Source organism: Dyadobacter sp. BHUBP1, from assembly GCF_050587785.1.
In the GTDB taxonomy this organism is placed as follows: Bacteria; Bacteroidota; Bacteroidia; order Cytophagales; family Spirosomataceae; genus Dyadobacter.
In genome coordinates, this window is sequence record NZ_JBOBIH010000008.1 from 1 (window position 1) to 115,343 (window position 115,343).

The 115,343-nt window shown below is 48.5% G+C and carries 95 protein-coding genes, 2 tRNA genes and 1 riboswitch (1 of these 98 running past the window's edge); of the genes, 64 read left to right on the forward strand and 33 right to left on the reverse strand.

Annotated elements, in window-relative coordinates; genetic code table 11:
- The 9 genes from ACQ4MZ_RS25160 to ACQ4MZ_RS25200 form a co-directional block, all read left to right on the forward strand.
- A partial coding sequence (locus tag ACQ4MZ_RS25160) for a hypothetical protein (protein WP_430849779.1) occupies window positions 1-205 on the forward strand: 205 nt, incomplete at its 5' end.
- Between the two features lie 500 nt (window positions 206-705).
- A complete protein-coding gene (locus tag ACQ4MZ_RS25165; protein WP_430849781.1) occupies window positions 706-6,657 on the forward strand; it encodes an FG-GAP-like repeat-containing protein in 5,952 nt (1,983 codons plus the stop codon).
- 12 nt (window positions 6,658-6,669) lie between these two features.
- On the forward strand, window positions 6,670-7,080 hold the full coding sequence (locus ACQ4MZ_RS25170) for a hypothetical protein (protein WP_430849783.1): 411 nt from the start codon (window positions 6,670-6,672) through the stop codon (window positions 7,078-7,080).
- Window positions 7,077-7,487 carry a hypothetical protein gene (locus ACQ4MZ_RS25175; RefSeq protein WP_430849785.1) on the forward strand — a complete coding sequence of 137 codons (411 nt, stop codon included), beginning with the start codon at window positions 7,077-7,079 and terminating at the stop codon, window positions 7,485-7,487. Before ACQ4MZ_RS25170 ends, ACQ4MZ_RS25175 begins: the two co-directional genes overlap by 4 nt.
- Before the next feature lie 1,371 nt (window positions 7,488-8,858).
- Window positions 8,859-9,287 (forward strand): hypothetical protein, encoded by a 429-nt coding sequence (locus ACQ4MZ_RS25180; protein WP_430849787.1) that lies wholly within the window; start codon window positions 8,859-8,861, stop codon window positions 9,285-9,287.
- A 74-nt stretch (window positions 9,288-9,361) separates the two neighbouring features.
- The gene (locus ACQ4MZ_RS25185; protein WP_430849789.1) at window positions 9,362-9,955 is read left to right on the forward strand and encodes a DUF5034 domain-containing protein; all 594 of its coding nucleotides are present in this window, start codon (window positions 9,362-9,364) and stop codon (window positions 9,953-9,955) included.
- 1 nt (window position 9,956) lies between these two features.
- Entirely contained in the window at window positions 9,957-10,517 is a 561-nt protein-coding gene (locus ACQ4MZ_RS25190; protein ID WP_430849791.1) for a hypothetical protein, read from the forward strand.
- A 72-nt stretch (window positions 10,518-10,589) separates the two neighbouring features.
- The gene (locus ACQ4MZ_RS25195; RefSeq protein WP_430849793.1) at window positions 10,590-11,147 is read left to right on the forward strand and encodes a hypothetical protein; all 558 of its coding nucleotides are present in this window, start codon (window positions 10,590-10,592) and stop codon (window positions 11,145-11,147) included.
- Window positions 11,148-11,193: 46 nt separating this feature from the next.
- Window positions 11,194-12,018, forward strand: a complete 825-nt coding sequence (locus ACQ4MZ_RS25200) for a dockerin type I domain-containing protein (RefSeq protein WP_430849795.1) — start codon at window positions 11,194-11,196, stop codon at window positions 12,016-12,018.
- A gap of 499 nt (window positions 12,019-12,517) precedes the next feature.
- Here ACQ4MZ_RS25200 and ACQ4MZ_RS25205 read toward each other — a convergent pair whose 3' ends face one another.
- The 5 genes from ACQ4MZ_RS25205 to ACQ4MZ_RS25225 form a co-directional block, all read right to left on the reverse strand.
- Window positions 12,518-13,600: a hypothetical protein gene (locus ACQ4MZ_RS25205; protein WP_430849797.1), complete on the reverse strand. Its 1,083-nt coding sequence runs from the start codon at window positions 13,598-13,600 to the stop codon at window positions 12,518-12,520.
- Between the two features lie 290 nt (window positions 13,601-13,890).
- Window positions 13,891-13,964 (reverse strand) — tRNA-Asn (locus ACQ4MZ_RS25210).
- An 85-nt stretch (window positions 13,965-14,049) separates the two neighbouring features.
- A complete protein-coding gene (locus tag ACQ4MZ_RS25215) occupies window positions 14,050-14,331 on the reverse strand; it encodes a hypothetical protein (protein WP_090381752.1) in 282 nt (93 codons plus the stop codon).
- 27 nt (window positions 14,332-14,358) lie between these two features.
- Window positions 14,359-14,979, reverse strand: coding sequence for a 16S rRNA (guanine(527)-N(7))-methyltransferase RsmG (gene rsmG / locus ACQ4MZ_RS25220; RefSeq protein ID WP_430849799.1), 621 nt, complete (start codon window positions 14,977-14,979; stop codon window positions 14,359-14,361).
- Window positions 14,970-16,100, reverse strand: coding sequence for a glycosyltransferase (locus tag ACQ4MZ_RS25225; RefSeq protein ID WP_430849801.1), 1,131 nt, complete (start codon window positions 16,098-16,100; stop codon window positions 14,970-14,972). The genes rsmG and ACQ4MZ_RS25225 overlap by 10 nt, the downstream gene beginning before the upstream one ends.
- 111 nt (window positions 16,101-16,211) lie before the next feature.
- Between ACQ4MZ_RS25225 and tgt the strand changes: the two genes are divergently transcribed.
- The 13 genes from tgt (at window position 16,212) to ACQ4MZ_RS25290 (ending at window position 32,922) form a co-directional block, all read left to right on the forward strand.
- Window positions 16,212-17,345, forward strand: a complete 1,134-nt coding sequence (tgt, locus tag ACQ4MZ_RS25230; RefSeq protein WP_430849803.1) for a tRNA guanosine(34) transglycosylase Tgt — start codon at window positions 16,212-16,214, stop codon at window positions 17,343-17,345.
- A 227-nt stretch (window positions 17,346-17,572) separates the two neighbouring features.
- Window positions 17,573-19,030: an OmpA family protein gene (locus ACQ4MZ_RS25235; protein WP_430849805.1), complete on the forward strand. Its 1,458-nt coding sequence runs from the start codon at window positions 17,573-17,575 to the stop codon at window positions 19,028-19,030.
- A 112-nt stretch (window positions 19,031-19,142) separates the two neighbouring features.
- Window positions 19,143-20,249: a UDP-galactopyranose mutase gene (gene glf, locus ACQ4MZ_RS25240; RefSeq protein WP_430849807.1), complete on the forward strand. Its 1,107-nt coding sequence runs from the start codon at window positions 19,143-19,145 to the stop codon at window positions 20,247-20,249.
- A 149-nt stretch (window positions 20,250-20,398) separates the two neighbouring features.
- The gene (locus ACQ4MZ_RS25245; protein ID WP_430849809.1) at window positions 20,399-22,657 is read left to right on the forward strand and encodes a GumC family protein; all 2,259 of its coding nucleotides are present in this window, start codon (window positions 20,399-20,401) and stop codon (window positions 22,655-22,657) included.
- A 27-nt stretch (window positions 22,658-22,684) separates the two neighbouring features.
- Window positions 22,685-23,698 carry an N-acetylneuraminate synthase family protein gene (locus ACQ4MZ_RS25250; protein ID WP_430849811.1) on the forward strand — a complete coding sequence of 338 codons (1,014 nt, stop codon included), beginning with the start codon at window positions 22,685-22,687 and terminating at the stop codon, window positions 23,696-23,698.
- Complete coding sequence (gene neuC / locus ACQ4MZ_RS25255) at window positions 23,691-24,836, forward strand: UDP-N-acetylglucosamine 2-epimerase (protein WP_430849813.1); 1,146 nt, start codon at window positions 23,691-23,693, stop codon at window positions 24,834-24,836. Before ACQ4MZ_RS25250 ends, neuC begins: the two co-directional genes overlap by 8 nt.
- Complete coding sequence (locus ACQ4MZ_RS25260; protein WP_430849815.1) at window positions 24,836-25,564, forward strand: cytidylyltransferase domain-containing protein; 729 nt, start codon at window positions 24,836-24,838, stop codon at window positions 25,562-25,564. The genes neuC and ACQ4MZ_RS25260 overlap by 1 nt, the downstream gene beginning before the upstream one ends.
- Window positions 25,528-26,889: a hypothetical protein gene (locus ACQ4MZ_RS25265; RefSeq protein WP_430849817.1), complete on the forward strand. Its 1,362-nt coding sequence runs from the start codon at window positions 25,528-25,530 to the stop codon at window positions 26,887-26,889. Before ACQ4MZ_RS25260 ends, ACQ4MZ_RS25265 begins: the two co-directional genes overlap by 37 nt.
- On the forward strand, window positions 26,877-28,268 hold the full coding sequence (locus tag ACQ4MZ_RS25270; RefSeq protein WP_430849819.1) for an O-antigen ligase family protein: 1,392 nt from the start codon (window positions 26,877-26,879) through the stop codon (window positions 28,266-28,268). Before ACQ4MZ_RS25265 ends, ACQ4MZ_RS25270 begins: the two co-directional genes overlap by 13 nt.
- Window positions 28,261-29,232 (forward strand): hypothetical protein, encoded by a 972-nt coding sequence (locus ACQ4MZ_RS25275; RefSeq protein WP_430849821.1) that lies wholly within the window; start codon window positions 28,261-28,263, stop codon window positions 29,230-29,232. The genes ACQ4MZ_RS25270 and ACQ4MZ_RS25275 overlap by 8 nt, the downstream gene beginning before the upstream one ends.
- A gap of 325 nt (window positions 29,233-29,557) precedes the next feature.
- A complete protein-coding gene (locus ACQ4MZ_RS25280) occupies window positions 29,558-30,307 on the forward strand; it encodes a TerC family protein (RefSeq protein WP_430849823.1) in 750 nt (249 codons plus the stop codon).
- Window positions 30,308-30,321: 14 nt separating this feature from the next.
- The gene (gene dnaG, locus ACQ4MZ_RS25285) at window positions 30,322-32,361 is read left to right on the forward strand and encodes a DNA primase (protein WP_430849825.1); all 2,040 of its coding nucleotides are present in this window, start codon (window positions 30,322-30,324) and stop codon (window positions 32,359-32,361) included.
- Between the two features lie 21 nt (window positions 32,362-32,382).
- The gene (locus tag ACQ4MZ_RS25290) at window positions 32,383-32,922 is read left to right on the forward strand and encodes a DUF4136 domain-containing protein (protein ID WP_430849827.1); all 540 of its coding nucleotides are present in this window, start codon (window positions 32,383-32,385) and stop codon (window positions 32,920-32,922) included.
- A 69-nt stretch (window positions 32,923-32,991) separates the two neighbouring features.
- Here the strand turns inward: ACQ4MZ_RS25290 and ACQ4MZ_RS25295 are convergent, their stop codons facing one another.
- Window positions 32,992-33,294 carry a YtxH domain-containing protein gene (locus tag ACQ4MZ_RS25295; RefSeq protein WP_430849829.1) on the reverse strand — a complete coding sequence of 101 codons (303 nt, stop codon included), beginning with the start codon at window positions 33,292-33,294 and terminating at the stop codon, window positions 32,992-32,994.
- A 55-nt stretch (window positions 33,295-33,349) separates the two neighbouring features.
- On the opposite strand from ACQ4MZ_RS25295, the gene ACQ4MZ_RS25300 reads away from it, so the two are divergent.
- Window positions 33,350-34,501, forward strand: a complete 1,152-nt coding sequence (locus ACQ4MZ_RS25300; protein ID WP_430849831.1) for a WD40/YVTN/BNR-like repeat-containing protein — start codon at window positions 33,350-33,352, stop codon at window positions 34,499-34,501.
- A 63-nt stretch (window positions 34,502-34,564) separates the two neighbouring features.
- Here the strand turns inward: ACQ4MZ_RS25300 and ACQ4MZ_RS25305 are convergent, their stop codons facing one another.
- Window positions 34,565-35,572, reverse strand: coding sequence for a YpdA family putative bacillithiol disulfide reductase (locus ACQ4MZ_RS25305; RefSeq protein WP_430849833.1), 1,008 nt, complete (start codon window positions 35,570-35,572; stop codon window positions 34,565-34,567).
- 126 nt (window positions 35,573-35,698) lie between these two features.
- On the opposite strand from ACQ4MZ_RS25305, the gene ACQ4MZ_RS25310 reads away from it, so the two are divergent.
- From ACQ4MZ_RS25310 to ACQ4MZ_RS25350, 9 genes are all read left to right on the forward strand, one after another.
- A complete protein-coding gene (locus ACQ4MZ_RS25310; protein ID WP_430849835.1) occupies window positions 35,699-36,703 on the forward strand; it encodes an aminodeoxychorismate synthase component I in 1,005 nt (334 codons plus the stop codon).
- Entirely contained in the window at window positions 36,690-37,283 is a 594-nt protein-coding gene (locus ACQ4MZ_RS25315; protein ID WP_430849837.1) for an aminotransferase class IV family protein, read from the forward strand. Before ACQ4MZ_RS25310 ends, ACQ4MZ_RS25315 begins: the two co-directional genes overlap by 14 nt.
- A 42-nt stretch (window positions 37,284-37,325) precedes the next feature.
- Entirely contained in the window at window positions 37,326-39,821 is a 2,496-nt protein-coding gene (gene priA, locus ACQ4MZ_RS25320) for a replication restart helicase PriA (protein ID WP_430849839.1), read from the forward strand.
- Window positions 39,822-39,848: 27 nt separating this feature from the next.
- Entirely contained in the window at window positions 39,849-41,288 is a 1,440-nt protein-coding gene (gene pyk, locus ACQ4MZ_RS25325; RefSeq protein ID WP_430849841.1) for a pyruvate kinase, read from the forward strand.
- A gap of 154 nt (window positions 41,289-41,442) precedes the next feature.
- Window positions 41,443-42,066 carry a Uma2 family endonuclease gene (locus ACQ4MZ_RS25330; RefSeq protein ID WP_430849843.1) on the forward strand — a complete coding sequence of 208 codons (624 nt, stop codon included), beginning with the start codon at window positions 41,443-41,445 and terminating at the stop codon, window positions 42,064-42,066.
- Window positions 42,067-42,229: 163 nt separating this feature from the next.
- Window positions 42,230-42,604 carry a BlaI/MecI/CopY family transcriptional regulator gene (locus ACQ4MZ_RS25335; RefSeq protein ID WP_430849845.1) on the forward strand — a complete coding sequence of 125 codons (375 nt, stop codon included), beginning with the start codon at window positions 42,230-42,232 and terminating at the stop codon, window positions 42,602-42,604.
- Window positions 42,605-42,618: 14 nt separating this feature from the next.
- Window positions 42,619-44,217 (forward strand): TonB family protein, encoded by a 1,599-nt coding sequence (locus ACQ4MZ_RS25340; protein ID WP_430849847.1) that lies wholly within the window; start codon window positions 42,619-42,621, stop codon window positions 44,215-44,217.
- Window positions 44,218-44,237: 20 nt separating this feature from the next.
- Window positions 44,238-46,058, forward strand: coding sequence for a TonB family protein (locus ACQ4MZ_RS25345; protein WP_430849849.1), 1,821 nt, complete (start codon window positions 44,238-44,240; stop codon window positions 46,056-46,058).
- Between the two features lie 64 nt (window positions 46,059-46,122).
- The gene (locus tag ACQ4MZ_RS25350; protein ID WP_430849851.1) at window positions 46,123-47,151 is read left to right on the forward strand and encodes a Gfo/Idh/MocA family protein; all 1,029 of its coding nucleotides are present in this window, start codon (window positions 46,123-46,125) and stop codon (window positions 47,149-47,151) included.
- Between the two features lie 80 nt (window positions 47,152-47,231).
- Here the strand turns inward: ACQ4MZ_RS25350 and ACQ4MZ_RS25355 are convergent, their stop codons facing one another.
- From ACQ4MZ_RS25355 to ACQ4MZ_RS25365, 3 genes are all read right to left on the reverse strand, one after another.
- Window positions 47,232-47,624 carry an ExbD/TolR family protein gene (locus tag ACQ4MZ_RS25355; RefSeq protein WP_106595503.1) on the reverse strand — a complete coding sequence of 131 codons (393 nt, stop codon included), beginning with the start codon at window positions 47,622-47,624 and terminating at the stop codon, window positions 47,232-47,234.
- A 55-nt stretch (window positions 47,625-47,679) separates the two neighbouring features.
- Window positions 47,680-48,360: a MotA/TolQ/ExbB proton channel family protein gene (locus ACQ4MZ_RS25360; protein ID WP_019944977.1), complete on the reverse strand. Its 681-nt coding sequence runs from the start codon at window positions 48,358-48,360 to the stop codon at window positions 47,680-47,682.
- Window positions 48,361-48,480: 120 nt separating this feature from the next.
- Window positions 48,481-49,125, reverse strand: a complete 645-nt coding sequence (locus ACQ4MZ_RS25365) for a Uma2 family endonuclease (protein WP_430849854.1) — start codon at window positions 49,123-49,125, stop codon at window positions 48,481-48,483.
- Between the two features lie 114 nt (window positions 49,126-49,239).
- On the opposite strand from ACQ4MZ_RS25365, the gene ACQ4MZ_RS25370 reads away from it, so the two are divergent.
- The 13 genes from ACQ4MZ_RS25370 to ACQ4MZ_RS25430 all read left to right on the forward strand — a co-directional run bounded on the left by ACQ4MZ_RS25370 (window position 49,240) and on the right by ACQ4MZ_RS25430 (window position 62,224).
- The gene (locus ACQ4MZ_RS25370) at window positions 49,240-49,725 is read left to right on the forward strand and encodes a hypothetical protein (protein WP_430849856.1); all 486 of its coding nucleotides are present in this window, start codon (window positions 49,240-49,242) and stop codon (window positions 49,723-49,725) included.
- Window positions 49,722-50,387, forward strand: coding sequence for a hypothetical protein (locus ACQ4MZ_RS25375; RefSeq protein WP_430849858.1), 666 nt, complete (start codon window positions 49,722-49,724; stop codon window positions 50,385-50,387). Before ACQ4MZ_RS25370 ends, ACQ4MZ_RS25375 begins: the two co-directional genes overlap by 4 nt.
- A 122-nt stretch (window positions 50,388-50,509) precedes the next feature.
- Window positions 50,510-50,905, forward strand: coding sequence for a hypothetical protein (locus ACQ4MZ_RS25380; RefSeq protein ID WP_430849860.1), 396 nt, complete (start codon window positions 50,510-50,512; stop codon window positions 50,903-50,905).
- Between the two features lie 120 nt (window positions 50,906-51,025).
- Window positions 51,026-51,856 carry an MbnP family protein gene (locus ACQ4MZ_RS25385; protein WP_430849862.1) on the forward strand — a complete coding sequence of 277 codons (831 nt, stop codon included), beginning with the start codon at window positions 51,026-51,028 and terminating at the stop codon, window positions 51,854-51,856.
- Between the two features lie 20 nt (window positions 51,857-51,876).
- Window positions 51,877-53,010, forward strand: coding sequence for a cytochrome-c peroxidase (locus ACQ4MZ_RS25390; protein WP_430849864.1), 1,134 nt, complete (start codon window positions 51,877-51,879; stop codon window positions 53,008-53,010).
- A gap of 86 nt (window positions 53,011-53,096) precedes the next feature.
- Window positions 53,097-53,483: a hypothetical protein gene (locus ACQ4MZ_RS25395; RefSeq protein WP_430849866.1), complete on the forward strand. Its 387-nt coding sequence runs from the start codon at window positions 53,097-53,099 to the stop codon at window positions 53,481-53,483.
- Between the two features lie 35 nt (window positions 53,484-53,518).
- The gene (locus ACQ4MZ_RS25400) at window positions 53,519-55,864 is read left to right on the forward strand and encodes a TonB-dependent receptor (protein WP_430849868.1); all 2,346 of its coding nucleotides are present in this window, start codon (window positions 53,519-53,521) and stop codon (window positions 55,862-55,864) included.
- 6 nt (window positions 55,865-55,870) lie between these two features.
- Window positions 55,871-57,406 (forward strand): PepSY domain-containing protein, encoded by a 1,536-nt coding sequence (locus tag ACQ4MZ_RS25405; protein ID WP_430849870.1) that lies wholly within the window; start codon window positions 55,871-55,873, stop codon window positions 57,404-57,406.
- A 110-nt stretch (window positions 57,407-57,516) separates the two neighbouring features.
- Window positions 57,517-57,846 carry a DUF6787 family protein gene (locus tag ACQ4MZ_RS25410; protein WP_019944969.1) on the forward strand — a complete coding sequence of 110 codons (330 nt, stop codon included), beginning with the start codon at window positions 57,517-57,519 and terminating at the stop codon, window positions 57,844-57,846.
- 217 nt (window positions 57,847-58,063) lie between these two features.
- Window positions 58,064-58,876, forward strand: coding sequence for a mechanosensitive ion channel family protein (locus ACQ4MZ_RS25415; protein WP_430849873.1), 813 nt, complete (start codon window positions 58,064-58,066; stop codon window positions 58,874-58,876).
- Between the two features lie 154 nt (window positions 58,877-59,030).
- A complete protein-coding gene (ffh, locus tag ACQ4MZ_RS25420) occupies window positions 59,031-60,353 on the forward strand; it encodes a signal recognition particle protein (protein ID WP_106595514.1) in 1,323 nt (440 codons plus the stop codon).
- Window positions 60,354-60,366: 13 nt separating this feature from the next.
- Entirely contained in the window at window positions 60,367-60,867 is a 501-nt protein-coding gene (locus ACQ4MZ_RS25425; protein WP_430849875.1) for a hypothetical protein, read from the forward strand.
- Between the two features lie 112 nt (window positions 60,868-60,979).
- The gene (locus ACQ4MZ_RS25430) at window positions 60,980-62,224 is read left to right on the forward strand and encodes an alkaline phosphatase family protein (protein ID WP_430849877.1); all 1,245 of its coding nucleotides are present in this window, start codon (window positions 60,980-60,982) and stop codon (window positions 62,222-62,224) included.
- Between the two features lies 1 nt (window position 62,225).
- Here ACQ4MZ_RS25430 and ACQ4MZ_RS25435 read toward each other — a convergent pair whose 3' ends face one another.
- Entirely contained in the window at window positions 62,226-62,891 is a 666-nt protein-coding gene (locus tag ACQ4MZ_RS25435; RefSeq protein ID WP_430849879.1) for a hypothetical protein, read from the reverse strand.
- Between the two features lie 82 nt (window positions 62,892-62,973).
- On the opposite strand from ACQ4MZ_RS25435, the gene ACQ4MZ_RS25440 reads away from it, so the two are divergent.
- Window positions 62,974-64,431: an NADH-quinone oxidoreductase subunit N gene (locus ACQ4MZ_RS25440; protein WP_430849881.1), complete on the forward strand. Its 1,458-nt coding sequence runs from the start codon at window positions 62,974-62,976 to the stop codon at window positions 64,429-64,431.
- A 2-nt stretch (window positions 64,432-64,433) separates the two neighbouring features.
- Here ACQ4MZ_RS25440 and ACQ4MZ_RS25445 read toward each other — a convergent pair whose 3' ends face one another.
- From ACQ4MZ_RS25445 to ACQ4MZ_RS25460, 4 genes are all read right to left on the reverse strand, one after another.
- Entirely contained in the window at window positions 64,434-64,613 is a 180-nt protein-coding gene (locus ACQ4MZ_RS25445; protein WP_430849883.1) for a hypothetical protein, read from the reverse strand.
- A 21-nt stretch (window positions 64,614-64,634) separates the two neighbouring features.
- Complete coding sequence (locus ACQ4MZ_RS25450) at window positions 64,635-65,087, reverse strand: DUF6934 family protein (protein ID WP_430849885.1); 453 nt, start codon at window positions 65,085-65,087, stop codon at window positions 64,635-64,637.
- A 31-nt stretch (window positions 65,088-65,118) separates the two neighbouring features.
- Window positions 65,119-65,979 carry a TraB/GumN family protein gene (locus ACQ4MZ_RS25455; protein WP_430849887.1) on the reverse strand — a complete coding sequence of 287 codons (861 nt, stop codon included), beginning with the start codon at window positions 65,977-65,979 and terminating at the stop codon, window positions 65,119-65,121.
- Between the two features lie 84 nt (window positions 65,980-66,063).
- A complete protein-coding gene (locus ACQ4MZ_RS25460; protein ID WP_430849889.1) occupies window positions 66,064-67,689 on the reverse strand; it encodes a M28 family peptidase in 1,626 nt (541 codons plus the stop codon).
- Window positions 67,690-67,789: 100 nt separating this feature from the next.
- On the opposite strand from ACQ4MZ_RS25460, the gene ACQ4MZ_RS25465 reads away from it, so the two are divergent.
- From ACQ4MZ_RS25465 to ACQ4MZ_RS25505, 9 genes are all read left to right on the forward strand, one after another.
- The gene (locus ACQ4MZ_RS25465) at window positions 67,790-68,059 is read left to right on the forward strand and encodes a DUF2442 domain-containing protein (protein WP_430849891.1); all 270 of its coding nucleotides are present in this window, start codon (window positions 67,790-67,792) and stop codon (window positions 68,057-68,059) included.
- 211 nt (window positions 68,060-68,270) lie between these two features.
- Window positions 68,271-70,085, forward strand: a complete 1,815-nt coding sequence (gene typA, locus ACQ4MZ_RS25470; protein ID WP_430849893.1) for a translational GTPase TypA — start codon at window positions 68,271-68,273, stop codon at window positions 70,083-70,085.
- Between the two features lie 296 nt (window positions 70,086-70,381).
- The gene (locus ACQ4MZ_RS25475) at window positions 70,382-71,656 is read left to right on the forward strand and encodes a Glu/Leu/Phe/Val family dehydrogenase (RefSeq protein WP_430850247.1); all 1,275 of its coding nucleotides are present in this window, start codon (window positions 70,382-70,384) and stop codon (window positions 71,654-71,656) included.
- Between the two features lie 367 nt (window positions 71,657-72,023).
- Window positions 72,024-73,115, forward strand: a complete 1,092-nt coding sequence (locus ACQ4MZ_RS25480) for a sensor histidine kinase (RefSeq protein WP_430849895.1) — start codon at window positions 72,024-72,026, stop codon at window positions 73,113-73,115.
- Window positions 73,116-73,144: 29 nt separating this feature from the next.
- Window positions 73,145-73,444 carry a Dabb family protein gene (locus tag ACQ4MZ_RS25485; RefSeq protein ID WP_106595527.1) on the forward strand — a complete coding sequence of 100 codons (300 nt, stop codon included), beginning with the start codon at window positions 73,145-73,147 and terminating at the stop codon, window positions 73,442-73,444.
- Window positions 73,445-73,652: 208 nt separating this feature from the next.
- Window positions 73,653-73,949 carry a hypothetical protein gene (locus tag ACQ4MZ_RS25490; RefSeq protein WP_430849897.1) on the forward strand — a complete coding sequence of 99 codons (297 nt, stop codon included), beginning with the start codon at window positions 73,653-73,655 and terminating at the stop codon, window positions 73,947-73,949.
- 84 nt (window positions 73,950-74,033) lie between these two features.
- Window positions 74,034-75,683 carry a fatty acyl-AMP ligase gene (locus ACQ4MZ_RS25495; RefSeq protein WP_430849899.1) on the forward strand — a complete coding sequence of 550 codons (1,650 nt, stop codon included), beginning with the start codon at window positions 74,034-74,036 and terminating at the stop codon, window positions 75,681-75,683.
- A gap of 94 nt (window positions 75,684-75,777) precedes the next feature.
- The gene (locus ACQ4MZ_RS25500) at window positions 75,778-76,026 is read left to right on the forward strand and encodes an acyl carrier protein (protein ID WP_106595530.1); all 249 of its coding nucleotides are present in this window, start codon (window positions 75,778-75,780) and stop codon (window positions 76,024-76,026) included.
- A gap of 4 nt (window positions 76,027-76,030) precedes the next feature.
- Window positions 76,031-77,419, forward strand: a complete 1,389-nt coding sequence (locus ACQ4MZ_RS25505; RefSeq protein ID WP_430849901.1) for a sodium:solute symporter family protein — start codon at window positions 76,031-76,033, stop codon at window positions 77,417-77,419.
- A 5-nt stretch (window positions 77,420-77,424) separates the two neighbouring features.
- On the opposite strand, the gene ACQ4MZ_RS25510 is transcribed toward ACQ4MZ_RS25505, so the two are convergent.
- The 5 genes from ACQ4MZ_RS25510 to ACQ4MZ_RS25530 all read right to left on the reverse strand — a co-directional run bounded on the left by ACQ4MZ_RS25510 (window position 77,425) and on the right by ACQ4MZ_RS25530 (window position 82,426).
- On the reverse strand, window positions 77,425-79,299 hold the full coding sequence (locus tag ACQ4MZ_RS25510; RefSeq protein ID WP_430849903.1) for a monovalent cation:proton antiporter-2 (CPA2) family protein: 1,875 nt from the start codon (window positions 79,297-79,299) through the stop codon (window positions 77,425-77,427).
- Between the two features lie 3 nt (window positions 79,300-79,302).
- On the reverse strand, window positions 79,303-79,893 hold the full coding sequence (locus ACQ4MZ_RS25515; protein WP_430849905.1) for an NAD(P)H-dependent oxidoreductase: 591 nt from the start codon (window positions 79,891-79,893) through the stop codon (window positions 79,303-79,305).
- Window positions 79,894-79,916: 23 nt separating this feature from the next.
- Entirely contained in the window at window positions 79,917-80,918 is a 1,002-nt protein-coding gene (locus ACQ4MZ_RS25520) for a quinone oxidoreductase family protein (protein WP_430849907.1), read from the reverse strand.
- Between the two features lie 48 nt (window positions 80,919-80,966).
- A complete protein-coding gene (locus ACQ4MZ_RS25525) occupies window positions 80,967-81,545 on the reverse strand; it encodes a TetR/AcrR family transcriptional regulator (RefSeq protein WP_430849909.1) in 579 nt (192 codons plus the stop codon).
- 86 nt (window positions 81,546-81,631) lie between these two features.
- Window positions 81,632-82,426 carry an SDR family NAD(P)-dependent oxidoreductase gene (locus tag ACQ4MZ_RS25530; protein WP_430849911.1) on the reverse strand — a complete coding sequence of 265 codons (795 nt, stop codon included), beginning with the start codon at window positions 82,424-82,426 and terminating at the stop codon, window positions 81,632-81,634.
- A gap of 113 nt (window positions 82,427-82,539) precedes the next feature.
- Between ACQ4MZ_RS25530 and ACQ4MZ_RS25535 the strand changes: the two genes are divergently transcribed.
- Window positions 82,540-83,418, forward strand: coding sequence for a PIG-L family deacetylase (locus ACQ4MZ_RS25535; RefSeq protein ID WP_430849913.1), 879 nt, complete (start codon window positions 82,540-82,542; stop codon window positions 83,416-83,418).
- Here ACQ4MZ_RS25535 and ACQ4MZ_RS25540 read toward each other — a convergent pair whose 3' ends face one another.
- The 9 genes from ACQ4MZ_RS25540 to rocD all read right to left on the reverse strand — a co-directional run bounded on the left by ACQ4MZ_RS25540 (window position 83,419) and on the right by rocD (window position 95,651).
- The gene (locus ACQ4MZ_RS25540; protein WP_430849916.1) at window positions 83,419-84,186 is read right to left on the reverse strand and encodes a class I SAM-dependent methyltransferase; all 768 of its coding nucleotides are present in this window, start codon (window positions 84,184-84,186) and stop codon (window positions 83,419-83,421) included. It lies immediately after the preceding gene.
- Window positions 84,183-85,103 carry a glycosyltransferase family 2 protein gene (locus ACQ4MZ_RS25545; RefSeq protein ID WP_430849918.1) on the reverse strand — a complete coding sequence of 307 codons (921 nt, stop codon included), beginning with the start codon at window positions 85,101-85,103 and terminating at the stop codon, window positions 84,183-84,185. The genes ACQ4MZ_RS25540 and ACQ4MZ_RS25545 overlap by 4 nt, the downstream gene beginning before the upstream one ends.
- On the reverse strand, window positions 85,100-86,194 hold the full coding sequence (locus tag ACQ4MZ_RS25550) for a DegT/DnrJ/EryC1/StrS family aminotransferase (RefSeq protein WP_430849920.1): 1,095 nt from the start codon (window positions 86,192-86,194) through the stop codon (window positions 85,100-85,102). The genes ACQ4MZ_RS25545 and ACQ4MZ_RS25550 overlap by 4 nt, the downstream gene beginning before the upstream one ends.
- Window positions 86,191-86,586, reverse strand: a complete 396-nt coding sequence (locus ACQ4MZ_RS25555; protein ID WP_430849922.1) for a sugar 3,4-ketoisomerase — start codon at window positions 86,584-86,586, stop codon at window positions 86,191-86,193. Before ACQ4MZ_RS25555 ends, ACQ4MZ_RS25550 begins: the two co-directional genes overlap by 4 nt.
- A gap of 324 nt (window positions 86,587-86,910) precedes the next feature.
- Window positions 86,911-88,110, reverse strand: coding sequence for a hypothetical protein (locus ACQ4MZ_RS25560; protein ID WP_430849924.1), 1,200 nt, complete (start codon window positions 88,108-88,110; stop codon window positions 86,911-86,913).
- 48 nt (window positions 88,111-88,158) lie between these two features.
- Window positions 88,159-91,257 (reverse strand): AAA family ATPase, encoded by a 3,099-nt coding sequence (locus ACQ4MZ_RS25565; RefSeq protein ID WP_430849926.1) that lies wholly within the window; start codon window positions 91,255-91,257, stop codon window positions 88,159-88,161.
- Between the two features lie 117 nt (window positions 91,258-91,374).
- Entirely contained in the window at window positions 91,375-92,889 is a 1,515-nt protein-coding gene (locus ACQ4MZ_RS25570; RefSeq protein ID WP_430849928.1) for a GH3 auxin-responsive promoter family protein, read from the reverse strand.
- 111 nt (window positions 92,890-93,000) lie between these two features.
- The gene (locus ACQ4MZ_RS25575) at window positions 93,001-94,392 is read right to left on the reverse strand and encodes a S41 family peptidase (protein ID WP_430849930.1); all 1,392 of its coding nucleotides are present in this window, start codon (window positions 94,390-94,392) and stop codon (window positions 93,001-93,003) included.
- Window positions 94,389-95,651: an ornithine--oxo-acid transaminase gene (gene rocD / locus ACQ4MZ_RS25580; RefSeq protein WP_430849932.1), complete on the reverse strand. Its 1,263-nt coding sequence runs from the start codon at window positions 95,649-95,651 to the stop codon at window positions 94,389-94,391. The genes ACQ4MZ_RS25575 and rocD overlap by 4 nt, the downstream gene beginning before the upstream one ends.
- Window positions 95,652-95,723: 72 nt before the next feature.
- Window positions 95,724-95,820: riboswitch (TPP riboswitch) on the forward strand.
- A gap of 67 nt (window positions 95,821-95,887) precedes the next feature.
- On the opposite strand from rocD, the gene ACQ4MZ_RS25585 reads away from it, so the two are divergent.
- From ACQ4MZ_RS25585 to ACQ4MZ_RS25595, 3 genes are read left to right on the forward strand one after another with little or no spacing between them, the layout of a single operon-like run.
- A complete protein-coding gene (locus ACQ4MZ_RS25585) occupies window positions 95,888-98,335 on the forward strand; it encodes a TonB-dependent receptor (RefSeq protein ID WP_430849934.1) in 2,448 nt (815 codons plus the stop codon).
- A gap of 27 nt (window positions 98,336-98,362) precedes the next feature.
- Window positions 98,363-99,391 (forward strand): uroporphyrinogen decarboxylase, encoded by a 1,029-nt coding sequence (hemE, locus tag ACQ4MZ_RS25590; protein ID WP_430849936.1) that lies wholly within the window; start codon window positions 98,363-98,365, stop codon window positions 99,389-99,391.
- 2 nt (window positions 99,392-99,393) lie between these two features.
- A complete protein-coding gene (locus ACQ4MZ_RS25595) occupies window positions 99,394-99,918 on the forward strand; it encodes a D-glycero-alpha-D-manno-heptose-1,7-bisphosphate 7-phosphatase (RefSeq protein WP_430849938.1) in 525 nt (174 codons plus the stop codon).
- 240 nt (window positions 99,919-100,158) lie between these two features.
- On the opposite strand, the gene ACQ4MZ_RS25600 is transcribed toward ACQ4MZ_RS25595, so the two are convergent.
- On the reverse strand, window positions 100,159-101,637 hold the full coding sequence (locus ACQ4MZ_RS25600; protein WP_430849940.1) for an arginine decarboxylase: 1,479 nt from the start codon (window positions 101,635-101,637) through the stop codon (window positions 100,159-100,161).
- 551 nt (window positions 101,638-102,188) lie between these two features.
- On the opposite strand from ACQ4MZ_RS25600, the gene ACQ4MZ_RS25605 reads away from it, so the two are divergent.
- The 5 genes from ACQ4MZ_RS25605 (at window position 102,189) to ACQ4MZ_RS25625 (ending at window position 109,099) form a co-directional block, all read left to right on the forward strand.
- Window positions 102,189-102,830 (forward strand): TetR/AcrR family transcriptional regulator, encoded by a 642-nt coding sequence (locus tag ACQ4MZ_RS25605; RefSeq protein WP_430849942.1) that lies wholly within the window; start codon window positions 102,189-102,191, stop codon window positions 102,828-102,830.
- Window positions 102,805-104,166: a TolC family protein gene (locus tag ACQ4MZ_RS25610; protein ID WP_430849944.1), complete on the forward strand. Its 1,362-nt coding sequence runs from the start codon at window positions 102,805-102,807 to the stop codon at window positions 104,164-104,166. The genes ACQ4MZ_RS25605 and ACQ4MZ_RS25610 overlap by 26 nt, the downstream gene beginning before the upstream one ends.
- A gap of 46 nt (window positions 104,167-104,212) precedes the next feature.
- The gene (locus ACQ4MZ_RS25615) at window positions 104,213-105,343 is read left to right on the forward strand and encodes an efflux RND transporter periplasmic adaptor subunit (protein WP_430850249.1); all 1,131 of its coding nucleotides are present in this window, start codon (window positions 104,213-104,215) and stop codon (window positions 105,341-105,343) included.
- 127 nt (window positions 105,344-105,470) lie between these two features.
- A complete protein-coding gene (locus tag ACQ4MZ_RS25620; RefSeq protein WP_430849946.1) occupies window positions 105,471-108,902 on the forward strand; it encodes an efflux RND transporter permease subunit in 3,432 nt (1,143 codons plus the stop codon).
- Between the two features lie 123 nt (window positions 108,903-109,025).
- Window positions 109,026-109,099: transfer RNA gene (locus tag ACQ4MZ_RS25625), tRNA-Pro, on the forward strand.
- Window positions 109,100-109,425: 326 nt separating this feature from the next.
- Here the strand turns inward: ACQ4MZ_RS25625 and ACQ4MZ_RS25630 are convergent.
- The 3 genes from ACQ4MZ_RS25630 to ACQ4MZ_RS25640 form a co-directional block, all read right to left on the reverse strand.
- Window positions 109,426-111,588 (reverse strand): M4 family metallopeptidase, encoded by a 2,163-nt coding sequence (locus tag ACQ4MZ_RS25630; RefSeq protein ID WP_430849948.1) that lies wholly within the window; start codon window positions 111,586-111,588, stop codon window positions 109,426-109,428.
- A gap of 54 nt (window positions 111,589-111,642) precedes the next feature.
- Window positions 111,643-114,363, reverse strand: a complete 2,721-nt coding sequence (locus ACQ4MZ_RS25635) for a choice-of-anchor tandem repeat GloVer-containing protein (RefSeq protein WP_430849950.1) — start codon at window positions 114,361-114,363, stop codon at window positions 111,643-111,645.
- 261 nt (window positions 114,364-114,624) lie between these two features.
- Window positions 114,625-115,343: the end of a C25 family cysteine peptidase gene (locus ACQ4MZ_RS25640; protein ID WP_430849952.1), read on the reverse strand. It continues 2,611 nt past the right edge of the window; 719 of the gene's 3,330 nt are visible here — the last part of the coding sequence; its start codon lies off the right edge, out of view; the stop codon is at window positions 114,625-114,627.

Genomic DNA, 115,343 nt, shown 5'->3' on the forward strand with positions numbered 1-115,343 from the left:
CACTTCCGAAAAAGTAGACCGAATGTTTCTAACGAACCTATCTTCTTGCTCTCTTCATCATGTCAAAGAACGTCGCTCCGGGACTCCCGAAACTCGTGGCCCTGATCGTTTTCAGTGCCGTTATTCCCGATTGGGAGTGCAAAAGTGGCAGCTTCTTTTCTTAAATGCAAGTGGTGGTAGGAAAAAATTTTTAAACTTTTTTTGATATTTACCTTAACTCACTGATAAACAAATTCATCTGCTCAGAAAAAAATTGAAAACTTTCGCAACATCATCCGAGAGTAACATTTGGTATTGCATTATCTGGTAAAGAGAAGCCCACGACTTATGAATGAAGTCTGGCCGGTTATCAAAAGGAAGAAATATAGATAAGTATCTCAAAACCAATAGCTTGAATTTCCGATAAATAAATAGGCTATACATTCTACAATTTACCCAAATTAAAATATATAGGTTTGCCGAGGTTGTAACACAGCGTATCGCTAATTCTTACAACCATACCTACTCAGCTTCCATCACTCTTCATTCAATTACCCCGACGGGTGCCAAAAGCACCAAATCCAGCCATTAACCCGCACCGGGTGGCTCCATATACATCTATATCAATCCGTATTTCATGCTCGGAAGGAGCAGCGGCAGCGCTGTGCCCGTTTCGCTCGCGACCAGAGATTTCATTCACCACTATTCAAATTAAACGCTTTGAGTATGACCAGACCCTACATTCCCGATGCACAACTAGCAGCGAGATTAAATCATGTTCACACGTTGTTTTGGCTCCTGACTATTTTCACACGTTTGAATTTATCCGCCCAAAACGTCGTGTATCAAACCCTCTATACAGGTGCGACGTTCGATGGCCGGGCAATTAACCAAGGTCTGCCGGTTGGAAGCATAGCAGGCAGTGGCAGCACAGTCTCGGGAGGCGCAAGCTATTCGATAGCGATCGTGGTACCTCCCGGGACAAATGGCATCAGCCCTACAGTTTCGGTTAATTACCATTCAATGGCAGGAAATGGTGTTCTTGGACAAGGCTGGGAGATCGGCGGATTGTCAAAAATCACACGATGTACACGGAACATGTATTTTGACAATGAAACGAACCCGGTCGTCATGACGAATAGCGACAGGTTTGTCCTGGATGGCGCCAGGTTGATAGCCAAAGTTGGCAATTATGGCGAACCGAATACAACCTATGGAACTGAAAGTGAGAACTTCGCCACTATCACTTCCAAAAGCGCGCAGGGGAATGGCCCTGAATGGTTTGAAGTAACAACCAAAGACGGGGTGAAAATGGAATATGGGAACACCCCGGATTCCAGGCTTACCGGCCAGTTTGCAACGGTACTTACCTGGGCACTCTCACGCATTCTGTATCCCGACGGTAATTATATCACCTTCAAATACAACACCAACGCCAGTTTCGCATTGCTCATCGATGAAATCAACTATACGGGCAATGCAGCGCAAGGCTTAATTCCTTATAACCAAGTCAAATTCGATTACAAAATTCGCACTGTCGATGAAAACGCTGGTTTTGAAAACGACACAAAGATCGAAAGCAAGTATTTGCTGGATAAAGTCACCACAAAAGCCGAGGGATCGACCGTAAGAAGTTACCAGTTCAATTATGGACACGATAATATCAATTCCTATTTAAAAGAGGTCATTGAGGCGGGAACCGGTGGCACACAGCTCAATGCCACCATTTTTAAATACGGTGACCCGCCCGCCGATTTCAGCACCGTTACCACAGATGGATATGATTACCCTTCGTCAACGACCATCACAGGAGATTTCAATGCCGACGGTTTGACCGATTTTCTGGAAGCAAGCCTTATTCAGAATCCTGCCGTATACAGAATGATCGTCTACGCCAAGTATCCCCCCTACAATGCTAAACCGAACGATTTTTATGCAGTCAATGTGACGGACGCGCCCGTTACCTATTCGGTGGTAAAGAAGCAAAGCATTCCTAATTCGTTCGATTTTCTCGCATATGATTTCACCGGTGATGGGGCCGATGATGTTTTGATGACCAACATTGCCGGCTCGGGCCTGAATCGCACTTTAACCAGTCTCCGCATTTATCGTACAGTTCAGAATTACGATTGGCAAACCAATGCACAACCTGAGATCCAGTTCGATCCGCTGACAATATCCCCGTACACCGGCTACTCAAAAATCCACCCGAGCGGACACTTCATATTTCCTGGTGATTACGACGGAGACGGCATTCAGGACATATTGACTATGCTGGGAAGCAATGCAGTCAATTACAATTGCCATTTGTATAACGGAAAGATCCAGCCCGATTTCGGATCGATTGTTATTTCAGGCGTATTCGCATTGGCCGTGAGCGACTGGCCGACCGCCGACAAAGTACATATTGTCGATTTCAATGGAGATGGCAAGAGTGACATTATGTTGATCAAAGGTTCGAATTGTGAAGTTTTTACATTCGATGGCTGGACCGCGCGCCGAATCCATTACTCAACCAATTATCTTACCAAAGACCATCTTAGCTATTTCGGCGATTTCAATGGCGACGGCAAAACGGACATTCTTACCAAATTAACCACGTCCGGCACATGGAAAGTGGTGATTTCTAATGGCATTGGTTTCTACGAATCACCCTTCACATTCAACACAACTCCCGACACCGATCCATTCACGGGCGATCAGCTGGGCATTGCCGATATCAATGGGGACGGCAAATCGGACATTTACCATGGGTGGCAAACAGCGGCACCTTCGAATTTCGATGTCTACTACGGCAAGGGCTATTCGAGTGCCGGGGTTAATTTTTATCGTATAAATAGCAGTTACGCAGTGAATCTGGGCGCCCCGCCTCCCATGATCGGCGACTTCAACGGCGACCATCGGGCCGATGTTATCAACTTCAAGAATATTTTCAATCCAATGGATGTCTTCTATTTCAAAAAAGAAGGCAGGGAGAATCTGATTGAAAAAGTCAAGAACGGCTACAATCATGTTACGGAATGGGCTTACAAAAAGCTGACGGATGAAAACGGGTTCCATATCCGGGGAAACCTTACGGCTTACCCTTTTAATGCGGTCCAACCACCACTTTATGCTGTCTCCGATTTCAAACTGCAGAACGGCGTTGGTGGCTACAATACAATTCAATACACCTACGAGGCAACCAAGTTACACCGCGGGGGAAAGGGGTTTCTGGGATTTGGCAAAATAACGGCCAATGACCTGGCTACGGGTATTAAAACTGTCGCTGAAAATGAATTCAACACTACCTACTTCACAACCATTCCCTATCGGACCTCTATCTATCTCGCATCGACAAGTACCCTGCTGAGCCAGACAACCAACACCAACGTATTTATTTCTCCATCTGCCAAGCGCTTCTGGGTACAAACTACCAATATCCTTGAAAACAAGGCGTTGGAGGGCAGGACTACAACCACGGTAAATGTGTATGACAATTTCGGCAACGTTACGCAAAGTACGGTCAACAACGGGGTCGAGACTGCGGTAACCAATACCGCTTACGGTGCCTATCCGGCCGGGATACTGAATAAGCCGACATCGGTGACGGTTTCCAACACCCGGTCCGGCCAGCCTGCGCACACTGTTGCAACCAGTTTGGGATATAACGCCATTGGGCAACTTACTTCGAAAACCGATTTCAATGGGTTAGCCAAAAATGTGGTTACCACCTACGAGTACTTTCCGCTGGGGAATCTGAAAAAGACGACCGTTACGCCAAATGGCCCGGGCGCTTCGGCTCCACGTAATACGTCCTCTGTATACGATCCGAAAGGCCGCTATGCCGAATCCAGCATCAACGAGCTCGGCCAGACTTCCAGCGCTACCTATGACCCCAGATGGGGCAAGCCGCTGACTTCGACGGGCGTCGACGGGCTGGTTACTACTTACCAATATGATGTGTTCGGGAGACCTACGGTTACCGCGCCACCGGCACCGGTTGCATATAATATCACACAAAGCTACGGCTGGGACCTGGCGGGCGGGGCGGTATGGTACAGCCTGGTCTCAAATCCTGGCAAGCCTAATGTCAAAATATGGTACGATCTGTTGGGCCGCGAGATCAAAAAGGAAACCGAGGGCTTCGGCAACCAGCCGATCACACAGGTCCAGGCGTATGATGCAAAGGGTAATATTATTTCGAATACCCAGCCATACAAAGCAGGCGAAACCTATATCACTACCACTACCCAATACGACCAATACAACAGACCTAATAACATCAATAGCGGCGCGTTGGGTACCAAAACAATCAGTTATTCCTATGCCAGCGGGGAACTTACCACTACCACGGTTACCCCGACAGGTACGACCTCGCAGAAGACGGACGCCAGTGGGAAGGTAATCAGTGCAACCGACGATGGCGGAACGTTGGTATACACCTATTTCAGCCATGGCGGGATCAAGGATGTCAAAAATGGCGCTATTACGCTTGCCAGCAATCAATATGACGCTTACGGCCGTCAGACCCACCTGACCGACGCCAATGCCGGCACGACGCAATATGATTATAACTCGCTGGGCGAACTGGTGAGCCAAACAAATGCCAACGGGGCAACCTACACATTGACCTACGACGTTGCCGGAAGGATCGTCAGCAGAGCAAAAGCAGGAGAACCGGCAACAACTTACCAGTACCGGGCTTCCGGGAACGGGGTCAACCAGATAGAAAAAGTGACTGGCTTTGCAGGTAACCTGGAAGAATATACTTACGATGCCTATGGGCGAATGCTGACGATTAAAGAAACCGTCGACGGCAGTCCGTATATAACCACCTATACTTACAATAATTACGGGGATATTGCCTCTGTTCTGTACCCTTCCGGATTTGGCACCAACCATGCCTATGACAGCAACGGCTATCCGACGACCGTCAAAAATACCAATAGCTCGGTAACCCTTTACACCAATACCGGCATGAACGGGCTGGGGCAAAATACTGCCTACACGCTGGGCAATGGCAAATCATCGGTTATCAACTACGACTATGGCATTCCGAAGCTATTTTCCACAACCGGCGTCCAAAACCTGGAACTGACCTGGGATTACCCGAAAGGCAACCTCACCAAGCGCAAGGATTACATCAAAAACAAGGAAGAAAGCTTTACTTACGACAACCTTAGCCGCCTGCTTACGGCTACGGTGACAGGCAAGCCCGCACAGACGGTCACCTATGAACCTTCGGGCAACATTACCTCGAAAACCGATGCCGGACAGCAGTTCAGTTACCATCCCGCGAAACTCAATGCGCTCACGGGCATCATAGCGCCCACCACCGCACTGCCGCAACTCACCCAGGACATTACCTACACGTCCTTCAACCAGCCCGATAAGATTACCGAAAACGGTTCAGGTCAGCCTTACGAGCTCACCTACACCTACGACGCCGGTTACCAGCGCATCAAAGGCGTTATGAAAAAGAACGGCGTATTGATCAACACGCATTACTATTTTGGCAATTACGAAAAGGACATCACGCCCGGAGTCGCCGACAAGCACCTGCATTACATACACACACCCGCAGGCCTTTCCGCCCTCGTCATCCGCGAGAACGGCGCCGACCAATATTACTACACCTACACCGACCACCTGGGCTCGCTGCTCACACTAACCGCCCTCAACGGCACCGTCATCCTCGACCAGAACTTTGACGCCTGGGGCCGGTTACGCCACCCGGCCAACTGGGATTACGTCAATGTGCCGGCTCCGACCAGCTACCTCTATCGTGGATTTACCGGACATGAGCATTTGACGAATTTTAATTTGATCAATATGAATGGGCGGATGTATGACCCGGTGGTCGGGAGGGTGTTGAGTGCGGACAATTTTGTTCAGAATGCTTATTCGACGCAGGGTTATAACAGGTATAGCTATGTGATGAACAATCCGTTGAGGTATACGGATCCGAGTGGGCAATTCTATGGAACGATAATGACTTTCACGGGTGATCTGTTCGAAACAGCATTCCTGCACGGGGGCTTAGATCCAACAAGCAAAAAAGCGAGAAATAATGCATGGCGAAACTTCGACCCAACCGCACCGGGAACCCGGACAAATAATGCCTGGAAAATTGACATGGGTGTTTTCAAGACCGACCCCAAGCTCGGTTTCTGGGGAAGAGCCGGTACGTTACTCTCCCGGTTTACCTGGGAAGCTCCGCAGACCACGTTGGGGAATCTTTATGCTCACTCTAGAAATGGCACCCGTCAAGTTGACAACGTGGAATATTGGCATGGAGCTACGCTAGTCAATTCAAACGGGGAACGGAAATGGGGATTGACTCTTGGGCCTTACATTAATGCAGAGGATATGAAAATTGGCGACGATATGTTTCGTCACGAATATGGCCACACCCTTCAAAGCAAGTTGCATGGTCCATTATACATCACCCATGTAGGCGTTCCAAGCTTTATTGGAGCAACACTTAATAGACTTGACTGGCATAATCATGACGACGAATGGGCCGAAATTCAGGCTAATAAAATGTCATACAAATACCTAATGAAACGCGAACCACAAACTCTTAATGAAAACAATAGCGGTAACGCTTGGAACAATGAGTATAAACGCTCCTATGTGATAGACTGGTATTTCTTTCTATTTCCACCATCATATCTCTCACTTCTCAACTTTTAAACCTCCCACACTATGAGACGATCATGCATTATCTTCATTATTGCTATTTCAACATTCGCCTGCACAGATTCATGTGAAAATCCTCTGGGGCTTCCGGTGGCTTATGATTTGGATATTTATAATAATAGCAACAGCTTAATTTTTTATCAAATCAGCAAAGTCTATCCAGATACATCCATTCGCGACTCGCTTATGACAGGTGGGATTGCGCCATTCACAAGCAAATCGTACGAATCGCATAAAACCTGGCCGAAATTTTTCGAGTCCCTGCCAGCTGATACGCTCAGTATCTTTTTCTTTTCTCCTGATACCATCCATAAATATGGCTGGAAGCAGGTACAAAGCAAGTATCTGATATTGAAACGGAAAGACATAAGTTTGAAAGATTTGGAAGATAACGACCATATAATTACGTACCCATGAAACGTAAGCTACTCTCTTTACTCTTCCTTACCATATCTACCGCAAGCACCTGCCATCGCGAGGGTCCGAACTGTCACCATAACATTATTTTTAAAAACAGTTCAAGTGACGCTATAATTTATGCACTTAAAGGGAGCAATGGCAGTGGTCTCTGCTCTATGGTGTTCTATTCCTACGCGGCCCCTAATGAAGAAGTTGTTTTGGACTTACCAAGATACTGTTGGGAGCAAGAATTAGGAAACGGAAAAACTGCTGAAATGTACGTAATTGATCCAAGAAAATTCAATTCAGGTAACGGCTTCTATGATTGTGATTCAATAGTTATCAAAAATGAGGTGTTGATGCATTACCCGCTCACTCTGGACGATTTAAAGAGAAACAATTTTACTATAACCTACGAAAACTGAACGTTAAACTACATTCATGAAATTTACACTATTCTTATTACTATTATCGACCATACTTTCTTTGGCAAATAGTTGTCATCGCGAAGGTCCATCACAAGAAGGTAATCAAGGAGACAACCTGCTGTTATATTGTTGAATGTTGGCCAAAAGGCACGATGGTTCTCGGCGGCGGAATGAAAGCTGTTGTCTGCAACAAAACTGCAAAATAGTGAACTACGTCTCATATCAATAGATCCTCATTAATCAATTCAATCAACTCTCCTATGAAACACACTATCCTCGATCTATCATCAAACAAAGTCTATCTCCGATGCTCCCGGTCCGGTGAAGTGATAATGCCAGAAAGCCTACCGATCAGTCAACTGCTAGTGGATAATTTCAAATGTTGGGCACAGAGATATGAAGAAATAAATCAAAGCGGGTGTGATAATTATTCCATTATAGATTTCCTAGAAAAAGAAGGCATAAAATTCATGCTAAATATAAAGAAAGAGGTCCCCCACATCAATCTAGTATTTCAATCGGACACGTTAACAATTGAGCTTTTTGGCGATCCTGCATTTGACATACTAGAATAAACAACTAATCAAACTAAAAGATACTATGTTACAATCATTTGGCAAACAAGACATTATCCACACTATGAAGTATCTACTGTGCTTGGCCTTTCTCACACTAGTTCATGGACATTATTCATACGGCCAAAATCAATCTCCAACTCTCGGTTCTACTTGTAATAGCAATCAGGCAGAATATAGCGTTGTTTCTATTGACCAAAGGAACAATACCGAACTGCTTGGTTACCTACCTGTCAAAGGATACACTGGTCTAGCAGAAGTTAAGTTTAATGGCTCTCTTGTCGACAGTATCGGAAATTTTCTCTCGAAGCAATCCATCCATGCCAGCAAATCCGGTGTGCTTATCCTGGGAAATTTCTTTCTGAACGGTAGTTCCAATCCTACAAAGCCGATACTTTCGATGTGGGTCCGATTTCTATTATGATCGTCCAAGATTTTTCTATGAACAACCAAATGCCTTTTCGCCAAATTATTTTCCTGGCGGTGGGAGAATCGGAACGACAGGAGCAGGCGATCTGGCAATTCGAATAGGAGATCCTAAACAGATATATATAATTCCAATTTATCGATTCAAAATCAACTATAAAAAAGGAAGTTCGATCCCTCTTGGTCTCGTCAAATAGCCAGTGTATTTCCGATTGGACATCCATCGTGTCATTTTGATCATCGGTTTTGTAAATCGAACATAAAATACCTGAACTTGGTCAAATCATACTCTCGCCTCCGTTGCGTATAAAGTGAATTCCATTTTCCGAAAATTTATAACTATTAATATAACTATACCACCATCATCATGAAAATTATATTACCCTTCGCGCTAACGGTTCTTTTGTCCCTTTCAAGCTTAGCTCAGGCTCCTGCCGATTCAATGGCGAACGTGCAAAATCCACAACTGTACACATTAAAACAACCGGAAGATTTGAACATTAAAGGCCAGATCGACGCAGCCCGGCATTATAAACGATATAAAGGTGCGGCCACTGGCACATTGTTAACCAGTCTCCTTTCACCGGTAATCGGTCTTATTCCCGCCATCTTATGCTCTTCTACTAATCCTAAAATTGAAAACCTGGGATATCCTAATGAAGAATTATTCAGGCAAGCCGCATACTATAAGGCATACACTAAAAAGGCAAAGAAAATAAAACAGCGAAAGGTTTGGTCAAATTGGGGAATTGGCCTGGGGGTAAATCTGGTGCTGGTCCTGGTATTGGCTAATTGATAGGCGACAAGTCGTAACATGCTTCAATGGCTATAATTCTTACATAATCCACGACCAATCTCTTAATTCAAACCATGAAAAAGAAAATCGCGCTTATCTTACTAATTCCATTTATCACGCAATTGATCGTTGCCTGCTGCGACTGTCCTGATCCTCACAAATATCAGTACAAGTTTGAGTACCTATCAGCGTTTAACCTTGATAATTCCAGCACAAATTCGGTTATTTCGGAAAGTCCCATCCCGAGAAACGCCTATGGAATCAAACTTCAACTAGGCTTGCGTGAATTGTCCATCGACCGTAATCACTTCTCCCTTTTCAGCCAAGCCAATGCTATGTGTTGCTTGTGCGGCGCTGATACAACAATAACCCCACGGGATACAATAACGTCTTTAAAGATTACGACAATAAACAGATTCGACGATAACCATCCGAAAAGCAGTGATGTAACGGCATTATTTAAGGTATTGAGGCATGGACACTATGTTGGCATCGATAGCATCATTGCACATCCTGATATCTATTTCAAAAGGACTGAGACCGAATTTATGGAACTGTACCTTTTTACACCGCCGAAACAAGCAGGAGAATATAGTTTCACAGTTGACCTGGCACTTTCAAATGATACCCACCTGATAGCCAACACAAAGCCTATTAACTTAAAATAACATGAACAAGTTACTGGTCTTACTCGTACTTCTACTGGTTCGGGAGAACTCTCTGTTCGCCCAGTCGGAATTCAAGCCTGTCCGATTTTTCTATCGACCTTCGATTGGAATTGTGTTCCCCACCCGCTTGTTTCCAACCAACGATATCCCCGGTAATTTGATAGGAACCCAATTTCAGAACATATACTGCCAACCTCTGTCTATCGGTTTTTTCTATCGGAATATCGGTATCGAAGGACAGGTGACATTATCCCCCGCCGGGAATCCGCAGAACAGGCATGATCAATTTGTTAAAGACATTAACCTAAAATATGGAAATAAGTATTACGCGAACATATATTCCAGTGCTATGAATGATAATTTGAATAGCACTTCTGACCCGATAGCCCGAGGAAGTTTGGGACCGGCCTATAAAGTAGAGCAAAATCGATTAATCTTTGTTGGGCGTATAATGTTAGGCGTCGTTTCCATCATCACTAATTGGGGCCGTGTTCGGTTAAAAGAGAAGGGAACGAACGAGTTACTGAATATCAACTGGGATAGCCAATATGCAACCAAATGATGTCAGCCTAGGGCTGGGCATCATGGTAATATTCAAATAGATTATAATCCTGTTTAACAAACATCCAACAAAATGAAAAACACACTGACACTCATTATGCTCTTTCTCATTACCAGCGCCCAAATCTGCTCTTCGCAAGGCGATCCAAAAGTAGTCAGCCAGGAATACGAATCCTGCTGCGGCACCCAGCCCGTCGAATTCTCTTACGAAAAGAAGCGGATCTACGTTCCGAACGTATTCACTCCTAATAAAGATGGGGTGAATGACTATTTCTTCCCGGTCGTGAATGATGTCGTTACGGATGTGTGGGGCTTTGCCGTATACAGTATTGAGGGAGACACGATGCTCTATCAAAAGCCCTATTTCAATTCCAAAATGCCTGTGCAGGAATATGGCTGGGATGGATTAAGGCCCGACGGTTCGCGGTATAAGGGGGCGTTCCGGTACAAAATGCGGGTAGACGATATGCAGGCGAACAAGCACATCGTCGAGGGCCGTGCATGCGCTATCATATGCGGAAGCGGGTCGGAAGTATTTCAAATAAAAAGCGGGTGCTTCTTTCCCGTTCAAGCTGGGAAGGATGGCACATTGGATAAATCGATAGCCAGCGGCGAAAAAGACTGCTTTTGAATCAATATACGAGTATATCACACTATAAATTTCCAAATCACATTGTATGAACACACACCTTACCAAAGCTGTGCTTTTGGCCGTCCTGGCGGCCTTACCGGGCATGATTAATGCACAGATTAAATTTACGTATGACAATGCCGGCAACCGGATCAAAAGGGAGCTAAATAGTAGCCTTGTGCAACTCGATGCCAAAGTCCTTCTCCGAGGCGCGTACCGTCCCGGGCAGGCGAATATGGCCAGCGATTTGCAAACCTATTTCAGTGCGAATTCAGGCTTGTTACCTGCCACGGACCCGTATGGAGGAAATGTGGTCTACAATAACATCGGTAACCCGGCGGGAGTAGCCGGTTCGGTGGTAGATTGGATAAAGGTTGAAATTCGCGATGCTGCTAGCCCGGCGGTAAAACTTCAATCGAAAAGCTTGCTGCTGAAACCCAATGGAAGTATCGTCGACATAGACGGGACGCTTCCGAAATTCGTCGGGCAAAGTTCTGCGGTACGGATTGCGGTTTTCCATCGGAATCATGTTGCGATTTTGAGTAACGCAATTGCTTCTTTCAACTCAGGGACAGTCATTTATGACTTTACAACAGCCCTCAACAAGGCCAGCCAGCTGCCCGGCGATCCTGCCCAAATGGGCCTCTTCAATGGGAAATGGTACTTGTGGGCAGGGGATGTAAATGGTGACGGGGTCGTCGATGCCTCTGACATGTCGATCGCTAATAATGATTTTCTGAAAGGCACCTATGACCAGTACCTTTTTACCGACGTAAACCTGGATGGCGGTGTGGATGCCACAGACGGGAGTATTATGAATAACGCATTTATGAATGGCTACTATTCGACACTAGTCAATTACCTGCCCTAAAACCATACATATAACACTATTCAGACTATTCCGTCTTTTATAAAACGGTTATCAAGCTTCGAATTTTCGAGGGTGGGCCCTAATGGCAGTTTTCGTACTTAAATTTTGTGATTTGGGTTGTCTTATAGAAATCCGCTCCAGTTTTCATAGTGGAGGTCGCTGGCAAGCCGTTGGGATGATAGGTCCAAACATTTGACGTGATGAGAGGCGGGTCATTTCGACGAAGAACTGTATTTTCGATCACGTTGTTTGGTAGCCCAGCCCTTCGAACGAGCCCTCGCTGGTCATACTCTTCAATCCATTCCGCCGTCAATCGCCTGACCAGATCCGGATCGAAGAACAAATAAACGTCTCATACTTCCCCTCGGTAACCTGTCCCGGAGCACATAGTCCAAGCTTGACGTCAACTCGCCGTTTATCCTGAATAAAGCTGGTAAGATTATTGGGAAATAACTTCAAATTGTCGGCATGCTGGACGTCGCGCTCATGTAATAGGCGCCTATGGTTGCGATACGAAAATCGAGGAACTGACATTAGATATTTTTCCATCCGATAAATCAGATTGTTTACCATCCCTCCAGTAAACGGCAGTTCCTCCCCCGCCGTTAGCCGTACCGACACTGAGTGATCCCGGTCGATATAAACCGCCGCAGCATGTTGTTGCTAAATTGGAGATCGTATTTCCCGCTATGTAGGCAACATTGTTGTGAATAGTTAAATCTGACGCTGCGGCAGAACCAGATATTTCAACACTAACGCCGTTCTTCCAGTAGGCAGCCTTACCGTTGTCTGAATTACCTGCTATCATCACCTCATTTCCTGAGACATAAACTGACGTCGCTTGCGAGCCCTTATCCCAGCCGTCTAATGGAATCTCAACACCGTTTTTCCAATATTTCGCCTTAGTGAAACTAGGCGAGTACGGATCAGGCCGGATATATTCAATTCCTACGACATGTACGTCGTTGCCCGATACAGCAATGCTCGTTGCTAGTGTTGTACTTGTACCATCCGAGAGAGTGATTGGAGTTCCGTTTTTCCAATACCTCGCAGCCAGATAGCCGCCCTGAGGTACATTTCCGGCCACATAAACATCATTTCCGGAAACATCGATCCCCCAGGCTTCTCCTCCAATTCCTCCCTCTAACAATACGGGAATTCCGTTTTTCCAATAAGCAGCATGGGAATGACTTGCCGTATCACCGGGAACCAAAGCCGCACCCGTCAGATAAACATCAGGGCCTTCCGTCTTAACATCGAACAATATATGGGGTGCCCTATTATTCTCAAAAGCAACCTCTAATCCATTCTTCCAATAAATGCCTGCCCCTCTAAAATTGCCAACAACGTGTACATCACCTGCGGCAACTGCAATTCCAGTTGCCTCTACCGAAGTAGAAGAAGTCAAAAGCACAACTTCTTTGCCATTTTTCCAATACTTAGCGCTATAAATACCATCCTTTGCAGAATTACCAGCAATGTATACGTCAGGTTCACTGGGAATAGGATGGTCTTGAAGATTACATGAGACTAAGACAAAACTTAAAGCAAGGAGGAAAGGAAATGTAGTTATTTTAGTCATTCACTGAATCAGATAGTTTTAAAAAGTATTACTAAATCCTCGCGGATGTACATCATTATGGCACCCTTAGGACGCTTCTTAGCTCAGAACCCCTCCGACCGATTTCTTCTCTTCCAAATAAACATGACACCGTTCTTCCCACTTATCTACATGAGTCAGCGTGCAGTTCTCAATTATAAAATCCGGCAAGATTAACTCAATAAATGGCAGGGAACTCTCAAAAATAGACCAGGTTGATTAAAAAAGAAAAAAGCACCTAACAATTTCTTGCTAAGTGCTTCATTTTCAAGCTCCCGAAGCTGGGCTCGAACCAGCGACCCTCTGATTAACAGTCAGATGCTCTAACCGGCTGAGCTATTCGGGAATCATTATCCGGTTGTTGTACTCGAATTGTGGTGCAAATCTAGCAATTCAAGTTATACGGCGCAAGTGTCGGCTTTAAAAAATTATTACGCCTGAACCTTCGCGAGGATTAACTCCTTGACTTTCTTGGCATCTCCCTTCGTAAAATTATTGATAATTATTTCGGGACGCATGCGCGGGATGACCCTGATCGTCGAAAAAAACATGCCGCTGTCAATCTCTACGCCGGAGATATCTGAGTAAAACACGAAATTATCGTTACTTCTGAAAAGTTTTCTGACTTTGAAGGTTACCCCCTTCTCTCCGAACGTAATTTCGTCCGGAAAAAATGGGTTCATGAGCCCGCTGGCGCTGAATCGCTCGTTCATATTGTGGATAGGTTATTAAATGAATGCTTACAAAGGTACGTATACGACTTTCTTAGTTTCAAAGAATTCCTCCCCGAAAAAGTCGGAAAGCGCGTAAACCTGCGGCCTTTCTTTGATTTCCGAGAGCTCTTCGGCGAGGTCGCCGCCTTTGAGATATAAAATTCCGTTCCTACGGTCGTGAAAGGAATTGCGGCTGATGTTCTTTTTCACCCAACCCACAAAAGGCGCCATACGCGTCACGGCGCGGCTTACCACGAATTCGTAACTGTCGTCGAGCTTTTCGGCGCGCACCTGGTCCGCGCGTACGTTGTCGAGCTTCAATGCGTTGACGACTTCCTGTACCACTCGGATCTTCTTGCCGATGCTATCGACGAGGTGAAACTGCGCTTCGGGAAACATAATAGCCAGCGGAACGCCGGGGAAGCCGCCGCCTGTGCCTACATCGAGAATAGCCGTGCCCGGACGGAACTCCTGCACTTTGGCAATACCCAGCGAATGCAGCACGTGACGTTCGTATAGTGTGTCGATGTCCTGCCGCGAAATCACATTTACTCGGGCGTTCCAATATTCGTACAACTCGCCCATTTGCCCGAACTTGTCGCGTTGATCAGCGGTGAGATTCGGGAAATATCTATCAATCAATTCCATGATTTACGGGGTTTTCTGCTCGTCATGGTCAAAAACCCGAAAACGAGATAATAAACAAAAAGTGCAAAGTCCATCAGTAAAAAGCTGAACCATTCCACGGTTTTATCCAGCTTTACATTAATCGTGATAAGCAGGAACCACTGGATAGCCCATCTTACTCCAAAAACGATACCGAGGTATTCCAGCAACAGCATATCCTTCGTGATCAGCCCCCAGGCCAGCGTCAGCAATCCAAGCATCCAGGTAGCAATGTGCGCACCTGAAAGCATTCCGAGCAATATCTTGTTCCGGGGTTTGTAGAACCGGCTAACGGAAATATGCCGACGCTTCTGGCGGAACCAGTCTTTCCAGTTGGTTTTAGGAATGGAATAGACAAACGAGTCCTCTTCGATGGAAATCGTGGTGTTCGAGCTGGTTGCTACTTCGTTCAGGAAAATATCATCATCCCCCCCGAATACATGTTTGTGCGTGTAAAAGCCCTTGTTGGCAAAAAATACGGAGCGCTTATATAATATGTTACGGCCGACGCCCATGTACGTCATTCCAGCCAGCGTAAAAGACAGGTATTGAACGGCCGCATAGAAGGTTTCACACCTAATAAACCAATTGAGCAAGCCCTTCTGTTTGAAATAAGGAGAAAAACCCAGAACAATATCCTTGTTTTCGGTTACCCGGGAGGTCATGGCGGTTATCCAGTGGTTTGAAGCTGGTCGGCAATCGGCATCGGTCATGAGGGCGATCGGATATTTGGCCTGTTTCATTCCGACAGTCAACGCGTATTTCTTCGGCGTGACGTGATCAAACTGGTCGTTGATGCGGATATAACGGATGTTCTTCCAGCGGTTGATATTCTCCCGGATATACTCTTCACTCCCGTCGTCGGACCGGTCGTCGAGCAGGATCACCTCGTATTCGGGATACTCCTGCGCGTCCAGCAGCGGGATGAGCTCTGTCAGGTTCTCTCTTTCATTCCAGGCGCACACCAATACGGTTACTCCGGGCATGGCGTTGCCATAATTAGCGCCCTTTCCGTAAAATGCCAGCCGTGTAAAAAAGAAAAGATAATAGAATAACTGAACAGCTACGAACGCTCCCAGCGCATAGAGTAAAGAATCGGCCACAACAGAAGAGAGATGTAAAATTTTACCATATTCATGCAAATATACTGTCATTGACAGGAATGTTCGAGACGTTCCCCCTATTTTTGCACACCAGCAATTTAAAACCTTTTAATGAAGTTTACATTACAAGTTGAGGATCCCCATTCGAAAGCCAGGGCCGGATTGATCGAGACGGATCATGGGGTAATTCAGACGCCCATCTTCATGCCTGTGGGTACCGCAGGAACTGTGAAGGCGGTTCACCAACGTGAACTCAAGGAGGATGTCAAGGCACAAATCATATTAGGAAACACCTATCACCTATATCTCCGCCCCGGACTTGACATTCTCGAGAAAGCCGGCGGATTGCATGCATTCAACGGCTGGGACCGGCCGATATTAACCGATAGCGGCGGTTACCAGGTTTATTCGCTGGCTGGAACAGGTCGCAAAATAAACGAAGAGGGTGTGGTATTTAAGTCACACATTGACGGTGGGGTACACACCTTCACACCCGAAAATGTAATGGACATCCAGCGTACGATCGGCGCAGACATTATTATGGCGTTTGACGAGTGCACTCCTTACCCCTGCGATTTCGGGTACGCACGAAAGTCTATGGAGATGACCCACCGCTGGCTCACGCGCTGCTGCAACCGGTTCGACAATACCGAACCGCGCTATGGCCACAGCCAGACATTATTCCCAATCGTCCAGGGAAGTGTTTATAAAGATCTGCGGAAACAATCCGCAGAATTTATTGCATCAGCGGGCCGCGAGGGCAATGCAATTGGCGGTCTTTCGGTAGGAGAGCCGGCGGAGATCATGTACGAACTTACGGAGGTAGTTTGTGATATTCTGCCAAAAGATAAACCACGCTACCTCATGGGCGTAGGCACGCCTGCAAACATCCTCGAATGCATTTCGCTGGGCGTGGACATGTTCGATTGCGTCATGCCGACCCGGAACGCACGCAATGGCATGATTTTTACAACGGAAGGAATTATTAACATTCGCAACGAAAAGTGGAAGGATGACTTGTCACCGATCGACGGAGCTCTTGGCGGGTACGTTAGTACATTTTACAGTAAGGCTTATCTGAGGCATCTTGTAAAATCCGGCGAAATGCTGGGAGCGCAGATCGCTAGCATCCATAACCTGACGTTCTATTTGTGGCTGGTTAACAGTGCGAGAGAGAAAATTATCGACGGAACTTTCGCTTCCTGGAAGCGGGAAATGGAAAAAAAATTGAATCAACGGCTTTGAAAGTTCAAAAAAGGAGGTTTCTTTCGGGTAAAATTTGAATTAAATATCAGGAAACTTTTCCATTTGTATCAACTTGCGGTTGATTAAGTGATATTGTTAACCTATTTTTGTGCGCACTAGGCATTTGGTTAATGTTACGATTAGCCGTGAAAACAATATATAACTTTACTCATAAAATTGGATATAGATCAATCCTAGTTAATCTTAATAACGCTAACTTGAATAGTATGAAAAAAGTATCCCAGTTGATTGGTTCGTTTGCCTTGGGAGCAATGATGGCGCTGCCTTCATTCGCACAGCCACTGGTGCAACCGAATTCTCCGGATTACAATCCAAAAGCGACGTACGATGGCCCCTACAAATTGAACACCTGGTCAATTTCCGCACACTTTGGCCCGACGCTCTTTTTTGGCGATTTAAGAGAATATGACTTCTGGCCTGTTACCAAAACCAACTCTGACAGCCACAAGGAATCCGGAACTTTTCAAGGAGGCCTCACACTGAACAAACAACTTTCTTACCTGTTCGGCGCTCGCCTGGACGCATCTCTGGGTAACCTGAGAGGTATGAAACGTCGTAGTTATAACCGTTACTTCGAAGGCAATTACTTTGATGTTTCGCTTTCCGGAACGGTGAACCTGAAAGGGCTTCTGATGGGTCCTAACAAAATGAAGCGCTGGAAAATCGATGCGTATGCAGGTATCGGTCAGGTGTTTTACGATGCTACGGCATACGACCTGGCAGGTGGTGTAGAACTTCGTAAAACAGGCAAAATGAACGACTGGATCGTTCCAACCGGCTTGAACATCAACTACGAAGTAACTCCAAGAATCGACATCGGTCTTGACTTCCGTTTGACTCACACCAACTCTGACTACCTCGACGCTACTTACGGTGGCGACTACGACAGAACTCAAAACAAGGTAGAGATTAAAGATCAGGTAAAAACTTCCCACAAAGGAAATTCTGAACTTGACAGCTACGGATACGGTGCGATCCAGGTAACTTATAAATTGGGTAAAAAGCCTTTGAAAGTCCAGAAAGTGGATGGCAAATGGGATTACAAACCAGAAGAAGGCGGTTACTACCACCTGCGTTACACAGATCCACGTGTACTGGTTAAGCCTCCGAAAATCCTTACACTCGAAGAAATGGACTCCGTTGCAAAAGCAAACCGTCCAAAAGATATCGACCCACGTTTGTTGCTTGATACCGACGGTGACGGTGTATCCGACTTCTTCGATAAAGAGCCAAACTCACCGGCAGGAAGCATTGTTGACGGTGCTGGTCGCGTGCTAGACTTCGATTCTTACGTGAAAAACGCATTGGCAACAGGCGCAGCTTGCTCCGAGATCTTTGCTAACGTAACATTCGATACCGACAAAAACGTATTGAAACCTGAATTCCAGGAATTGCTGAAAAACGTAGCAGCGTTGATGAACAAAAACGGATGCCGCTTGCAGCTGGCTGGTCACACCGACCGTCGTGCATCTGACCGTTACAACATCGCGCTTTCAAAACGCCGCGTAGATGCAGTGAAAAACTTCCTGATCAACGAAGCTGGTCTGCAAGACCCAAGCAAAGTGATCGTAGACTACTTCGGATCATTCAAACCTATCGCCGACAGCGCAACCCGCGCAGGTTTGCAGAAAAACCGTCGCGTAGAATTGAAACTTCTTCCCTAATAGTTGAAGGAAACGACTTAAAGAGAAAGGCTCCCGTCGGGAGCCTTTCTCTTTTTAATATATTCACACGCCAAATCAATTAGCCACATCATAACAACGCAACAGGGAATTAATGAAACAATATGATTATCTGGTAGTAGGAGCAGGTTTGTGGGGATCGGTATTTGCCCATGAGGCAACCAAACGCGGAAAGAAATGTCTGGTAATCGACCGCCGCGACCATATCGGCGGCAATGTGTATTGCGAGAATGTCGAAGGCATTAATGTGCATAAGTACGGCGCCCATATATTTCACACCAACGACAAGGACATCTGGGACTACGTAAATTCCTTCGTGGAATTCAACCGGTATACCAATTCTCCGGTAGCCAATTTCAACGGTGAACTCTACAACCTTCCGTTCAACATGAACACTTTCTACCAGCTATGGAAGGTGCGTACACCGGAGGAAGCGAAGGAGAAGATCCGTCAGCAGGTGGAAGAGGCCGGTATAAAAGACCCTCAAAACCTGGAAGAGCAGGCGATCTCGCTGGTCGGGACGGACATTTACGAAAAGCTGATCAAAGCTTACACCGAGAAACAGTGGGGAAGAAAAGCGACCGAACTTCCAGCGTTCATTATCAAACGGCTCCCCGTACGGTTTACATTCGACAACAACTATTTTAACGACCGCTACCAGGGTATCCCGATCGGCGGTTACAATAAGCTCACCGAAGGACTGTTAAAAGGCGTCGACGTTCGCCTCGGTGTGGATTTCTTTAAAGAAAGAGAAGCCTTAACTGCCCTCGCAGAAACCGTCGTTTACACCGGTCCTATCGACGAGTATTTCGATTTCCGTTTCGGCCAGCTCGAATACCGCAGCCTTCGTTTTGAAAACCAACTACTGGATCAAGACAATTATCAGGGAAATGCAGTGGTGAACTATACAGATGGTGAAACGCCCTTCACCCGTATTATCGAACATAAGCACTTTGAATTCGGCACACAGCCTAAGACTGTGATTACCCACGAGTACCCACAGGAATGGGTGAAGGGCGCCGAGCCCTATTACCCAGTAAACGACGATAAGAACACGGCGGTATTCAATCAATATAAGGCCCTGGCAGCCGAAGAGCCAAACGTCATTTTTGGTGGAAGGCTTGCCGAATACCGGTACTACGATATGCACCAGGTAGTAGCGTCAGCGCTAAAAAAAGTGAAGGTACACTTCGATTCCTGAAAAATATTTTCACTAACAAAAACCTGTTTCAAGCCTCTGAAACAGGTTTTTTTGTTTTCTCAGGAAAATTCTAAAAAATTTTTTGTAGAAGTCGCGTTACCAAAATTACAAGCCAGCGTCTAAATGCTATCACCTAAAACGTGCAGGCAATGTTGGCATCCACAATTCAAATTGCAGATTTCGCAGCATTTCAGGATTGGGCGGACCACCCACTCTGGAAGGCGATCCGATTCCGTTGGTACTGGTTCCTCATTTCACCGACGCTGTCCGTACTCGTCGGATTAACTTTCCTGCGATACAAAACGCCGCATTATACTATCACCGCGTCCTTATTAGTCCAGGACGACTCTCGAGGCAGTGATTTTCATGAAACTGCCCTATTGGAAGAACTCGGGTTACCCACCGCTACCAGCAGTGTGGAAAACGAAATTGAAATACTCAAAAGCCGGACCCTGCTGAACCAAGTTATCGCGGACCTGCACTTAACCACTCAATATTTCGCTTCCGGTCATCTCAAAACAACCGAATTGTACGAGAAAACACCTTACAGAATCAGGTTTATCAAATTTCGCCCGTCAAAACCAGAAACCTATTACCTCAACCGACAAGCTGGCAACACATTTACGCTTCAAACGCCTGACAGTAGTTACAAAGGATATTTTGGCAGGAAGTTAGAACTCCCGCACGGAACCGCGGTCGTCGATATCACCGGCTTCAAACCCGCTTCGGAGTATCGATATTCTTTCAAAATATTAGGAACCGAAGCGGTACTCGATCATTATTCCCGCGTTTTGAGCGTTCAGGCGCCCAACAAAACGGCTAGTCTGGTAAATCTGACAGTGCAGGACGTCTTACCTGTGAAAGGTGAAGCCATTTTGAAGCAACTCATTGCACGGTACCAAAAGGCAAGTATCGGGGACAAGAACAAGGTAGCCGATAATACCATTGCCTTCATTAATACCAACCTCGCTCACGTGTCACACGAACTGACCCAAGTCGAAACAGACATCGAACGCTTTCGCAAACGTCACAGGGTTATCGATATAGCGGAAGATAGCCGCCAGGCGCTTCAAACAGCCGCTGTTAACGCAACGGAGGAAAAAGAGCTGGCTATCCGCTTGAAAATCGTTCAATTGCTGGAAACACATTTGCGCGAAAAGCCGGCTGTCGCCATTCCTTCCGCATTGTACCCACAAGAAAGCAACTTCGAGGCATTAGCAGGACAATACAATGAGATGCAGCTGGCAAGGATCAGGTCGCTTGCCACACTGGCACCGGAGCATCCTCAGTTGAGATCGCTCGAAAGGCAAATAGATGTCTTGAGAAGCTACCTATTCAACGCAATTCAGCATCAAATGCAGGAACTCACATTGAGCGCTGCTGCTATCCGCAAATATGCTCAAAATTCGGAGGCCGGGATATACCAACTACCTGGCCGCCAACGCGCATTTCTCTCACAATCGCGCGAGCAGGGTATTCAGCAAGAACTGTATTTGTTCCTCCTCAAAAAACGCATGGAAACGGCGATCTCCCGCTCGGCAAACATTGCTAATGCAAGGATTATCGATCCCCCAAAGGCCAGCCGGCTTCCCGCCTATCCTAACCGCCAGTTGACCATTCTTGTAGCAGTGTTCGCAGGCATCCTGGCGCCTGCCGGCATACTGTATACCAGGCAAATCTTCAATAACAAGATCACTTCGCAGGAGGATATTCTACGGCAATGCGATGTGACGATACTCGGGGAAATCAGCCATCAAAGCCGGGCTACTTTGCTAAAAATAGAGGGCAATCGCAGTCTTGTCAGGGAGCAGTTCCGTTCCTTACGTACAAATATCCAGTTTGTGGCAGGCGCAAAGCAACATAAGGTACTATTGCTGACCTCCGCCATGGCCAACGAAGGAAAATCGTTCGTTGCCATGCACCTCGCGCATTCGCTCGCACTCACAGGCAAGAAGGTACTCCTCGTCGATTTCGACCTAAGAAAACCGTCCCTGGCTATTCTGTTAAACTTACAACCCGAAGGCGTTGCAGAATGTATCGCATTGGGAGACGAGCCGCTCATTCAACGAAACGCGCCCGGAGCACCTTTTGACTTCCTCGCAGCCGGGCAGCAACATCCGGGAACGGGCGAAATAATGCTATCGCCCAAAATCGCCGACCTTATTTCAACATTTAAAATCACCTATGATTATGTACTGTTGGATAGCCCGCCTGTCGGCCTGGTAGCCGATGCCCGTCTCCTCGGCGCACATGCCGATATGACATTATACATCGTCCGGCAGCATTTCACCTTCATTCGTCAACTCGCTGAAATACAAAGGACTCGTAATCAGTCGCTTCTACCTGATGTACATATCGTTCTTAATGGCGCCCGCAGCTTGCCTCCATATCAATACAATTACTATTAATATCCATTTAATCAACTAAACACACCTATGAAACAACACATTTATGTTATCGGCGAAGTTGGCCAGGCGCACGAAGGCAGCATCGGTCTCGCACATGCGTACGTTGACGCGCTCGCTCACGCAGGAGCCAATGCCGCTAAGTTCCAGGTCCACATTGCCGACGCGGAGAGCAGTATTTACGAAGATTTCCGGGTCAAAATGCCCTACCAAAACGGCTCGCGTTTTGACTACTGGAAAAGCATGGAATTCAGCCCGGATGAATGGGACGGACTCAAAAAACACTGCGAAAAAGCAGGGCTGGATTTTCTCGCAAGTCCGTTCTCGCTGGCCGCAGTACAATTACTCAACGAAATCGGAGTGTTCGGTTTTAAAATCGGCTCCGGGGAAGTGGATAATCTACCCATGCTCGATAAGGTAGCAGGCACCGGAAAGCCCGTCATATTATCGTCGGGGCTTAGCTCATGGAAAGAGCTGGACCAGGCCGTTGATTTTCTGCAATCGCGTGGAACGCCGGTTTCCATCCTTCAATGCACAACGGCTTATCCCACCAAGCCACATCAATGGGGGCTAAACGTCATGTTTGAAATGAGCCAGCGCTACCAGGTTGCGGTGGGCTTCTCCGACCACTCAGGCGATATTTTCGCATGCCTCGCCGCGGCTGCTCTCGGCGCGCGCCTGCTCGAATTCCACGTTACGTTCGATAAGCGAATGAGCAATCCCGATGCCTCTTCGTCACTGACTTTGCGACAAGCAGCCACCCTGATCGCGGGCGTCCGTAAAATCGAAACTGCCTTGAACTTTCCCGTAAATAAGGATGCAAATGCGGCTTTTTCAAGGATGAAAAGCATGTTTGGCAAGTCACTGGCCGTTAACCGAGATTTGCGGAAGGGCGAGCAAATTCAATGCTCGGATCTCGAAACTAAAAAGCCGGCTGGCTTCGGAATGCCGGCAGCAAGGTACCAGGAGGTTTTGGGTAAAACACTCGTGAAGGATATCGCGAAATGGGAGTTCCTCACCGAAAACCATCTTTACCATGCGTAAAATCTGCGTTGTACTCACCGCCCGGGCCAGTTACAGCCGGGTCAAAACCGTGCTGACGGCCATCCACGCCCATCCCAGCCTCTTGTTACAGATTGTCGTAACCGGCAGCGCTTTAATAGATAGGTTTGGAAACATTCTTCCGCAACTGGAAGCGGAGAACCTACCGGTTTCAGCCATTATTCCAAACCTGCTGGATGTCGAAAACGACACTGCTTCCGCCAAAACAACCGGACTGGCTGTCGTGGAACTGGCTACGTTTTTTGTCAATCATCGTCCGGATGTGGTTGTTACCGTCGCCGACCGGTTCGAAACCATCGCAACGGCTATTGCGGCTGTCAATATGAACATCCCGCTCGCTCACATTCAGGGCGGCGAAATTACCGGCAACATCGACGATCGGATCAGAAACAGCATTTCCCAACTGGCCGACCTGCATTTTACAGCGACCGAAAGTGCGCGGGCACGTCTCATTCACATGGGGCTTTCACCAAACAAGGTTTACCACACCGGCTGCCCATCAATTGACCTGGTATATCAACATAAAAGTCTTGATTTCAACCTGTATGAAACCTATGGAGGCGTTGGATCAAAACCGGATTTGAATGCCCCGTATCTGATGGTCCTGCAACATCCCGTAACTACAGAAGCAGCACATTCCAAATGGCAGATCGACAATACCCTACGCGCTATGGCAGCTCTGAATATGCCCGTCCTTTGGTTCTGGCCCAATGCCGACTCTGGAACCGCTGGTACCGCCCGGGGCATACGGGCATTTCGAGAGCAGTATCCCGGTCTTCCCTTTCATTTTTTCAAAAACATGGAATCTGCTCACTTCATGCAATTGCTCAGAAAATGTGCATGCTTTGTTGGTAATTCCAGTGTCGGGATACGAGAATGCAGCGCATTGGGTGTGCCGGCGGTGAACATCGGAAGCAGGCAAAACGGCCGCGAACGCGGCCCGAATGTTACGGATTGCATACCGGAAACCGAGATTATTATATCCGCCGTCCGGCGCCAGCTTGCGCATGGGCCTTTCGCGCCTGTAACGCTATATGGGAAAGGCAACGCCGGAGAGCAGATTGCCCGGCAGCTCGCGACGATTCCATTTATCCTCAAAAAACACCTTCTCACTACCTAATGACGGCATTTCAAAAAGTCCTGGGCCTCATTCCGGCGAGAATGGGGTCCAAAGGCGTTCCCGGCAAGAATATGAAGTTGCTTGACGGAATCCCGCTGATCCAGTACACTTTTGAAGCAGCGGAGCGGTCGCAATTGCTGGATACGATCCTGGTTTCAACAGATTGCCCGGAAACCGCATTCTTTGCCAATTGTTTTGCCAAAATAACCGCGCCGTTTTTACGACCGGCGAACCTGGCGACGGACTACTCGCCTATGATCGATGTGATTACCCATGCGCTGAATTATGCAGAAGAGCATGGAGATTGCTTTGAATACATCGTATTACTCCAACCCACCTGCCCGTTCCGCGCACCAGGCATTATCGACGACACTGTCCGCTACATCGTCCGGCAAAATGCGGACAGCCTCGTCACCTTGCGAAAAATCCCCGATGCCTTCAACCCATGCTGGGCGTATGCTTTCGGGGAAAACGGGCTTGAAAGAGTATCCGAACATCCAACATTTACCCGACGGCAGGATCTCCCCGCGACCTATCACCGCGACGGTGAGATCTACATTACGCGCACGTCACTCATTCGCGAGGGGCTGATTACCGGTGGTAAAACAGCGACCTGGTTGAATAATCATGCATTTGGGATCAATATCGACACGCCAGTCGACTGGACACTGGCAGAAAACCTTGTTCAACAATGGAAAGAGCTAACCAAAAACATATTCTCGTACTAATAACCAACCCTTTTGCGATCATCAATGTAATTCATTCCGGGCTGCTGGCCGCGCTTGAAGAGCATTACAGGATTTCCATTATGTCGGATTTACTGACAACTGCCGATATCGAGCGGTTCAATAGGCATTTCCGGTTAAATATGAACCTGCTGCCGTTGCCGGTCCCGACGGTTTCAAAGCCTCTAAAATGGCTTAGGAGCATCCAGATGCTGCTTTTTGGCCATTATTTTAATCTGGAAACCATCCGTATCAAACTCATGGAACGGAGTCTGATCGCTCATCGGCTTTTCTGCATTTCCCAAAGGAGCCTTACACTCACATTTCTGAGCGGCTCGCTATTGAGCTTTATCAGGAACTGGCTCATTCGTCGCACCACGTTGCCGCGTGTTGGTACCTTGGTTGCCGAATATCATTTCCAGGCAGTGATATCGACTTCCCCACTCGATCTGCGCGAGAATACTGTGACCAATTCGCTCCAAGCGCATGGAATCCCCTGCATATCGATCATCATCAGTTGGGATAACCTGACTTCCAAAGGCGTCATCAATGCTAAATCTGACATGGTACTGGTTTGGAACAAACAGATCGCTTTCGAATATGACCGGTTCTACACCACTTTAGGAGATCGTACGCTGATACGCATTGCCGGCGTCCCGAGATTTGACACCTACTTTCGGGAAGTATCGTATCGAAGTCAGCGCTCCGTCGATATATCAGCGATCGGGCTGCCGACACGAGTCATCCTTTTCGCGACAGGCGCTACCAAACACCATTCCTGTCAAAACTACATTATCCACGACCTTCTCGACTACGCGGAAAAGCACGCCGACATTGTGATTCTGGTAAGATGCCATCCGGGTGACGATCCGAGGCGGTACGATCACTTCCGCGATATTGAAAACGTTCGCTTTTTCCAACCATTTGGTCATCATAAAAATCAGATACCGCCCACCGATTTCCTTGAAATACTGTACTCGCAATTGGCAAGCTGCGCGGTATGCGTGCAGGTCGCATCCACTATGTTGCTGGACGCCCTGGCCTGTAACAAACCCAGCATCAGCATCGCCTATGATGCACATACAGGCGTGCATTATGCGAGATCGGTGAAACGGTTTTACGATTATTCCCATCAACAGCTGCTTCCTGATCATCTGAAAGCGCAAACCGTTTACCATCGTCGGGAGCTGTTTGAGAAACTGGATGAAATATCACTGGGCCACAATGTTCGCGGCAACCTCAGAAATGTGGTAAAACCAGCGATTCACCAAGCTACACCCGATGCTGTGCAAATAACCACCCAATGCATCCGGGAATGGTTAGGATGATCATCGCGGCGGGGACCATAGGCTTGCTATCCATCGGCATTGGATGGATTATCCTATTGCTGGTCGATTCATTGCGCATTTTCGGTGGAAGTACATTTCAAACTGTATTCGTCTTCGGTTTCTATACTTATTGCATTGCCGTACTGATCGTCCCATCGGTACACAAACTTTTTTATGTGCTAAGCATCCCGGTTCTGAGCCAGTTTTTACACCTGTTTCAGAAATATGACTTCCCTGCCGGAGCCAATTCACTATGGCGGCTGCTTCCTTTTCTAGTAGCTGACCTCTACATCTTATCCGTCCTGATCCGGTTTAAAGCGAACCTTACGAGGGTCGAAAAGAGCCTGACAGCATCGTGGGTGGCATTTAATTTCCTGTCTGTCGCTATTTCTCCGAACCTCGCAGGAATCATCACCGGCGCTTTTACTTTGCTCCTCGTCACCATTCCCTTGTATTTCCTGTATCTCAGCATTATTTCGCGGCATCCGGCGTTTCCGGTCAATCTGGAACGATCGCTTTGTCTCACCTTCATCGTGCTGGCTATCGGGACATTGGGCCTCGTGTATTTCGGTGCACAATACAAAGGCGCGAGCAACCTTTTGGTAACCCGTAACATTTCAGATACCAACGTAACAATGGCCTATTTCATACTTCTTTGGCCATTTGCGATAGGTTACGCTATGCGCTCGGCACATTCCTGGCTCGCAGCACCACTATTGATTCTTCTTTTTCTGCTGGTGGTTATATTGTCCTTTTCACGCGGCGCGGTCTTTATTGTGCTGCCTTATCTCCTCGCTTCAATTTGGGCTGTGAGTGATTGGAAGCACAAGCTTCGGTTTGTGACGCTAGTTGTTGTAATCAGCGCAGGTTTCAATAATCTGATTCATCTTATTAATTCGGATCTGGCGTATTCATGGCAATTGCGTTTTGCGGACTTTCGAACTGTTGGGCCCGATTTGCAAAAGATTCAGGAGGTTAGCGGAAGAGCCGAGATCCGACGGCTGGCATACGACCTGTTTCTAGAAAGTCCGCTTTTTGGGCATGGGACAGGGAGTTTCGAGCTGCTCGGCCCAGGCTACCGCGAAGCGCATTCAATGTTTTTCACGATTCTGGCGGAGCAAGGGCTAATCGGGATATTGTATCTGTATGGGCTGTTCTCGGCATTGGGCTATTATCTGGTCAAAGCGACAGCGGGCCCATACCGGATACTACCTATGGCCTTGAGCGTCTACCTGGGGTTTGTCCATTCGGTTGGATATGTCTTTGTAATCATACCCGCCAAAAGCCTCACAATCAATTGCATTGCACCTATACTGCTTGTCTGCATTTATTATTATTCCAAAAGCATCAAAAACGAATCTGTTCCTACCGATGGCTAAACTGTTGATTATCGGAAAAACACCACCGCCGATCGGAGGCGTGAGTATACACGTGCAGCGACTTATACGGCGTCTGCGGCAAATGGGATTCAACTTCGAATTTTGCGACTACGGAAGGACCTCGGCACTGAAAATTCTCTTCAAAATAGCCACACATAGGACTATTCACATCCATTTTTCGAACCCCGCGGCGCAAGCGGTGTTGGCCGTTTTGTGCCGGCTCACAGGCAAAAAACTGATCATCACCTATCACGGATGCTGGGACAGATACCGGGCTCCCGGAAACTGGGCAGTCAAATTATCAGTACGCCTCGCGCATGTGCCGATTGTACAGGAGCGCATGAGCCTGCTTCACGCGTTACGCTACAACCCTCGCACACGCGAGATTTCAACTTACATCGCTGACCACGAAATACAACCGCTACCCGGCCCCTTGCAAGCAATACTAACATCCCGTCGCAAGTATTACCGCGCGACATTCTGCACGAATGCCTGGAATGTGACATTTGATAAAAACGACCGGGAGATCTACGGCATTTCCGAAATGGTCAAACGCTTCACGCGTTGCCCAGCGTATCAACTTCTCGTATCCGATCCATCCGGCCGATACCGATCGTATATCGAACAATGCGCTACACACATTCCAAGCAATGTGTTTTTTATCAACCACTTACACGATTTCAAAAGTATTTTGCTGCTCTCCGAGGCATTTATCCGAAATACTACTACCGACGGCGTATCCTTGTCGGTTCACGAGGCCCGCGAACTGGGAATACCCGTCCTGGCATCGGCGGCAGTACAGAGGCCACCATTTTGCAGTGTTTTCAATAACTTTTCGAGAACCGATTTGGAAGCAAAACTGGAAGAAGCAAAACGGCTGATTGCCGTACCCTGCGAATCACCCGACGTAGTAGCCACGCTTGTTGAGTTGTATCGCGAAATTGAGGGAAGTGATACTAATTAACTGATAAACAGCCTATAAAAAACAAAGGCATAGAAAAATTTCCATGCCCTGTTTCACACTATACACACACTATATTTTTAATATCTATATATCGCTCAGATAAATTTCAAATTGAATTTCATTACCGCAAAATAACAAACTAAAGTAATCAGAAAAAAACTTTAGAATGCGAATTTCTAAATTCTCCTCAGAAAATAATGGACATTTCCTTAAAAATTTTCTCACTGAATGCCTTGTACCTCAAAATTACGGAAAATTGGCGTAATTATTGCTCAAACTACTCTGCCTGATTACTTTCGTACAATTAACACTCACCGACTCATTCATGGAATCACTTTTTACCACCGACGCACTCATCAGTTTACTAACCTTGACGTTGCTGGAAGTCGTCCTTGGGATAGACAACGTAATTTTCATCACAATCGTTTCGGGTAAACTGCCTGTCAATCAAAGAAAAAAAGCACAAAACAATGGTTTGCTCATCGCACTGGTGCTGCGGATCGCGCTTTTATTTGCCATTTCGTGGGTCATCGGGCTCAAAGAGGACGTTCTAACCCTGTTTGGCCATGGTTTTAGCGGACGTGACCTGATCCTGCTCGGCGGCGGGCTTTTCCTGCTTTACAGCACCACCAAGGAAATTCACCACAAACTCGAAGGTGAGCCGGAAGACCTGCCATCGGGCGATATTTCGGATAAAAAATCGATGTCGTTTGGCAGCGCCCTCGTTCAGATCGCATTGCTGAACATTATCTTCTCGTTCGACTCCGTGTTGACGGCCGTCGGTCTGGTGAAAGAGGTTCCGATTATGATCATTGCCGTGATTGCATCCACGTTCATTATGATTGCTTTTGCAGCCAAAATCGGAGATTTTGTAAATAATCACCCTTCCATTAAAATTTTAGCGCTGTCATTTTTGTTGATGATTGGCACGCTGCTCGTGGCAGAAGCATTTCATTACGAAATTCCGAAAGGCTACGCCTATTTCGCGATGGCATTCTCGTTCTTCGTAGAATTGCTCAATATGAGGCTGGATAAGAAGAAAAATCCGGTGAAGCTGCGCGATCGCGTGAACTGACCATTTATAAAATTATGCGCATTAACCCCGAAACGGTAGAGAGGATCAAGCACGCCGCGGATATTGTGGAAGTGGTAGGGGATTTTGTGTCCTTAAAAAAAAAGGGCGCCAACTATTCGGCTTGCTGCCCGTTTCACAATGAGAAAACGCCATCCTTTAACGTCAACCCTGTAAGGCAGATCTATAAGTGTTTTGGCTGTGGGGCTGCTGGCGATTCCATTAAATTCGTGATGGACATCGACGGTATCGGCTATGGCGAAGCATTGCGATACCTGGCCGGTAAGTACAATATCGAAATTGAAGAAGAGGAACTGACCGACGAAGAAACTATCCGGCAGAATGTGCGGGAGAGTTTGTACATCATCCTCAATTATGCCAAAAACTATTACCAGCACCAGCTCCACAACAGCGAGGAAGGCCAGGCGATCGGCCTGAGCTATTTCCGGGAGCGCGGTTTTACGAATGAAATCCGTAAGAAATTCGAGCTGGGTTACAGTCTTGATAACTGGGATTCTTTCTCCAAAGAAGCATTAGAAAAGGGTTACTCGGCCGAAATTCTTGAAAAAGCGGGCCTCTTAATCCATAAGGAAGGCAGCCAAACGGCCGGTTACGACCGCTTCCGCGGCAGGGTTATTTTCCCGATCCATAACATCGCGGGTAAGACGATCGCATTCGGCGCAAGGATATTAAAGACTGATAAAAATCAGCCGAAATACCTCAACTCGCCCGAAACGGAAGTTTACCACAAAAGCGAAGTCCTTTACGGCATTTACCAGGCTAAGAACGCCATCCGCAGCCTGGAACATTGTTATCTGGTCGAGGGATACACGGATGTTATCTCCCTGCACCAGGCGGGGATCGAGAACGTCGTCGCTTCATCCGGAACTTCGCTCACTGTCGAGCAAATCCGGCTGATCGGTCGTTTTACGCCCAACATCACCATTTTGTATGATGGCGATATGGCGGGTATCAAAGCGGCTCTGCGTGGTCTGGACCTGGTTTTGGAGGAAGGTTTGAATGTAAATGTCGTCCTTTTTCCTGACAATGAGGATCCCGACAGCTACGTCCGCAGAGTTGGCGCCGAGGCATTCAAAGCGCATTTGAAAAAAGCCTCGAAGGACTTCATCACTTTTAAAACGGAAATTCTGTTGCAGGACGCAGGCAACGATCCTTTCCGGCTGGCAGCGGTGATCCAGGAAGTCGTCAACAGCATCGTCAAAATCCCCGATGCGATAAAAAGGCAGGTGTTTTTCCACCGCACATCGGAAATGATGCGGGTGGACGAGCAAATGCTGATCACCGAAGGCAATAAGCTGATGCGGAAGCAGCAGACTGCCAAATCAACCGAACGGCAACCCCGGCAAAGCAATACAGGTTCAGGGCTTGCCAGTCCGGGGTTTGCACCTCCGGAACGGTCTATTCCGGACGGGCCAGACGACCTGGATGCATTGTTCAGTGACGGTTTCGGGCCGTTTACGGGCGAGCCGGATGCCAGTCCGTTTGTACCGGAAGAAACTGTGCCCGAAACATTCCAACGGACGAAGCTGCATTACCAGGAGGAAGCCTTCGTAAAGTTGCTAGTTGTCCACGGTACCCAAGAACTAGAACCGGGCATTACTGTCTGCGGATATGTATTGGATCAGATCAAGGATGTTAACTTCAAGGATCCAATTTATAGCCATATACTTACACTTTTCAGGGAGCACTTTAATAGAAACCAAGTTCTAGCTACTGATTACTTCTTGCAACATCACGAAGTAGAGATCAGAAGTCTCACTATCGACTGGGTGACTCAGAAGCATCATCTTAGCGAGCTATGGAAAGAAAAATATGAGATTTATGTACCTTTTGAGACCGACGTTCTCGATAAAACTGCATTCAACAACATTTTACGGCTAAAAAAGGCCTTTGTTGAAGAAAAAATGAAGACATGTATTCAAAATATGGCGGAGGCGCAAACGAGCGAAGAACAAGATACTATTATGAATGAGTACCGCTTCTACAAAGGCATTAGCATGGCAGCCGCCAGGGAATTGGGAAGCGTAATCGGATAATCAACCTAAATATTCGCTGTCATGAAAAATACCCTGGCCTTCTTGTGCCTTTTTTTGCTGATTACCGCGTGCAGTCCATCCTATAAATTACTGAAAGTAAAAAAAGAAGACTCCTTCAAGCTCTCTGACTTCCCTACTTACGGCTTCTATGATATCGAAGCCAAAGGCGATACGGTTTCCCAAAACTTTGAAAAAAACGTGAACATTATCAAGGAAGCCATTGCCAAAAACCTGCAAGCCCGCGGACTCGACGAGGCCCGTGACCCCAGCCTGAAAATCAATATTGCATTGAATGTGCAAGAGCAATTGCAAACCCGGCAAACAGATTTCCGCACCGACGGCCTGCCGCGCTACATGGGCCAACGACGCTATTCCTGGAAGAGCGAAGAAGTCGTAACCGGCAAATACCGTGAAGGTACCATGGTGATCGACCTGGTGGACGCTGCGAATAACCGGATGGTATGGCAAGGAGGAGCGAGCGGCATTATTCCTGAAAAGACGAAGAGCTTTGCTCAGGATATCAACCAGGTAGTCAGCGAAATAATAGCCAAAATACCTTAATTAAGGGCAATAAAAAGGGTCGCTTCATTATCGGAAACAACCCTTTCAATGTCGTGAATATCGGAGTTACTAAGCATTGTTGTTGACTACACCGCGCGCTTTTTCACTTACGCTGTCGGCCACACCATTTGCTTTTTCTTTCGCGCTGCTTACGTTTTTCAGGAACCCGTCTTTAAGTCTGTCGGCCAGGTGAGACAGTTCTTCAAGGCTTTTCTCATATTTATCCTTCGCGTTTCCGCCCAGGTCATTTGCCTTATTCTTGATCAATTTGCGGGTTTCTTTTCCGTTTTTAGGAGCTACCAAAAGGCCAATCGCGATGCCTGTCAACAGTGCTCCGATCGAGCCAATCAAAAATTTTTGGTTCTTGTTCATACGAATTCCCTATTTTGTGTTGATAAAACATTAGAACTGAAAATAACAAAATACTGTGCCACTTCGCAAGTCAGCGCGCCGATTTTCCACAAACGGCATTTTCACATTCCTGCTTTCGTCCCTATTACTGATTACGGCGGGTGAGAGCACGGCGCAATGGGAGGTCATCGATATCAAAACGAAGATCCATATGCGTGCAGTACACGCGGTATCGCCTACCGTCTGCTGGATTGGCGGCACACGGGGCACTGTTTTGAAGACTACCAACGGCGGGCATACCTGGACAACCTACAAAGTTTCCGGCGCCGACTCGCTCGACTTCCGCGACATCCACGCATTCGATAAGCAGGTCGCGATCGCAATGAGCGCCGGTGAATCGGAAAAAGACAAAGCGAAAATCTACAAAACAGAGGATGGCGGAGAAAGCTGGAAGCTTGTGTACCAAACTACACAGAATGGGGTTTTTCTGGATGGAATCGACTTTTGGGATAAAAATAAAGGCATTTGCCTCGGCGACCCGACTCAGGGCAGACTGTTCATTCTCACAACTGAAGACGGCGGTAACAACTGGCAGGAACTCCCGCTCGACAAACGCCCGGTAGCCGAGGCCGGCGAAGCATGCTTTGCGGCGAGCGGTACATCCATCCTTACCAACGGCAAAGGCGTGGCCTTCATAGGCACCGGCGGCAGCAAAATGGCGCGGGTCTTCAGAACAGAAGATTACGGCCAGAGCTGGCAAGTATCCTCCACGCCACTACCCGCCGGACCGACAAGCGGCATTTTCGGATTGAGATTTTGGTCTAAAAAAAATGGAATAGCCGTAGGCGGAGATTATAAAAAGACCACCGACTCTACGCAAAACGTACTTCTCACGGCGGACGGTGGCGTTACATGGACACTATCAGGCATGACCAAACCCACCGGCCTGAAAGAATCAGTAGCCATTTACCACAAAACCAACGCGACCTGGAACGGCGACACGCAAATCCGCTCGGACAACTATGCACTGGTGGCCTCCGGCCCTTCCGGCAACAGCGTCTCCCTGGACCGAGGGAAAAGCTGGATTTCGCTCGGCACAGAGGGTTTTCATGCACTAAGTTTCGCTGGAAATGTGGGCTACGGAGTTGGAGCCAATGGTTTAATTGGTAAAATCGAGAAGATCTCCTCCAAAAAGAAAAAGAAGAAGCTGGTGCTGGTGGAGCAGTAGCTTCTTCTCTTGCAGTTTAATTCGTGTTCATTCACGGTCGGCCGCAGCCGTGCCTTTGTAGCATCAAATCCGGTCAATCAACTCCTTTACTTTCCGGACTTCGCGGCCAGCCAAATGATCAGCGATAGCTGCCGCATGCTCGCGGCCGTTTTCTATAAATACCTTTTCTGTAAATACTCCTGCGAGTACAGTCCCGCACAAATACAACCCTGCCACATTTGTCTCAAATGTTTCCTTATCGTACTCCGGCACCTTAGTAACCGGATCGAGCGTCACGCCGCAACGCGCGAGTAAATGCTCATCGGGCAGATAACCTACCAATAGAAAAACGAAATCGGCCGGTAGCCATTCCTGTTCGCCCGTTTCGAGATTTTCGATCAAAAGACGTCCCGGCTCGATCGCCCGCGTCACCGAATTGAAACGTGTGTGGATCTTTCCTTCCTTCACCCTGTTCTTCACATCCGGTACCAGCCAGTACTTCACTTTTGTGCGGAAGTCGGCGTCCTTATGCACGATCGTCACTTTCGCGTCATGGCGATACAGCTCCAAAGCAGCCTCCACCGAGGAATTGGACCCACCCACCAGCACGACATTGGTGTAAGAGTATTTAAACGGCTCATCATAATAATGTGAAACATGCGGCAGGTTCTCTCCCGGCACATTCAACATACGCGGCACATCGAAATAGCCCGTCGCCAGGACCACATTTTTGGATTGAAATACCTGACCATCATTCGAATAAGTCAGAAAAGTGCCGTCTGCCTGCTTTTCAGTCCGATCCACATCCACAAAAAGCCTGAAGTTCAAGTGATAATACCCCGCTACCTTCCGATAATACTGTAAAGCCTCATTGCGGTTTGCCTTTACGTCCGAAATCGCAAAAGGAATGCCGCCTATCTCGATATTTTCGGCGGTAGAGAAAAACTTCATCCGTCGCGGATACCGGCGAATGGATTCGGTGAGGTTGCCTTTTTCGAGGATCAGGTAGTCGAGACCGCTTTTGGCCAGCTCTATACCCATTGCGAGGCCACAAGGGCCACCGCCGATAATGATTGCGTCGTAAATGTGCATTGTATGGTCTGTCGGCCTTTTGCTTGCGGCCGCCCTTAGTCTTTTAACCCTCTAATTTAGCTATTGGTTTCTGAACTTTGTAAATTAGCTAACTGTTCAGAAAGTCTGATAATACCACTTTTTAGCTTGGAAAACGCGGCCGGGGACTTTACGGAGAAACTGAATGAATGGGGCAAAAACAAAACCCCGTTCTTTTTTTTGGTGGACTACCAATTCCAAAAACCGCTTGCCTGGAAGCTCGATGACGTCGATCCGAACGAGATCCTCTTCAATTTGAATGGTTTTACCAACGACGTTACCGGGTTCAGCGACGATCTTCCCGAGCATATTCAGTTCGATAAACATCCGCTCGCTTTTAAAGATTACCAGCCCAAATTCGACTGTGTACTGCGTCATTTGAATGCCGGCAACTCGTTCCTCGTCAATCTTTCAGTACCGACGCCAGTTGACACCAACCTCACGCTGGAACAGATATTCCGGCACAGTGAAGCGCCTTACCGGCTCTTGTTCAAAAACCGGTTCGTTTGCTTCTCTCCGGAAATTTTCGTGCGCATCCAGGGCAATCGCATTGCTTCGTTCCCGATGAAAGGCACTATCGACGCCTCGGTACCCCATGCGGAGCAAGTCATACTTTCCGATTACAAGGAAGCTGCCGAGCATGCCACGATCGTGGATTTGATTAGAAACGACTTGAGTATGGTGGCCGAAAAGGTGTGGGTGGAGCGCTATCGCTATATTGATCGCATTCAGGCTTCTGATAAAACCCTTTTGCAGGTTAGTTCTGAAATTGCAGGCATATTACCGGCAGGTTTCGATGCCCAATATGGCGATCTTTTGAAAAAGCTGCTACCTGCCGGCTCCATTACCGGCGCGCCGAAACCGCGTACGCTGGCAATCATTCAGGAGGCCGAAGAATATAACCGTGGTTATTACACCGGCGTAATGGGATATTTTGATGGGGAAAACTTTGAAAGCGCGGTAATGATCCGTTTTATCGAAGAACAGGGACAACAACTGGTTTTCAAAAGCGGCGGCGGAATAACGGCATTGAGCAATGCAAAAAGTGAGTACCAGGAAGTAATTGACAAAGTTTATCTCCCATTTAGCCACACCCCGCATGCTGTGCTTTGAAACCATTTGCGTCGAAAACCGGCAATTGAAAAACCTGTCGTACCACGAAGCACGCCTGAACAAAACCCGCCGGGAATTATGGGGTTACGATGATAACTGGAATTTAGCGGAATTGCTTCATATTCCCGATCTCATCGACGACACAATGCACAAATGCCGCATTGCCTACAATAAAACGGTCGACAATGTTAGGTGGGAACCTTACTCCCGCCGTATAATCCGCAAAATCAGACGGGTTTATCACGATGAAATCGACTACCGGTACAAATACGATGACCGCGATACCCTGAATACGCTCTATGCGCAACGCGGGGACGCAGACGAAATATTAATCATCAGGAAAGGACTGGTAACCGACTCAAACTTTTGCAATGTCGCATTCCTCGACGGCAATCGCTGGCTCACGCCCGCGAGCCCGCTCCTGCCCGGCACCCAACGTGCGTTGCTGCTCGACCAGGGCATTATTGAAACTGCGGACATCCATGAAAGCGACCTCGGATCATTCAGCCAGATACGGCTTTTCAATGCAATGGTCGACTGGGCGCACGCCGCCGCGCTTGATGTTTCGTTGATTGCTTGACCACAAATTCCGAACTTGCGCCCGAATTAAAGCATTGAACCAATGACCTCCCTTTTTGAGGAAGAAATCACCTTATTTGCCGATCTGATCCTTCCGGTACCGATTCCGAACCTGTTTACATACCGGGTCCCGCGGGAAATGGCCTCACTGATCAGGGTCGGGGCGAGAGTAATCGTGCAATTTGGTCAGAAAAGGGTCATTACGGCCGTGGTGGCCCAGCTGCATTCCAATCCTCCTGTGAAATACCAGGCAAAGTATATCCTGGAATTGCTCGATGAACAGCCTATCGTTACCCAGCAACAACTCGAACTTTTCGCCTGGGTGGCTGAATATTACTTGTGCAATATCGGTGAGGTGATGAATGTGGCGTTACCCGCGGGGTTGAAAATTACCAGCCAGTCGAGAATTCAGTTAAATCCTGAATTTGAACACGAAGAGCTCCTGACTGACCAGGAGATTCTTGTTATCGAAGAAATCAAAAAGCACCAGACGCTTTCCTACGAAGAAGTGGAAAGGCTTTTGCAAAAATCCAATATAACCTCGATTATCAAATCGCTGGTCGGGAAACGGGCGGTGATTTTGTATGAAGAAGTAAAAGAGCGCTATAAGCCGAAAGTCGTCAAGAAAATCAGGCTGACGGCTGCCTATACGACCAATGAAGCGCTTTCAAAGCTGGCTGCGGACCTCGACAAAACGCCCAAACAGCAGGAAATCCTATTAAAATACCTCAGTTTCATTCCGGTTTACAACAATCCGGATTTGAATTACAAGGGTTTGGATAAATCGGTGTTCAGCCAGGACGATACCATTTCGGATGCTTCCCTGAATACGCTTATAAAAAAAGGCATTTTCGAACAGTTCGAAATATTCGTTTCGCGTTTCGACGATATTCCTACGGGTAATATGGGCACCATTACGCTCACTGAAACACAGAAAGAAGCTTCACGGCAAATACATGAACTGTTCCTCGAAAAAGAAGTGGTGCTCCTGCATGGCATTACCGGCAGCGGCAAAACCGAAGTTTACATTGAGCTGATCAAACAGGCTCTTGAAAGCGGGTCACAGGTATTGTTCCTGCTTCCTGAAATCGCGTTGACGACGCAGATTGTGGTCCGGCTCCGGAAAGTTTTCGGCGATGTAATGGGGATTTACCATTCCAAATTCTCAGATAATGAGCGGGTAGAAGTTTGGAAAGGCATTCTGGATGGCAAGTTTCAATTTGTAGTCGGCGTGCGCTCTGCCATTTTCCTGCCATTCGATAACCTCGGTTTAATTATCGTGGACGAAGAGCACGAAACTTCTTACAAGCAGCACGATCCCGCACCGCGTTACAATGCGCGCGACGTGGCCGTGATCATGTCGTACATGCACAAGGGTAAAACGCTGCTCGGCTCGGCGACACCTTCACTGGAAAGCTATTTCCACGCACAAAGTGGTCGGTACGGGCTGGTAGAAATGAAACAACGGTTCGGGAATGCCGCACTACCGCGCTTTGAACTAATCGATACCAAAAAGGAAAAGCGCCAGAAGCAGATGAAGAACGAGTTTTCTTCCGTGTTGCTCAGCCATTTGGAATACAATCTTAAAAATAAGGAGCAGACCATTCTCTTCCAGAACCGCCGCGGTTACTCGCCCTATTTGCAATGCGAGGAATGCAACTGGATTTCGGAATGCGCCAACTGCGACGTGAGCCTCACCTACCACATGAAGGCGCGCGAGCTGCGCTGCCATTATTGCGGTCATAAGGAGGAAGTGCCGCGGACTTGCCCGCATTGCGGCTCGCCCAAAGTCAAAACGATGGGATATGGAACAGAAAAAATCGAAGAGGAAATCAATGTGATGTACCCGGAGGCCCGCGTGCAGCGCATGGACCTCGATACAACGCGTGCAAAAAACGCCTATCAGCAAATCATCTCGGATTTTGAAGAGGGAGGCATTGACATATTGGTAGGAACGCAGATGGTCAGTAAAGGCCTCGACTTCGACAATGTGAGCGTGGTGGGCATTTTTGATGCCGACCGTATTATCCACTTCCCCGAGTTCCGCGCTTCGGAACGGGCATTCCAGATGCTTACGCAGGTGAGCGGGCGCGCAGGGAGGCGCGCGGACAAGCCCGGGAAGGTTTTGATACAAACGGCTAACCCGTCGCAGCCGTTGCTCGAAAAGATCATCAATAATGACTACCAGGGAATGTATGAGACCGAAATTGCGGAGCGCGAGCGGTTCAGTTATCCGCCATTTACACGGCTCATTAAGGTTACTGTAAAGCATATCGACGAGGGTACCGCCGCGAGGGCCGCGAAAGCGCTGGCCGAAAAATTGACCGCGCATTTGGGGGCCAGCCGGGTTCTGGGGCCGCAGCCGCCGCTGGTCGAAAGAGTAAGAAATCAGTTTTTGTTCGATATTCTCATCAAACTTGAACGAGAAAAGATTAATTTTAAGGCGGCAAAGTCATTTATACAGGAAAAAGTAATTGACACTCTGACTGACAAGACGCTAAAAAGCATCCAGGTCGTGATCGACGTGGATTGTTTATAAAAACATCATTTACTGCACATTAACTTTATGTCTTCCAAAAAAACCAGAATTGTTGCAACCGTAGGCCCTGCCTCGGAATCGAAAGAAACATTATATGCATTGGCCAAAGCAGGAGTGAACGTATTCCGGCTCAACTTCTCCCACGGCACCCACGCCGACCACCTGCAAAGACTTACCAACATCCGCGAGATCAACGAAGAGCACGGCCTGAACCTCGCTATTCTGCAAGACTTGCAAGGGCCTAAAATCCGTATTGGTCTGGTGGCTGAAAAGGACGGTGTTCTGATCGAACCTGGCAAAAAACTCATCCTTTCCAACACTGAAGTACTCGGTACCGCCGAGAAAGTGAGCACGCCTTACGACGGAATGTACAATGATGTGAAGATCGGTGACCGCGTGTTGATGGATGATGGTAAACTGGAAGTACTGGTAACAGGTATTGAAGGTACGGATGTGATTACCGAGGTTATTTATGGAGGCTACCTGAAATCAAAAAAAGGCGTTAACCTGCCTAATACAAAGGTTTCGATGCCTTCGGTAACGCCAAAAGACTACGAGGACCTGGACTTCGGGCTGGAAAACAATGTAGAATGGATCGCATTGTCGTTCGTACGCACGGCTGAGGAAATCGCAAAAGTGAAAGAATACATCGCCAACAAAGGCAAACAAGCCCGCGTTGTAGCGAAAATCGAGAAACCTGAGGCTATTCTGAATATCGACGAGATCATCGAAGCAACGGACGCTATCATGGTAGCACGCGGTGACCTCGGGGTTGAACTTCCTGCCGAAGAGGTTCCGATGATCCAGAAAATGATCGTTGAGAAATGTAACCGTGCCGGCAAGCCTGTAATCGTGGCTACGCAGATGCTGGAATCCATGATCGAGAGCCCGCGCGCAACCCGCGCCGAGCTGAACGACGTGGCGAACTCAGTACTCGACGGTGCGGACGCCGTAATGCTTTCAGCTGAAACTGCTTCCGGTAAGTACCCGATTCTGGCCGTAGAAAGCATGAGCCGCACCATTGAAAAAGTAGAAGCCAGCACGAATAGCATCTATTTCAGACATCACGCAGCCGTTAACGACGCACCTGGTGCATATAAACTGAATGACAACGTGGTAATGAGCGCATGCCGTCTCGCACGTGACACACAAGCTGCGGCGATCATCGGCATTACCCGTTCGGGCTACACTTCTTTCCGTCTGTCGCACCACCGCCCAAAAGCCAACTTACTGATCTTCACATCCAACAGAATGCTGATGAACCAGCTGGCATTGTACTGGGGTACGAAGGTCTTCTATTACGACCGCGACCAGGGCGTTTCAACCGACGACCTCATCGAGGACATCAAAACTTTTCTCGTTGAAAAAGGCGAATTGCAGAAAGGCGACGTGTTCATCAACACATTGAGCATGCCGGTTTCAAGACAGCGTAAGACGAATACGGTGAAGTTGAGCGTGGTGGAGTAAACATTGCGGACATTCATATCGCAAGGGCGACGGGATTTGATTCCGTCGCCCTTTGTTTTTCCCGATGGCTCATCGAGCCTGTTATGTTGTACATCGTTTTGAATATCAGCAGAAATTTTTTGTATATTGGGTTATGAGCTAAACGATTCAACCTATGATAGCTTCACCAAAACCTGGCTGCGACATTCCTGAAAGTGCATTGGAAAAAAGCATTCCGACATCGCTCATCCGTGAGATTATCGATGGGAAGCCTTATTACTATAAAGGCTACCAGGAAGTGCTTGCGGGCAATGTCAATGAAGAGGGTGTCATGGGTTGCAGTAGTTTACAGTCATTCATCGTCAGTTATCTGGTACGTGTTCTTCTTCGTTCGATTGACGAAAGCAGATATCTCGTAGCTACAAATGAACCCGGTCTCCACGTCGATAAAAGAAACAATCTGGCTTCTGACATTCTGGTTTTTGACTATAATGTATTGACAATCGATCAGATCAATCTGAATTACGCACGAGTTCCTCCCGTAATATCCGTCGAAGTGGACACGCGGACTGAGTTGGAAGACGTCACCGAGAGCAAGTATGTGGCATTGAAAACGATGAAGCTCCTCGAATTCGGTGTAGAGAAAGTTATTTGGTTTTTTACTGAAACAAAACAAATCATGATCGCCACGCCCGGTAACTGGACAACGTTCGGCTGGGATCATGAGGTTGTGTTAATGCCCGGCGCGCTATGTAATGTGGGCCAGTTTCTTCGCAGTAAAGGTTCAAGATTCGCCTAGCAACCTCCTTTTCCAGCACTGATAATCAAGCATGAACCGTCACATTTCCAGTGTCGGTTTTTTATTTTTTCATTATAACTAATAAAATAGTTTTAAAACTAATTAAATAGTCATATATTTGAATTACCCATTACTTATAACCCATTTTAAAGAAAGAAACATTATGGAAATGCGTAACCTGACGAGGGCAGAGGAAGAGGTCATGAGAATTCTCTGGCAACTGAAAAAGGCTTTTGTGAAAGACATTCTGGCGGAAATGCCCGAGCCCAAACCAGCCTACAACACCGTATCTACTATCATCCGTATTCTCGAAAAGAAAGAGGTGGTAGGCTACAACGCGTACGGGAAAACACACGAATACTACCCGCTCATTTCGGAAGAAGAATATAAGCGGCACGAAATGAAGCAGTTGATGGTCAACTACTTCGACAATTCGCTACCCAACCTGGTTTCCTTTTTTGTGAAGGATAACGATCTGAATACCAAAGATCTGGATGAGATCATGAAGCTGATCAACCAACACAAAAACGACCAGTAAACCGTCTGTTAGCCATGGAAAATTTCATATACATCGGCAAGGTTAGCCTTTATTGGGTGTTGCTATATTTCTGTTACTGGTCGATGCTTCGCAAGCATACATTCTTCCAATGGAACCGCTGGTACCTGCTGGGCTCGCTGCTTATCGCTTTCGCGTTGCCGGAGATCATTTATCCGGCCTCGGCGCCCGAACTGCCTGTGATATACGAAGTGAATGCTTCGGCATTCTCGGTGATCAGTAAGGCACGCGAAGAGCCGGAAGCGTGGACGTGGATGCAAGTCCTGACGGTGATCTACATCGCGGGGTTGACTATCACCGCTACGCAACTGGCCAGGAACATCGTCCAGCTGGAGCAATACCTACGTTCGGGCGAGCGCATTAAGTTGGAAGATTGCACGGTGATCCTGATCGACTCCAACCAGGTAGGCTCCTTTTCATTCCTGAAATGGATCGTCATCAACCGCAACGACTATGAAAACCATTTCGATGCCATTTTGCGGCATGAAATGGTGCATACCGAACAGCGGCATAGCCTCGATATTCTTTTGATTGAAATCATAAGGACCGTTTTCTGGTTCAACCCGGTGCTGCTGTTGTACAAGCGGTCACTGCAAGAAATTCACGAGTACCTGGCCGATGCGCAAGCCCCGAACCGTGATTATTACGCTCAGTTCCTCGTCGCGTATGCGCTTAATGCGCCTGTTGCCTCGCTGACCAATCACTTTTTCAAACCATCTCAATTAAAAAACCGTATTCAGATGATCTATAAGAACCGCACATCCAAATGGATGCTGGGCACCTACGTGGTTGCCGCAACGATGATCGGAACCAGCGCATTGCTTGTGGCCGGCTGCGAGAGTCAGGTTTCAAAGGAAAATGAGGCAATAAAATCGGGGGAACGTTTGGAAGCCAGCCCCGTTTTGGAGGCCGTCGAAGTTGCACCGGAGTACCCGGGTGGAAATGCTGAAATGTTCAAGTTTTTGGCCCGGAATATCAAGTATCCCACGCGAGCTTCCAAAGCTGATGTAGGAGGCAAGGTATTCGTCAGCTTCGTGGTAACTTCTACCGGTGATATTGAAGATGTAAAAATTCTGAAAGGCATCGGCTATGGCTGCGATGAAGAAGCGGCCCGCGTCGTTTCTAAATTTCCCAAATGGACACCTGGCAAACAAGACGGGAAAGCAGTCAGTACGAAATTCACAGTGCCTATCAACTTCATGCTAGCGGAAATAGGCGACGATACGACTGTCGGCGCCGACAAAGCGAAAGAGACAACAGTTGTCGGATTCAAACCTGCCGCACAACCAGTTATTCAAAAACCGAAAGAGGGAACCATACTGCAAGGTGAAACTTTCGAAGCACAACCCGAAATGCGCACAGGCGATAAATTTGAGTCAAAAATACAGATCCGTGGGCGGGAGGAATCAACTCGCGCCGGCAGCCAGCCTTTGTACATACTGAACGGTGAAGCATTGGAAGATGGCAGCCTGATCAAAACAATGGATCCCAATACCATCGAAAGTATCAACGTACTCAAAGCCCCTGAATCGACGAAAATTTATGGCTCTCGTGGTGCGAACGGTGTCGTTTCGATCATCACCAAAAGCAAATAACAAGCGTAACGCTGCCCTGCATGGAAACACTCCTCTATCTGGCAAAAGTCAATGCATACTGGCTGCTATTTTATGCCTGCTATTGGCTTTTACTTCGAAAACATACCTTTTTTTACTGGAACCGCTTCTATCTGCTGGGCACGTTACTGATCGCATTTGCATTGCCTGCCATCCATTTTGCGGAGCCGGTCACGACAATCCACGTCCCGGAGACCGTCTACCAGAAGGCAACGATCTCCGTTGCCGTAATCGCCGATCAAACACCTGAAAAACGGATTGACCTATGGCGCTGGATTTTCGGGCTGTATGCAACCGGCGTATTGATCCTGGCCTGTAAATTCATTTCGAATCTTTTCAGGCTTTTCAAAATGGCCAGTCGGAACGAAAGGATCGAAATGGGCAACTATTCATTGGTGATGTTGCCCGAAAACACCGGTAGTCGGAACGGGAGCTCATTTTCATTCTTTCGCTGGCTCTTTTTAAGTCCTCATGACTACCGCCATAATTCCGACACGATCATCCGGCACGAGTATGAGCATATCCGGCAATGGCACACCGCAGATATCCTTTTGATCGAACTGCTGAAAATAGGTTTCTGGATTAACCCCGTTGTCTGGCTCTACAAGCGCTCTATGGAAACCGTCCACGAATACCTGGCCGACGAGTCGGTGCCAAACCGGAACGGTTACGCCTCATTCCTGGTCGCCTACGCGATGCGCAGCCCTGACATTACGATTGCCAACCATTTTTTCAATGCATCATTGCTAAAACGCCGGATTCAGATGATTTACAAACAACGCAGTTCGAGATGGCTACTGGCCAAATACTTGATGATCCTGCCGGCAGCCGCATGTTCGGTTAGCATCTCAGCCTCCCGGTCGCCGCTGCAGGCTATCGATCGGCTTAAAACGGAGGCTGAAAAGACGATACGTGTAAGAGGACTCATCGTGGACGAAACCGACGGACCGGTCGAAGATGCAACCATCATCATAGCCGGAACCACCCGTGGCACAACTACTGATCACAATGGCCGGTTTGAGCTGCAAAATGTACCCGCCAATTCCAGGCTCGTTATCACACACGTTGCATATGAAACACAGGAATTTAAGTTGACGGATAATAATCAGGAGCTCGGAGTGATCGTCAAAAAGGCTGTAAATCAAATTACCGGCCCGGTAGTTGTCGGTCAACCGATCACCGACGGCGATACGGCTGCTACTTCTTCGCCGGTCAGCGATAATATGAAAATAGCTGAGCAACGGCCCTCATTTCCTGGCGGTAACGAGGCATTGATGCGATACCTTCTTCAAAACCTGCAATATCCGGAAGCTGCTCGCAAAACGAACGTGGAAGCGATCGCACTGGTGTCTTTTACTGTGGATAAAAATGGCGATATCCGCAATGCGAAAAGTCTGAAAAACATTGGTTACGGCATCGATAAGGAAGCATTGCGCGTCGTAAATGAAATGCCGAAATGGAGTCCCGCAGTACAGAACGGCAAGCCGGTTGAAATGGAATATACTTTGGAAGTCAATTTTAAGCTGGACAAAGAGGATCAGGACAAACGGCAGGGGTTTCTGAATTTTGGCTCTAAAAACCTCCTTGCTACTCCCACAATGGAAGAAATCGGTTCTTTTCTCCATGGAACGCTCAACTTGTCTAAATCCGGAAGAGTTCCGGATATTGCCTATGGCTGGTCATGGAATCTTCTTCCGAGAACACCTTCGATGAACGCTACCGACGACGAACAGGCCGGCAAATACCGACATCTCAATTACAGCGACCCAGACCTGAAAATCAAGAAGGCTGTTTGGAAGTATCAAAAACCAATTGAACCCTGACTTACCTGTTTTCTTGTCCTAAATCCGGATATTTGGAAGAATAATTAACTTATTCTTCCGATTCATGTCAATCCTGAAAGCCGCTATCATCGGCGGCGGGCACATTGCCGACCAAAACCACCTTCCGGCATTAGCCCTATTGCCCGATCGCGTCAAGGTCGTATCGATATGCAGCCGTGACATCCATAAAGCCCAGACCCTGGCCGACAAGCACGGTGTGCCGTTTGCGTACGACAACCCCGACGAAATGTACCGCAGTGAAGGCAAGCCGGATATTGTGATCAATTGCACGGCCAATAACCTGCATTACCCGTTTACCATGCAGGCGCTTGAAAATGGCTGTCATGTATTTTGTGAAAAGCCGCCGGCCATGCATGCCCGCGAGGCGCGCGAAATGGCCGATCTGGCTCAAAAGAAGGGATTAACCCTGGCCTACAACTTCCAGCGCCGTCATGCGCCGGAATATTCGACGCTGAGAAATTATCATGCACTCGGCAACCTGGGTGATATTTACCACATCAAGGCCAGCTATCTGCGTCGCCGTGGCATTCCGGGCTGGGGTAATTTCACCAACAAAACGATCCAGGGGGGCGGCGCATTGATCGACCTAGGCGTCCATATTCTCGATTTAGCCCTTGGCCTGACAGGCTACCAGCTTCCCACGCGCATTGTAGCCAATACGTACGATTTCATCGGTAAAACCGGTGGAAAAGGCCTGAAAGGCGCCTGGAACCCTGCTACATTCGAAGTGGAGGATGCCTGCTTTGCACATCTGTCATTTCCCGGCAATGTCAGCATTGCGCTATCTACCTCATTTGCTCTGAATATGGAGCAGGAGGAGACGATCAATCTGGAAGTTTTCGGGACAAAAGGCGGTGCCAAATTATTTCCGCTGTCGGTATACACCGAAATCGCCGGCGAGCTGGCCGATATCCGCTTCCCACATTTGGGTGCTATCGACACTCAATTGCGGAACACCCTCGCATTCATGGATCTCTGCGACGGCAAACCTGCCAACATTTGCGACGGAGCGCAAGGAGCTATCCTGCAATCCATCGTGGAGCAAATCTATCAAAGCGCTGCTAACCATTAGAAATAGCAAAAGGGTTTGAAGATCAAAACCTTCAAACCCTTTCCATTCTCCTCTCTCCCTCCTCCTTTCTCCCTAAAAATCTATTTAGCCGTAGCCATTACCATCTTGATATCGTTCTTGGCCCCGATTTCGAGCACGTCCACGAGATCCTGCACGGCGAGGTTCTTATCTACCCGCAGCACCACCGTTCGTTCTTCCACACCGGCAAAAATACTTTGCAATTGCGTTTCCAGATTATCAAAAGGAACAGGCTCTTTATCAATAAAATAGGCCTTATGCTCATCGACCGAGAGCGTAATCTGTTTTTTGTACATCTGTTGCGTCGCCGATGCTTTGGGCAGCATCAGTTTGATTACGTTCGGATTGGACATCGTGGAGATGATCAAAAAGAACAGCAACAGGAAGAACATGATATCGTTGAGCGAGTGCGTGAACACCTCCGGGGCAAACCGGCTCTTCCGACGTATTTTCATATCTATAATGAGGTTTAAACCGGGCAACTTTGAAACCCTGCCTGGTTATCAATAGCTATTTTGCAGCAACCGGCTTTGAAAGCACATCCAGGAAGTCGGATGCGGCCATTTGCAGGCGCAATGCAAAACGGTCGATTTTCATGTTCAGCAAGTGGTAACCCGCGTAGGCGATCAGACCAATGATCAGACCCGAACCGGAAGTGATCATTTTCTCATACATACCCCCTGCGATAGTGCTGATATTAAAGTCGTTGGAGATCGAAATATCGTAAAAAATACGGATGATACCGGAAATCGTACCCACGAACCCGAGCATCGGCGCGATACCCGCGATCACCCCCAGGTAAGGCAGATTTCCTTCCATACGCTGGATCTCGATCTGGCTGGCATTTTCAATCGTTGTTTCAATGTCTTTGATCGGGTAACCAATGCGGCCGATCGCCCTTTCCAGAATGCGGCCGGCGGCGTTACGCTGGTTTCTGCAAAGCGACTCCGCCGATTTCAAATTTCCCTGTTGAATAAAATCCTTCACATTGTCGACAAATTGCGGCTCGATCTTACCATTGGCGCCGATACCCAGGAAACGTTCGATAATGAGGAATAGCGTCGCCAGGAACAACAATCCCAGTGGCAACATTACCCACCCCCCTTTGGCGAGCAAATCGATTACAGAAAGGCCCTGCTCAGCGACGGGTGCAGCCGCAGTAGAGTCAGTAAGTGCTTGCAGAAGCATCATATCAGAAATAAAAAGTGAATGGTTAAGCGAATGAAACAGAGGTCGATTCTATTCAAAAACAATTTTGATCTTAAACGGAGCAAAAAGCCCCTTATTGTTTAAAGGGCAAATATAGGAAAATTACTCTTCGGGCGGGGATAAGAGGCTGCTTACATTCTCGATACCATCATAAAGATCGGCCATTTGCAGCGCAGCACCGATTGTTTGAATCGTAATTGATTCGCTAAGGGAGAATGCGTCGTCGGCTAATATCCATTGATTATCGGGCATCCGGCGGAAAACCTGCGCGTAGGGTTTGCGGGAATCTACCAACACATATTCCTGTAAAGTTTCAATGTCACGATACAATTTGAATTTCTCACCTCGGTCGTACTCACTCGTGGAAAGAGAAAGGATTTCGATGATCACTGATGGATTGGTGATTGTAATGCGATCCAGTTTTGAAAATTTGTTCGGCCCGCAGACGATAACAATGTCAGGATAGGTGTAAAGCGAATTGGCCGGAATGTGAATCCGTTGATCACTTGAAGAACTTCGGCACGATTTCCCCTTTTTCAGAACCGAATAGAGTTCCCCAACTATATTCTCCTTCACACGATTGTGATTCGGTGTAGCTCCGGCCATTTTGATAATCTGCCCCTGAAAATACTCGCTCTTTTCAAACGCGTCGTTTTCAATGCGGAGATATTCCTCTTCTGAATACATGGTCGGTTGTGAAATTGCTAATGCCTGTGCTGCCATGGTATAGTGTGCCTTTTTTCTCAAATATACTTTTAATGTCCCACACTAAGTACTGATTTAAAGTGCGATTATCCTGCGGCGGCAACGATGTTTTAGGAAAATGTGTCTCACCGGTTAGCTAAAACCTTCCGGACCGTTTTGATGAAGCATCTTCTATCCATCATCTTCATATTGTCAGCAGTCGGCGTCCAAAGCTGCATCGACTGCGGGCCGCAAGCGGAACTGTCCGCAAGAATCTATTTTGGAGAAGATTCCCTGATATTAGATTCGATTTACGCTCTGAATGCGGTGAGCCAGGAGGCCATCAGGCAGCAAACAGACAACTTTACACCCCAACATTACTACTCCATCTCTCTACCCATTTCACTCGTTTCCGACACCACTACTTACGTGTTCCAGTTTTCCGAACGCACCGATACACTTGCTATCTACTATCAACGCGTATTCCGATACAAAGGAGGCTGCGGTTTTATCACCGATGCACAAGAGCCAACCACGGTCAACAAATACTATTCCACTTTCACTGAAACGAATATTTACTTCGACCCCTATGTTAACCCCGGCCCGCAACCCTGGTTAAATGCTGAACCCGGTGCAGGAATCACAATACGGATCAAGCCATGAAACGATTTTCAATATTAATGATCTTTGTAAGCGTGTCGTTCGTTTCGCAAGCGCAGGACACGCTAGTCAAAAGATCTTCCTACATGGGCCTCGACGTAATCAATAGCGTGCCCTCATTCATTTTTTCAAACAAGTATTACATCCGCAATACTTTCATTGCAGAACCCTATTACCTGCTCGATTTGAAGAAGCCCGGCCGGCGCTTGTACTTTGGAGCAGGTTTTGCCAGTGGCGACACGCGACAATACAACGACTTCAATCCTTCGCAGGCATTCAAAGGCACATATCTGCGCGCCGCATATGAGGTGAGGCGAATGCGCAGTACGCGCAGGATCCTCTACGCCGGCTATGGTCCGGTCATTTCCATTGCTGGGTATAAAGGGAGCTACCGCTTTAAGGGCCCCACATTCGGTGATTATGAAGGCCGGTTCAAGGAAACAAACAATGTCGCATTGGGATTCGAAGGTTATTTCGGTTTTGATTTCAACCTGGCAAGCAACTGGCTCCTGCGTTTAACCTTCAGAAATGTAATGGGGCGGCGGACAAAGGCAGATACTTATGTTCAGTACTTCCCCGGGTTTGGTTACACCCCTGAGGGATTCAATAACCGATTTCTCTATTCCGGTGGATTATCGCTACAAATTCATTATAAAATCCGCTAACGGGAGGCAGGATCATTCAATAATTCGATCGTTTCTGTGCATTCATCATTACCTTTGTGCGCAAACACCATTTCATCCGGTTTGTTCGTTTTTGATATCGTGAGAAATTCTGCAAAACAATCGTGAGAAATTCTGCAAAACAATGGATATCCCTCAGCCTGCTTGGCCTTCTGCTGGTCAAAGTATGGGTGATTCCGTTGTTGTACCTCGATTTTGAGATCCGGCGCGAATACATCGTTGCGAATCTCTGCGAAAACAGGAACCGGCCGCAAATGCATTGCGATGGTAAATGCTACCTCGCCAAACGCATTGCCGCGCTGGATGAACAGGAAAAACGCCAGGCCGAAAAAACTTATATGTCGCGACTGATCGACCAGGTAATGGACCAGCGTGCGGATTTTTCCTTTGCGCAACAACCCGTTGTCGTCGAACTGCTGCCACAGGCGGTTTTCTCTCTTACCTCTTCCTTCACACCCCGCATTGCGGCGGACGATATTTTTCATCCCCCGCTCATCTGATTTAGCATAAAATCACCCCGTTTACAGTTCTATCATTAGCTGGAACAAATTCTGTTTGCCATTTTGCCGGCTTAAAGCACGCCTATGGGCTGTGTGCAAACTTCATTTTACAAAAACTACATGATGAAAAGAACATTTTCATGGCTGTCTGCCTGGGCACTGGCCTCGGGGTTACTGATGTTTTCCTGCTCTTTCCCGGACGAAGACGACGATACCGATCCGATTGAAACCGGCACCATTCAGCTGCAATTCGATAACATCGTAGGTGACAAGGATTTGCAGCTCGACAGCACACGATATATAAATGCGGTGGGCGAGGATTTCACAGTCAGCAAGCTCAACTACTACATTTCGAATATCAAACTCATCAAATTGGATGGCAGCATATTCGCGGTGCCTCAGGATTCGAGCTACTTCCTGATCCGCGAGGCGAATAAGGAGTCGCAAAAACTTACGATCCGGAATGTGCTGACTGGTGATTATACCGGCATCGAGTTTATGGTAGGAGTCGATAGCGTACGTAGCGTAATGGAACCGGATTCGCCTGGGCGAAAGGGTATTCTCGACATATATACAGGCCCTACCAATGAAGAGGCCATGTACTGGGACTGGAACCCGGGCTACATTTTCCTGAAACTGGAAGGTTCTTCCGATTCCGCAACGACTGCCAATGGCAAGTACTACTACCACATTGGTTTTTTCGGGGGCAGAACGGAAAAGACCATCAACAATCTCAGGACTGTCAAACTGGCTTTCCCTGGCCAAAAGGCAATCGTTACGACAAGCATTGTCTCCAATGTGCTGATCCAGGCCGATATTCAGAAAATTTTCAATGGTTCCACACAGTTGAGCATCAAAAAAAGCTCATCACTGATGTTTACCGATTCTTCGAAGTATGTAGCCGACAATTACGCCGGAATGTTTAATGTCAAGGAAATAAAGATCAACTAAACAGCGCGCTAACAAACAAAATGAGGAAGGTTACGGGCATATTGGTTTTTTTGGCGGCGCTGCTGGCGTTGGCCGTTTCTTGCAAAAAAAGCAGCACCGACGAGCCGGGACCTAAGCCAACAGACAATACGCCTACGCCACTGCAATGGACAAAGCCTTCCTATTTCCCTGATCCGGTTTATGATTTGTCTAAAAACCCGTTGACCGTCGAAGGCGTCGAATTGGGAAAATTCCTGTTTTACGATGGCATCCTTTCACGGACCGACAATATCGGCTGCGGGACGTGCCACCAGCAACAGGCTGCATTTACGCACCATGGCCACGACCTCAGCCACGGCGTGGATGATAAGATCGGCACGCGCAATGCGCCATCTGTGCAGAATATGGCCTGGAATACTTCCTTCTTTTGGGATGGTGGCGTGCATGATATGGATATGGTGCCGCCGGTGCCCATTCAAAATAAGGTGGAGATGGACGAGCGGGTCGGTAATGTGATTGAGAAGTTGAAAAAAACGCCGATAACGGGTGCCGCTAAGCAAGTCGATTATCCTAAAATGTTCAAAGCGGCGTTCGGTAGCGATAGCATTACCGCCGACCGGATGATGCAGGCGCTGTCGCAGTTTATGATGACCATGGTTTCGGCTACGTCCCGGTACGATTATTTCCTAAAAGGCGACGCTTCCGCGCTCACCGCGCAGGAGAAGGATGGTTTATCTGTTTTTAAACAAAAATGTGCTTCCTGCCACGCCGGTGAGCTTTTTACGGATCAGAAATTCAGAAACAATGGACTGGTACCCAACCGGATCAACGACCAGGGCAGGTATGCCATTACTTTGAATGACGGCGACCGGTTGAAATTTAAGGTACCGAGCCTGCGGAATGTGGGCCTGACCGCGCCTTACATGCACGACGGCCGTTTCACGACGCTGGAACAGGTGATCGATCATTACGCGAACGACAAACCCGGCAGCAAGGATAGTATTTATGTTTCGCCCACATTAGACCCATTGCTGAATATAGCGGGCCAAAAACGCGGGATTAGCCTGACAAGCGCCGAAAAGCAATCGATTATCGCATTTCTGAAAACACTGAATGACGATGATTTCATCAAAGACAAACGTTTTTCCGATCCCGGCGTAGGGACATCGTTTTAAATGTACTTCGGCCGTCGGCTATCGGCTTTCGAACTTTCGTTTGGACAAAAAAGCCGACAGCCGACAGCCGAAAGCCGAAGTAAAATATGCGCTCCGTTATAGCCTACATACTGCTCGCAGCTATTATGCTACCCACGCTCAGTCCGTGGGGAACGATCGCCTATTTTAAACTGAACCGGGAATACATCGCCAAGGTACTTTGCGAAAACCGGAAACGTCCCGAGCTGCATTGCGACGGCAAATGTTACCTGGCGAAAAAGCTCAAACAGCAAAAGGAAAAGCAGGACAAGGAGACTTCGGAGAAAGTTCACAACATCCCAGTCATCCAACTATTTACCCCACAACCCTATTCTTACAACTTTGAACCGGGGACCACAGAATTCCGGGAACCGGTTCGTTTCTTCCACCAGTTACTTTTTTACTCTGCGCCAATCAGCAAATTGCTACGCCCGCCCAGGAGATCAAATTCATGATACCTAACTGAATTTTAATCTCTTAAAGCATTATAATGAACCTGAAAATATTTTTACAGGCGCTATTCCTGTATGTATGCGCGCACGCGGCTGTCGCGCAGGGCATCGAAGGCAGTGTATTCGATACCCAGACCAAAGAGCCCATTCCCGGAGCCACGGTGCAGATCGTCTCGGCCAACCTCGGTACCACCACTGACAACAACGGCCATTTTGCATTCAACAGACCGGTTTCTAATGCAATACTCCGCATTTCCAGCATCGGGTTCTCTGCCAGAGAAGTCCAGATCGAAAATGGTAAAAGCGTTAAGATCGGGCTTGACGCGGCTGCGGAAAACCTGCAATCGGTCGTTTTGACGGGCAACCGCGAGGCAACTTTGCGTACCGAGAGCCCCATCGCTATTTCCAAACTAACCCCACGGATGATCGACGAGGCCAAACCTACGGCCATGTACGAAATCGTGAACAAAGTACCCGGCGTGATGATGGTGAACCTCGGCAACGAGCAGCATTCGATGGCGATCCGCCAGCCATTTACCACCAATGCCTATTTCCTTTACATGGAAGACGGCGTGCCGATCCGGCCGATGGGCGTTTTCAACCATAACTCCATTCTGGAATTCAACCAGTTTGCAATCAGCTCGGTGGAAGTGGTGAAAGGCCCCGTTTCCTCTATATACGGCCCGGAAGCCGTGGGTGGTGCGATCAACTTTATCACGCAGCGACCTACGATATTACCGACTGCCAAAATCGGCGTGCAGGCTGATCAATGGGGCTATAAGCGCATTCAGTATGGCGCGGGCGGCATGATCGGGAAATTCGGCGTTTACGTGGGCGGATTCGTCGCCAATCAGCGCGACGCTTGGATGAAAAGCTCGGATTATGACAAAAACGCGATCAATGCACGGCTGGAATATCATTTCACACCGTCGACGCGCCTGATTTACACGCTGGCTTACAGCAAATATGATTCGCAAACGAGCGGCAGCGTGGACAGCCTTGCATTTTATTCCCGCCAGTATGTGAGTACTACCGACTTTACCTACCGTAAAGTGAGCTCGCTGCGCAGCCGGCTTACCCTTGAAAAAGATTGGAAAAATGGCTCACAGACATTCGTGACCGCTTTTGCAAGAAAAAATGAACACGGCCAGAACCCGAATTACGGCATTCGCTGGACCTCCGGGCAAACAACAGCCAGGGGCGAAATCAATTCGAGCGACTTCAAAAGCATTGGCATACTCGCCCAGCACAGCCAGCGGTTTAGGTTCCTTAATTCCAAACTGATCACAGGTGCCGTTTTCGATTTCTCACCATCCAACTACTGGTCCTATCAGATCGACCTGGCAGCCCAACTGCGCCCGGACGGAAAGTCGGTGGAGAAATATACCATCGTACAAGAGCGGCCGGACATTCGAAATGCGGATTATGATGCGGATATCAAGAACACAGCGGCATACACACAATATGATTTCGAACTCTTGCCGAAACTTCGCGTATCGGCAGGGTTGCGCTATGACCGGATGTCGTTTACCTACGCCAATTTCCTCGATAATACTTCGGGCAGCAAATCGTACAGTAAGGTTACGCCAAAAATCGGGGCTACTTATGATTTAGGTAAAGGAAAAGGGATTTATGCCAATTATTCGAGAGGGTTTTCTCCTCCTGGACTGACGTCGGTGTTCCGCAAACGTACCATACCGTTGGAAAACGGTGATTGGTTCTACTACAATCTGAAACCAGCTGAATTCAACAATGCAGAAATCGGCGGCTGGGCATCTCTGGTCGATAACAAGGTTTACATCGACCTGGCATTCTACCAAATGAATGGCCGCAACGAGCTGCTGAATGTGCGGCTGCCGGACAACTCGTACGATTACCAATCGGCCGGAAAGACTTTGCACCGCGGCGCGGAATTCGGAGTAACCTACAAGCCGACGAAGGAATTCTTCTTCCGTTTTGGCGGTACTACAGCCATTCACAGGTATGACGAGTTCACTCTGAGCAGCCGCGAGTCCGACGCCGTGAAGAATGTCAATGGCAAGGATATGCCTTCCTCGCCGCGCTGGCTTTGGAACACAGAGTTCAGCTATTATCCCAAATGGTTTAAAAATCTCCGGTCGTCGGTGGAATGGCAGCATGTGGCTTCCTATTATCAGAATCAGATCAATTCCGTCCGATACGAAGGTTATGACATCCTGAATCTGAGACTGGGATATAACTGGAAAGGCATTGAGCTCTTCACGAATGTGCTCAACCTGACCGATGTGCTTTACGCCACCAATGCAACCCGCGGCAACAACGCTACCGACCGCACGACTTACAATGCTGCGGCACCACGGACATTCGTTTTCGGCGTGCAATACACTTTCACCGGCAAAAAATAACAGGTTATGATCGAGGATATTGCTATTCAACCCAAAGAGTCATTCAAGGCAAAGGCCGAAAAGACGATCCGCAGAAACATCTATCGCTGGCACCGGATATTGGGGCTGCTGGCACTTGTTCCCACTATTTTCTGGACCGCATCGGGCGTCATGCACCCGTTCATGTCGCATTGGTTCAAAACCACCATTGCCCATGAGTTTTACAAAGCCGAACCAGTGGCGCCCGCCGACGTAACATTACAGCTCGGGCAGGTTTTAACCCAAAACAAAATCGCGGAATTCAAAAATTTCCGGCTGATCAAATTTGACGGGAATGCATGGTACCAGGTGAAGGGCGTCGATAATAAATTGAGGTATTTCAGCACCACCAACGGCTCTGAACTCCCTGACGGCGACCAGAAATATGCCGAACACATGGCACGCTCCATGCTTGGCGAGCCGAAATCGAAGATTATTTCCAGCACGTTGCTGACCGAATTTACCGATCAATACAAGTATGTGAACCGGTTTCTGCCCGTGTGGAAAATCAGTTTCGACGACAGCCGGAAGATGGATATTTATGTCGAAACCGGCCAGAGCCGCTTTGCTACATTTAACGATAGCGGGCGTAAAGCGTTCATCTGGATATTCAGCACGTTTCATAACTGGGGTTTTATGGACATGATCACCAACAATACCATCCGCATTACGGTAATGGTGACTTTCCTGAGCCTCATTATTCTTTCGGCAGTCGCAGGAGTGCTGGTGTATGGGTTAATGTGGAAAAAGTTCAAAACCGGCCGTTCGGGCAACCAGCGGGGCATTCTACGTAAGTACCACCGTTCGATCGGCATCTGGTGCAGCATTTTCACATTCACGTTCGCATTCTCGGGCGCCTACCACGCCATCCAGAAACTCGATCCCGACCAGCGGCAGAAATATGTGTACGACCCGGTCATCAAAACGGAGGAAATAGCCCAGGCGTCGATGATCGATCTCAAAGGCGTTACCAACATCGGGCTGATCAAATGGGGAGAGAACATTTTCTGGCAAACCGTTCGAAAGGATTGGGAAACCGACAAAACAGTGGTGGATTACACTAACATCCACGATGGTAAAAAGCTGGAAGACGGCAATATCCGTTTCGCGAAATACCTTGCGCGCAAGTTCGCCGCGCAGGAGGAGCGCAACGCCGAAAGTTGCTGCGACCTGATGGAAGCCCAGATTTCTTCGCCCATTTCGGATGCAGAAGTAGATAAAGCTTCACTCGTAACCAGTTTCGCCGGTGAATATGGTTTTGTGAACAAACGGCTGCCGGTGGTAAAACTGACCTACGATACACCCGATCATACGACGTATTATATCGAAACCACTACCAGTCGCCTTTCAACGAAAGTGGAAGATCGCGATCGCCGTGAAGGTTTCAGCTTCGCATTCCTGCACAAATACAGCGGGCTGGACTTCCTCGGCAAGAATGCGCGCGACGGGGTTATGACGGCCGCGGCTGCAAGTGTTTTGGTGGTGAGTGTGCTGGGGTTACTGGTGTTTTTGAAGATTAAATAAATGCTCCGCCTTTCACGAACTCGGCTATTAAACCTTCATTAAAACCAAGGATTTTTGCGATTCGCATTGTTTCTTTGCAGGAAATTCAGTCGCAGTCAATACAGTAACATATGCAAAGCGGAGAAAAGAATGCACAGCCCTGGTTGGGTAAAATGCAGGAAAAATGGGGATTGGAAACAACCAGGCAGGTTTTATTGGTACTCGCAGTTTTCAGTTTGTCGGGTTCGTCGGTCGTATGGCTCCGCAAAGGGCTCTTTTATTTGCTGGGGTATGACGACACGACGCCAATGTGGCTCAAAACGATTACCTACATTCTGTTCATCTTCCCGACTTACCAAAGCTTGCTGCTGTTGTACGGTTTTCTCTTAGGCCAATTCTCATTTTTCTGGGAAAAGGAAAAGAAAATGTTCCGCTGGATCGCCGCCAAATTCAAGAAATAAGCGCAATACAAAGTATACCCCAAGGGGCGGGCAAGTGGTAATCAGCCATTGCTCGCCCTTTTTTCATGATATTACTACCTCAAATAGAACAAATTCTACTCGAAGATTTTACCCACCCCATTGCTAATGTCTGCGGAATGAGTGACTTTGCAATTGAATGCAATTTGAAGTCACAAACGTTTCACACATCACATCTTATCAACAAAATCTCTACAACATGAATTTTGACATTATCAAAGCGCAGATCTGGACGCTGGCAACACTCTATGGCGGCAAAATTTTACTCGCTCTGCTGGCATTTATCATCGGCCGTTTCATTGTGGGCAAAATCAGCACGATGCTCAGCAATGTAATGGAAAAACGCAAGGTCGACCGTGACGTACAGCCGTTCCTGAGCTCACTGATCGTTGTTTTGCTCAATGTAATGCTGCTGCTGAGTATCGCGGGCATTGTGGGTATCGAAACTTCCTCATTCGTTGCGGTACTCGGTGCGGCAGGTTTGGCAGTAGGCCTGGCATTGCAAGGCAGCCTGGCTAATTTTGCGGGAGGGGTGCTGATCCTCATCTTCAAGCCTTACCGCGTGGGAGATCTCATTAATGCCCAGGGATTTACCGGAACGGTAGAAGGTGTGCAGATTTTCAATACTATCCTGGTAACACCGGATAACAAGACCATTATCCTCCCGAACGGCGCATTATCGACCTCGCCGATCACTAATATCTCAGGAAAAGGCAAGATCCGCGTCGATATGGTGTTCGCTGCGGGAAGCCAGAATGGAGTCGATAAGATTAGAGCATCGGTACAAAAGGTAGTCGACGCCTGCCCTACCGCATTGAAAGATGTGCAGCATGATATCCTGGTAACCAAGCTTACCGAAAACGCCATTTTCTTCGATGTACGCGTATGGACGCCCAGCGCGACCTACTGGGAAACTTATTACGACGTACACGAGGGCATCAGCCGCCAGTTCGCGATCGACGGCATTCAGGCACCCAAACCGGCCGAATTGAGTGTTGCGGTGAAGCAGTAACGAGTCCGAAGCGGAGCTTCGAACGAGCGGGAGCGGGAGCTTCGAACCAACCGAATATTGAGGAGTACAGGAGGTAACCTTCCCGTACTCCTCATTTTATTTATACCTTTGTGTTTTATTTCAAATTCAGGTTCAGATTCATAGATATTATTCCATGTTTGAAAACTTACAGGACAAGCTTAATAACGCCTTTCGCACACTAAAAGGAAAGGATCGCATATCAGATATAAATGTTGCCGCTACTACCAAGGAAGTCCGCAAAGCATTGGTCGATGCCGATGTAAACTTTAAAGTAGCCAAAGAAATTACCGACCGCATCCGCGAAAAGGCTATCGACAGAAAAATCCTGATTTCTGTTGAACCAGGGCAGATGTTCGTCAAAATCGTGCAGGAAGAGCTCACCGAATTGATGGGGGGCAATGCAGAGGGGATCAATATCAAAGGCGACCCGGCGGTAATCCTCATCGCAGGTTTGCAAGGTTCGGGTAAAACGACTTTCTCCGGAAAACTCGCCTCGTTGCTTAAAAAACAAGGTCGCCAGGTGCTTCTTACTGCCTGCGACGTGTACCGCCCTGCGGCGATCGACCAGCTGAAAGTGCTCGGTGAGCAGATCGGCGTAGAAGTCTACTCAGAGCCTGAGAACAAAAATGCAGTAAGCATTGCACAGAATGCGGTGGCTCACGCGAAAAAGTCCGGCAAGAAGATCGTGATCGTCGATACAGCGGGCCGTTTGGCGGTGGACGAGGTGATGATGAAGGAGGTGGAAGACATTAAAACTTCCGTAAAACCTTCCGAAATCCTCTTCGTGGTCGACTCGATGACGGGTCAGGATGCGGTGAATACGGCCAAGACCTTTAATGAAAGACTCGACTTCGATGGTGTCGTTCTGACCAAACTCGACGGTGATGCCCGCGGTGGCGCAGCGCTTTCGATCCGTCAGGTGGTGGAGAAACCGATCAAATACATCAGTACCGGGGAAAAAATGGAGGCGCTCGACTCCTTCTACCCCGATCGTATGGCAAGCCGGATCCTCGGCATGGGTGACGTGATCTCCCTCGTTGAGCGTGCGCAGCAGGCATTCGACGAAGACGAGGCGAAACGCATTAACGCCAAAATGCGTCAGAATAAATTCGATTTTGACGATTTCCTCGGCCAATTGCAGCAAATCAAGAAGATGGGTAATGTAAAAGACCTCATCGGAATGATCCCCGGAATGGGCTCGGCAATTAAGAACCTCGATATCGATAACGAATCGTTCAAGCCTATCGAGGCTATTATCCAGTCGATGACCAAAAAGGAGCGTGAAAACCCGGATATTATCGACGGAAGCCGTAAAAAACGCATTGCCAATGGTAGCGGCACCACTATTCTGCAAGTCAACAACCTGATCAAACAGTTTGATGAAATGCGGAAAATGATGAAAAAAATGAATACCATGCAGGCGGCAGGCAAGCTGGGAAAAGCGATGCGCCGCTAATAAACACTCCTCGATGAAACGAGTTCTTTTTGTGCTGACGTTGATGCTGATCGCAAGTTTCGGAAAACTGCGGGCGCAGGCAACGGTGGGTTACTACCCTTGGAGCAGCCTGCTGACCGTCAGCACGAATGCGAAAAAGGCGATCTGGCTGGACACCCGCTTGCAAACCAATTCACTGTTCAGCAGCCTGAGCATCGATTTGCTTCCGATGATTAACCTCAAAAGGGGCGAGGTGGCGCAATGGTACATCGGTGGTGGCCTCAGGCTAAATCCGTTGTATCGCATTGCAGATGCCGACGCAGACCTGATCACCATCGATGGCTACTCAGTGAACGTGGGTGTGCGCATTGCGCCGCTTCCGATGAATCGCCGCATTATGCTTGCATTGGAACTGAATCCGTATGTGAAGGACAAATTCGATAGCGGTGTGCTCAAAAGCCACTTCGGGATCGTGTATGCATTTGGTAAAAAGAAGAAAACAGACGCAGCGCCGGAACAGCCGGTAAGTCCCTAAAAAACGAATAAGAAATTTTGAATTAATAACAATTTCTTAGTCTGAAAATCCCTCAAATCCGGCGAATTAGCCGTTAATTTGAGGGATTTTTTATTAAACAGTCATTCAATTTATGAAAACCCGTTTTTCCTTTCTGCTATGGCTAATGTCGGCCGCCCTCATTGCCCCTGACGCCTTCTCCCAGGTTAGTAAAACTAAAAAGGTCGTGTTTGTGATCGTAGACGGCATTTCCAGCGACAGTAAGGAAAAGATCGCGACGCCGCACCTGGACGCGATCGCGGAGGTGGGCGGGTATACGCGCGCACATGTAGGCGGGGGTAAAGGCACGTACTCGCAAACGCCGACTATCTCCGCCGTGGGCTACAACAGCCTGCTCACAGGCACGTGGGTAAACAAGCACAATGTTTGGGATAACGATATTAAAGACCCGAACTACAATTACTGGACGCTTTTCCGGTTCCTGGAAGAGCAATATCCGCAAAAACGCAGCGCCATTTTCTCGACCTGGCTTGATAATCGCACCAAACTCGTAGGTACCAACCTGCCGCAGACCGGCAAACTGCAAATCGATTACTCATTCGACGGTTTTGAGCTCGATACCGTGCATTTCAGACACGACAAACAGAGCGAATACATTCACAAAATCGATGAAAAAGTCGTAAACGAAGCCGCCTCCTACATTCACGACAACGGCCCGGACATGTCGTGGGTCTACCTTGAATACACCGACGATATGGGGCACAAGTATGGCGATAGCGAGCAGTTTCATAAAGCTATTCAGATGATGGACGACCAGATGGGCCGCATTTGGAAATCCATTAATTACCGCGAAAAAAGCTTCAATGAAGACTGGCTAATGGTGGTCACCACCGACCATGGCCGCGACGCCAAGGGCGGCAAGGGCCACGGCGGCCAGAGCGACCGAGAACGCAGCACCTGGATCGTCACCAATGCGAAAGGTTTGAACGCAAGCTTCAATGCCACACCGGGCATTGTCGACATTTTCCCAACTGTGGCGCGGCATATGGACATCAATATTCCAAAGGAACAGGCATTTGAAGTGGATGGCGTGCCGTTTACCGGCAAGCTTTCGGTCACAGCGCCGGTGCTGCAGAAATCAGGTGGCAAAGTCAGCATTACCTGGAAAGCCGTTGAAAAAGAGGGAAAAGTGAAGGTTTGGCTTACCACTACAAACCATTTCGAGAAAGGCGGCCGCGACCTTTACTACCTGATGGACGAGGTGGATGTGACCAATGAAAAAGCCGAAATAGATATTTCAAAATATCCTTCCGGCTTTTTCAAGATCGTGCTTGAAGGGAAATATAATAGTGTGAACCGCTGGATTGTGGAAAACTAGGCTAGTTACCGCCTCGTCCGGCTTTATAAGAATCGTATTCTTCGAGGAGGCGGATCAGGTCGTCTTCACCGGCAAAATCCAGTTGCTGCTCTTTGATAACATAGTTCAGCTTATTGCGCTCATCTGTAAGCAATTTCAGGAAGCTGTTGCGGTTATTGAGCTGCACCGGATTCATTTTGCCATCTTTCAACAGAAATAATTTTGCGCCGGCGTCCATTTCCCTTGTGGCGCTGGCTTTTTCCACTTTAATGGGATTCGTGTATTTTTTCAAAAGTTTCGTATTTCCATCGTACAGTACTCGGTAAAAACTCTTTTCGGTGTAATTGCCAGTGGCAGGATAACCACTTTTGAAAGTATACAACTCGACCCCACTCGGAATGGTGAATTCCGTTACGCCGGACGAAACGCGGTACAGGCCTGAGCCCGCTTTGTATTCTATTTCGTCTTTCTGATAATCATACCGGAGCTGGAGACCGTCATGAACGCGGTCGTCACTGGTACGGACCGCCCCTGAATACCATTCTTTTAAAAGGTAAGGAGACTTTTCTCCTGTCGCTAGTTGTGTTTCCTGATAAGGCGTTCCCGCCAGTCCCGTCGAATCCTGTGCATGCGCCTGAATGCTCATGGTGCAGAATACCAGCGAGAAAATTCTTAGCAGATATTTCATGATTTAAGTTGGTTAATTTGATAAGTTCGAGGTTTGGAAGCCGTTGTTTCCGTACTTTTGCACAAAAATTGTACCTGCTCTCTTGGATATCAACGACCAGCTCATACATATACGCCAGAGCCTCGGCGGAATCATCCCTGAAATTTTTCTGGCCGTATTCTTTTGCCTGTTTCTACTCACCGAACTGATTTTCACCAAGCGTTTCGGTAAAGAAAAATTGCCATCCTATTTGCTAAATGTAGCGCTTGCAGGGAGTTTAATCACCTTATTGCTAGTGATCGGTCAATGGAATGCGGAGCCGTCATTCAGGTTCCAACCGTTGCTATTCCTCGACAGGCAGGCAGTGTTCTTCAAAATTCTGATCACACTTGCCTGGATATTCACATTACTGCACGTCCGCATTCTGAAATACGACTTCCCGGCCGAATACCACGCATTACTGATCGCCGCCGTGGCGGGCATGCATTTGCTGACAATGTCCACACACCTGCTGTCGATCTACCTCTCGCTGGAACTGATTTCTATTAGTTCATACCTGCTAGTAGCATTGTCCCCTTACAAAAAAGCAGCCGAGGGCGGCATTAAATACCTGCTTTTCGGAACCGCCAGTTCGGCTGTCATGCTTTATGGCATTTCGCTCATTTACGGTCTCACGGGCACGCTCGACATCACCAACGACGCCCTGACCGTCGGCCTCAGCAATAACTCCGACCTCGTCGTAACGGTTACCATTGTACTAACGCTTGCCGGCCTGCTTTTCAAACTTTCACTTGTACCATTTCACATCTGGACGCCAGATGTTTACGAAGCCGCGCCCACACCGTTGGTATCGTTCCTTTCCGTGGGGCCCAAAGCCGCAGTTATCCTCGTGTTAATGCGCCTGGCAGGCATTTTACCGGCGCAATATTTCCCGGTTTTAGGGGGAATCGCGTTGATCAGCATGACCATCGGCAATGTGGCAGCCCTTTGGCAAAGCAATGCACGCCGCCTGTTGGCGTATTCATCTATCGCGCAGGCTGGTTACCTCCTCGTCGGTATTGCTGCATACAGTCGTTTCGGGTTCGAAGCTGCTGTGTTTTACACCGCAGCCTATCTGGTCATCAACCTCGCTGCCTTCTTCCTCGTCGACCTCTTGCAGCCAAGGCAAGAAACCGAACTCAAAGATTACGAAGGCCTCGGCCGCAACTACGTCTGGATTTCCGGCATTCTGACCGTTGTGATGGTCGCATTGGCAGGCTTGCCTCCTACCGGTGGTTTCACTTCCAAATTACTGGTATTCTCGGCGCTTTGGGAAAGCTACCATGACCAGGAACTGACCTGGATGCTATGGCTGCTCGTTGGCGGCATTCTGAATGCAGCCATTTCCCTGGCCTATTATATGCGATTACCCTACCTCCTCTTTTTCAAAACCGTGAGAGCTGAGGCGGTTAGCACCAATAACAGTGCTTCCGGCAAGTTGGTTGCCGGCCTGTTGCTAGTGGCGTTGTTAATGCTGTTTTTCAGCCCGGAGTGGCTGACGCGGTGGATTTCGGCGTTTTAGAATTACTCTTGTGGCTTTTTGTAGTTACTTAGAAGCTCTTTCGGGATGGGGTGCTTCTCTAAGAATTCTATCGCCCTCCTCTTCTTTTCCAAAAAAAATGGATGATTTGAATAATCGGGCATATCCGGATCTATCTTAATTTCCTCTCCATTGCCAAAGATACTTTTTTGCTTCGTTTCCATAGTGGTGCAGTTTGTTTACCTCTAATTTAATCTTTTCTTTTTTAACATGAAAGCATCGTAATTGGTGTTGCCTTCAAACAACTCCCAACTACCATCGAAATACCCTTCTACAACAAACTCTTGCAAAATTTCATTTATGAACCGGGAAATATTGATTTGATATAATCGGGTTCTCACTGGCGTACTGCCTACCGCCACAATTGTAGCATTTGGAAAATCTTCCAAAAATTCGACCACTGCCTTTCCTACGGTCGCAAGAACCACCCGTGTATCTCCATTATTGGTTATAACAAGATCATTTAAAATCTCAGCACCTTCGAAAAGATCTCCGAATGCAAGATTGTACAGTGCCTGTTCCGGATCAACCAACTGAAAAACAATAACTTTTTTAATCGTACCGTTAGGACCTGTACTCCAAAAGTAATAGGATTTCAGATCTTCGTTTTTCAACAAAGGATAAGTATTTAATTGCATAGTGGTGTATAAAAATTTTTATCATAAATAACTACTTCACCGCCCTAACCACAAACCCTTCCTTCCTCAGCAAAGCAATCACCCCCTTCTCCCCGCCCAAATGCGCAGCGCCAACAGCGAAAAACGTCGGCTTCGCGCTCGCGATCCTGCGTATGCGGGGAATCCATCTCTGGTTCCGATCGAAGAGCATCACTTCTTCATTACCTTCCATCCCGAATTCGCTTTTCAGCGTCATTCCGTAGAGTTCGTTGATGTTTTGCGCCTTGTATAAAGCAACCAGGCTTTTGAATTCCTTACGGGCGGAGGGCAGGCTGTCTATCAGGTTAAGAAGCATTTTTGCCTGATCCTTATAAGGGATTGTATCAAAAATAGCCATTTGCTCTTCCAATGTCTCAATCCCGATCACTTCCGATTTTTGCTTGCCGGCAAGTTCCATCAGCGCCATTTCATAAGATTGCGGCTGGCAATCCAGCACAGTGTTGAATAGCGGCCCCATCAGCACGAACGGCTTCGCCCGCTCGAACATGGCCAGGCCTACATGTACGGAATCCTTAAAAAAACGGTCGAGCCGCTGGTATTCCTGCTCGGTAACGAGCTTTTTCAACTCGTTACCGGTAGCCATATTCATTGTTTTCATCATCCCGGCCATCATGCCCGGGTCGTCCATATCCATTTCAAGCGCCACTTGCTGCGTACGCGAGAGTGTACTTTTCAGGGAATCACTCAGGGAGAAATCGGTTGGACAAATAAGGTGAATGGTACCAAACAAATAGGAAGGTTTCGCCAACCCACGACCGCTGATTTCCCAAAGCAGCGAATTCTCCACCGGCACCTGCGCCCATGAGGCGATGCTTAACATACAAAAAACCAGCAGCAACAAAACCCGTTTCATATTCGATAATTAGTTTAAAACAACCTTACCCCTACGCGGGCCCGCCCTTTCCTCCTTCCTCCCTTTCCTCCATTGTCCCAAAATTCACTCCTTATGACTATCCACCACAATGCGCTCGTCGCGGTTCACGAGCTCCCAAGCCGTGTAGAAGACAAGTTTGACGATCTCGGATTGCTTGTCGAACAGGATTTTCTCCACGTCGTCGCCCGGGCGGTGATAGTCTTCATGAACGCCTGTGAAATAGAAAATCACCGGAACGCCCATTTTGGCAAAATTGTAGTGGTCGGAGCGGTAGTAGAAGCGGTTAGGATCTTTCGGATCGTTGAACGTATAATCGAGTTTAAAATTGACGTATTTTTTGTTGGCCTCCTCGCTGATCTCATGCAGCTTGGAAGAAAGCTTATCCGAACCGATCAGGTAAACATACCTCGGATCGTTCTTATGCGCTTCGTCCACACGGCCGATCATATCGATATTCAGGTCTGCGATTGTGTTTTTGAGCGGCAGCAGTGGATGTTCAGAATAATATTCCGAACCAAAAAGCCCCTTTTCTTCCCCCGTAACGTTCAGAAAGAGAATACTTCTCCTCGGTCCTTTGCCATCGGCTTTGGCTTTACTGAATGCTTCCGCCAATTCCAGCAGCGACACCGTTCCCGATCCGTCGTCGTCGGCGCCGTTATTGATCTCTCCATTCTCGGAAATACCGATATGGTCCAAATGCGCGCTGATCACCAACACCTCATCCTTTTTGTCGGAACCCTCCATAAATGCCGCCACATTCTCGGTATCGATCGTTTCGCTCACCCGGCCGACCTTCAATGAAACCGTATTCGCGAAGTTTTCCGAAGCAGGTTTACCCGACTTATCGATCGCGGATTTCAATTTCATGAGCTTCGTAACCGAAGTTCCCAGCATTTCTGCCGCTCCTTTCGCTGAAAACACAAACGCCGCTGTCCCGGAAGGGTTTTCCTGTACCGGTTTCAACGTGGGTGCACTGAACCGCCGGGCCATTACCGCACGCTGACGGATTTCCTTGTCCAGGTCTTCACCGGTTTTGTCGGTAATAATGAAAACATATTTAGCCCCTTTTTCCCTCGCCAATTTCGCTTTAACCTGCCACGAAACGGGGCCGCTCCATTTACTCTTCTCCGAATTACCGCTGATCACGTATTTACCGCCCGAAGTTTGGGGCTCGCCATCGAACATGATCACGGATTGCCCTTTTATATTGATATTGGCATAATCACTATAATTTCCGTCTTCAATTCCGTAACCTACCGAAACCAGGTCGGTTGTAACCTCCTCAGGAACGTCCAGTAATCCGTTCAGGTAAAAGTCCTTATTGAATTCATACTTCTTGCCATGCGCCGTTACATACACTTCTCCCCAGCTGCGCTTATAAAGCTTGTATTTCTGCAAGTAGCTTTTGGAACCATCGGCATCGGTGACAATAGGCTGCAATCCGTATTGCTTATAGTACTTTGAGACGTATTCCGCCGCCTTTTTCTGGCCGGGCGAACCGGTATCCCGGCCTTCCAGGCTATCGGAAGCAATAATAACGAGATGTTTTTTGAGATCGGAGGGGGTTATGCTTGCCGCATATTTGGCTGCATCGTCTTGCGGCAGGCGATCCTGCGGCAGGCGGTCCTGCGCCACTGCCAAAGTACTGATAGACAGGAATAATCCAGCCAATAGGTTCTTGTTCATCATGAGGTTTAATGGTATTTCAATCCTTACAAATTAACGAAACGTGTGGGCGAATGCAAAACCTAACGCTTTCACTAATTTCGGTATAACGGAAATCTAGACTATGCTGCACTACATCAAAAACATCATACAGATACATGATCACGCCGTGACATGCGAGTTCAACACAGGTGAAATACGTACCGTGGATCTAAAAGAAGTCATTGAAAAATATCAAAGGATAAATGATGGTTTGATCAGCAAACTCTCAGATCCGAATTACTTCAAAACCGTTAAACTTGATTCCTACGGGACGCTTACCTGGGACAATGGCGTCGACTTTGATCCGGATAACCTCTACCGGATGTCGGAAAAAGAAATCCCAACCCTCTGACATTTCCCGCCCCTTTTTGCACTTCTTTTAGTTTAAAGGCTGTTTTTCACGGGATAACAATAAATTAATTGTAAAATACTGTTATTCAGAGGAAAACTACGTACCTTTGCACCCTGTTTGGCCTAATTACATCCAGACAAAAGCCAAATCGGTCCTGACACGCATTCAGAGCATTTCGTAGCAGCACCGTAAACAACTGATCCATAAAACAATGCAAGCCATTCGTAACATCGCAATTATTGCGCACGTTGACCACGGTAAAACGACTTTGGTCGACAAAATCATCCACGCGTCAAAGCTGTTTCGCGACAATCAGGAGTTCGACGACCTGCTCCTCGACAACAACGATCTGGAACGTGAGCGTGGGATTACAATTGTTTCCAAAAACGTATCGGTGCGTTACAAAGATGTGAAAATCAATGTAATTGACACACCAGGTCACGCAGACTTCGGTGGTGAGGTGGAACGCGTACTTAAAATGGCGGATGGCGTATTGTTGCTGGTCGATGCATTCGAAGGCCCGATGCCACAAACCCGCTTCGTGTTGGGCAAAGCCATCGGCCTCGGCCTGAAACCGATCGTGGTTGTTAATAAGGTAGATAAAGAAAACTGCCGCCCGGAAGAAGTTCAGGAAAACGTATTCGACCTGATGTTCAACCTTGGCGCTACCGAAGACCAGCTCGACTTCGTGACCGTGTATGGATCGTCGAAACAAGGCTGGATGGGTCCGGATTGGCAGAAACCAACCGAAGATATTACTTTCCTTCTCGACACGATCATTGAGCAAATCCCTGCTCCGGTTGTAACAGAAGGTACCCTGCAAATGCAAATCACTTCGCTCGATTACAATGCATTCGTAGGTCGTATCGCTATCGGACGTGTACACCGCGGAACAATCAAAGAAGGATCGACTGTAACGCTTTGCAAAGCCGGCGGTGTGAACAAGAAAGTGAAAATCAAAGAAGTACAGCTGTTCGAAGGCTTGGGTAAATCCAAAGTAAGCGAAGTAAGCGCTGGGGATATTTGTGCGGTAACCGGTATCGAAGATTTCGAAATCGGCGATACGATCGCTGATGCTGAAAACCCTGAAGCATTGCCGCGTATCGCGGTGGATGAGCCTACGATGAACATGCTCTTCACAATCAACAACTCGCCGTTCTTTGGTAAGGAAGGCAAATTCGTTACCTCACGCCACATCCGTGACAGGTTGTTGAAAGAAACTGAGAAAAACCTCGCATTGCGCGTAGAACCAACTGATACTGAGGACAAATTCCTGGTTTATGGCCGTGGTATCCTCCACTTGTCGGTATTGATTGAAACCATGCGTCGCGAAGGTTACGAGTTGCAGGTTGGTCAGCCACAGGTATTGTACAAAGAAGACGAAAACGGCCAGCGCCTCGAACCAATCGAGACATTGGTAGTAGACGTGCCGGAAGAAACTGCCGGAAAAGTGATCGAATTGGCTACGCAGCGCAAAGGCGAGCTGTTGATCATGGAACCGAAAGGCGATTTGCAGCACCTTGAATTCGAAATCCCTTCACGTGGTCTGATCGGTCTTCGTTCGAACGTTCTCACTGCAACGCAAGGTGAGGCTGTAATGACGCACCGTTTCAAAAGCTTCGAGCCATTCCGCGGCCCGATACCAGGCCGTCAGAACGGATCGATCATTTCGAAAAACACAGGCCCTGCAACAGGCTATACCCTTGATAAACTGCAAGATCGCGGACGTTTCTTCGTAGATCCGGGTGATGAAATTTACGGTGGACAAGTAGTAGGTGAGCACAACCGTCCTAACGACATCGTGGTAAACCTGCAAGAAGCGAAAAAACTGACCAACATGCGTGCTTCCGGCTCGGATGACGGTCTGCGTATCGCTCCGAAAATCAATTTCTCTCTGGAAGAATCAATGGAATATATCCAGAAAGACGAATACCTCGAAGTTACCCCGCAAAACATGCGTATGCGGAAAATATACCTGGATGAAAACGATCGCAAGCGTTACGCATCCAAACTGGAAATGGCCTAGTCACGGTCCGACATTCCAAACCCGAAAAGGAGGCAAAATTTTGCCTCCTTTTTTTATTTTTCCTGCATTTCAATATTTCGCCCGATCCCGCCAGAAAATTTGGGATTCCCGCCAAAACCTGTGGTATAATTTTAATGTTTGTCACTCCCCTGAAACATTCTACTTCGCTCATATTTTATTACTATTTCAAGAAAATTTAGTTTTTTGTTTTTATAACAACAAATAGCGTAGTTTGTATCGTCAGCTCGGCATTTTTGAGCTAACTATTTTAATATCAACACCTTAAAGATCAAATGATGTCGTACATAGAACCGGCTCCGATTAAGGATAAAGACAATCCGTTGGAGTCAATGATGCAGCGATTTGACAAAGCCGTAGACCTCCTCGGGATATCTGAAGAAATGTATTATATCCTCAAAGTTCCTCGCAAGCAGGTAACGGTCGGTCTGCCGGTGACCATGGATTCCGGGGAAATCCGGACATTCGAAGGTTACCGCGTGATCCACTCTACCATTCTCGGCCCCAGCAAAGGCGGCATCCGCTTCGATCCTGATGTAAACCTCGACGAAGTCCGCGCATTGGCTGCCTGGATGACCTGGAAATGCGCGGTAGTCGATATCCCTTATGGCGGTGCCAAAGGCGGCGTCGCGTGTAACCCGCGCGAAATGTCGCCCGGCGAGATCGAGCGCCTTATGCGTGCATACACGACGGCATTGCTGGACGTTTTCGGGCCCGACCAGGATATTCCCGCGCCGGACATGGGTACCGGCCCCCGCGAAATGGCGTGGTTGATGGATGAATATTCCAAATCAAAAGGCATGACGATCCCGGCTGTGGTAACAGGCAAGCCGCTCGTACTTGGCGGCTCACTGGGCCGCACCGAAGCGACGGGCCGGGGCGTAATGGTATCTGCATTGGCAGGTATGGAAAAACTGCGCATTAATCCCTACCGCGCCACGGCGGCGGTGCAGGGCTTTGGCAACGTTGGTTCGCATGCGGCACTGCTCCTCCGAGAACGCGGCACAGCCATTCACGCGATCAGCGATATTTCGGGAGCATATTATAATGATAAGGGAATCGATGTGGCGGATGCCATCGCCTACCGAGACGCCAATAAAGGCTCGCTGGAAGGTTATGCCAAAGCGGAACCTATTTCCGGCGACGACCTTTTCTCTCTGCCGGTGGACGTGCTGGTACCCGCCGCAAAAGAAGATGTGATCACCCGCAAAAATGTATCCAGCATTCAGGCTCGCATGATTGTGGAAGGCGCCAACGGTCCTACTTCCGCCAAAGCCGATGACATTATCAATGAAAAAGGCATTATGGTGGTACCCGACATTCTTGCCAATGCGGGCGGCGTGACGGTTTCTTATTTCGAATGGGTACAAAACCGCATCGGATACAAATGGACATTGGAGCGTATCAACCGTCGTACCGACCGCATTATGAAGGACGCTTTCGACAAAGTGTACGAAACTTCGCTGAAATACAAAGTATCGCTTCGCATCGCGGCGTACATCGTAGCGATTGATAAGGTCGCCAGTACATATAAGTATCGCGGAGGGTTTTAAGGTCAAGTATTGTCAGGTGTTGTCAGGTATGGTCATTCATTGTCAGGTGTTGTCATTAGTGGTCAGCAGCAGTCAGGTATTGTCATTCATTGTCAGGTATTGCTTGGGACTGAAACAAATCCTGACTCCCCCTGACAACATTTGACTATCAATGACTACACCTGACAACACCTGACCATTCCTGACTACACCTGACACATCCTGGCCATACCTGACAAAACAAGCGTTAACAATTTCTTAACAAGCCACTTCGGAAGCGAAACCGAATCTAAACCGGTTTCAAAGTGTTAACTTTAAGGCTAAAATTTCAACAGATTCGCCTCACGTGACAGCTTATAGTTTCGCATGAGGCAAGCTTTAAAGTACCATGTCGTTAAGTCCCCGTTTCATTGCCGTCATTTTAGCATTCCTGATATCCCTCATTACCACCACATTTCTCGCATTCGTGGATGGGGTTTCAAAAGGGATGCTGTTCGTCGCCGCCATCTCCTCCTTCATTTCCTCGTTTTTCCTGGTACTTTATGCGGTCGATATCCTTGTTTTCCGTGAGGTGAACAAAATGTACCGGACGATCCACAAGCTAAAAATGCGGGATTTCAACATGGCTCCGCGGAAAAAGCTGATCAGGGAGTCTAATCCGCTGAAAACGATCAATGATGAGATCTTTGTTTATGTGACCAAAAAACAAAAGGAAATCGATGAGCTCAAAAAGCTGGAATTATTCCGCAGGGAGTTTCTGGCCGATGTTTCGCATGAGTTCAAAACACCGATTTTCGCGGCGCAGGGGTTTATCCACACGCTGCTCGACGGTGCAATGGACGATGAAAATGTGCGCGAGCGCTTTTTACGCAAAGCCGCCAATAATCTCGACAGCCTTGACGTGCTCGTGAAGGACCTTCTCGTGCTTTCGCAAATGGAGACCGGCGATATCAAAATGAATATCGTCCCGACCGACCTGCGCAAATTGACCCTCAGCATTTTCAGCCGGCTCGAACACATTGCCAAAAACCGTAACGTGACTTTGAAAGTGAAACCGGACGATATGCCCGAAGTCTGGATCAAGGCCGACGCCGACCGGATGGAACAGGTTATGCTCAACCTGATCGAGAATGCGATCAAGTATGGTAACGAAAATGGGAAAGTGATCGTCCATTTCAGCGAGAGCAAAAAATACATTGAGGTGGAGGTAAAAGACAACGGCCCAGGCATTCCGCACGAGCATTTGAACCGTATTTTCGAGCGTTTTTACCGGATCGACAAGAGTCGGAGCAAAGAAATAGGCGGCACCGGTTTGGGACTTGCCATTGTTAAGCATATATTGAATGCCCACGACACGAAGATCGCCGTGATGTCGAAGCCGGATAAGGGAACCACGTTTTCTTTCAAGCTCGAGAAAGCGTATCATCAGCAGTTGCCGGAAGCAAAAACGGACGATGTCGCCAATCAATTGAATCCATAATCAATTTCTAACACCATAAACCATTATCCATGTTTATCCACAATGTATTCTTCTGGTTGAAGGAGAAGGACAACGAAGAAGCAAGACAAGCCCTGCTAGCCGGCATCAAGTCACTGGAAGCAATTGAATCCATCGAATCGGCATATATCGGCCCTCCTGCCGCCACCCGCAGACCGGTTATTGACGCCACTTATGATTTCGCAGAGATCCTGATTTTCAAGGATGAAGCTGCGCACGACGTATATCAGGTCCACCCTCTGCACAAGAAATTTGTGGAAGAATGCGCCCATCTTTGGGAGAAAGTCGTGATTTACGATGTTGAAGCTTAAAGCCTAATATTTGTTAACAAGTTATCCACACGCAAAATGTGTATAACTTGTTGACAACTCTCAATAATCCGGATTATCAGCCAGTTAAAGCGATTTTAGAGATTATCCACACTGTGGATAACTTTTTCCACCGATGGTAATATCCTTGTTACCGGCACTATCCTACGATCCAATTCGTTTTAGAATTAGTACAAAACGAACTAGAACCGTGAAAAAAAACCGTGTTTTGCTGTCGGTCATGTTTACCCTGATCGCAGTCATTTCGATTTCCTCCTGTACCTACCGCTCCTACGGGCCGGGCTATGACTATGGCTACCGGCATGGTTACAGACATTATCACGCCCCCCCACCGCCTCCACGTGTAGTAGTGGTGACGCCACCGCCGCGGGTCATACATGCCGACCGCCACAGGTACCGCCGCCATGACAACCGTGCTTACCGTAAGCAATACCGCCACAACGATTATTATGGAAACAATGGCCGCCATCGCGGACACAGACGATAATTTGAAATACCTTTCGATAAAAAAAGGCCAGATACTGTGCATTAAGCCACTTTTATCTGGCCTTTTCTTTTTATTTTGCAGTTTATGGATATACTCGATGTACTAAGAACCAATGCCGGATTACATCCTGACAAACTTGCCTACGGCTATATTGGCAAAGAGGGTGAAATCACAGAGCAACTTCATTATAGTGACCTTCATCAGCATGTACAGGCCGCATCCGACCTTTTGAGTGCCAAGTTTCCCGTCAACGCGAGGGTAATTCTTTTACTCCCTGCGGAAGCGGCTTTTGTATGTTCATTCCTGGGCGCTCTGCATGCGGGCATTATTGCAGTTCCTGCACCCATCAGCTATTCCGAGCCGGGAATTAATCGTATTCTCAGCATCATGCGCGACTGTGCCGCTTCGGGAATTATTACCAATACGAAAACGTACAAAATGCTGTTTCAGCGGAAAAACGATGCTTCCTCTGCCTTACAGGAATACGACGCCGAATGGATTTTTACCGACGACCTGATGACCGCACCGGCCGCACCCGGCGCTATCCGCCGACATAAGGAATCCATCGAAACAGCCTATTTACAATATACTTCAGGTTCCACCAGCCAGCCCAAGGGGGTTATGATCAGTCATACCAACCTAACGGCCAACCTGAGAGCCATCAATAATTGCTTCGGACGCACGGCCGACGACACGTCGGTTACCTGGCTGCCGCATTACCACGATATGGGGTTGGTAGACGGCCTTCTGTCCCCGCTTTTTACCGGCGGGACCGGTTTTGTGATCTCTCCGCTGCTGTTTATTACCAAACCCTCATTGCTGCTGCAAACAATCAGCACCTACCGTGCCGGTTTCTGCGGCGGGCCCGGCTTCGGGCTAGACCATTGCCTTGCACGCATTCCGCAGGAGCAGCTGGATGCATTGGACCTCAGCCCCTTACGCGTCCTCTACGTAGGCGCCGAGCCGATCCGGATTTCGACCCTCGAAAGATTCGCTGCCGCGACACAAGCCGCCGGTTTCAGGAAAAATAGCCTCGTTCCGTCCTATGGCCTCGCCGAAGCCACGCTGGCAGTCAGCCTGCATTTGAACGGCACACCTGCCACCTATCGCAAATTGGGGGACGCCAAGGAAGTTGTCGCTTGCGGCCCTCCCGTGGAATTTACCGAAGTCTCGATCGTAGATCCGGTAAATAACGCAATTTTACCGGATGGAGAAGAAGGAGAAATATGGGTAAAGAACAAAGGTGTAGCAGCAGGCTACTGGGAAAAGCCCGACGCAACCAAAGCTACTTTCCAGGCTTACACCAGTGACGGGAAAGGTCCCTATCTGCGCACCGGAGATTTAGGTTTTATGGAGAATGGTCTTCTTTTTATTACCGGCCGTACCAAAGAGTTGATTATCATTCGCGGGGTGAACTATTATCCGCAGGACATCGAAGAAGTAGTGAGCGAAAGCCATCCGGATATCCAACCCAATGCAGCGGCGGCATTTTCCATTGAAACAGACCAGGGTGAAGCACTGATGATTGTGAGTGAAGTGCGGCGGGTAGCACAAACACCGGACGATGAGAAAGTCATCAAAAACAAAATGGCGCAGAGCGTCGGATTGGCATTCGGGCTTATTCCCCATGAAATTGTCCTGATCCAGCCGGGTAAGCTGCCCAAGACATCAAGCGGCAAGATTCAGCGTTTGAAAGCACGTGAGATATTCGCCAAAAAGAGTATTGTAGATTAATATCGGTTACTTAAAAAGATCTCTATTTTTTTTAAAAACCTGCAAAAGTACTATTTTCACGTAGCATTCAGTGCTTGTTACAAACGTCAACTAAATGAGTAAAACATTTACCGAAATTTCTGGCTGGATAGTTGAGCGTATTGCTCACCATGCGGAAATAGATCCCTCCGAAGTAGATCTGGACGCCGAAATCATCGATTACCGATTGGATTCCCTTCTTATGGTCGACATCACAACCGAGTTGCAGGAATGGCTCGGGATTGAGTTAAGCCCATCTATTTTCTGGGAAATGGGCACCATCAATGCTACTACTCAATGGATTGTAGAAAACCAGGAAGCCTGAAAGCATGCTGGCCTTTTCCATTCTGGCATATCTGCTGGCAAACCTGGGAATAGGCCTTTGGGCCTCCAAAAGAATCACCACCACTCAAGACTTCGTGTTGGCAGGGCGTCAGCTACCATTGATCCTCGCCGCCTCCGCCACGTTTGCTACGTGGTTCGGCTCGGAAACCATCATGGGTGCTCCCACCGAGCTTATCGAACACGGCGTGTTGGGTATCATCGAGGATCCGTTTGGTGCCTCGCTATGCCTTCTTCTGGTAGGATTGTTCTTTGCGCGGAGATTTTACAAAATGAATATTATCACATTTTGTGATTTTTTCAGGATTCGGTACGGGCGCAATGCCGAGTTGCTCTCCGCCATCCTCATTATTCCGTCCTATTTCAGCTGGATAGCTGCCCAATTACTGGCCATGGGCATTGTTCTGAAAGTCGTGCTGGGCTGGTCGTTGTTGACATGTATTCTGACAAGTTCGTTCGTCGTGATTCTATACACGATCTGGGGCGGAATGTGGTCGATATCGATTACCGATTTTATCCAGACGATCATGATCATCGTCGGCCTCGTCATTGTGGCAGCGGTGCTCTACAAGGAAGTGGGAGGTTTTCAGCCGTTGCTTGACGCCGCTCCAACCGGCTTCTTTCGCTTTTTCCCTGAAAATACCCTTAAAGACCACCTCGAATATTTCGCAGCGTGGATCACGATCGGGCTCGGCTCAATCCCGCAGCAGGATGTATTTCAAAGGGTGATGTCGGCCAAATCGGCCCGTGTATCCGTACAGTCGACGCTGCTTTCATCACTTATGTACCTCACCATCGCTTTGCTGCCGCTATTCATCGGACTTTGCGGGCACCATCTTTACCCCGGCGAAGAGAAGGACGGGCAGATGATCATCCCCAATATGGTCCTGAAACACATGAACCTGCCGCTTCAAATCCTGTTTTTTGGTGCTCTGGTTTCCGCGATCCTCAGTACGACGAGCAGCGCTATTATGGCTCCCGCAGTTGTATTAGGAGAGAATATTTTCAAATACTTCAAGCCAGACCTCGACGATAGAGAACTGCTGAAAATCATTCGTGCAGGCATCATCGGCATTACGCTGGTGTGCATTTTCATGGCAGCAACCCGGGAAAGCATTTTCGAACTCGTCGCAGAATCGTCCGCATTCAGTCTCGTTTCACTGTTTGTTCCATTGGCAGCGGGGCTTTACTGGAAGTCCAGCAATACGCTTGGCTGCGTACTCTCAATGGTTATCGGGCTGGTCGTATGGCTGGTTTGTGTTTTCATTGAAACCGAATACCCTGCCCTTATTTACGGATTACTCGCCAGTTTGCTGGGTATGATAATCGGGTGGATTGGGGGAAAAATTGCAGGCGAACCATTGCGCGTATCCTGAGTAAATCAGGCGGTCTCAGCTTCGGCTTTGCGGTCCCAGCCGGCAAGCGCATTCAAATGCACCGCATCTCTATCGGCCTGCATAATCATTTCCAGCTCTTCCATATGCTGCCGCGCGGCATGGATGTATTCTTCATCGTTCCGGATGCTCGACAAATGCTTCAATGTACGTTCGTCATGGATAAAGAATGTCTTGGCCATGCGCGTCGCCTCATGCGCGCGATGCCCAAGCAATTTCAATGCATCTACACCCAGGCGGAGGCTCGTATCGAACGTCTCCCGGTAGATATGCATCATCCCCGCATTCATGAGGTCGTACGCATCGTTGCGGTTGGTCGAGCGCACGAGCATATGCAGGTTCGGGAAATGCTTTTTCACTGTCTCAATTAATTCCAGCCTCTTTTCCTCATCACTGATCGCTATAATGATCATTTGGGCGCGGCCTGCACCGGCAATATCCAGCAATTCATAGCGGGTAGCATCGCCATAATACACTTTGAGACCCATCCGGCGAAGAAAATCGACATTATCGCTATCATTATCAAGTACCGTCGCCTCCACGCCATTCGCCCGCAGAAAACGGCCTACTATATTTCCGAAGTGCCCATAACCGGCGATGATCACCGGGTTATCCTCTTCTTCCACATCACTTGGTCGCTGCGCCGTTTGCAGTCCCGCGCTCACGAGGCAGAATCGCGTCAGGATAAATTTCTCATTTACCATCATCGCCAGCGGCGTCATGGCCATACTGATCGCCACCACGGCGGTCATCGTATCTGAGATTTCTTTACCCAAAACACCCTCCTGAACCGAAAAGCTGAGCAACACAAACGCAAATTCCCCGATCTGGCTCAAACCGATGCTGAATATAAAGTTCTGCGCATTCCGTACTTCGAATTTTTTGCCCAAAACAAAGAGAATAGCCATTTTCAGCAGCATCAGTCCGGCCACTAATCCGATAATCAGCAACGGCTTGGAAACCACCAGTGAAAAATCAATAGAAGAGCCTACCGAAATGAAGAACAGCCCGAGCAGCAGGCCTTTGAAAGGATCGATAGAACTTTCCAGCTCATGGCGGTATTCGCTGTTCGCGAGCACCACACCAGCTACAAATGCACCCAGCGCGGGGCTAAGGCCCACCGATGTCATGAGCACGGCAATACCTACCACGAGCAGCAATGCCGTGGCGGTGAACATTTCGCGCAATGCGGTACGGGCCATCATCCGGAAAACCGGCCGCAACAAGTATTTACCGGTCAGCACTATCGCCGAAACAGACAGCAATACCACAACGGCCTGCTGCCACGCGGGCAATGCGCTCACCAGTGAGCCTCCGCCGACATGCCCGTCGGCCAGCCCCGCATGATCGGCGAGTAGCGGGAACAACGCAAGCATCGGGATGATCGCCAGGTCCTGAAACAGGAGCACCGCAAACGAGCTTTGCCCGGCTACGGTTTTCAGCCAGCCTTTTTCATTCAGCGTCTGCATCACAATCGCAGTTGACGACATCGCGATAATCATCCCCAGCGCGAGTGCTTCTTTCCAGCTGATGCCGAATAGTATGGCAATACCCGCTACGAGAACGGTCGTAACGCCCACCTGCAATCCCCCGAGGCCGGCGATACTCTTCCGCATACGCCACAGGCGCGAGGGTTCGAGTTCAAGGCCGATGACAAAGAGCATCATCACCACGCCGAACTCGGCAAAATGCATAATATCCTGGCCTTCCATTCCTATGAATTTCAGGCCCGCCGGACCGATGATCACCCCAGCAACCAGGTAACCCAACACCGATCCCAATCCCAGCCGTTTAGCAATAGGAACCATTACCACCGCGGACGCGAGGTATATCATTGCCTGGAAAAAGAAGGATTGTTGCATGATTCAGTGTGGAAAAAGTTCGTTCAGATATTCGACTCCGGCCAGCTCAGACGAGTCGATGCGGTCATTTACAAGCGCGTCCAGCAGTTCGGCATATTGTTCGCCATAGGCTTTCAGCGTGTAGTCTTCAATCGTATAAGTTTCATGCACCACAAATGGCGGCAGGTAATCCATTCTGCACAAATAGGCCGTCTGGTTGAATGGCAGCAGGTACTGACCGACGGGAAAACGATTGTACCCCGACTCAGTGTAGGCATCACGACCGCCCCCGCACGACAGCGCATTGAATATCTTCTTGCCTTTCAGCGCATGCCCTTTTGGTCCGTAGGCCCAGTTGTATTCCAGCACGAGATCCTGCCACTGTTTAAGGATCGGAGGGCTGCTGTACCAGTAGAACGGGTGCTGAAATATGATGATATCGTGCTTTGTCATTAGCTGCTGCTCCCTTTTGATATCTATAAAAAGATCCGGATAATGTTCATACAGATCATTAAAAGTCACCCCCTTTACCTTGCGGGCATATTGCTCCAACGTCTTTTGTACATTGGATTTACTGTGAGTGGGATGGGCAAACTGGATCAGGACTTTGGACATAACATGGAATTGATGCAAAAAACTTACGGTACCAAAATTACGGAACCTGTTGTTTTCCGCGCTTCGAGATCGGCCTGCGCCTGATGTGCTTTGGATAATGGATACTTTGTAATGGCGAGTTTTCCGAAAATTCCGCTACTGAATGCATCGAACGTATCGGCGGCATATTCTTCCAGCGCCTCGCGGTCAGTGATGTACGCGCTGAGCGTGGGGGTTGCCATTACGATGGACCTTTCACGCAGCAATGCATGATCGATATGCTCGGGCTGGCCCGACGACGATCCATAAAGCACGATTTTGCCACCTTTTCGGATCACATCCAGCGAATAGCTGAATGTATCTTTTCCCACCCCGTCGAATACGACATCGACACCGTGGCCTTCAGTAATTTCCAGTACTGAGTGCACAAACTCCCGGCATTCGGCCAGAAACACGTAGTCGGCGCCATTAGCGAGTACAACCTCTTTCTTCTCTTCTGAACCCGTCGTACCGATCACCGTGGCACCGAGCGCCTTGGCCCATTTGGTAACCAGGGTACCTACGCCGCCAGCGGCTGCATGTACCAGCACCACATCGCCCGGCATAATGGGATTCACTATTTTCACAAGCATCCTGGCGGTAAAGCCCTTCACGAGCATGGCCGCCGCTTGTTCCGATGTGATATTGTCCGGAATATGGATCAATTGCTGCGTCGATACCACGCGGCTTTCCGCATATGCCCCCGGAATGAAATGGTAACCCACGCGGTCGCCCACATTGAATTCCGTCACCCAAGGCCCAACGGCCTCGATCACGCCTGCTGCCTCTACGCCCGGCGTGTAAGGAAACGATTTGACGGGAAATTTCCCGTCGCGGTAATAAGTATCTACAAAATTAAGCCCGATGGCTTCCTGCCGCACTCTTACCTGTCCGGGCCCCGGCTCTGTAATAGCCTCCCGTTCATAACCCAGCACCGAAGGCGCTCCTTGCTTGTAGATTTTTACTATACCTGATTTATTTGCTATTGCTGTAACTAACCCTGACATGTCCGTAAGCATTGTCATTATGGAATGCTTGTTCCATCATTGGACAAATTATTTTTTGATAGATTTTATTAAAAATTCGGCTTGCTGCTGCACCAGCTCCCCATCACCATACACCAGGAAAGTCTGCCAGAAACCGGTAAAATTCGACACGACGAAATTCGCTAACATTGCCGGATCTCTTTTACTGCTGATTTCTTCTGCTTTCTGTGCTTTTTTCAGAAGGTCTTTCAGCAGGGCTGTTAGGTTACTGGTATTTTGTTTTAATATGGCATGCACTTCTTCGTCCACGGAGCCCAGCTCGAACGTCGATTTCACCCCCATACAGGTCCTTTCTTCTTCTGTCGTCCTGATCGCCGCTTTTTTGATGATCTTTTCGACGGCCTTAATGGGAGACTTTGTTTCCTCCGCTACTTTCCGGTAATCTTCGAACATGCCTTCGGTATAACTTCTGAGGCATTGAAGGAACAAGCTGTGCTTGTCGCCGTAAGTGTCGTAGATACTTCCACGGTTCAACCCCATCGTATCGACGAGGTCTTGCATGGAGGTGGCGTTGTAGCCCTTTTGCCAGAAAAGGCATTTAGCCCTTTCCAACCTTTCTTCCGGTTCGAATGCTTTGTTGCGTGCCATGACTATCAGACAATTATTCCAGAACGAACGTTCCAGAATTGCCAAATTTTCTGATCACATATCTAAAACACGGACCGTGCAGCGTCTCAGATAATGAACTTAGCCACGCCGCCGTCCACTTTCAGGGCCGCACCGTTTGTGGCCGACGAGAGCGGACTCGCCACATAAGTTACGAGATTAGCAATTTCTTCCACCGACGCAAACCGCTGCAGCAACGAGGTGGGGCGCGCATTCTTGAAGAAATCCTTTTCCGCCTGTTCCGCTGACATATTGTTGGCTTCTCCCAGCTGTTTGATAAAATCGGCCACGCCTTCCGACTTGGTCGGTCCGGGCATTACGGTGTTAACAGTAACGTTCGTACCCTTGGTCAATTCCGCCAAACCGCGGCTCACGGCGAGCTGGGCCGTTTTGGTGGTACCGTAGTGAATCATTTCTTCGGGAATATTTACGCCCGATTCGCTGGAAATGAAGATAATCCTGCCCCAATCCTTAGCGATCATTTTTGGAAAGAAATGTCTTGCCAGACGGACGCCGCTCAGTACATTCACTTCAAAGAACCGAAACCATTCATCATCCGAAATCTCGGTGAATTGCTTCGGTTCGAAAATACCGGCATTGTTAACCAGGATATCGATATCTGGCAGCTGTTGCAGCAATGCATTCACTTCTTCCACCTTGGAAAAATCGGCCGCAATGCCACTCACATTCGCCCCTGGTGTTGATTCTTTCAATTTCTGCACCGCTTCCGCGACTTTACTTTCCGAGCGGCCATTAATGATCACATGCGTACCCTCTTTCAATAAACCTTGTGCAATGGCAAAGCCGATACCTTGTGTAGAACCGCTGATGAATGCAGTTTTCCCGTTGAGTTTCAAATCCATAAAACTTTGATAATAAGAGCGTAGATGAATGTTTGACCTGGTAGGATGGATAACGATTGCAATAATCCCCGGAATCCATAATTTTATAACACATCACCTAACAAAATGATCGCATGAGACACATTTATCTTTTGTTATTATTGCTGCTTCCTCCGTGCCTGCACGCGCAAGGCCCCCGCGTTCTGATCGTTACCGCGCACCCCGACGATGAAACCATGTTCCCGGTGACTGTTTTTAAAATCACCCATGAACTGAAAGGCTCGGCCGACCTCGCATTGATCACCGACGCCTCGGGCGGCTACAATGGCCTTGTGGCATCGAGCTATTACGGCCTGAACCTCGTGGATTCTGCAACAGGCAGGAAGCATTTACCCTTAATCCGCAAAAAAGAGCTCATGGCTTCCGGAGAGGTGATGGGAATAGGTAATTTCTTCTTCCTTGACCAGCTCGACGATTACTACAACCGCGACGAGAAGCCCTATTTGCAAGGCAAGAACTGGGACATTGCCTACGTGGAGAAAAAGCTGGATAATATCCTGACCAACGGCAACTATGACTTCATATTCTGCCTCATCCCGCATGAAGGTCAGCATGCACATCATAAAACGGCGTCCATCAGCGCGATACGGGCCGCGCAGCGTTTTAAAGGATCTAAAAAGCCAATTGTCCTGGGGGGCCAATCCCAAAATAAGAACTACACTTTCCAATTCGCCGGACTGGCAGGTTATCCCGAAACCAATATTCTCAAAACCGCCCCTGTATTCGAATTCGACCGTTCTTACGCCTTCGGGGAGGACAAAAAACACAGCTATATGATCGTCGCCGACTGGGTAAAGGCGGCTCACAAGTCCCAAAGCGGTGATATGAACCAGGCCATGCACCGGGGCGATCTGGAGGCGTTCTGGTATTTCGCGGTCAATGGCGAAGATGGTATTGGAAAAACCAAGGCGCTATTTGACGCATTGAACTCTTCGGGATATTCCAAAAAGTGATCAGGCGGGCTGGAATGTTATGAACAGCGAGCTGCCGAAAGGTGCTTTGCCGAGAATAGAAGATTCCGTTTTGGTAATGGCTCTTAAAACCGCATTCACCGTATCTCCGGGATATTCGACATCCGAGTCGAGGTGATCGACGTTGATTTTCTTCTTGCGGATCTGGTAATTCTGCCATTGCCGCACGAGCAAAATGGGTAGTGAAAGCGCAAATGGCCAATAGGTAGTATAATCAATGCGCAGCCCGGCAGCCCAGCCAAATGCCTGAAATTGCTCCAATTTGAAGCGTCGCGAGCTCCCTACGGCAAGGTCGTGCGTGCCCGAGAAGGCTTCGAACGCGTGAATATTAATAATGATCAGCCCGTTGCGGTTCAGGCGATTTTTAAAGGCAGTGAGTGCGCGGATAATCTCCTCGTCAGTCAGGAAATAGAGCGCGTCGTTGCAGGTAATGACGTCGAAAGTTTCGCCCGGCTCGAATGCATCCACATTCCGGAGGTCGCCGAAAACGACATTCAGGCCACGCTCATTCGAGAAATCTATCGCATGTGGTGAATAATCGAAGCCCCGCAGGTTGGAATAGCCATTTTCCTTTAAAAACGACAGTAACCCGCCTGTACCGCAGGCAGCATCGAGGATTTTGAGATCGGGATCCATGGCCCTGAAATGCCTGCGGATCTGACCCAAAACCTTGCCGTGGAGGATCTGATACCACCACAGCTTGCGCTCGGTTTCGTACATGCGCTGGTATTCGAGCCGGTTATCGATCATACTCGCTCAGAGCTGTTATATTTGATCACATATTGCGGCTGGCCGCTCTGCGCCATAAAACTTTTGCCGATGTATTCCCCTAAAACGCTCAGCAGCATGCATTGAATCCCCCCTATGAAAATAATGGTGGCCGTCACTACCTGCCAGCCTTTCGGATCGGGGCCGATAATCCATTGGATAGTCAGGAAGAGCAAAAGGAAAAAGCCCAAACTGAATAATCCCACGCCGATAGGTACAAAAAGGCGAATCGGCAGCGACGAGTAACAGAAAAGGATATTGAGAAAAAGGGATATCAGCTTATGAAATGTGTAGTTGGAAGCCCCTTCTTCCCGCTTCTGGTGCGCTACCTGCACTGTACCAATGTTCCGCGTGATCCGGAATATCAGCCCGTCGATATAAGGATAAGGCCCGTGGTATTTAATAATCTCCTGCACCACTTCCTGCCGGATCAGCTTGAAGCTCGACAAATACAGATCTTTGGGTTTATTTAAAAGGTAGCTGGTGAGCCAGTTGACAAACCTACTGCCCATATTCCGGCCAACAGAATGCTGTTTCTTGGCATAATAGGTATAAACAACGTCGTAATCCCCCGATTCGGCGGTTTCCACCAGTTTCAATATCTCCTCCGGCGGGTTCTGAAAATCGTCGTCGATCATTACGCAGTAGTTGCCGTAAGCCCAGTTGAGTCCGCACATAACCGCATTGAACTCCCCGTAATTCCGGCGCAATGAAATGAACCGCACATTGGCATAGGCATCGGACAATTCGCGGCATACTTGCTCCGACCGGTCGCGGCTGCCGTCGTTGACCATCACGATCTCGAATGATATTTCTGATAAAGTGGCTTGTAGCTTTTCGATCAGCGGTCGGATGGTTTTTTCGCTGTTGTAAACCGGGATAATGACCGATAGCTTCATTGACGATCGAATTGGTTGACGGTTTCTATGATATAGGCCACCTCATCGTCCGTCAGAACCGGATTAAGCGGCAAGCTGATCACCTGCTGGTGGATTTGCTCTGTCAAAGGCAAATGTAAATCTTTATACGCTTTGTAGGCCAATTGTTTATGGATAGGCTGCGGATAATGCACGTTCGTCTGCACGCCGCGCGCATCCAGGAAAGCGATAAATTCCGCGCGGCGGGGATGCCGCACGACAAAAAGATGCCACGCATCTTCCAAAATCCGATCGGACGGTGGCAGTATCAGTTCACTGCATTTCAATTCCTGCAAATACCGGCCGGCGATCTCCCTCCTGCGGGCATTTTCAGGATCGAGGTACGGCAGCTTGACGCTGAGGATAGCTGCTTGTATTTCGTCCAGACGGCTGTTTACTCCCTGGTATTCGTTCTGGTACCGGATCACGGAGCCGTAGTTGCGGAGGTAGCGGATTTTTTCAGCCAATGCAATGTCATTCGTAGTAATGGCACCCGCGTCACCCAGCGCACCCAGGTTTTTGGTAGGGTAAAAACTGAATGCCGTCGCGTCCGCCCACGTACCCACCTTCCTGCCTGCATGCGTGGCCCCGTGCGCCTGCGCGGCGTCGGTGATCACTTTCAGGTCGTGCTTCTTTGCCAGATTGAGTATTTGTGCAATTTCACAGCTTCGCCCGTAAAGGTCGACGGTGATAATGGCTTTCGTTCGGGGTGTGATAGCTTGCTCAATCAGCGCCGGGTCTATCAGCATCGTATGCGGGTCGGGTTCTACGAAAACCGGCGTCAGGTGCAGGTAACTTACCGGCAGCACCGAGGCGATATACGTATTGGCGGGAACGATGATCTCACTGTCTTCCGGCAGGTCCAATGCCAGCAGTATCAATGTAATCGCATCGAGCCCGTTGGCGGTCCCTACGCAATGCTCCGCTTCGCAATACGCCGCGAATGCTTTTTCGAATGATTTCAACTCATTGCCCAGAATATACCACCCCGAACGGATCACCCGTAGGGAAGCATCTTCGATCGCTTGCAGATAAGGGGCGTTTACCTGATTTAAATCCAGAAATGGGATCATTGATACACTGTCTGGATTAGCTGATTCAGGGGATAAGGATCGTCGATATAATCGGCCTGGTCATAATATTCGTTGGACAATACCAACAAAATCGCATCGTCTGAGAAAGAATCCATGATATGCCAATCTTTCGGTTCGAGGATCAGACAGGACACAGGATTATCGAGGATGAAGATCTCCTCTTTCTCGCCGTCGTTGGAGTATATACGACAACTTCCGTGAATACAAACCAGGGCATTCCACGTTTTGTGATGCCTGTGGCCACCGCGTTGCGTCTCACCCGCACCGTAAATGTAGAACACACGTTTAATTGTGCCGGGGATGATTTTTTCAAAGACTGTGAGGTTGCCCGATCCGGTGTTAAATGTATCCAGCTGTACTAAATGCGGCATATGGAAATTTCTAGGTTGTTAGGGTGTGGTTAAACTCTTTCAAATACGCGATCTTTTTCAAAAGTAACCGAATAATAAATGTCAGACATTTTTTCCTTTAAAATACAAAAATACCTTCCACATAAAAAAATCGATTATCCTGGGGTGAGGCTTAATGATCTTTTAATGCGTACCGACACGAAGTGCTGCCGCTCCCGCGGTGACCAATGTTACCTGGTATTGGTTGGGAAAGGACGAAAATAATCGACGCTACCCCTATCCGGGCGACCTTATCCGGGTGACCCTATCCGGGCGACCCGGGCAGGGCAACCATGCCTGGGCTGCCTAGCTGAACAGCCCCCATTGCAGCCGGTGGTCGATCAGCATGAAGAGTTTAACGGGCAGCGGTTCCAGCCAGAGTATTTTATTGTAACCCATATAAAAAACCTGTGGATGGACCACACATACGATCATCGTGAAAAACAGGATAAGGCGGACCGTCGATGTGGAAGAGGTTTCGATTAATATAAAAACCGCAAGCAAGATAAACGGGAAGCCGTACGACAATGCCCTGTCTATGTCGTGGACGTAGATCCCCGTGGCCACCAGCACCGCAAAGCCGACCATAAGCGCCAGCAGAAGCCAGTAACGCCTCGTAAGGCATAACACCGCAAAGGCCGCAAGCAGAATCAGCCAGGTTCCTTCAAATGCCCCCCAGATACTGCTTCCCAAGCCATTGCGATGGGCATTGGCAAGCAACACGGGTGTTCCGATCGTAGAATAGGAATGGTGTGGGAAATAGGTGGTTTGCACATATTCCCGGATCGTAAAATAGATCGCCCACGCTACCCAAACGACGAGACTCTCCCCTGTAAACGCCGATTTAAGCAAACCGGAAACACCAAAATTGTTATTACGATAAGCTTTCGTTCCCATCCACCAGAGCAATAAATAACCACCTGCCACCACCGCCCGCTCATCGGTAAAGAATGCGATCAACAGCGAGAGAAATATCACGAGCGAATTGTTGCTCAATAATGCCAGCAGGAGAAAGAAAAAGGCAAATTCATCGCCATACCCGTGCACATCCGCGAAAGCCCACACGCTCACGAAGATGTTCGCAATGGCGGTCACAAACAGCGCGGTAATGACTTTATCCCCCGACACCGAAAAGATATAACCGGCGGTTTTGTAAAGGAACAACACCCCCAAAACAGCCTGGATGATCAGGATCAGCAGCACATTATGGCCAGTCAGAAATGAGAGGGCGGGCAGTGTCCAGCGGAAGATCATATTCTCCCGGCGGACGTCGTAATCCATGTCTTTCGGATGCAGTATGTCCTGTGCCTGATTGTGGATAAAGACCCAGGCATCGAGACTGACTCCATTGCTTCTCAAATGGTCGAGTAAGAGCGAATAGGGAGGAAATGCAAGAAAAAGCGAAAGTGCGACCGCAAAAAAAGTGAGCTTCCACAACCAGTTTTTTCCAGACAATTGTGCTTCAATCCAAAGGAGAGACGACCCGTAAAAGTTTTCCAAAAGCATAGGACGGCTTGGCCAAATACGCTCAAATATACATTTAATGTGCGATACTCATTTCCAGCTCGGCACGATCCGGCTGCCTTCTTCGCTTTCGGTAATGCGCAGGTACGCCTGGATTTCCTGTTGCAGGTCCTCCACGTGACTGATAATGCCCACGATCCGGTTCTCCTTTCTCAATGATTTTAACGTTTCAAAGACCGTTTGTAATGCGTTTTTATCAAGGGAACCAAAACCTTCGTCGAGGAAAAAAAAGTTGTGTTTCGATTCATTTCTGACGTGAATGTGATCCGCCAGCGCCAAGGCCAGCGACAGTGCCGCCTGAAATTTCTGTCCGCCCGAAAGCGTTTTCAGCAATCGCATATGGCCGCCATTGAGCAGGTCTCTTACCCAGAAACTGTTTCCCTCCCCTAGTTCGAGATGCAACTGCTGATGGGTCATCTGGTGGAACCGGTGGTTAGCCGCCTGGATCAGGTTTTGGAGGTAAATGCTCGAAGCATAATCCACAAAACCGCTTGACCGGAAGAGTTTCGCCAGATCGTCGAGATGTTCTTTTCTGAGCTGCAAACGGCCTTTCTCTGTCAAAAGCGTAGCTTTTTTGGCCAGATCTTCCGCCATTTGTTTCAGCCGCCCACCGATATTTCCTTCTTCTTTTCGTTGGATATTCAGGTTTTCGGTCAGGGCGTTTTTTAATGCAGTCACTTCCTCATGTTTTGCGGCGTCGTATTGTTCGCCGGCATGGTCTTCAAGTAAGGTTTTCAACTCTGCGCCGGTTGTTTCAAGCGCCATTTTGAACTCGTCGATCGCCTTCCGCTCGGTATCGATGCGGATCGGCTTTTGCAGTATCTCCACCACCTGTGCCTCAGTTTCAAAAGCATATGCGACTAGTTCGCGATCGATCTTGTCCTGAACTGTCACGAGCTCCCGCCTGCTTCCCTCCAACGCGGCCAATAATGTCGCCTGACTTCCCGAAAGCGTATTTTGCTCTTTTTCAAATGCATCTACTTGCTTTTCAGCCTCTGCAAATGCATTTGATAGTTGTTGGTAATCGGCTTTCAAGGCAGCTATTTTTTCTGCAATGACATTCTTTTCAACTGTTTCGAAATCCGCCAGATTAACCCTCGAAAGCTGCTCGGAAAGCGTTTGCACCGTGTTTTCAAACCTTAAAATCTCGTCCCTCAACACTTGCAGCGGCTTCTCGATCTTTTCTGTTTTCTCTTTGATAGCCGCGTCGATTTGCTCCGCCGATACTTTCAAAGTTGCCTCGGCGGCCTTAATTTCAGCCTGCAAACGGCTGCTTTCCGCAAACCGTTTTTCGAAACTTTCCCTGTCTGCTTTATTGAATGCAGGCCAAATAAAAGCCTCGTCATGCGCTTTCAACCGGCCTTGTGCCTCGTTATAGCGCTGTCTGATGGAACCTTTCTGTTTCTCAAGGCCTTCGATTTGGTTAAAAATGCGCTCGATCGGCGACTGCAAGCGCCTTAGCAATCTTTCTTTTTCATCCAATGCATTCACCTGCTTCTCGATCGCCGCTATTTCCGCGGCTAATGCGCCGTCGGCGGACAATACTTCGGGATGGTGCAGCGAGCCACAAAGCGGGCAGGGTTCTCCGTCTTCGAGATTACCCGCATACTGGTGCAATGCGACGCGGGTATTGATGTGAAATAACTGGCGGTTCAGCTCCTTCCGACTGGTTTCTCCGGTTTCAAAATATGCCGCAATGCCCTTTTGGAACGCATCCAATGAATGTTCCTCGCCAAACTCAATGCCGAAATCGCCGGTAATCTCCTGCAAACGCTGGCCCAATCCTTCGGTCAACGTGGTGATTTCGGCGGCTAGCGCCTTCGCCTCCGTCTGGATCGTCTGACGGTTCTCCGTAAGTGCGTCGGCAGTGACAAACCACGATTTTACGAGTCCCATTTCGAGCACGTCGCCCAGGCCCGCTTTGCGCTGCTCATTAGCGGTTTCGAGCTCCTCCCTTTGTTGTTTTTGTATCTCAATGGCGTTTTCCTTCTCCTTCAACTGCTCTTCGCCACGTGCCAGCGCCTCTTTCCTTTTGATAACAGCCTGCGAGTGTTCGATAATCCGTATCACCTTTTCAAGCTCTTCCGCCGTCGCGAGCAGTTCTTCCCGCTTTTCGTAGCGCGGCTTCAGTATCTGTAATGTCTCCTGCTGCTTACCGAGCAATGCAGCCAGTTCGGTAAGCTTCGTCTGGTTAGCCGCCGAAATGCGCTCGTCCCTTGATATAGCCGTCAGCAGGTTAGTTTTCTGGTCAAAAATGGATTTAAAATGCAGGGAGCAGGTTTCAAAGGTCTTTAATGCGGCCTCGCGTTCCCGCATAATCGCCCGCTCGGAGTCGAGTAATGCCAGCCTGTTTTGCAGCGCCAGAATTTTTTCTCCGGCGAGTTTAAGCTTTTGAAAATTACTCTCCAGCTCCGTTTGGATCGCCAGCTCATTCGCGATCTGCTGAATTTGCTGCCGAACTTGTTCCAGCCGTTGCTCACCTTCCGCAAGCATTTCCGGCGTCACTTCGCCGAGGCCCATCAACTGGCCGTCCACATTCGATAATGCGAGGTCGTTCTGCTTACTTAACGAGCCTACATTACGGCTAAGGTCATATTTTTCGAGCTGGAAGAGCTCCTTCATCATCCGGGTGCGCTCGGCATCTTTCAGTTCGATAAATTCCTGAAAGCGCCCCTGCGGTATGATGATCGTCCGGCGGAAATTGTCATAACTGAGGCCGATAATGCTTTCAGTCGATTCGCTTTCAGCCAATGGCACCCAGTCATTCTCCCGCCAGACGTAACCTTTTCTGTCAAAAGTTTTTACGTCCTTGAAATTCTTGCTATTCCGCTTGCCACGTACAGTAAACCGGTAACGCTCACCGTTTTTACCCGCAATGCATTCAAAGTCAATGAGCAAATCATCCGAGCGCAGGTTCATCATATTGTAAGTCCGGTCGTCTCCCGACTTGTTGAGCCGCTCCGTATCCCCGTATAATGCAAATGTGATCGCTTCCAGAATGGAGGATTTCCCGCTCCCCACAGCCCCGAATATCCCGAACAACGACGCGTCCGTCAACGGATCGAAATCAATTTCCTGTTCGGTTTGATAAGAATAGAGTCCTTTGATTTTTAAGCGTTTGGGGATCATGGATGGCTGTCGGCAGTCAGCTATCGGCTATCGGCCGTTGGCTTTGTGCCTGTCGAATACGGTTTTTATAAAATATTTGCTTAAAAAATCCGACAGCCGAAGCCGACTGCCGTAGTACTACAAACTGGCGAGCAGATCATCCAGATACTCCCGCGTATTGCTCAGCCTCGGTACCTTGTTCTGGCCGCCGAGCTTGTGCTGCTTGCCGAGCCAGGCGTAGAAGGTACCGGCCGGTGCGAAATGCACTTGCGGACGCGTGAGGGCCATATCTTTGTATCGTTTGGCATCATAATCGGAGTTTACTTCCCGCAACGCGGTGTCCAGCGCCTGCACGAATGCATTGCGATCCTCCGGTTCTTTGGTGAATTCGATGATCCATTCATGGCAGCCACGCGAGCCGTCACCCATGTACACGGGCCCGGCGGTATAGTTCGCTACCAGGGCGTCTGTCTGGTGCGCCGCTACCTTAATGGCATGATCGGCATTCTCGACAATCACTTCCTCACCAAATGCATTGATAAAATGCTTCGTACGCCCGCTCACCTTCACCCGGAAAGGGTAAGTAGAGGTAAATTTCACGGTATCGCCGATCAGGTAACGCCAGAGCCCGGCGTTGGTAGAGATCACCATTGCATAGTTCTTTCCTACTTCCACTTCGTCCAATAACAATGCTTTGGGATGATCCTTACCGAGCTCTTCAATGGGTATAAATTCATAAAAAATGCCATAATCGAGCATGAGCAGCATTTCGCCTACCCTATTAATGTCGTCCTGGATCGCGAAAAAGCCTTCCGATGCACTGTAAGTTTCGAGGTACAGCACCTGATCGGAAGGGAAATATTTCGTCATGAACAAATCGCGGTAGGGTTCGAATGAAACCGCTCCATGCACGAAAACCTCAAAATCCGGCCAGATTTCAAGCATATTCTTTTTGCCGGTACGTTCGAGGATCTGGTCGAGCAACACGATCGTCCAGGTAGGCACGCCTAGAATGCTGGTCACGTTCTCCTGCGAGCATATAGACGCCATTTTGTCCAGCTTGCTTTCCCAATGGTCCATCAGAGCCACCTCCAAAGGCGGAGTGCGCATAAATTCCGCCCAGGAAGGCAGGTTTTGCATAATCACCGCCGACACGTCGCCGATCTGGGTATAATCGTCAAAAGGATTGGCATGCAAAGTCCCGCCGATCGAAAGGCCCTTCCCGTCGAAGACGCGGGTATCGGGCCGGTTGTTGATCAGCAGGGTCATCATGTCCTTTCCGCCTTCGTAGTGGCATTCTTCCAAAGCCTCGGGCGAAACGGGCAGAAACTTGCTCCGCGCATTCGTGGTACCCGATGATTTGGAAAACCATTCGATCTGCGACGGCCAGAGCACATTCGGCTCGCCTTTCAGGACACGCTCGATGTAAGGATAAAGTTGCTCGTAAGCCGAAATGGGTACCTGCTCCTGAAATTCCCTGACCGATTTGATCTGACCGTAATTATAACGGCTGCCCCATTCGGTGTAGCGGGCAGTTTCGATCAATTCGGAAAATATACGCTGCTGGGTCTCAATGGGGTACTTCATAAACTGTTCGATCCGTTCGAAGCGCCGCTTCATAAACCAGACAGTCATATCATTTACCAGCTTCATAAAGGTCAATTAGTTAGAAATACGCAAGTTTGTAAAAATAGCAATAAAAAATGGTGAGAGAACAGTTGCAAGCCGTTCTCTCACCATTCGGGAAATTTTATCAGCAGGTGGTTATCTGTCAAAGAACATATTGCTGCCGCCGGCCTTTTGGCTGATCGACGACGACAGTTCCGCGTTTGCCTCCTCCGCCAGCACGCGCGCGCTCCGGAGTTGGCGCGTTACGTGCGTACCCGTGATCTGGAAGAGTGCCTCGCCCAGCAAGGGATCGCGTGGATCGCCATAGGGATAAAGGATATTGCCCTCGCTAACCTTCACATCCGGCTCAAAGCCAACATGGTAATCCGACTTCTTGTCCTTATTCAACGATTTGGAGACAATCGGCTGCAATCCCACTTTGATACCATTCTTCTCGTCGCTGATCGTGACCGACCCCACATTCTTACCCACAGTTTTACCTCCGACCAGTGTTACCGTCATAAAAGGCTTCAACCCATTGATCACCAGTTCACTCGCGGAAGCCGTCCGCGACGACACCAGTACCACGAGGTGTTTCAGGTCATTGCCTACATTCTGACTTTTGGATATAAACTTGTCGTAGAAATAGGATTCACCGTATTTTTTGAGGCTCGTTTCGGTTACCTGCTTGTTGTATTCCTTGTAATAAAATACATCGTTGGCCGTCACCTTACCCATAAGGCTTGCCAGGTTGGTCGCAGAACTTACATACCCTCCCGGATTATAGCGCAAGTCGAGGACCAATGCATTGATATTACTGTTTTTGAATTCCGAGAAAATCGCATCCAGCTTCTTATCATACGCCTTGTTACTGGTTTGGTAAGGCTCGGGAATAAACTGGTGATAAACCACGTATCCGATTTTGTTGGCACCGATCGTGTAAACAGAATCAAAGAACACCGGATCTTCCTGCAAGACAATGGGCGTCACGTCACGCTTCGTCGTAGTTTCCTTCAAAGTACCATCCTTAATGTCGGCCAGGGTGTAAGTAGCCTTATCCTGAGTATTGAGCAGTTTTGAGTAGTTCGAGTCCGTCAATTTCTGGCCATTCACACTGCTGAAAACATCGCCCCGCACAAAGCCGGCCTTGGCGGCAGGTGAGTCCGGGATCACGTAAAGCACAATGCCTACTACATTGCTGGTATTGGCAGGAAAATACACCAGTTTGTACTCCATGCCGCTTGTTTTGGATTCGCCTCCCAACGACGCTTCCAATTCCTTCGCACTTTCCTGCATCCATGAAAACCGGTCGCCGTCCGGGCGCGCCGTCGCATCATATTTATAAAGCAGAGAGCTGAAAAAATCGCTCGGCGTTTTGTTGTAATCGGGCGATGCGGTGATGTGGTCGGTCCAGTAATACCAGTACTTCATGTTGGTATAGATCCACTCGTTGGTCTCGGTATCATTCTTGGGATCGGCGTTTTTTTCCTTGCAAGAAAAAACACAGGCAGCGATTAAAATGACAGGCAGGAGAAGTTTCAGTTTCATAGATTTCCGTTCATTTCTAAAAATACCTCTTCAATAATGCGGCAAGCTTCGTCCATCTGCGACTCATTGATCACCAGTGGCGGCGCGAAACGGATCTTGTTGCCATGCGTAGGCTTGCACAACAGCCCTTTTTCCATCATTTTATAACAAAGGTCCATGGCCGTGCTGCTATCTTCGGAGTCGTTGATCACGATCGCATTCAGCAGCCCCTTCCCTCTAACGCTTTCGATCAGAGAACATTGCTTTTGAAGCTCCTGCATTCTCTTGCGGAAAATCCGGCCCATTTGTTCGGCATTTTCAGCAAGGTTTTCATCCTGGACCACCCGTAATGCAGCGATGGTCACCGCGCATGCCAACGGGTTACCGCCATAGGTCGAGCCGTGCTCGCCGGGCGCGATCGTCAGCATGATTTCGTCGTCGGCCAATGCAGCCGAAACCGGCATGGTACCACCCGATAATGCTTTGCCGAGGACCAGGATATCAGGCTTTACATTTTCCCAGTCACAGGCAAGCCGTTTTCCTGTACGGCCGATACCGGTTTGCACCTCGTCGGCGATGAACAGGACATTATATTTTGTACACAGATCACGCACGCCTTTTAAGTAACCCTCGTCCGGCACCACTACACCCGCTTCACCCTGAATAGGCTCCACCATGAAACCGGCGATGTCCGGGTCATTTTTCAGGAGGCTTTCGAGGGCAGGAAGGTCATTATAGGGTATGATTTCGTAGCCGGGCAGGAACGGGCCGTAGTCGTTGGTGGAACAAGGATCCGTCGACGAGGATATCGCCGCCAATGTCCTGCCCCAGAAATTACCGGCGGCATACACGGTTTTTGCCTTTCCGGGCTCGATACCTTTTACTTTATACGCCCATTTCCGGGTTAGTTTCAGCGCAGTTTCGCCGCCCTCCACGCCCGAATTCATCATCAGGACTTTATCATACCCGAAATAGTCGCAAAGAAATTTCTCGCATTCGCCAAGGCGGTCGTTATAGAATGCACGGGAGGTGAGCGTCAGCTTTTGCGCCTGGCGTACCATCGCATCCACGATCTTCGGATGGCAATGCCCCTGGCTCACCGCGCTGTATGCCGACAGGAAGTCGAAATACTGCTTTCCTTCCACATCCCACAAAAAAACTCCTTCGCCCCGCTGGATAACCACCGGCATCGGCTTGTAATTATGTGCCCCATACCGGTATTCGAGCTCCATAGCATGCTGAGAGGCACTGATATCGGTCGTGTCTGTATAGCTTTTCATTTTGGTATTCAAATAGTTAGGAACTTCATTTCGAGATATGTAAAATTACGGAAAAGCGTATTAATTTTGCAGCATAATCTCAAGGGGTGCCCTACCGAACGGGCTGAGATCATACCCATTTAACCTGATCCGGGTAATGCCGGCGTAGGGAGAGAAAGCCGGACCGGCTGTTTTCTGTTAATATTTTATCGAACTTTCTGATAGGTGGCCCCTGCCTGTTGTAATTATTGATCGCAATGCGAAAAATTACTACCTGTCTGCTGACCTTGCTGTTCAGCACCACCTCACTCGTCACTTTTGCCCAAAAGAGTGTTTCCGGCCGTGTGACCGATGCCGAGGACGGCAAACCGCTCCCCGGCGCGACCATTAAGGCCGGCGAGATCCGCGGTACGAGCACCGACAAGGATGGCCGTTTTGTTTTGAAAAACATCTCTGAAAATATCGAAGCCCTCGACATCTCCTACATCGGTTACCAAACTTCAAAAATCGCCGTCGGCGCTTCAAATCAGCTGGAAATCAAGCTCAACAAAAGCACTTACCAGGCTGATGAAGTGATCATCAACGCCACCCGCGTGAACGACAAAACGGGTATGGCTTACACCAATGTGACCGCCGCACAAATCGACAAGCAGAATATGGGGCAGGACTTGCCGGTACTGCTCAACTTTTCCCCTTCCCTTGTGAGCACGAGCGACGCAGGCGGCGGCGTGGGCTACACGGGCATACGCATACGAGGCTCCGACGCGACGCGGATCAATGTAACTGTGAATGGCATTCCTTATAACGATGCTGAAAGCCAGGGGGTTTTCTGGGTAAATATGCCGGATTTCGCCTCGTCGGTAAGCAGCATTCAAATCCAACGGGGCGTGGGAACTTCCACCAATGGCGCAGGCGCATTTGGCGCTTCGGTGAATATTAATACCAATGCATTCCGCGAAACAGCTTATGCGGAATTGAATAACTCTTACGGCTCGTTCAATACATTCAAAAACACATTGAAAGTAGGCTCCGGGCTGATTAAAGATAAGTTTACATTCGATGCCCGGCTGTCGCGGGTTTCTTCGGATGGCTTTGTGGACCGCGCTTCCTCAGAATTGCATTCTTATTACCTCTCAGGCGGATATTTTGGCAAGAAGAGCTTTGTGCGGATCAATGTGTTTTCGGGGAAAGAACGCACTTATCAGTCGTGGAACGGTGTGCCGGAGGCCAAATTGCGCGGCGATCGAGAAGGTATTCTGGCTTATATTGACAGAAATTACTTAGGAGAAAAAGATGCGCAAAACCTGCTCAATTCCGATAACCGGACTTATAATTCCTACACGTATAAAAACGAGGTGGATAACTACCGTCAGGACCATTACCAGATCGTTTCCTCCCATAACCTGAGTAATAAACTGACGTTCAACCTCAATGCATTCCTCGTCCGCGGACTGGGCTACTATGAGCAATATCGTTCCGGTGACGATTACAGCAAATACAACCTTCCCAATGTAATTATCGGTAAAGACACGCTCACCAGCACCGACTTCATCCGTCGCCGCTGGCTGGATAATTACTTTTACGGAACTACATTCTCCTTCGATTACAACAGTTTCAAAAAGCTGACAGCGAGCTTCGGCGGAGGCTGGAACCAGTACGATGGCGACCACTATGGTCAGATCATCTGGGCACGCAACGCGGGCAATATCGAGAATGAGCACCAATACTATTTCAGCACGGGGAAAAAGAAGGATTTCAACCTGTATGGAAAGGTTTATTATGCATTCACGGATCGGCTGACTGCATTTGCCGATTTGCAATACCGTCGGGTAAGCCACGCCATTCAGGGAACAGATAATGATCTGGTTCAATTGGCATTTGACGAGTCGTATTCTTTCTTTAATCCAAAAGCAGGTCTTACCTACCAGCTGGCTGAGCAAAGCTCGGTTTATGCCTCATACAGCATCGGTAACCGCGAGCCGAACCGTGACGATTTCACATCTTCAACCGCCAATCTTTTCCCTAAAAGCGAACGTTTGCAAAACGTAGAGGCCGGTTTCCGCACGCAGCAAGGCAAATGGGCATTCGCGGCAAATTATTATCTGATGAGTTATAAAAACCAGCTCGTACTCACCGGTCAGATCAACGACGTGGGTGGCTCTGTGCGTGTGAATGTGCCGAAAAGTTACCGCACCGGTATCGAGCTGGAAGGTGCTGTGGTATTCAACAACCACCTGAAATGGAATGCGAATGCCACTTTCAGCCAGAACAAGATCAAAAATTTCACGGAATACATTGTCGACTATGATAATGGTGGTTATAAAACCGTCGATCATGGTAAGTCGGATATTTCCTTTTCACCAAATGTAATTGCCGGAAGCCAGTTCACTTATTCGCTGCGCAAAAACCTGGAATTGGCCTTGCTGACAAAGTATGTAGGCAAGCAATATCTGGACAATACTTCCACAGAAACCCGCAAACTCGATGCTTACCTGACCAACGATATCCGTCTGTCATGGACTATCAAACCATCGTGGGCAAATGAAATCGGATTCAATTTGCTCGTAAACAATGTCCTGGATGAGCAATACGAATCGAACGGCTATACCTACGGTTATATGTACGGGGGCGCACTCACGCAAGAGAATTTCTATTTTCCGCAAGCGGGAAGGAATTTCCTGATCGGGGTGAATTTCAGGTTTTGATAACCACTTTCTCCCTACCTTTGCCGCATGAATCTGAAAAATGACCTTTTGCTTCGGGCGGCGCGGGGGGAGAAGACCGAACGCACGCCTGTTTGGATGATGCGCCAGGCCGGGCGCATCCTTGCAGAATACCGGGCCGTTCGTGAGAAAGCCGGAAGTTTTATTAATCTTGCCACTACACCAGAAATGGCAGCAGAAGTCACCCTGCAACCTGTCGACTTGCTGGGCGTAGATGCTGCCATTATATTTTCCGACATCCTGGTGATTCCCGAGGCAATGGGACTGCCTTATGAAATGGTGGAGCAGCGCGGACCGGTGTTCCCAAGCACGGTTCACTCGTTAGCCGACCTGCAAAAGCTGCATATCGCCGAGCCGGAAACGGACCTCAAATATGTGCTGGACGCCATTAAAATCACGAAAGAAGGTCTCGCGGGCCGCGTTCCGCTGATCGGTTTTGCGGGTGCGCCGTTCACAATTTTTTGTTACATGACCGAAGGCAAAGGCTCCAAGACCTTCTCAGTCGCGAAAAAACACTTATACGCCGATCCCGAATTTTCACATACATTATTACAACAAATTACGGACAGCACGATCGCTTATCTGAAAGCGCAGATCGCGGCAGGTGCCGATATTGTACAACTCTTCGACTCCTGGGCGGGCATTCTCTCGCCCGAGCAGTACCGCGTTTTCTCGCTGCCTTATATCAAACAGATCTGTGATGCGATTACCGAAGTACCCGTGACTGTTTTTGCCAAAGGTGCATTCTTTGCCAGAAAGGAAATCGGAGAACTAAGCTGTTCGGTAGTGGGCCTCGACTGGAATATGGACATCGCCGAATCGCGCGAGCTGATCCCCAACAAGACATTGCAAGGGAACCTGGATCCGTGCGTGCTCTATTCTTCCTACGACCAGATTCGCGCGGAAGTGAAGAAAATGGTGAACCAATTTGGCACGCAGCGGTACATTGCCAATCTCGGCCACGGCGTTTATCCCGACACCGATCCCGACAAGGTACGATGCTTTATTGAAGCCGTTAAAGAGTTTTCTTCCTTATAAATATGGCTTTACAGCAAAATAAATGCGTATTCCTCGATCGCGACGGAGTACTGAATGAGGATTGTCCGGACTATTTGTATAAGCTGGAAGAACTCGTTATACCGGAAGGTGTTGTTGAAGCGCTCCGAATGCTGAAAGAGGCGGGCTACCTGTTGATTGTCATTACGAACCAGGCAGGTATCGCGAAGGGGCTGTATACGGCTGATAATGTGTATGCGATTCACGAAGCCATGCAAAAAGTGTCGGGTAATGCGCTGGACGACCTGTATTTCTCGCCGTATCACCCGGCCTATTCCGGCAACTCATTGTCGCGAAAACCAGGTTCGCTGCTGATCGAGAAGGCCATGGCCAAATATGCTATCGATCCCGCGCAATCGTGGATGATCGGCGACCGGGAACGGGATATGGAAGCTGGAAAGAAAGTAGGTTTAAAAACGGTTCACATCATCCCGAATGCAGAAGAATCGACGGGAGACTATGCCGCTGTGAATTTGCTGGAAGCCGCCAGGCTGATATTGCAGCAGTAATTAAGCTTTTACTACCGGCGCAGGCTGGATTTTCTGTACTGATCCGTAAGCGGGACAGGCGTGTTTGGTGCAAGATGATGCTACCGCCAATGTTCCGCAAACAGCCAGGAGAAGTAAGATCTTTTTCATTTTCCAGTTCGTATAAGTTTTTGTCACTACAAAAATATAAAATTAAGTTCTTTGAATGAGCGTTTTAGCTTGACTAATAACGAACTCATTCAAAGAACTTTATATGCGGCATCAGATTTTTGTTTCCGCCAACTCTTCTTCCGGCTCCACGCGAGGCTTTTCGATCGCCGGCTTTCCATCCTGTGCACCGAAAGGCTCCTCTTTGAAACCCAAAATCCTCAGCATCGAATCGCTGTTCTGTTCATCGGCAAAAACACGTGTGGTAATGCGGCCTTCTTCGTCGCGGTCCACCAGCACGTGCTTCGGCGCCGGGATCAGGCAGTGCTGAATGCCCCCATAGCCTCCAAGCGATTCCTGGTATGCGCCGGTATGGAAGAAACCGATGTATTGCGGTTCGTTATCTTCAAAAATCGGCATGTACAAATCCGCGCTGTGCATCTCCGAATTATAGAAATCCTGCGAATCGCACGTTAGTCCACCAAGGTTTACCTTTTGATAAGGATTATCCCAGTTATTGATCGGAAGCATAATATACTTCTGGTTCATACCCCAAGAGTCGGGAAGCTGGGTAATGAACGATCCGTTGATCATATACCAGAGCTCTTTATCGTTCTGGAGCTTTTTGTCGATGATTTCATAGATCACCGCGCCGCTCTCTCCCACTGTGTAGCTTCCGAACTCCGTGAAAATGTGCGGAACGGGAACGTTGTTCTTGTTGCAGATCCACTGGATGTTCTCGATGATCTCATCGATCATTTGCTGGTAATCATAATTCGATTGCAGCGAAGTCTGGATCGGAAGGCCGCCGCCAATGTCGATAGAATCGAGGTCGGGACAGATCTTCTTCATTTCGCAATATTTGAACATGAAGCGGGTCAATTCACTCCAATAGTAAGCGCTGTCTTTAATACCCGTATTAATGAAGAAGTGCAGCATTTTGAGCTTGAAACGAGGGTTTGGCTCGATCTTCTCCTTATACAACTGCTGTACATCATTATAACGGATCCCCAGACGCGAGGTATAAAATGCAAAGTTCGGTTCCTCGTCCGTTGCAATGCGCATTCCGAAATGCACCGAATCCGCCGTCACCTGCTGCTCGTACGATTCGATTTCTTTGAGGTTGTCCAGAATAGGCACCACATTGAAACCTTCGTTGATCAGCTCGCTCAGGTATTGCGTGTAGCGCGGCAGCTTGTAGCCGTTCGCCAGAATGTACGTGCTCTTATTGACCTTGCCACGGCGGTAAAGCTCCCGGATAATGGGAATATCGAAAGCGGAAGACGTCTCGATATGGATGTTATGCTTCAGAGCCTCTTCCAGCACAAAGCTGAAATGCGACGATTTCGTGCAGTAGCAATAGGTATAAGTGCCTTTGTAATTATGTCTTTTGAAGGCATTCCGGAAGAACATGTTGGCATTCTCGATGTGTTCTCCGATCTTGGGCAGATAATTGATCTTTAACGGCGTACCATGTTCCTTGATGATATCCATCAGAGGTACATTGTTGAACAGCAATTCATTATTATCTACGTTGAACTCCATGGTAGGAAACTCGAACGTCTGCTGAATCAGGTCAATGTAGCTTTTCATTGATTTGTTTGTCGCGATGGCAATTAGTGAATTGGGTGTTAAAAAATAGGAACGAAAATGACCCGAAAATTGGTCAGAATATGTGTCATTTCCAAACACGGATCGCCGTCAAATCATTCCCATCCGAAAGCAATTTATCGCGCTATTTGCCAAGTTCATACCTGAAAATACCCGCTTAATAATTTTTTAATTGACGAACCGGCGCCACGCCTCCTATTTTCAGGCCGGAAATTCTGGAGTCACATCAAATTTTTCCGGTTCCGAGCTCATTCACAGCATTTTATATCGGACTATTTATTCTAAATATAATCCTATTTAAAATTTATACATTTCTCAACAGCTAAAAACCATTCCTATGATTACTCTCAAAACGGCCACGCTCTGCAAACGGCCAAAATGCCGCCGACGCTGCTAATTATCGGCGTTTAGGGGCCATTCTCAGCCCGACTTGTGCCTTCTTCGACGATAAACGACTACTTGTGCGTAGAAAACTTTAAACATTCTCAGAGTTTTCTTAGTTTTTGTCATTCGAAAATTTCAAATTTGTCGCTGTGAAAGAGCGAATTATCAAATCGGCACTGAACCTTTTCTGGCGTTACGGCATCCGCAGCGTCACGATGGACGACATTGCCCGCGACCTGGGAATTTCGAAGCGAACCATTTACCAGCATTACTCCGACAAGGAAGCCATTCTCGCCCTGGTGATACAGGAAGAGATCCGGATGCAGAAATGCGAAATGGAGAAACTGGAAGAACTCGCCGAAAACCCGATCGAAGAAGCGATGTACGCTACAGTGCAAATGCAGGAAACGCTCGCCGACATGAACCCCACGCTTTTGTACGATTTGAAGAAGTATTATCCCAACGCCTGGGAGCTGTTTCAGAACTACAAACACGAGTTCATTATCAAAAACATGCGGGAAAACCTCCTGAGAGGGATCGAAATGGGCCTCTACCGCCCCGATATCGATGTAGAGGTGCTCTCGCTCCTGCGCGTGGAGCAGATCGTGCTCGCTTTCGACCCGACCGTTTACCCCGCCAAGAAGTTCAATATCATGCACGTGCAAACCCAGTTTCTCGGGCACTTTTTAAGGGGGATACTTTCGGAAAAAGGCTTTGAATACTACAACACCATAAAAGATAAACCAGCAACTGAACTCAATATCCATGAAAAATGCCAGAACAATACGTAGCACTTTGATGCTGCTCGCGGCACTCATTTATTTTGTACCACTTCATGCACAAACCGGCTATTCATTAAAAGAGGCCGTTGATTACGCGATCAAGCACAATCTGAATGTCAAGAATGCGCAACTGGATGCGGTTTCCGCCGAAGCGCGCATCGGAGAAATCCGTGCAGCGGGTTTGCCGCAGGTTACAGGAGCCGTTTCGCTAACGAACAACATTATTATCCCAAGGTTCTTCTTGCCGGCGAAAACCTTCGACCCATCGGCACCGGACGACGCGCCGCCGAGCGCCGTGAAGTTTGGGATTCCCTGGCAGGGCTCCGCTTCCGCCAACCTAAATCAGCTGATTTTCAATGGCTCCTATTTCATCGGATTGAAAGCAGCTGCTACTTACCGCGAACTGGCGCAAAAAAGCACCACTTCTTCGAAAGTGACTGTTGCCGAAGCGGTAACCAAGGCTTACTACTCGGCCCAGGTAGCGGAAGAGCGCGCCAAGCTGCTTGATCTGAACATCGCCCGCGTGGACTCATCCATGCGCGAAACAAAGGCGATGAATGCAAGCGGTTTTGTGGAGTTACTCGATGTAAACCGCCTCGAAGTGCAGATTAACAATTTGCAGACCGAGCGCCAAAAAGTGCAGAACCTGATCGACCTGAGCTATGCATTGCTGAAATTTCAGATGGGTATGCCCGCAAACGAGCCTATTAAGCTGACGGATGATATCAATGCAGTAAACGTGGCCGAGCTCCGGTCGGAGTCGGAGAGCCTGGATGTGAGCTATGAGAAAAGAATTGAATATTCCTTATTGAACACCCAGGAAAAGCTGGCCATGCTCGATCTGCGCAATGTACGCTCCGGTTACCTGCCCAGCTTGTCGGCATCCCTGGGATATGGTTATAACGCGGGTATGGACAAATTTTCGCAGTTATTCAACAATCCGTGGTTCAACAACATGGTACTGGCCGTGAACCTGAACATTCCGATTTTCGACGGTTTTACCAAGAAATACCAGATTGCTCAGAAAAAAATCGCGATCGACAAGGTTAAGAACAACCAGAATTTGCTGAAACAGTCGATCGATCTGGAAAACAATCAGGCTAGCATTAACATCAAGAATGCATTTGCCACATTAGAAACGCAGAAACGGAACCTGACGCTCGCCGAAGAGATCGTACGCGTCTCGAAGATTAAATATAAAGAAGGCGTAGGCTCGAACATCGAGGTGATCAACGCTGAATCTTCTTTAAAGGAAGCGCAGACGAACTACTTCACCGCCTTGTATGACCTGATGATCGCGAAAGTGGATCTCAGCAAGGCCAAAGGCGAGCTATATTCCGAATAATACCATTAACACTTAACGAAATTTGAAACAGCTACTTACCAATACCATGAAAAGCAATATTCTGATTATAACCGCTATTGCCTCCATCCTCGCCTCCTGCTCGGCCAAGAAAGAGGGTTTGGAAGGCAAAAAGGAAGAGCTTGCCGCGCTGAAAGCGGGACAGGTTGAAACTGCTAAAAAAATCAAGGAACTCGAAATCGAGATTGCCAAGCTGGACCCTAAGAAAACAACGGAGGCGAAAGTGAAACCGGTGTCAATAACCACATTGAATGCTGAAACCTTCAAGCATTATGTAGAGCTGCAAGGCACTGTCGATGCGAAAAACAACGTGATGGTTACGCCTAAAACAGGCGGTGCGATCGTCGCAATGTATGTCAGGGAGGGTGACGCGGTGAAGGCGGGAAGCGTGATCGGTAAGATCGACAACAGCATTCTGACCGAATCCATAGAGGAATTGAAAACTTCGCTCAGCCTTGCCAATACGCTTTATGAAAAGCAGAAAAACCTCTGGGACCAGAAGATCGGTACTGAGCTGCAATACCTGCAGGCGAAAAACAACAAAGAATCGCTCGAAAAGAAACTGGCTACGCTGAATACCCAGCTTTCGCAGACCAACATCGTATCGCCAATGGCGGGTGTGGTGGACCTCGTGAATGTGAAAGTGGGTGAAATGGCTTCCCCGGGCGTGGGCGTAGTACGCGTTGTGAACCTGGCCAACCTGAAAGTTCTGGCCAAAGTATCGGACGTTTATGCCGCCAGCGTAAAAAAAGGCGACGAAGTGATCGTCAAATTCCCGGATCTGAAAAAGGAATTCAAGGCGCGGATTTCGTTCGTAAGTACTGCGGTTGATCCATTGTCCAGAACATTCACCATTGAGGCCAACCTGCCGTCCGATCGTGATATCAAGCCCAATATGATGGCACAGGTACAGATCAACGACGCCACCAGAAAAAATGCGCTGGTGATCGATCAGAACTATGTCCAGAGCACGGAGAAAGGGAATGTGGTGTATGTAGCCGTGACCGAAGGCAACAAAAAGGTAGCCAAAGCGCGGGAAGTAAAGACCGGCCTGAGCTACAATGGCAAAGTCGAGATACTTTCAGGCTTGTCGGCAGGCGATCAACTGATTACCCTCGGCTATCAGGAAGTTTCCGACGGCCAGCCGATCAGCTACTAAATATGAATAAGAGTGACGGCCATTTGGTCAGTTATGGTCAGAGGTTGTCAGGGATTGTAGGCAAGATGCACTCCCTCATTCAGTCATTCAATCATCGCGCCGGCGACCCGGTCAATCATTCAACATTATGAAATTTAGCGAATATAAAACCTTAGGCTTCACCAACTGGTGCGTAGAGAACAGGACGACGATCTACATCTTTACGTTCATCATCACGCTGGCGGGGTTCATGGTGTACAATAACCTGCCGAAAGAGCAGTTCCCGGATATCAAAATCCCGCAGATTTATATCAATACGGTATACTTCGGGACGGCACCGGCCGATATCGAAAACACGATCAACAAACCGATCGAGAAACAGCTTAAATCCCTCAACGGGGTTAAGAAGATTAAATCCAATGCATTGCAGGACGTATCCGTAATCCTGGTGGAATTTACGCCGGACGTGGCCGTGGAAGTGGCCTTGCAAAGGGTGCGGGATGCGGTCGATAAGGCAAAGACCGATTTGCCCCAAAACCTCGACTCCGGCCCGACCGCCCAGGACGTGAACTTCTCGGAATTCCCGATCATGAACGTCAACATAGCCGGTAATTATTCTTTGAAACAACTCAAAGAATATGCCGAAGATTTGCAGGACGGAATCGAAGCATTACCTGAAATTACCCGTGTGGATATCCTCGGTGCATTGAACCGTGAAATCCAGATCAACGTGAACCTCGACCGTATGAAGTCGACCGGTTTGACATTCTACGACGTTCAGACGGCGATCCAAAGTGAAAACATCAATGTTTCGGGAGGAGAGCTCAACGTGCAGGGTGTTCGTCGTACGCTGCGCGTGAAGGGCGAGTATACAGATGTGAACGATATGGCCAACATCCGCATACGCACGTCCACCGGCGCGACTGTGCGCCTCGGCGACATTGCCGAAGTGGTCGATAGCTTTGAAGAGCAGCAGGATTTCGCCCGTCTGGCCAACAAATCGGTAATTACCCTGAACGTGATCAAACGCTCAGGAGAAAACCTGGTCGATGCAGCCGACAAAATTGAAAATGTAATCGCGGATTATAAAGAGAATCGCTTTCCTGCCGGTCTGGACATTAAAATTACGGCCGACCAGTCGATCCAGACCCGCGCCGACCTGCATGACCTGATCAACACCGTTGTACTCGGCTTCATTTTCGTGGTACTCGTACTGATGTTCTTTATGGGTGTACGTGATGCGATATTCGTGGGACTCTCGGTACCGTTGTCCGCATTGGTGGCATTTGTATTGATGCCGATCATCGGTCCGATGGTAGGTACCGAATTTACCCTGAACACGATCGTGCTCTTCGCATTTCTTCTGGGTATCGGTCTGGTAGTGGATGACGCGATCGTGGTTATCGAGAACACGCACCGCTTGTTCAATATGCATAAGGACTGGACGATCCAGCAAGCGGTAAAAGCCGCTGCAGGAGAAGTGTTCATTCCCGTACTTTCCGGTACGCTTACCACCATTGCGCCGTTCTTCCCACTGCTTTTCTGGTCGGGGATAGTCGGGGAATTCATGAAATTCATGCCGCTCACGCTCATTATCACGCTCGGAGCCTCGCTTTTTGTGGCTTATGTGATGAACCCGGTATTCGCGGTATCGTTCATGGGCCGCCATGAAGACGAAAAAGAAGCGCACGACACGAGTTTTAAAGCAATCCGACGGCCAGTCATCATCCTGGTGGTAGCCGCTTTGCTAGGCTATGTAATCGATCGTGGTGTGGGTAATTTCTTTGTATTTATATTAATACTCTGGATTTTCAACCACTATATTCTGACACCGCGCATTCTGGTCCCATTCCAGGACAACTTGCTTCCTGCACTGAAAAACGGCTACCGCAAGCTCATCGACTGGCTGCTCAGAGGGTGGCGTCCGGTGGTAGCGATTATCGGCGTATTCTTCCTGCTGATTGCTACTTTTATAATCACCGGTATCGCACAACCCAAAGTGCTGTTTTTCCCTAGCGGAGATCCCGATTACGTTTATGTCTACAACAAATTACCGATCGGAACGGACGCCCGCGTAACCGACTCCGTAACCAAAATCATCGAAAAACGTGTTTTTGACGTTTTGGAGAAGGAAAAAGCCATGGATATGGTCAACTCGGTGATTGCCAATGTCGGCAAGAATGCAGGTGACCCATACAACCCGGACCGCTCGGCCACGCCGCACAAATCGAAAGTAACCGTCGCATTCGTGTATGGTACCGAGCGCGGCGGCAGATCTTCCGAAGTAATCCTCCGTAAGATCCGCGATGCGGTTTCGGGGATTCCCGGCGCTGAAATCTCGGTTGAACGTGAAGCAGTAGGCCCGCCGACAGGAAAACCTATCTCAATCGAAATTTCGGGTGACGAATTTGAAGTACTCCAAAAACTGGAAAAAGACGTTCTGAAAAAAGTGCAGGATTCGGGCATCGAAGGTATCGACCAGCTCCGCTCCGACCTTGTTACCAACAAGCCCGAAATCGTGATCGACATCGACCGCGAAAAGGCGCAACGCGAAGGCATTAGTTCGCAGCAAATCGCACTGGCGGTGCGTACGGCATTGTTTGGCCTGGAAGTTTCGAAATTCCGGGACGACAAAGACGAATATCCTATTATGGTAAGATTGGAAAAAGACGACCGTGAGCAGATTGAGAAATTGCTGAGCCTGAATGTAGTTTACCGCGACATGAACATGGGCGGTGCGTTGCGCCAGGTACCTATTACTTCCGTCGCCAATATCCACTACTCAACGACTTTCAGCCAGATCAACCGTCAGGACCAGCGCCGTATCGTGACGTTGGGTTCCGACGTACTGCCGGGCTACAATGCCAACGAAATTGTGGCACAGATCCAGACCCTGATCCAGGATATGGAAGTTCCCAACGGTTATATCATCAAAATGGGTGGTGAACAGGAAGAGCAGGCCGAATCCATGTCGTTCCTCGGAACTGCGTTCGGTGCGGCCATCATGTTGATTTACCTGATCCTCGCGACCCAGTTCAACTCGGTGATCAAGCCATTCATTATCTTCTTCACGATCGTACTTTCGCTGATCGGCGTATTGCTGGGCTTTGTGATCTTCCAGAAAGACTTCTCGATTATCATGTCCGGCGTAGGTATTATTGCATTGGCTGGTATTGTGGTGAAAAACGGTATCCTCCTCATCGAGTTCATCGAGGAGCTCCGTGGGCGCGGATACCCGATGCGCGAGGCCATTATCGAAGGCGGCGCGATCCGTCTGACGCCCGTACTGCTCACAGCTTCCGCGGCGGTACTCGGTCTGGTACCGCTTGCATTGGGTATCACAGTCGATTTCGTCGGGCTGTTCCGCGACCTCGAACCCCACCTGATCGTCGGAGGTCCGAGTTCCGTATTCTGGAACATCCTCGCCTGGACGATCATTTTCGGTTTGACATTCTCCACCTTGCTGACGCTCATCATGGTACCATGTATGTACTACGTCAATGAGCGCATCCGCGACAAATGGTTCCGGAAAGGCAAGGTGGATGTCGTGAACCCGAACTGGCAGAACGAGTCGATCTAATCTGACAACCTATATTGTTCATTTCAGGGGAATTCAATTTTTTTCAACCTGAAATGAACAATAATCCAAAACATTCTTAGATTTGCAACCCCAAAGAACGGCCGAAAGGCATTCTCAGGAGTTCGGGATGTAGCGCAGTCCGGTAGCGCACTAGCATGGGGTGCTAGGGGTCGCAAGTTCGAATCTTGTCATCCCGACATTGAAAATCAGCCACTTACAGCTTTATGTTGTGAGTGGCTTTTTCATTATGTATGGGGCTTTATAAGCCACCTAAGCATCTGACAGATAATTTAATAAACTGCTCCCAAGACAAAAAGACAAAGATTTTACAGCTGGTTTCACACTTACATTCTGGGAGTTCGAACAATTTTAGTTTTGATCACGTTTCTTACGTAATACAAACTTGGTCGAAATAGCCATTACTGTTTTTGACCGGTCGCCAAGAGACCGACCCTGATATTAATATTCCTTACTCAGGCGATAGGTTGGTTTTATGGGGAAAACGTTACAGCCGGATCTCCTGTCAGAGCTTCAACACAGAAAACTGATACGAGGCTTTCCTATTTCCGATCAACACCTGATAAATGCCTGGCGGCTGCTTGCCGAATTGAATATCCAACTTACCGTTCTGAATCCTTGCGTTTTTCAGAACCATCACCGTCTGCCCGGATGTATTGGTCACCTTCACGGTTACTTCCGCGTTTTTCCATTCGAATAGCTCTATATGGAGGGACGATTGTATCGGGTTTGGATAGAACCTTATATTCCGGCCCACGGGTGCGTCGATGGCCACAATACGGCTGTAAGCAAAGCTGCTGTCCGTATCCACTTGTTTGAGGCGGTAGTAGATGATTCCTTTATCGAAATAGGTATCCGTGAAATTGTAATGATTGGTGGTAGACACATTACCCGCGCCCTGCACGCGCCCGACTTCCGTGAAATGGCGGGCGTTCGTACTTCTTTCAATGGCGAAATAAGCATTGTTGCTTTCTGAACTCGTAACCCACTCCAGGATGTTGCCTTCCGACGTGTTTCTACCTTCAAAACTGGCTAATGTAACCGGTAGCACAGTGCAGGAACTGACTCCCCGTAACTCCACAGCGGCAATAGCTTTGCTCAATTCCGCTACCTCCTCCGCAGTAATAGCCTCGAGATAGACCGGGGGCCTGTTAGGCTGGTAATCTAATTCAGGAAGGTTGAAGGCGATCAGGTCGCTGGCTGCCGCTTCCAGAATATCCGCCATCGCCGCGAAATCGGTGGTTTTGGTCATATACCCCCATTGCGCGCGCCAAGCGATATGCGCGAGCTTGTGTATAAACATTGCTTTGAACGTTTGGCCGTTATATACCCCACCATTGCCCAGTAATGCGAATGCGTGGCTCAGTACCGTGCTGTTTTGGTGTGCATCGCCGCCATTGGCGCACACATATTCCGGATCGGAGAGTTTTCCCGGATTACCCATGCAATCCGGCTTGTACATGTCCCGGATTTCGCCCCGGTATTCACCAATCTTCCATAAGCTGCCGGAGCAATAGCTGGTTCTTGGATATTCTTCGAAGCTATCCATATAGCCGCTGTTTTTCCAGTCCACGATCTCGCCCCAAACATCTGCCAAGGCCTCATCAATTGCGCCGGCCTGGCCTTTGGTTACGAGTCCGGCCGTGTGTTCAATGTAGGCGTGTGCCCACTCATGGCCTACGATGTCATCGGTGGAATAGTCTGCGCAAAAATTGGCACTTACCCCATTCCAACTCGATTGCGGGCATTCGAAATTTGGTGTGTTAAAAACAGTGATCATCGGCGAATCGCGGTTGTCAAAAGAGACCCACCCGAACCCGCTCTTCATCATATTATAAACGTGCCCCGACACATCGATCTCCGCCTTGCGCGATTCATATCCTCCTTCGTACGGGCCGGTTGCGCCGCCGGCGTCCGACCATTTCAGGTTTTCGGGGCTAATCGTGCCATTGTATATCCGCCTGTCGATGCCGTGAATACCGGTAAACTGCTCCGCGAGCTGCCCGGTATGTGCATCGATGTACAAGAACTCCCGCACGTCGGCGTCATTCCGGATTTCCACTTCATACGCCAGCACTTTGGCACCGTTAACTCCTTGAGCTAGCCCTTTCTGGAAAATGTAAAGCGCGCTGCCATTCACTTTCAGCGGCGCATTTGTCTTGACCAGATTTTGAGCCGTTACCAGGGCCAGTGCTTTCACTTCGGCATCCTGCTGCGTAAGTGTCGGTACAGGATTGACGTTAATATCGGCAATGTAGTTGCCGTTTACAGCCGAAAGCCGCTTGTTGACATCATAATGAAATCGCATTACTCCGTCCCAAACCAGTACCCCTTTGTAGGTCTGTTGCAATGTAACATGGTCGAGGAAAAACAGGTCCGACTTCTGTTCCCGGAATTGCAGCTCGTCGGTGCCCGGCCGGAGACCGAACAATGCCTGATATTGTGAGACGAAATTCAGCGATTTTTCACGTGCATCGGCACCGGTAACCTGCAATGCATTCGGGTAGGGAAACCGTAGAAACGCGAGCGACCGGGTAGCGGAATCAACAGTGGCTTTGGCACCGGTGGCGGCAACAAATGCCTCGATTGCTGTCTGCGTGGACGTTTGGGCAAGGGCCATGTGCGCGCACAGCAACAGCTGCATGAGGGTTGATAAAAAGTGTTTCATGCCTGTGTTGAGTTATGTAAAATGTGTATCGGGTGAAAAGGATGGGTTCGAAGGCTAATTTTTCAAAACCTTGAGAATATGACCGTTCGAGAACTTCAGCAGGTAAATTCCTGTCCGTAGGGATCGCATATCCAGTTCAAGTGCTTCACCATCGGACTTCCCGCCCATGACTATATTTCCCTTCATATCCGCCAGCTGCCAGGCGCCATTTGTTTTTGGAGTATGTTTTACATGAAGCGTTTCCACCACAGGATTAGGATAAATCAAATTCCCCTCACCGGGCAATGCCAGCCGCAGAATGGCTGAGTAGGCGAAAGCGCCATCCCCACCGGCCGGGGCACGGTCGATCATTTTCAGTCGATAATAGGCATAGGTGCCGGTGATTTCGTTCAGACCGGTGTCAATGAAGCTGTATCGGCCGGTCGGAGAGGTGCTCACCTCGCCAATCGTGCTGAATGTCCTGGCATCATGGCTGCGTTGGAGCTCAAAGTGCGAGAAGTTGGACTCTTCCGTCGTGCGCCAGGTTAACATGCCCTGATTCTCCTGGAGTTTTGCATTGAAATCAACCAGCGTAACCGGCAATGCGCCTGCGGGGATCAATGTCATAGTCGAAACGGATGGCCAGTAGCCGAGCGGATCGAGATAGTTGCCGAAAGTGCTGGGATATTGGAATGCATTGGTGACAGGGTTCCATTCCACCACGGTGCCTGGATTTCGGGCGAGGAAATAGAAATTCCCGTTGCTGAGGGCCATGCTGCCGCGCAGGTCCGAGCCCACCTGCAGAGGCGTGCGAGTCGTGTTTGTCTCCAGCTCCCATTCCAGTACGGTTCCCAGGTTGCTCTCACCGCCCGCCGAAGTCAATGTGTACAATTTGTTATTATAAGTAATGAATGATCCGTAGGGCTTCATGCCCGTGGTGCTATTCAGGTTCTGCTGCTTCGTAATGGTATTGCTCACCGGATCCCATTCGAACAGCGACCCACCGTTCGTTGGACTGCCTGTAGTGGTGGTGCCGTAAAATTTGCCATTTCTAAACAACAGGTCCCCGGTCGGCCTGCCACCAGTCGCCGCGGTGAAATCCAGTTTTTTGGTATAAACGTTCGTCACCGGGTCCCATTCAAAGATCACCCCGAGATCATAATAGCCTCCGTAAGTGGTCATGCCGTAGAACTTTCCGTCCTGTTCTATGAGGCTTCCCTCAGGTTGTCTGCCGTTTGTGGCTACGAAATCGACTTTCTTTGTAAAAGTGTTGGTCTGAATATCCAGCTCAAACAATGTCCCGACTCCGTAAAGCCCGCCAGCCCAAGTAGTTCCGTATAATTTCCCATTTTTGTGCACCAGATTTCCCAGTGGCCGTGAGCCTTTGGTAGCGTCGAGACTTTGCAGTATTTTAAATTCCTCTGTACGCGGATCGAATCGGTAAATTACGCCCAGATCGGAAATGCCACCCCCATAAGCCGTTCCATATAGTTTGCTGCCGACCATCGTGAGACCGCTCTTTACGCCATTCCCTTCACTGACATTAAATATAAACTTCCCTTCAAAAGCATTGGTAGCGGGGTCCCACGAATACATTTCGGTATTATTATGCGCTTCCACTCCTACCGGCCTGCGGCCCCATAATTTGCCCTGCCATTCGATCATCTGCCCCTGAAATCTGCCGCTACGGCCATTGGCAAAACTGAACCGGCTTGTAAACGCATTTGTGTCCGGATCCCACTCGAAAATAATCCCCTGACCGGCCGAGCCACCATTCGCCCGACCATACAATTTGCCGTTATACAGCGTAAAGCCAATCGGATCAACGTAGGTGCTGATAGCCGAGGGAATCGTCATTTTGATTGTTAGCGCATTAGTCGCCGGATCCCATTCATACAATTCGCTGCGTGTCGTGATGCCGTACAACTTACCGTCTTTCCAGGTGACGTAGGAGTTGGGTTTTCCCATCGGATATCGAAACGATACCTTCCCGATATAGGTATTGGTGGCCAGGTCCCACTCCACAATTTCTCCCATGCCGCCTTCACCCCCCTCATTCGTGGCAGCATATAATTTGCCCTGGTATTCCGCCATTTTGGCAAATGGCTCGTGTGTGCCATTATCCATCAGGCTACCGGCTGCGCGGAATGTTTTGCCTAGCGTACCGGTATCCGGGTCCCATTCGTAAAGATAGTCGCCGCCTGAGCCCATGTCTGCAAGGATTACACCATAGAATTTTCCATTGTACATGGTAAAACTGTCGCCACCACCCTGCGAATAGGCAGGTAGCAAGCTGTAAAGATCGACGAGCTTCTTGTATACATTGGTAATCGGATCAAACTCATAAATGACGCCGTGGTCATTTTGCCCGCCAAGCCGGGTGTTACCGTATAGCTTGTTGTCTTTCAGATAAAGGTACAAGCTTGGCTGGTTGCCTGTGGCCCCGTTGAACCGGTGAAGCGTTGTGTATTCATTGGTAACTGGATTCCATTTAAACAAGGTACCTATCCCCGCGCTTAGATCGTCGGTCCTCAGATCTACTTGCGTGGCGTAAAACTCCCCGTTAAACTCCACGAAATCGCCTACAAACCGGCCGGGTCGTTCGTATTCGAACTTGTGCCGGACTTTAAGGTCGGTACCGTCGGCTGCCGAGGAGAACATCGTGCCCTGGCCTATGAGATGATCGGTACGGGTAGTTGCCCAGAGTTCGCTGGCTTCCTGGGCACTTGCTAAAAGCGGCGTGAATGCGCATAGCAAGACCGCTAAGACGCGCTTAGTGTAGAATTCTAACTTCATTTTTGTCGTATAACGTTGAGCAGGTGTAAATATAGTCTTATTTTGTATTCAACTGGATACAAGCGCAAATTATTCTACCCGGCTCGAATCTTGTCATCCCGACAGAGCCTGGTCACTTGACCGGGGCTTTGCTTTGCCGGAGCAGCCCATATGACAGGCGCAGCCTGTTAGTAGTGGTGGTTTATGACATTCCAATGAGGAAGTATTTAAGCAAAAAACGGGTTGGAAAGGTCTGACAAACGAGGGCAATCGGTCCTTATGTCAAGGCTGCACAACAACTTTACCTGTTTTATTATCTAGCATTGCCCTTTCTTCGTCTTCCAGGAATACCTGATAGCTGTAAACTCCTGCCCGGGTTTCCTTAGGAATCCAGAACCACTCCACTACCGGCGCTCCGGCTGCAACCGTCAAAGTCTTGTCTTCGATTCCAATTCCCCGCTGATTATAAATAATATAGCGAATCCATTTTAATGCCAGCGACTTAGCATTTCTTAGTTCAAAACGTACATATGAAGTAGCTGGATTGGGGCTTACCACCAGACTCTGCTGGCTATCATCGGGCTTGACGACTTCAAAACACATCCGATATGGCTGGGAAACTTCAATGCCCGCCCTATCTCTCGCATTAACCAACATTTCATACTTGCCCGGGCCAAGTCTGCTTGCATAATCCAATGTCAGCCCCCTGCTTCCCTGTGCTTGCATCACCAGCTTGTCCCCCACGTAGGAAAGCCGCTCAAAATGGCAACGATCATCGGCACAAAGCTTTATAAATATATCAATAAGCGTGGTGTCAAGAGATAGGGCATTGTCGTCGTTGAGGCTTATACGAAATGATGGGTCGGGAAAAATGGGATCACCCTGCTTCAAAAGACGTCCTTCTGACTGCACGACCAAAACAGGCGGGATATTGTCTTTCAACAATCTAGTGGAAAACATCTGCTTGTCCTTCACCAAATCCCAGTCAATCAGCAATTCAG

Coding starts and splice junctions, on each gene's coding strand:
- ACQ4MZ_RS25350 (WP_430849851.1), top strand. CDS start 46,123: ATGTCAATCCTGAAAGCCGCTATCATCGGCGGCGGGCACATTGCCGAC.
- ACQ4MZ_RS25595 (WP_430849938.1), top strand. CDS start 99,394: ATGGCTTTACAGCAAAATAAATGCGTATTCCTCGATCGCGACGGAGTA.
- rocD (WP_430849932.1), bottom strand. CDS start 95,651: ATGAAAAGCTATACAGACACGACCGATATCAGTGCCTCTCAGCATGCT.
- ACQ4MZ_RS25395 (WP_430849866.1), top strand. CDS start 53,097: ATGCGCTCCGTTATAGCCTACATACTGCTCGCAGCTATTATGCTACCC.
- ACQ4MZ_RS25430 (WP_430849877.1), top strand. CDS start 60,980: ATGAAAACCCGTTTTTCCTTTCTGCTATGGCTAATGTCGGCCGCCCTC.
- ACQ4MZ_RS25270 (WP_430849819.1), top strand. CDS start 26,877: ATGGTTAGGATGATCATCGCGGCGGGGACCATAGGCTTGCTATCCATC.
- ACQ4MZ_RS25505 (WP_430849901.1), top strand. CDS start 76,031: ATGCTGGCCTTTTCCATTCTGGCATATCTGCTGGCAAACCTGGGAATA.
- ACQ4MZ_RS25360 (WP_019944977.1), bottom strand. CDS start 48,360: ATGATGCTTCTGCAAGCACTTACTGACTCTACTGCGGCTGCACCCGTC.
- ACQ4MZ_RS25315 (WP_430849837.1), top strand. CDS start 36,690: ATGCTGTGCTTTGAAACCATTTGCGTCGAAAACCGGCAATTGAAAAAC.
- ACQ4MZ_RS25385 (WP_430849862.1), top strand. CDS start 51,026: ATGATGAAAAGAACATTTTCATGGCTGTCTGCCTGGGCACTGGCCTCG.
- ACQ4MZ_RS25235 (WP_430849805.1), top strand. CDS start 17,573: ATGAAAAAAGTATCCCAGTTGATTGGTTCGTTTGCCTTGGGAGCAATG.
- tgt (WP_430849803.1), top strand. CDS start 16,212: ATGAAGTTTACATTACAAGTTGAGGATCCCCATTCGAAAGCCAGGGCC.
- ACQ4MZ_RS25425 (WP_430849875.1), top strand. CDS start 60,367: ATGAAACGAGTTCTTTTTGTGCTGACGTTGATGCTGATCGCAAGTTTC.
- ACQ4MZ_RS25215 (WP_090381752.1), bottom strand. CDS start 14,331: ATGAACGAGCGATTCAGCGCCAGCGGGCTCATGAACCCATTTTTTCCG.
- ACQ4MZ_RS25500 (WP_106595530.1), top strand. CDS start 75,778: ATGAGTAAAACATTTACCGAAATTTCTGGCTGGATAGTTGAGCGTATT.
- ACQ4MZ_RS25495 (WP_430849899.1), top strand. CDS start 74,034: ATGGATATACTCGATGTACTAAGAACCAATGCCGGATTACATCCTGAC.
- ACQ4MZ_RS25345 (WP_430849849.1), top strand. CDS start 44,238: ATGGAAACACTCCTCTATCTGGCAAAAGTCAATGCATACTGGCTGCTA.
- ACQ4MZ_RS25535 (WP_430849913.1), top strand. CDS start 82,540: ATGAGACACATTTATCTTTTGTTATTATTGCTGCTTCCTCCGTGCCTG.
- rsmG (WP_430849799.1), bottom strand. CDS start 14,979: ATGGAATTGATTGATAGATATTTCCCGAATCTCACCGCTGATCAACGC.
- ACQ4MZ_RS25520 (WP_430849907.1), bottom strand. CDS start 80,918: ATGTCAGGGTTAGTTACAGCAATAGCAAATAAATCAGGTATAGTAAAA.
- ACQ4MZ_RS25555 (WP_430849922.1), bottom strand. CDS start 86,586: ATGCCGCATTTAGTACAGCTGGATACATTTAACACCGGATCGGGCAAC.
- ACQ4MZ_RS25245 (WP_430849809.1), top strand. CDS start 20,399: ATGTTGGCATCCACAATTCAAATTGCAGATTTCGCAGCATTTCAGGAT.
- ACQ4MZ_RS25445 (WP_430849883.1), bottom strand. CDS start 64,613: ATGGAAACGAAGCAAAAAAGTATCTTTGGCAATGGAGAGGAAATTAAG.
- ACQ4MZ_RS25250 (WP_430849811.1), top strand. CDS start 22,685: ATGAAACAACACATTTATGTTATCGGCGAAGTTGGCCAGGCGCACGAA.
- dnaG (WP_430849825.1), top strand. CDS start 30,322: ATGCGCATTAACCCCGAAACGGTAGAGAGGATCAAGCACGCCGCGGAT.
- ACQ4MZ_RS25620 (WP_430849946.1), top strand. CDS start 105,471: ATGAAATTTAGCGAATATAAAACCTTAGGCTTCACCAACTGGTGCGTA.
- ACQ4MZ_RS25390 (WP_430849864.1), top strand. CDS start 51,877: ATGAGGAAGGTTACGGGCATATTGGTTTTTTTGGCGGCGCTGCTGGCG.
- ACQ4MZ_RS25410 (WP_019944969.1), top strand. CDS start 57,517: ATGCAAAGCGGAGAAAAGAATGCACAGCCCTGGTTGGGTAAAATGCAG.
- ACQ4MZ_RS25475 (WP_430850247.1), top strand. CDS start 70,382: ATGTCGTACATAGAACCGGCTCCGATTAAGGATAAAGACAATCCGTTG.
- ACQ4MZ_RS25355 (WP_106595503.1), bottom strand. CDS start 47,624: ATGAAAATACGTCGGAAGAGCCGGTTTGCCCCGGAGGTGTTCACGCAC.
- ACQ4MZ_RS25275 (WP_430849821.1), top strand. CDS start 28,261: ATGGCTAAACTGTTGATTATCGGAAAAACACCACCGCCGATCGGAGGC.
- ACQ4MZ_RS25565 (WP_430849926.1), bottom strand. CDS start 91,257: ATGATCCCCAAACGCTTAAAAATCAAAGGACTCTATTCTTATCAAACC.
- ACQ4MZ_RS25560 (WP_430849924.1), bottom strand. CDS start 88,110: ATGCTTTTGGAAAACTTTTACGGGTCGTCTCTCCTTTGGATTGAAGCA.
- ACQ4MZ_RS25205 (WP_430849797.1), bottom strand. CDS start 13,600: ATGACTAAAATAACTACATTTCCTTTCCTCCTTGCTTTAAGTTTTGTC.
- ACQ4MZ_RS25335 (WP_430849845.1), top strand. CDS start 42,230: ATGGAAATGCGTAACCTGACGAGGGCAGAGGAAGAGGTCATGAGAATT.
- ACQ4MZ_RS25175 (WP_430849785.1), top strand. CDS start 7,077: ATGAAACGTAAGCTACTCTCTTTACTCTTCCTTACCATATCTACCGCA.
- neuC (WP_430849813.1), top strand. CDS start 23,691: ATGCGTAAAATCTGCGTTGTACTCACCGCCCGGGCCAGTTACAGCCGG.
- ACQ4MZ_RS25455 (WP_430849887.1), bottom strand. CDS start 65,979: ATGAAACGGGTTTTGTTGCTGCTGGTTTTTTGTATGTTAAGCATCGCC.
- ACQ4MZ_RS25480 (WP_430849895.1), top strand. CDS start 72,024: ATGTCGTTAAGTCCCCGTTTCATTGCCGTCATTTTAGCATTCCTGATA.
- ACQ4MZ_RS25165 (WP_430849781.1), top strand. CDS start 706: ATGACCAGACCCTACATTCCCGATGCACAACTAGCAGCGAGATTAAAT.
- glf (WP_430849807.1), top strand. CDS start 19,143: ATGAAACAATATGATTATCTGGTAGTAGGAGCAGGTTTGTGGGGATCG.
- ACQ4MZ_RS25295 (WP_430849829.1), bottom strand. CDS start 33,294: ATGAACAAGAACCAAAAATTTTTGATTGGCTCGATCGGAGCACTGTTG.
- typA (WP_430849893.1), top strand. CDS start 68,271: ATGCAAGCCATTCGTAACATCGCAATTATTGCGCACGTTGACCACGGT.
- hemE (WP_430849936.1), top strand. CDS start 98,363: ATGAATCTGAAAAATGACCTTTTGCTTCGGGCGGCGCGGGGGGAGAAG.
- ACQ4MZ_RS25630 (WP_430849948.1), bottom strand. CDS start 111,588: ATGAAACACTTTTTATCAACCCTCATGCAGCTGTTGCTGTGCGCGCAC.
- ACQ4MZ_RS25450 (WP_430849885.1), bottom strand. CDS start 65,087: ATGCAATTAAATACTTATCCTTTGTTGAAAAACGAAGATCTGAAATCC.
- ACQ4MZ_RS25600 (WP_430849940.1), bottom strand. CDS start 101,637: ATGAAAAGCTACATTGACCTGATTCAGCAGACGTTCGAGTTTCCTACC.
- ACQ4MZ_RS25575 (WP_430849930.1), bottom strand. CDS start 94,392: ATGAAACTGAAACTTCTCCTGCCTGTCATTTTAATCGCTGCCTGTGTT.
- ACQ4MZ_RS25550 (WP_430849920.1), bottom strand. CDS start 86,194: ATGATCCCATTTCTGGATTTAAATCAGGTAAACGCCCCTTATCTGCAA.
- ACQ4MZ_RS25375 (WP_430849858.1), top strand. CDS start 49,722: ATGAAACGATTTTCAATATTAATGATCTTTGTAAGCGTGTCGTTCGTT.
- ACQ4MZ_RS25545 (WP_430849918.1), bottom strand. CDS start 85,103: ATGAAGCTATCGGTCATTATCCCGGTTTACAACAGCGAAAAAACCATC.
- ACQ4MZ_RS25185 (WP_430849789.1), top strand. CDS start 9,362: ATGAAAAAGAAAATCGCGCTTATCTTACTAATTCCATTTATCACGCAA.
- ACQ4MZ_RS25435 (WP_430849879.1), bottom strand. CDS start 62,891: ATGAAATATCTGCTAAGAATTTTCTCGCTGGTATTCTGCACCATGAGC.
- ACQ4MZ_RS25585 (WP_430849934.1), top strand. CDS start 95,888: ATGCGAAAAATTACTACCTGTCTGCTGACCTTGCTGTTCAGCACCACC.
- ACQ4MZ_RS25525 (WP_430849909.1), bottom strand. CDS start 81,545: ATGGCACGCAACAAAGCATTCGAACCGGAAGAAAGGTTGGAAAGGGCT.
- ACQ4MZ_RS25610 (WP_430849944.1), top strand. CDS start 102,805: ATGAAAAATGCCAGAACAATACGTAGCACTTTGATGCTGCTCGCGGCA.
- priA (WP_430849839.1), top strand. CDS start 37,326: ATGACCTCCCTTTTTGAGGAAGAAATCACCTTATTTGCCGATCTGATC.
- ACQ4MZ_RS25170 (WP_430849783.1), top strand. CDS start 6,670: ATGAGACGATCATGCATTATCTTCATTATTGCTATTTCAACATTCGCC.
- ACQ4MZ_RS25400 (WP_430849868.1), top strand. CDS start 53,519: ATGAACCTGAAAATATTTTTACAGGCGCTATTCCTGTATGTATGCGCG.
- ACQ4MZ_RS25570 (WP_430849928.1), bottom strand. CDS start 92,889: ATGAAGCTGGTAAATGATATGACTGTCTGGTTTATGAAGCGGCGCTTC.
- ACQ4MZ_RS25280 (WP_430849823.1), top strand. CDS start 29,558: ATGGAATCACTTTTTACCACCGACGCACTCATCAGTTTACTAACCTTG.
- ACQ4MZ_RS25635 (WP_430849950.1), bottom strand. CDS start 114,363: ATGAAGTTAGAATTCTACACTAAGCGCGTCTTAGCGGTCTTGCTATGC.
- ACQ4MZ_RS25290 (WP_430849827.1), top strand. CDS start 32,383: ATGAAAAATACCCTGGCCTTCTTGTGCCTTTTTTTGCTGATTACCGCG.
- ACQ4MZ_RS25510 (WP_430849903.1), bottom strand. CDS start 79,299: ATGCAACAATCCTTCTTTTTCCAGGCAATGATATACCTCGCGTCCGCG.
- ACQ4MZ_RS25305 (WP_430849833.1), bottom strand. CDS start 35,572: ATGCACATTTACGACGCAATCATTATCGGCGGTGGCCCTTGTGGCCTC.
- ACQ4MZ_RS25465 (WP_430849891.1), top strand. CDS start 67,790: ATGCTGCACTACATCAAAAACATCATACAGATACATGATCACGCCGTG.
- ACQ4MZ_RS25615 (WP_430850249.1), top strand. CDS start 104,213: ATGAAAAGCAATATTCTGATTATAACCGCTATTGCCTCCATCCTCGCC.
- ACQ4MZ_RS25340 (WP_430849847.1), top strand. CDS start 42,619: ATGGAAAATTTCATATACATCGGCAAGGTTAGCCTTTATTGGGTGTTG.
- ACQ4MZ_RS25460 (WP_430849889.1), bottom strand. CDS start 67,689: ATGATGAACAAGAACCTATTGGCTGGATTATTCCTGTCTATCAGTACT.
- ACQ4MZ_RS25260 (WP_430849815.1), top strand. CDS start 24,836: ATGACGGCATTTCAAAAAGTCCTGGGCCTCATTCCGGCGAGAATGGGG.
- ACQ4MZ_RS25200 (WP_430849795.1), top strand. CDS start 11,194: ATGAACACACACCTTACCAAAGCTGTGCTTTTGGCCGTCCTGGCGGCC.
- ACQ4MZ_RS25330 (WP_430849843.1), top strand. CDS start 41,443: ATGATAGCTTCACCAAAACCTGGCTGCGACATTCCTGAAAGTGCATTG.
- ACQ4MZ_RS25530 (WP_430849911.1), bottom strand. CDS start 82,426: ATGGATTTGAAACTCAACGGGAAAACTGCATTCATCAGCGGTTCTACA.
- ACQ4MZ_RS25405 (WP_430849870.1), top strand. CDS start 55,871: ATGATCGAGGATATTGCTATTCAACCCAAAGAGTCATTCAAGGCAAAG.
- ACQ4MZ_RS25265 (WP_430849817.1), top strand. CDS start 25,528: ATGGAAAGAGCTAACCAAAAACATATTCTCGTACTAATAACCAACCCT.
- ACQ4MZ_RS25515 (WP_430849905.1), bottom strand. CDS start 79,893: ATGTCCAAAGTCCTGATCCAGTTTGCCCATCCCACTCACAGTAAATCC.
- ffh (WP_106595514.1), top strand. CDS start 59,031: ATGTTTGAAAACTTACAGGACAAGCTTAATAACGCCTTTCGCACACTA.
- ACQ4MZ_RS25415 (WP_430849873.1), top strand. CDS start 58,064: ATGAATTTTGACATTATCAAAGCGCAGATCTGGACGCTGGCAACACTC.
- pyk (WP_430849841.1), top strand. CDS start 39,849: ATGTCTTCCAAAAAAACCAGAATTGTTGCAACCGTAGGCCCTGCCTCG.
- ACQ4MZ_RS25190 (WP_430849791.1), top strand. CDS start 9,957: ATGAACAAGTTACTGGTCTTACTCGTACTTCTACTGGTTCGGGAGAAC.
- ACQ4MZ_RS25540 (WP_430849916.1), bottom strand. CDS start 84,186: ATGATCGATAACCGGCTCGAATACCAGCGCATGTACGAAACCGAGCGC.
- ACQ4MZ_RS25180 (WP_430849787.1), top strand. CDS start 8,859: ATGAAAATTATATTACCCTTCGCGCTAACGGTTCTTTTGTCCCTTTCA.
- ACQ4MZ_RS25195 (WP_430849793.1), top strand. CDS start 10,590: ATGAAAAACACACTGACACTCATTATGCTCTTTCTCATTACCAGCGCC.
- ACQ4MZ_RS25485 (WP_106595527.1), top strand. CDS start 73,145: ATGTTTATCCACAATGTATTCTTCTGGTTGAAGGAGAAGGACAACGAA.